Source organism: Vibrio nereis NBRC 15637 (assembly GCF_001591105.1).
In the GTDB taxonomy this organism is placed as follows: domain Bacteria; phylum Pseudomonadota; class Gammaproteobacteria; order Enterobacterales; family Vibrionaceae; genus Vibrio; species Vibrio nereis.
Map to the genome: position 1 here is coordinate 1 of NZ_BCUD01000001.1, position 115,343 is coordinate 115,343.

Below are 115,343 nucleotides of genomic sequence, written 5' to 3' on the forward strand. Positions count from 1 at the left end.
ACCATGTTTTTCGTTCTCGTCGCTTCGTTGCCTTATCGTCGGGAACGGCGCGCATTATGCGAAGTTGAGCTAGATCCGTCAACAGTTTTTTTGAATAAATTAGCGAAAATAACTCGTTCGATTTCTTTTTAATCAAAGAGGCGTGTTAATGATCAAAAACAGCTAATAAAATGACAATGGCCTTGGACTTTATTAGTTGCGCTATTGGTATATATAAAAAAGCCAGCACGAATGCTGGCTTTTAAAGTCAAAGACTTGAACGAATTTTAAACGTTGAAGCGGAAGTGAACCACATCGCCATCTTTCACGATGTATTCTTTACCTTCAAGACGCCATTTACCTGCGTCTTTTGCGCCACTTTCACCGTTGTATTGGATAAAGTCATCGTATCCAACCACTTCAGCACGGATGAAGCCTTTTTCGAAGTCTGTGTGGATCTTACCAGCTGCTTGCGGTGCGGTTGCGCCAACAGGAATAGTCCATGCGCGCACTTCTTTAACACCAGCAGTGAAGTAAGTGTGTAGAGTCAGCAATTCGTAACCGGAACGGATTACACGATTCAGGCCCGGTTCTTCAATGCCCATATCCGCTAAGAACTCTTCACGATCTTCATCGTCTAGTTCAGATAGCTCGGACTCAATTGCTGCACACACAGGAACCACAACATTATTCTCTTTTGCTGCGTATTCGCGTACTGCGTCAAGATACGGGTTGTCTTCAAAACCGTCTTCATTAACGTTAGCAATGTACATTGTTGGCTTAAGTGTTAGGAAGTTTAGGTAGCCAATCGCTGCCAGTTCTTCTTTAGATAGCTCAACTGTACGTGCCATACCACCTTCTGTTAACACAGGAAGTAGTTTTTCTAGAACAGTCAGTTCAAACTTGGCATCTTTGTCGCCGCCTTTTGCTTTTTTAGCGTTACGCTGAATAGCGCGTTCACAAGAATCTAGGTCAGCCATGGCAAGCTCAAGGTTGATCACCTCGATATCTTCGATTGGCGATACTTTACCTGATACGTGAACGATGTTTTCGTTTTCAAAGCAACGTACTACGTGGCCAATGGCGTCTGTTTCACGGATGTTAGCTAGGAATTTATTACCTAGACCTTCACCTCTTGAAGCGCCTGCTACTAGACCAGCAATGTCAACAAATTCCATTGTTGTTGGCAGTACTTTCTGTGGGTTAACGATTTTCGCTAGCGCATCCAGACGTAGATCTGGCACTGGTACAACACCAGTATTTGGTTCGATTGTACAGAACGGGAAGTTTGCTGCTTCGATACCCGCTTTAGTTAGTGCGTTAAACAGAGTTGATTTACCAACGTTTGGCAGACCAACGATGCCACATTTAAAACCCATGATGATAACCTTATTCAGCTTTGAACGTGTGTAGACGGTTTTGTGCTTTTGATAAGCCATCCTTTAAAAGGATGTCTAAGCAACGAACAGATTCGTCTGCTGCTGCATCAAGAAGCTCTTGTTCTTTCGCAGGGGCTTTACCAAGCACAAAACCCGCTACTTTATCTTTGTGTCCAGGATGGCCAATGCCAATCCTTAAACGATAAAAATCTTTGCAATTGCCAAGTTTACTGATGGTGTCGCGAAGGCCGTTGTGACCGCCATGGCCACCACCTTTCTTAAATTTAGCGACACCAGGAGGTAAATCCAGCTCATCGTGCGCTACCATGATCTCTTCCGGCTTTATTTGATAGAACTTCGCTAATGCGGCGATAGCCTTACCCGAAAGGTTCATAAAGGTGGTAGGGACAAGCAGTCGAAGATCCTGACCATTCATCATTATTCGTCCGGTCATACCGAAGAACTTAGATTCGTTCTTTAAAGTAATGTTGTGGACGCGTGCGAGTTCTTCTACTACCCAAGCGCCGGCATTATGACGAGTTTTGGCATATTCAGGCCCAGGGTTTGCTAGGCCGACAAGAAGTTTAATTTGTTGACTCAAGGTTAGGATCTCTCTTGGAATCTCAAAAAGCGCAGTATGATAGCACAGAAATCTTATAACGGGCGAGGTGAGGATAGTGCACGTATTGCGAAAATAAAAAAACACCCCGAAGAGGGGTGTTTTTTGAATCAGTTTCTAATCTGGCGATTAGTTGAACATCGCAGAGATAGACTCTTCATTGCTGATGCGACGGATGGCTTCAGCCAGCATGCGAGATAGGCTTAGACAAGTAACTTTACCTGTCGCTTCCATCTCTTTAGGTAGCGTGATTGAGTCCGTTACGATCACTTGATCTAGAACTGAGTTACCGATGTTTTGTGCAGCATTTCCTGAGAATACAGCGTGAGTTGCGTAAGCGAATACACGCTTAGCACCGCGCTCTTTGAGTGCTTCTGCTGCTTTACATAGTGTGCCACCAGTGTCGATCATATCGTCAACGATGACACAATCGCGACCTTCTACGTCACCGATTAGGTTCATTACTTCAGAAACGTTTGCACGTGGACGACGCTTATCAACGATAGCAATATCGATATCACCTAGTGCTTTTGCAGTCGCGCGAGCACGCACAACACCGCCAAGGTCAGGAGAAACCACAACTGGGTTTTCTAGGCCACGAGCTTGCATATCTTCAAGAAGAACTGGTGTACCGAAGATGTTATCTACTGGTACATCGAAGAAACCTTGAATTTGTTCAGCGTGAAGGTCGATAGTAAGAACGCGGTCAACACCTACGTTAGAAAGGAAATCAGCAACAACTTTAGCAGTAATTGGCACACGAGCAGAGCGTACACGACGGTCTTGACGAGCGTAACCAAAATAAGGGATAACTGCAGTAATACGGCCCGCTGAAGCGCGGCGCATTGCGTCAATCATCACTACTAGTTCCATTAGGTTGTCGTTAGTTGGTGCGCAGGTAGATTGGATGATGAAAACATCGCTACCACGTACGTTTTCGTTGATTTGAACAGCGACTTCGCCGTCAGAGAAACGAGAAACAGATGCGTCACCAAGAGAGATGTAAAGACGATCAGCAATACGTTGGGCTAGTTCAGGTGTAGCGTTACCAGCAAATAGCTTCATATCAGGCACGGTGGAAACCTCGGGGTTGCGTCCAGTTTTAGATAGATTGTTTGTGGGCTAATTGGTACTTAGCCAAAGTCTCGTGTAAAGGTGAAGTGTTCTTACCTTGTGCAATAAATGCAGAGACAGTGTCAGGTAGTTTTTCAAAGACATTTTGTGCTTCGCTTTTGCTTGAAAACTCAGCAAAAACGCACGATCCAGTCCCCGTCAATCTTGACGGCGCGTATTGTAGCAGCCATGAAAGTTGCTTATCAACCTCTTGGTAGAGCATTCGGACAATTTTTTCGCAATCGTTTCCGTAATCACTGTCAAGAAGCGTTGCCAGCGCTCGTTTTGGCGTATTTCTGGTCAATTCTGGGTGAGTGAAAATATCAACCGTTGCGATACTCACATCGGGCCTGACGACTAAGTACCACTTTTCATCAGGTTCAGCTTTAGTTAATTGCTCACCGACCCCTTCAGCAAAAGCGGCAAAGCCACGGGTAAATACAGGGACATCCGCGCCTAGTTTTAGTCCGATTTCTGCCAATTCGTCTTCAGAAATATTGATTTGCCATAGGTGATTAAGCGCCACCAGAGTTGTCGCTGCATTTGATGAACCACCACCGATGCCACCGCCCATAGGAAGGACTTTATTCAAGTTAATGTGCGCTCCCCATTGGCAACCAGACTGTTTTTGTAGTGCCGTCGCGGCTTTCCAAATCAGGTTATCTTGCAATGGGACGCCTGGGATTTCCGGGCTAAGTGTGATCTCTCCGCTGTCATTGGCAGTAATTGTTAGCTCGTCACCATGATCCAGAAATTGAAACAAGGTTTGCAGTTCATGATAACCGTTGTCTCTGCGGCCAGTGATATAGAGAAATAAATTAAGTTTAGCCGGAGAAGGCCAAGAGGTGGTGTCAGTGATCATGAGTTCAGATCCCACTTGGTAATAACAATATTAATGGCGATATCTTGTTGCTTGAGCTTTAACTTTTTGGGTAGCGGTAATGCTACGCCTGAAAACTGAATGTCTGTATATTCTATGTATTCAAGTTGCCAAAGTTGTTCATCAATAAGCTTGTTCAGTGCTGCTACCGTATTGGTATCGTTCAGTTGATAGGCGTCAGCGCCAGTTGGATCACCTAATAGCCAGTGATTTAGATATTCTACTGGGATGGTTAACCCAGTAAGCTGATAGATAAGAGTATTGGCATCTTTAGAAGAGTAGGTGTCGTCATCGTACGTTTCGACCACCGCGCCTTGAGGGGTAATTTTTAGATTGAGTGCCGTCTGACCTAAAAACGTGGTTAACCTAAGCTGCTGCGAGTGTTGTGCGTGTTTCCACTGAAAATTTAGCGATTGTCGCTGCTCGGGCGAAATGTAGCCTAATTTTCCATTTGAACTGTATTGTGTGATGGTGTCTAAACGTTGCTGATGAGCATCCCACTCTACATTTGTGTTACTGGTTTCAAAACTAGCACAGCCCGACAGAACCAGCGCGTTTAGAGCAAGAAGCCAAAGAGGGCGAAAATTCGTCATCATTGTTGTTTATTTATCCAAAATCCTGTTGCCTTGCGCCACACTATATCACTGAAATCACGAACTAAAGAAAACATATCCTTAATACCCTTTAATTAAATTGGGCCATCAAGTAAAATTCTGTCCCTATTTATTCACATCTGATTCAGAGAACTCGCGATACATGTCTTTGCTTGCTATAGGTATCAATCATAATACGGCCTCGGTTGAACTGCGTGAAAAAGTTGCCTTTGGACCGGAAAAGCTACCTGAAGCGCTTAAGCAGCTCGGTGATAATCCTTCGGTCAATGGTAGCGTTATCGTCTCTACGTGCAACCGAACGGAAATATACTGTGACGTAAAAGGATCAGGAAAAAGTAAAATTATTGAGTGGCTGTCGCTTTTTCATGAGGTTAGCCCAGAAGAGCTAAAACCCAGCCTATATACGTATGAAGAGCAAGCGGCGATACGCCACCTCATGCGAGTATCTTGTGGATTGGACTCTTTGGTTCTTGGAGAGCCTCAGATACTGGGGCAGGTAAAGCAAGCCTATACTGACGCAAGAGAACACAAAGCGGTAGACTCCGCGATGGAGAAGCTGTTTCAGAAGACTTTCTCTGTGGCTAAACGCGTACGTACTGAAACCGATATCGGCGGAAATGCGGTTTCTGTCGCGTATGCCGCTTGTACTCTGGCTAAACATATCTTTGAATCGTTGGAAGCCTCCAGCGTGCTGCTCGTCGGTGCGGGAGAAACGATAGAGTTGGTGGCCAAACACCTTTCGGCCAATGGTTGCAAAAAGATGATTGTGGCAAACAGAACGCGAGAAAGAGCCCTACCACTCGCGGAAGAATTTGGCGCCCAGATCATCGGTTTACCTGAGATTCCTGAGTATTTGCCTCAAGCTGATATTGTGATCAGCTCAACCGCCAGTCCATTGCCTATCATCGGCAAAGGGATGGTAGAAACCGCACTCAAAGCAAGACGTTCGCAACCCATGTTACTGGTCGACATTGCCGTCCCACGCGATATTGAATCTCAAGTGGGCGAACTGAATGATGCATACCTGTATACGGTCGATGATTTGCAGTCGATTGTGGAAAGCAATATGGAACAGCGAAAAATTGAAGCGATTCAAGCTGAAGCCATCGTCAGTGAAGAAAGTGCGGCCTTTATGTCGTGGCTGCGTTCACTGCAAGCGGTCGATAGTATTCGTGACTACCGACGCAGTGCCAATGATATCCGTAGCGAACTGCTAAATAGAAGTATTCAGTCTCTCGCTGCAGGTGCAGATCCTGAAAAAGTGTTGTTGGAACTGAGTAACAAACTCACCAATAAGCTGATACATGCACCGACACGCGCATTGCAAAGTGCAGCAGAGCAAGGCGAGCCAGCTAAACTCGCTATTATTCGACAAAGTTTGGGTCTAGAAGACTCTTTTTGAGTCCACGACTCCTAATTAACCCCCCTGAGTTAAAAACTATGAAAGCCTCGATTCTAACTAAGCTAGAAACACTTGTTGAGCGTTACGAAGAAGTTCAACACCTGCTTGGTGATCCTGATGTAATTGGTGACCAAGACAAATTCCGTGCTCTATCAAAAGAGTACTCACAGCTAGAAGAAGTGACTAAGTGTTTCCAAGCCTACCAGCAAGCACAAGAAGACCTCGTTGCCGCTGAAGATATGGCAAACGAAGACGACGAAGAAATGCGTGAAATGGCTCAGGAAGAGATCAAAGAAGCAAAAGAAACGATTGAGCGCCTTAATGATGAACTGCAGATCTTGCTGCTTCCTAAAGATCCAAATGATGACCGTAACTGTTTCCTAGAGATCCGTGCGGGTGCGGGTGGTGATGAAGCGGGCATCTTTGCCGGTGACTTGTTCCGTATGTACAGCAAGTTTGCTGAAAAGAAAGGCTGGCGTATTGAAGTGATGTCTTCAAACGAATCAGAACACGGTGGCTACAAAGAGATGATCGCCAAAGTGAGCGGCGACGGTGCTTACGGTGTGCTTAAGTTTGAGTCAGGCGGTCACCGTGTACAACGTGTACCAGCTACGGAATCTCAAGGTCGTGTGCATACATCGGCTTGTACAGTCGCAGTAATGGCTGAAATCCCAGAAGCGGAGATCCCTGAAATCAAAGCGGCAGACCTGAAGATCGATACATTCCGTGCGTCAGGCGCGGGTGGTCAGCACGTTAACACCACGGATTCTGCGATTCGTATTACCCACTTGCCAACAGGTACAGTGGTAGAGTGTCAGGATGAGCGTTCTCAGCATAAGAACAAAGCAAAAGCGATGTCTGTGCTAGCCGCTCGTATTACCCAAGCGGAAGAAGCAAAACGCGCGGCAGAAGTGTCAGATACTCGTCGCAACCTACTAGGTTCTGGTGACCGTAGTGACCGCATCCGTACTTATAACTACCCACAAGGTCGTGTTTCTGATCACCGTATCAACCTGACGGTTTATCGCCTTAACGAAGTGATGGAAGGGGACTTGGCAAGCTTGGTTGATCCTGTCATTCAAGAGCACCAAGCCGATCAGTTGGCAGCATTGGCAGAGAATAACTAATCGATGCCGATTGAACACAGTGTCGAAAACACACTAAAGCAAGCCGTGATGCGACTTCAAGAGAGTGGCAGTGATTCGCCTTCTCTTGATGCTGCAGTATTGCTTTGCCATGCTCTCGATAAACCGCGCTCATTTCTGCTCACATGGCCGGAAAAAATCCTCGAAGAGGAGCAGTTGAAGCGTTTCGAACAGATTCTTTCACGCCGCATTAATGGTGAGCCAGTGGCTTACATTATCGGTGAGCGAGAGTTTTGGTCGTTGCCGCTGGCTGTTTCACCAAGTACGTTGATCCCACGTCCTGATACGGAGCGTTTGGTAGAAATCGCGTTAGATAAAGCGGTGGATACACCAGGAGACATACTTGATCTTGGGACGGGGACTGGCGCGATCGCGATTGCGCTGGCCTCGGAGCTTCCTCAACGAAAAGTATGGGGTGTTGACCTCAAAACAGAGGCAAAAGAGCTTGCAACGAGAAACGCTGAGCGGTTAGGTTTTACCAATACAGCGTTTCATGCTGGAAGCTGGTTCGAACCCATTGAGGATGGAACGCAGTTTGCTTTGATTGTTTCAAATCCACCGTATATTGAAAAAACCGACCCGCATCTGACGCAGGGAGACGTTCGTTTTGAACCTCTCAGTGCGTTAGTCGCGGAAGAAAATGGTTTAGCCGATATAAAACACATTGCAAAAAATGCACTGGCCTATCTGATGACAGGCGGCTGGTTGATGTTTGAGCACGGTTACGATCAAGGCGATGCAGTCAGAGAGATTTTAAGCTCGCTTGGCTATGACCAAGTGGAAACGTTCAAGGATTATGGTGACAACGATCGAGTAACTATCGGTCGTTGGCAGCCTGAAAAATAGAGAAAATATTATGTACGAAGGAATTAAACATTTCCACTTACTCACGATTGCCATTAGTGCAATCATGCTTTCTGTGCGTTATGCGCTGATGATGGCGAATTCACAACTGGTGGACAAAAAGTTTTTTAAAGTCTTTCCGCACATTAATGACACCTTATTGCTGGGTACCGGCCTTGCGCTTGTGTTTATTAGCGGCTTTATTCCGTTTACGGATGCGGCTCCGTGGTTAACAGAAAAACTGACGTGCGTACTGGCTTATATTGCGCTCGGCTTTTTTGCTTTGAAATTAGGTAAAAACAAACTGTTGCGTACTTTCTCATTCTTTGGCGCACTCGGTTGGTTAGCCATTGCAGGAAAAATAGCAGTAACGAAAACCCCAGTTCTTTTTGGTTAATGAGGTAGGTAACCCATCATGCTTGAGTTATTTGATGAGGATTTTGATGCAATGGAACTTGCCGAAGGGGCACTGGTTTTAAACAAAGCGGTGAATCCTGAGACCAAGGTCCAATGGGCTGAAAATGAACTGCATCGATTACTACAAGAAGCTGAGTTAGTGCTTGCACATGAAACCGATGAAAAACAGCGCTTTGGTGTTCTTTTGCGTCTCTTTTATCATGAGTGGGGATTCAAAGGCGACCAAGATGCGTATTTTGATTCAGCCAACGCATTCATTGACAAAGTATTGGAAAGGCGCCGAGGTATTCCGGTGAGTTTAGGCGCGCTTCTGTTGTATTTTGGCCGCAAGTTGGGTTTTCCACTGAGAGGGATCACCTTTCCAAGTCAGTTTTTGGTGAAAGTTGAGTGGTATGGTGAAGCACCTCAGTACATTAATCCCTTCAATGGTGAGTTTGTCTCTGAGCATACGCTTGGCGCATGGCTGATCGGTCACAAAGGGCCCCTGGCTAAATTAAAACCGACTCATTTAGAAGAAACGGATAATCCAACGGTCATCGGCCGGTGGTTAGCGGTTCTGAAAAGCGCTCTACTCAGAGAAGAACGCTATACTTTGGCTTTGAGATGTACCGATTTAGCGCTAACATTTGTGCCGGATGACCCTTACGAAATTCGTGACCGCGGTTTTATCTACCAGCAACTAGACTGCCATCAGATCGCGTTGACTGATTATCAGTATTTTATCGAGCAGTGCCCGGACGATCCGGCGTCGGAGCTACTAAAGAATCAAGTGAGTGCCATGAGTTCCACTCAGGTCACTTTGCACTAAGTCCATCGGATTGCTGGTGGACAACAAAATTGAATAGAGAGAAGAAAATGGAACAGAAAATCGTTCACGTTGGCGATATTCCAGTTGCTAACGACAAGCCATTCACACTATTTGCAGGCATGAACGTGCTTGAGTCTCGCGATATGGCAATGCAGATTTGTGAGCACTACGTAAAAGTCACTGAAAAGCTAGGCATTCCATACGTATTTAAAGCTTCTTTCGATAAAGCAAACCGCAGCTCTGTGCACTCTTACCGTGGCCCTGGCCTAGAAGAAGGTATGAAGATCTTCCAAGAGCTAAAAGACACGTTTGGCGTAAAAATCATTACGGATGTACACACAGAAGCGCAAGCTCAGCCAGTGGCTGATGTTGTAGATGTGATCCAGCTTCCTGCTTTCCTAGCGCGTCAGACTGACCTTGTAGAAGCGATGGCGAAAACGGGTGCCGTGATCAACGTGAAGAAGCCTCAGTTTATGAGCCCTGGTCAAGTTGGCAATATCGTTGAGAAATTCGCTGAGTGCGGCAATGAAAACATCATTCTTTGTGAGCGTGGTTCATGTCACGGTTACGATAACCTAGTGGTAGATATGCTAGGTTTCGGTGTAATGAAGAAAGTGTCTAACGGCAGCCCAATCATTTTTGACGTGACTCACTCGCTACAAATGCGCGACCCATCGGGTGCGGCTTCTGGCGGTCGTCGTGAGCAAACTGTGGAGCTGGCGAAAGCCGGTCTGGCAACGGGTATTGCGGGTTTGTTCATTGAAGCGCACCCAAATCCAGATCAAGCTAAGTGTGATGGTCCATCAGCACTGCCTCTAGATAAACTAGAACCTTTCCTTGCTCAGATGAAAGCATTGGACGACTTGATTAAAGGTTTCGAGAATATCGATATCAAATAATCTGTAACGGCAGAAATAGACATGAAAAGGTTGGCTTAAACGCCAACCTTTTTTATTGGCAGCGTATTATTACTACCTCTGTTGAATAAGAGGTTTCGCTCGCAATATCAGTCAATTAAGCGGACTTCACAGCTAAACGATTGCCTGTGATCACCGAATAAAGCAATTGTAATTGTGTGGGTTTGTTACACATTTCTGGGTTCTTTTAGGTGATCTACTCTACATAAATATGAAATCAGTCTGTCAGGTATATATTGTTAATTTAAACTAGTTCAAGTTTTACTGTTCTCATCGGACTTCTTTTCCAAATATGTCTATTCATTAGAGCAGTAAGAAAAAAGCAGTGGAAATTAAAAAAGTTCAAAAGGTATGACAATGAAGCAAGGCCTGATCGTGAAAAGCGCACTGAGCGCGGCAATTCTTGCAACTCTAGCTGGCTGTGCAACCGCACCTCAGCACGAATGGGAAGCAGATAAAACATATAAGCTGACGGTTCTACACACCAATGACCACCATGGTCGTTTCTGGCAGAACAAATACGGCGAGTACGGTATGGCGGCACGTAAGACATTGATTGATGAACTACGTGCAGAAATTAAAGCGGAAGGTGGTAGCGTTCTTCTGCTATCTGGTGGTGATATCAACACGGGTGTCCCTGAATCGGATCTTCAAGATGCAGAACCTGACTTCAAAGGTATGAGCAAAATTGGTTACGACGCGATGGCGTTAGGTAACCATGAGTTCGACAACCCAATTGAAGTTCTTCTTCAACAGAAAGACTGGGCTAACTTCCCAATGCTATCTGCGAATATCTACGACAAGAAGACTGGCGAACGTATGTTCCAGGCTTATGAGGTGTTTGAGAAGCAAGGCATTAAGATTGCGGTTATTGGCCTAACGACGGAAGATACGGCGAAAATTGGTAACCCAGAATTTATCGGTGGTATTGATTTCCGCGACCCTAAAGCTGAAGCGAAAAAACTCATCGCTGAACTAGAAGAAACGGAAAAACCAGACCTAATCTTCGCTGTGACTCACATGGGCCACTATGAAAATGGCAACCGTGGTGTCAACGCACCTGGCGATGTGGCACTTGCTCGCTACCTTGACGAAGGCTCTCTAGACATGATTGTGGGTGGTCACTCACAAGAGCCTGTGTGTATGGAAGCGCCAAATGTTGTTAAGAAAAACTTTAAGCCTTCTGACGAATGTAAGCCAGACATGCAAAATGGTACTTACATTGTTCAAGCTCACGAATGGGGTAAATACGTCGGCCGCGCTGATTACGAATTCCGTAACGGTGAGCTAGAGATGGTAAGCTACGATCTGATCCCAGTGAACCTAAAGAAGAAGATCAAAGTAAACGGTGAATCTCAGCGCGTTCTAATTGAGAGTGAAATCGCTGAAGATGCAGAAATGCTAGAATTCCTACGCCCTTACCAAGAGAAAGGTCAAGCTCAGTTAGACGTTCAAATTGCTGAAACGAATGGCAAGCTTGAAGGAGACCGTAACGTGGTCCGTTTCCAACAAACGAACCTAGGTCGTTTGATTGCGGCTTCTCATATGGAGCGCGCAAAAGCAGATTTCGCAGTGATGAACTCTGGCGGTGTACGTGACTCAATTGCACCTGGTAATGTGACTTACAAAGATGTGCTTAAGGTTCAGCCATTTGCAAATATCCTGACTTATACCGACATGAGCGGTAAAGAGGTTCTGGATTACTTAAACGTAGTCGCAACAAAACCAGTAGACTCGGGCGCATACGCTCAGTTTGCGGGTATCACTATGACGGTTGCTAACGGTGAAGTATCGAACGTATTTATTAATGGTAAACAGCTTCGTCTAGACGAAACTTACCGCTTCACTGTACCAAGCTTCAACGCAGCGGGTGGTGACGGTTACCCTAAACTGACAGGTCACCCTGGCTTTGTTAACACTGGCTTTGTTGATGCAGAAGTTCTAAAAGACTTCCTAGAAGCAAACAGCCCAGTCGATGTGAACAAATTTGCGCCATCAGGTGAAATTGTTTACAAGTAAATTGACATCAATTTAGAAATCCCATTAACTAGAAGCGCTGCACAATCTGCAGCGCTTTTTTATTGATAGTATTTCATTTTATTCCTTTCGATTGGAGAACCTATGACTCCAGCAATCAATCTCGCTAAGAAGAAAAAGATCGCTCATACCATTCATCAATATGCTCATGACCCTAGAGCGGACAGCTACGGTTTGGAAGCGGCAGAAGTATTGGGGCAAGATCCATCTCAAGTATTTAAAACTTTGCTGTTTTGTTTAAATGGTGAGCCGAAAAGCTTAGCCGTTGCGGTGATCCCCGTAGACCAAAAGTTGAACCTGAAGTTGGCAGCAAAAGCCGCAAAAGCAAAGAAAGCCGATATGGCTGATCCTGATATCGCGCAGAAAACGACAGGGTATGTGGTTGGGGGCATTAGCCCATTAGGCCAAAAGAAAGCACTGCCTACTTTTATTCATCAGAGCGCGTTAGACAAAGAAACTATCTGCGTCAGTGCGGGTAAACGAGGATTAGAAATCGAGCTGGCGGCGCAAGATTTAGCGACACTGACACGCGGGCAATTTGCTGAGTTGTGTCTGTAACTTAATGGCTATAAAAATTAAAAAGGCTGGCGAAGATTGCCAGCCTTTTTTAGTCAACTTCTGGATGGATTAACGAGTTTCATCTTCCATCTGAGCGTTATCGACCACGTGGTTTTCGCCAAGGTCCTGAGGCAGAACCAAGTTAAGAATGATCGCGACGATACCACATAGGCTCACACCCTGTAGACTGAACTCACCGATACCAAAAGCCATACCACCAATACCGAATACCAAGGTAATCGCAACAATGACTAAGTTGCGGGATTTGTGTAGGTCAACGTTGTTTTTGATCAGTGTATTGAGACCAACGGTGGCAATAGAACCAAACAGTAGGATCATGATACCGCCCATTACAGGCATTGGAATTGTCTGTAAGCTAGCGCCCAATTTACCAACGAGTGCCAGTAAGATTGCCGTTACGGCTGCCCACGTCATGATCACTGGGTTGAATGCTTTGGTTAGCATTACTGCGCCAGTTACTTCTGAGTAAGTAGTGTTTGGTGGCGCACCCACCATAGAAGCGGCGATTGTTGCGATGCCGTCACCTGTTACCGTGCGGTGTAGGCCTGGTTTTTTCAGGTAGTTCTTTCCAGTGACGTTAGAGATAGCCAGCATATCACCCACGTGCTCAACCGCTGGAGCAATGGCGACTGGAATCATAAACAAAACGGCATTGATGTTGAATTCAGGGAGTGTGAAGTTAGGCAGAGCGAACCACGCAGCTTCTTCTACTGGTGTAAAGTCGACGATGCCGTAGCCTAGGCTTAAAGAATAACCGACCACGATGCCGCCAAGGATAGGGGTCAGCTTTAAGAACCCTTTCGCGAACACACTCAGTACGATTGTTGTTACTAATGATGCACAAGAGATAATCATTGATGCATCGGCATCCACTAGTTGAGTGCCGTCTCCCCCTTTACCTAAAGCCATGTTAACGGCAACAGGTGCTAAGCCTAGGCCGATAACCATGATGACAGGGCCGACAACAACAGGCGGCAATAATTTATGAATCACTTCAACACCGCGCGCCTTGATCAATGCGCCCATTGCAACATACACACAGCCAGCAGCCATTAGGCCACCCATAGTTGCAGGGATACCCCAAGTTTGAACACCATAAAGAATAGGAGCGATAAAAGCGAAAGAGGAAGCAAGGAAGATAGGAACAGAACGACGAGTAACAACTTGGAAAAGGAGAGTGCCGACACCAGCACCAAAGAGAGCGACGCTTGGGTCTAGTCCGGTCAGAAGCGGTACCAGAACGAGTGCCCCAAATGCAACGAACAACATTTGAGCACCTTGAATGGCATTTTTCATGTTTTTATTCCTTTAGCTGGCGAAAAGGGTGAATTTCAAGTTTTTCACCCATGAATAAAATAAAATTCGCGGGATTTTATCACCACGGCAATCGATTGCAATCCGAACTGGATCAATATTTTCTTTTTTGTTGCGTTTCAGGTGTGCTCTGGTGTGATATTACGACATTTTTATTTTTTACAAACCTGTCATTTAGTTGCCCACTTTTTGATAGTTGCTTATCATTTGTCACCAAAACATCAGATACCCATCCTAGGAACACTATGCGCCAACTTTTTTTATTCGCTTTAGTCTTCGCTGCACTGCCCGCGACTGCATTAACTTCTGTTGAGCTGTATGAAACGGAAATTGCATTGCAAGAATCCGCCAATGCGGATGAGCAAGCTCGCATTGAAGGAATGAAAAAAGTCATAATTAAAGCATCGGGTGTGCGCGAAGCCATCTCTCACCCTTTAATAAAGAAAGCATTTGAGCGCAGTGATGACTACCTAGCGCATTTTAGCTATGACCAGAAAAATGGCGTTAGAACACTCAAAATGGGATTTAGTGATGAACAGGTTCGCGCTTTATTGACTCAAGCTGAACTTCCTTTTTGGCCAGAGGCGCGTACCTCTGTGTTGGTGTGGTTAGTTCAAGAAGCAGCAGAGCGTGAAATTGTCTGGGAACATTCTAATTCAACAGTATTAAAGGCGATTCGAGAAGCGGCAGACAGGAGAGGATTACCCATTACCGTACCTGTCGGAGACTTTGCAGATGTTACAGGGGTATCGGTATCTGACTTGTGGGGTGGGTTTGCGAAATCGGTTGGTCAAGCCAGTCAGCGTTACCCAGTTGACGCTGTTCTGATTGTGAAGGGGGAAGGCGACCAATTGCGTTGGACGCTTTATGATCAAAAGCCTTCTGAGATAGGCACAAGCCGTCAGGAAATCGTATCAGGTTCAAGCGTGGGGGCTGAATCTGCCAGCCATATGATCAATGAAGTGAGTGATTACTTTGCAGGGAAAAATGCCGTGAAGGTCGCCAGTCGCTCGTCTTCGTCCGTTAAAGCTCGCTTTAGTGGGCTGAATAATCCAATTAGCTTGTTTATTATTGAAAATAAAATCCGACAGCTTAGTTCAGTGGCTTCAGTGGATGTATTGAATCTCCAGGGGACTCAAGTGATGTTGGATATTCATTTGCTATCGTCACAAAAAGAGTTTGAACAAGAATTGTTGCGTAATGTACCAGTTAGACGATTAATGACAGCAAGTGAGTTTAAGCCAGTGGTAGACGATGTTGTTGCGGCAGTATCTGAGCCTGATCTCAACGCATCTAGCGCTGTCAGTACAGCAACTGAGGCAGAAAAGGCGCAGCCTGAAAGCACTCAATCACCGCAAGCGGTTCAATCAACAGAAACATTGTTGCAGTTTGAATGGCAAGAACCTGTAGCAGAAGAGCAACCAGCGGAAAAAACAGAAAATGCGGAACAATTACTAGAGCAGGGTAAACAACCATCAGACGCATAGCTTACTTAGCAATCCGATGATATCAATAGGGCCTGAGAAACAGGCCCTGAGTATATTATTTAGACTCGAAACGATCTTTTTCTTCTTTCTCGACCTTAGATAGCCGCTTTAACTTCATTCCCAATTCTTTCCCTCTGGCACGCGCATAAAGAATATTGCCGAAGAAAGCCATTGTGGTAATGAGCAGTTCAACCACCGCTAACCAACGCTCGCCGCCGTCAATATAGAGTATGGTGAAGCCGTGCAAGAAATAGAGCATCAGGACAAAGTTAGCCCACGCGTGCGTATAAGGTTTGCCTGCCAGTATGCCAGGAAGGGGAAGGATTAACGGTACAGCCCAAGCGATGGCTAAAGTGATATTACTAATATGCGGATGGGGTGACAGTGAAAGTTGCCACAGCGCTATCCAAGTGAGTAATGCCAAATTACTAGACAAAGCAAGTAGGCGAAAAATCTTCGTTTGCGACTGCATCTCTTGCATCTTGATCATTCCTTTACTTTAAGCGCTGTTGTCGCCAGTCGCTTTCCAAGTTGTTGTGCAAGTTCGACTTCTTCTGCCGTTAAGCCTGAGTTTGATGAAGACACCGCACTTGCACCATAAGGTGTTCCACCGCTTGTGGTGGTATGCAGGGTTGGTTCCGAGTAGGGGATGCCTAAAATCATCATGCCATGGTGTAATAAGGGTAGCATCATGCTCTGTAGCGTGGTTTCTTGCCCCCCATGAAGCGTCGACGACGAGCTAAATACACAAGCCGGTTTGTCGATCAGTTCACCAGAAATCCAAATGGAAGTTGTTTGATCCCAAAAGTGTTTTAGTGGCGCCGCCATATTACCAAACCAAACTGGGCTGCCCATCGCCAACCCATCGCACTGTTTTAATTCCTGCAGTGTGATCACTGGGTCAGGGGAAGGTGCTGAACCGCTGATCTCTTCAACAGTGCGAAGTATCGCTTCACAATGAGGGATAGACTCTACCCCTCTTGCAATCTGTCTGGCAATCGAACGTGTGGAGCCGTGGCGACTGTAATACAGAACGATTATTTGGCAGCTCATAAGATCTCTAAAACTTGCTCCGGCGGGCGGCCATGACGTGCCTTACCATTATTGACGACCACGGGGCGCTCCATCAATTTCGGATGCTCTGCCATAGCGGCAAACAGCTCTTCGTCAGAAGCATTAGCTAAGTTGAGCTCTTTATAAATGTCTTCTTTAGTACGCATCATTTTTCGTACTTCAGAAAGCTCAAGCTGCGCGTAGAGCGCTTTCAGCTCTTCAACATTGAGAGGAGTATCAAGGTATTTGATGATCTCAGGTTGAATGCTGTTTTCTTCAAGTAGCGCAAGGGTTTGTCGGCTTTTTGAACAGCGTGGGTTGTGATAAATCACGACAGACATAAACGTAACTCCTGTTGTTATTGTAAGGCTAAGAAGCGTTCTCTTTCGACCATCAACTGGTCGATTCGAGCATCGTATCTTGCTTGTTGTAAACTGCCTAACTCAGCCAGCTGACTGGCTTGAGTGTAGTACTGAATGGCTTTATTCCAATTCGCTTTGAGTGCCAGAATTTCTGCGCGCGCTGCAAGATCTTCACTGCTGTGCCCAGCGCGAATATTGGCTTCTGACAATAAATGCCAGCCGTTCATATCCGTTGGGTGATCATGCGTGTATCGCTGCAATACGCGAATGGCATCTTCATACTTGTCTAGCTTAATGAGTGCGTTGGCATAATTAATGGTCACGACCGCATTATTCGGAGAGGCTTTCAGAGCTTTAACCAGCATGGCTTCGGCTTTAGCTGGCTGATTTTGATGAATGTATACATCGGTTAAAGCATCAATATAGAAAGTGTTATTCGGGTCATTTTTTATCAGCGAATGGAGGATACGACTTGCTTGGTCTAATTCTTTGTTGTCTAGGTGAACCAATGCTCGACCATACTGGAAAGCGGGTTGTATTTGGGCTGATGTTTTCTTCTCTGCACGGTCAAACCAGTCCTGCGCCGCTTTGGCACTCACGCCAGCGTAACGAGCAATCACACGCGCACGAGCAAGGTGGAAATCCAAAGACGAGGAGATACGTGTTTTAGGGTAAGCTTGAGCTCGAGAGCGACTGTCTGTAATACGGTCTTCAGGCAGAGGGTGTGTTAATAGCATTGGTGGTGGTTTGCTCGCATAGCGATACTCATCGGCCAATCGACCAAAAAAGCGTGGCATGGCTTGAGCTTCAAACCCGGCCTTCACCAAAGTTGAGATCCCGAAGTGGTCGGCTTCTTTTTCATTGCTACGCGTATAGTTTATTCGGCCTTGCATGCTGCCAGCGGTTGTTGCCGTGATCGCTGCCATACCCGCTTGAGGCGAGGCAATAGCAAGGAGCAAGGAGCCCGCCAAAGCGGCAATGGTCGCTGGTGTGCGCTTAGCTTGCTCTTCCATACTGCGCGCTAAGTGACGCTGGGTAACGTGTGCAATCTCGTGTGCGACAACAGAGGCCAGTTCACTTTCACTCTGCGCATGCAGAAATAAGCCAGAATGCAACGCAACATACCCGCCAAAAAAAGCGAACGCGTTAATATTCTTGTCACGAATCATAAAAAAAGTGAACGGAGTTTTGACATCATCCGCACTGGCGACCAACTTGTGGCCTAAATTACTAATGTATTCGCTTAATACTGGGTCATTAACAATCGGTTTGCTACTGCGAAGCATACGCATATAGGCATCACCATACTGTAGCTCCTGCGCGATAGATAAAGTGCTACTTGCGGTTGTTCCTATATCTGGCAATTCGAGACTGTTTGCCATCGAAGGTGGTGTGCTAAGCGCAGTGGCAACGCAAAGACACAGCAATGAACGCGTACGTTTAAACATAAATTGTAGATGAGACTCCGTTTGATATATTTGCCTGTACCGTAAGACTCTGGTGAGGCAGAGATACCTTTTTGACACTGAACCGGGAGGATGGTTTCCTCAACGATGATTTACCCGAGTTATCATTCCACTTGGATTCGTCAAAGGTGAGTTAAAGTTTGTTTGGTCAGCTTTCTATTTCCACTGACTCGTGTAAAAAAACACTATACAATAGCCAACATGATAAGCATCGAGCGAAATAATGGAACCTAATATTTTGGATTTACGCCAAGAGAGATGTCCATTGGCGCTGTTACTTGCTAAACGTCACACTAATGGGTTGAAAGTTGGTGAACAATGCGACATTTTGGTTTGCGACGCCAGCTCTATGGGTGATATAAAAAAATATCTTCAAAAGCAAATGGTTAAATTTACTTGTGAAGAGCTGGAAGGCTACTTTTGTATGCATGTAACGAAGGAATTTTGTTGAATGTTTGAAATGGTGAGTCGTTGGTATAAACGACGTTTCTCGGATCCTCACGCGGTTAGTCTTGTTACGATCCTTCTATTTGGTTTTATTACCATTTACTTCTTTGGCAACCTCATTGCCCCACTACTCGTTGCGATTGTTCTTGCGTATCTTCTTGAGTGGCCGGTAGTACAGCTTTCTCGCATTGGTATTCCGCGTACATTCGCGGTGATATTCGTCATTCTTGGCTTTACCAGCCTGATGCTGGTGGCGTTGTTTGGCTTAGTTCCGACAATATGGAATCAGGTGGGAAATCTGATCAACGATATTCCAACCATGTATGGCGGACTGCAAAAAGTCATTGCTGAATTACCAAAACGTTACCCTGAACTTGAAAATTTGCAGATTGTTGAGTCCATCGCCACGAATGCGAAGAACCAAGCATTAAGTATGGGGGAATCTGTTCTTAAAAGCTCTTTGGCGTCTCTGGTGAGTTTGGCAACCTTGGCGGTTTACCTGATCTTAGTGCCGTTATTGGTGTTCTTCTTACTCAAAGACAAACAAGAAATGATTCGGATGGCGAGTGGTATTTTACCGCGAAACCGTCGCCTGGCGAATAAAGTATGGCACGAGATGAATGAACAAATCTCTAACTATATTCGTGGCAAGGTGATGGAGATCTTGATTGTCGGTGGGGTGAGTTATATTACCTTTGCCATTCTCGACCTCAGGTATTCTGTTTTGCTGGCTGTATCTGTGGGTTTGTCTGTTTTGATCCCATACATCGGTGCGGCTGCGGTTACAGTGCCAGTGGCTATGGTGGGTTTGTTCCAGTGGGGGCTGAGCCCAGATTTTTACTGGCTGTTATTGGCTTATGGCATTATTCAGGCATTGGATGGTAACGTGCTTGTCCCTGTTTTATTCTCTGAAGCCGTGAATCTGCACCCAGTGGCGATCATCATTGCTGTTCTCGTTTTCGGTGGCTTATGGGGATTCTGGGGCGTCTTTTTCGCCATCCCTCTTGCGACTTTAGTCAAAGCTGTGTGGCATGCTTTGCCAAGCCATGATGAAGACGATGGAAGCAAAGAAGAACCCGAAACTTAATAGCTAATCTCTCAATAGTTGCGGTATAAAAAGCTCCATACATCACGTCTGGAGCTTTTTTTATATCGTTCACTGTAACGTTGCCTTAAAATAATTTACATCTAAGTAAGAAAATGTAAACTTTTTGCTTAAGAAAACGTTAGTCAGGGCGATAACATAACCAAATAATAAAATATATAAGACTAACTATTGAGGGACTGAAATGAAGTTTAGTCAAAAGATTGTTGCAGCTGCATCTGGACTGCTTTTAGTAACCGTGGTGTTACTTTCTATTCAACAACTGAGTACTGTCAAAGAGGAAGTCGAAGCACTCGTCGATACCAGCCTGACTGAAATGGTCAAGGGTGTGAAGAATACCGTCGAGTCTGAGATGGCCAGCAAAAAAGCACTCGCGAAGTCATCCACAGAGGTGATTGAGCTTGATCCACAAAATCGCCAAACGGTGAAAGAAATCCTAGAAAAACCGACGCTAAAAAACAGTTTCTTAGCCGTAGGTTTTGGTTATGAAGCGGACGGTTTTGTTATCGAAAACGATGATGGATGGGACGCTGGGCCTGATTACGATCCACGCGTTCGTCCTTGGTTCATTGATGCGAAATCACAAGGTCAGTTAGTCGTTACTGACCCATATGTTGACGCGTCATCTAAGAAAGTCATCATTTCAATTGGTACACCAGTCAAAGAAAATGGCCGTTTTATCGCGGGTATGTTCTACGATGTAGAGTTAGGTGGGTTAGCGGACTTGGTTAACAGCGTGAACCTGCTTGATGCTGGTTACATGTTCATTGTTACCGGCAATGGTACAACTATTGCTCACCCTGATTCTGCTAATAACGGCGAAAACATTTCTTCGTACCTACCTCAAGCCACAGTGAAAGCGGGTAATCAGCGCTTTGAGAGCGATGGAAAGAACTACCGAGTCCACTTCACTAAAGTACCATCAGAAAACTGGTACATTGGTGCAGTAGTGGACGAAGATATTGCTTTTGCTGCGATCGATGATATGCGCAACAGCTCTATCATTTATGTTTTGATCGGCTTGGTTCTAAGTGTGGCGATCCTTACTTTCCTAATTAAATTCCTAATGCGCCCGCTAGGCGTGCTGAATGACGCTATTCAAGACGTTGCTTCGGGGCAGGGGGATTTAACTAAACGCTTAAGCACGGATACAGACAAAGAGTTTATCCAACTGGCCGAAGGATTTAACCGCTTTACCGAAACGCTGCAAAAACAGATTCAGCAATCTAAAGCGATCGGCAATGAAATCTTGCGTGGTACGGAATTAACGGTTCAAAGCTCAAACGAGTCGTCAGAGGCGATGAGCAGCCAGCTACAAGAACTTGAGCAACTTGCGACTGCCATGAACGAGATGGCAGCAACGGCGACGGAAGTGGCAAACAACGCACAAGGTGCGGCAGGGGCTGCTCGTCAAGCTGATGACGCGACGCAAGAAGGCTCATCCGTGGTCAGAGAAACTGCTGTCTCAATTGATACGCTGTCAGCTCGTATTGACCAAGCTGTTGAAGAGGTTCAAGGGCTAGAGTCTGCAACCGCTAATATCGAAACCATTTTGAAAGTGATCAACGATATCGCGGATCAGACGAACTTACTGGCATTGAATGCAGCCATTGAAGCCGCTCGTGCTGGTGAGTCTGGTCGTGGCTTTGCAGTCGTTGCGGATGAGGTGCGAACGTTGGCGCAACGTACTCAAGAGTCAACAACCGAAATTCGCAGTATGATTGAACAGCTTCAAGCGGGTGCGAGTGCAGTTTCTGCCGCGATGAATGAGAGTAAACATACGGCGGTTGACGCGGTTGATCGAGCTCAGGCGGCGGACAATGCTTTGCAAAGTATTCGAGACGCGATTCAAAGCATCAATGATATGAATCTGCAAATCGCATCAGCGGCAGAAGAGCAAAGCCTAGTTGCGGAAGAAATTAATGCGAACACCATTAAAATCAAAGAACTCTCGACTCAGGTTTCCGATGCTCAGAAGAATGCCAATATTGCGATGCAAGCTCAGAGCGAAAATGTGCGAGAGCAAGACGAAATCCTAAATAAATTTACGGTGTAATGTCGTAGATAATAGAGAATGAAAAACGCCAGCATGTCGCTGGCGTTTTTATTGTTGGGGGTTACTTTTTTTCGTTCAAGTAATTAAGAACCACTTCGTGGTGATCTTTTGTTTTAAACTTATTGAAAACGTGCTCAATCACGCCTTCTTCATTAATCAGGAAGCTAATGCGGTGTAAACCATCGTACACTTTACCCATAAACTTCTTCTCGCCCCACACGCCAAATTGCTCAGCAACAGCATGGTCTTCATCCGAAAGTAGGGTGAAATTGAGGTTATCACGTTCAATAAACTTACCTAAGCGCTTAACAGGATCAATGCTGACGCCCAATACCACAACATTGTGTGCATCCAGTTCGGCTTTCACATCACGCAAACCTTGAGCTTGGACCGTACAGCCCGGTGTCATTGCTTTCGGGTAGAAGTAAAACAAGACCTTTTTACCCGCAAAATCAGAGAGTGTTACGGTATTTCCATCTTGGTCTAACAGGGAGAAAGCTGGGGCAGGAGTGCCTGCAGTTAGGGTGTTCATTATTTTTCCTTTCTATTCTATTGGCTGTTTTTGATGAAATTCAGAGAGCCTTGTACGTTCAACTCTTTACAAAGCTGTTCAAACTCTTCTTGAAGTTGCATTAAATTACACTCCGAATCGACACTTGCAGTAATCGCAATATGGAACTGGTTGGAATCTGCCGCCAGTTTCTCTTTTCCAATTGTCTGAGCACTTAATGAAGAAAGACCAATCTCTTTTTCTGCAAAAAACTGGGTAAAGAACTCAGTAAGACCTGGTCGGTCGTCTGATTCAATGAAAACTTCAAGTGTGTATGAGCTGTTGAGCGGCTCATGGGTAGAAGTACGCTTCATCATTGTGATGAGGTTTTGCTCCTGCCCTAAAAGAGGGAGGGTTGTCTCGACCCGCGTAATCGCACCATTGGTGCCAGAGAGCAGCATAATTAAGGTGAACTCATTACCAAACAGGGCAATGCGACTGTCAACAATATTGCATCCGGACTGGGTTACTAGGTGCACAACTTGGTTACACACCCCTGGGCGATCGGTCCCTACCGCAGTAATCACCAAATGTTGAGTCATAGAATCACTTATATCTTGTTAGGATTATTAATACGTTAGCTTAGCACATCTGACAGTGAGAAAAATGGTGTCAAGCCGCTTTAGAATCATTTTTGTCCACTTATCTCAAACGCGTTTGTTTCCTTACTTTGGACTGACACAGCCCCAAATAAAAGGCGTAATTTGCCAGATATCTAACATATGATAAATATTCATTCATTTAGGTGATTTAAGCGGTGTTAAGCGCTTGTCTTTTTCAATCGCCTTACAGTACCATGCAGAAAGTAAAGAAATGAGGGAGAAGGACATGTTTTCAGGAAGTATTGTAGCGTTAATTACACCGTTTAATCATGATGGTGAAGTTGATTACGTCAGCTTGAAAAAGCTGGTTGACTATCATGTAGCGTCTGGTTCAGACGGCATTGTGGCGGTTGGGACTACAGGTGAGTCTGCAACGCTGACTATTGAAGAGCATGTCAAAGTCGTACTAAAAACCGTTGAGTTTGCTGATGGTCGTATTCCAATCATCGCGGGCACAGGGGCAAATGCGACTCATGAATCTGTAACGTTTAGCCGTTTGCTTAATAACTCCGGCATCTCTGGTTGTTTAAGTGTCACGCCTTATTACAACAAGCCAACGCAAGAAGGCCTGTTCCAGCACTACAAAGCGATTGCTGAAGAAAGTGATGTGCCACAAATTCTGTATAACGTACCAGGTCGAACAGCGGTAGATCTATTGCCAGAAACCGTGGCTCGCCTAGCTGAGATAGAAAGTATTGTTGCACTTAAAGATGCGACGGGCGATTTAAGCAGAATTGCAATTCACCGTGAACTTTGTGGCGAAGATTTTATCTTACTAAGTGGTGACGATGCGACTGGCCTAGATTTTGTGAAACAAGGCGGCCAAGGCGTAATCTCTGTGACCAATAATATCGCCGCTGAAGACATGGCTAAAATGTTCAGATTGGCGAAAGAAGGTAAATTTGAAGAAGCTGAAATTATCAATCAGCGCCTAATGCCGCTGCACAAAAACCTGTTTATTGAGTCAAGCCCAATTCCAGTAAAATGGGCTGCGCATAAGATGGGGCTAATCGCGAACGGTGATCTTCGTTTACCACTGACAGAGCTGTCAGAAAGTGCTCGCCCAATTGTTGCACAAGCAATGAGTGAAGCTTGCATTTACTAAATTTAGGATGATTTGCCGAAGACTTTCTTCGGCATTTACTTATCAGGAGTCTCAATGAAATTGTCACGTCAGCTAGTACTAAGTTCACTAGCTGTTTTTGTTTTATCCGCATGTTCAAGCAGTCCAACACAGCGACGTCAGGCGAAAGATGACTTCGAGTATTTAAACACCGCGCCATTAAAAGAGTGGCAACTCGCTGACGATGCCAAGCCGCAGTTCTATACCAATTACAAGATCCCTCAAGGTAATTTTCAGGGTGGCATTGGTCATGAAGTTGATATTCGCCCTCCGCAGCAAATACTTGAACTTATTCCTGGCGCTCGAGTTGAGAACAAGCTTGGTGAAACGACACTTTGGTTACTTCGTGAAGATGAGTTAAACAAAGTGTGGCAAACCGCACTGACGATGCTTAATGAAAGAAATATCAGTCTACGTGAGCAAAGTGAATCCAAAGTTGTGACCGATTGGGTCGTTTGGACATCAGAAGACGAAGATACCGAAGTGGGTGCCCGTTACGAGATCAATAAAATTCAGGAGGATGGCCGTTATGGTTTCCAACTGTCTTTGGTTGATTGGCAACAAGGTGGCGAGCAAAAGCCGGTTACGCTCACCAATAAAGAGCGTTATAACACGCTGATGACCAACCTAGTAACCGCCCGCTACGACCTAGAGCTACGAGAAGAAGCTGCAAGAAAAGCCCAAGAGCTAGTGAAGTACATTCCAATCACTATGGGCTCTGACCGAAGTGGCTTCCCAGTGATCATTGCGCGTACTTCCTACGATACGTTATGGCCGCGTCTTCCGAAGTTCTTGACTACAATGGGCTTTACGCTTGAAGAACGTAACCAATCGCAAGGAACGGTAAAAGCCAAATACTCTGCGCCAGATGATGAGTTTTGGAATGATATCGGTGTGAAACCTATGGAGCTTAAATCCGGCGTGTACACATTCTTGCTGGGTGATTTAGGTAACCGAACGTCAATTAATGTCACTGACTCGAGTGGTAAACCTGTTGAAGAGCAGTTGCTGAAAGACATGGCTCCGGTCATTAGCGCAGTTATTGAGCGAGAGAATTAACGCTAGTACTGATGCTGTTTATGAGTGAATCTCTACGCTCGTTTCCACTATCAGAATGCACAATAAATAAAAAGCTGACCCATAAAAGGTCAGCTTTTTTTTGTTTTTTAGTGTGGATTACAGAACCATAGCTGCAATCCAACCAAAAATAATCAGCGGAATGTTGTAGTGGATAAAGGTCGGTACAACGGTTTCCCAGATGTGCTCATGCTGTTCATCAGCATTCAGGCCAGACGTAGGGCCCAAAGTTGAGTCTGAGGCTGGGGAGCCGGCATCTCCAAGTGCGGCAGCTGTGCCTACAAGAGCAACAGTAGCCATTGGCGAGAAGCCGAATGCCAGTGCAAGTGGCACATAGATAGTCGCGATGATTGGAATGGTAGAAAACGAAGAACCAATCCCCATAGTAACTAACAACCCAACCACAAGCATAAGAAGAGCGGCCAGAGGTTTGTTATCGCCGATGCTGGTGGATAGCGCTTCAACTAAAGACTCAACCCCTCCCGTTTGCTTCATTACGGCAGCAAAACCAGCCGCAGCAATCATGATGAAGCCAATCATTGCCATCATGTGTACGCCTTTGGTGAAAACATCGTGTGTTTCTTTCCACGCGATAACGCCACCAAAAGTGAATACCATGAAACCTGCTAGGCCACCAATGATCATCGAGCCAGTCGCAAGTTGCGCAGAAAGAGCGACAACGATACCGACTAAAGCCACCACAATGTTTTTCTTCTTGATGTGGTCCATGTTGGTATCAACATGTGTCATTTCAGTTTCTTTGTATTCACGTGGTTTACGGTAGCTAAATAAGATCGCAACTAGTAAACCACAAAGCATACCGGCAGCCGGTAGCAGCATTGCCACTGGAACTTGGCTGGCGGTCACGCTTTCTAGGCCGTTGTCATGCAGGTTTTTAAGAAGGATATTGTTAAGGAAAATACCGCCAAACCCGACAGGCAGAACCATATACGGTGTGACGAGGCCGAAAGTTAGCACACATGCAATCATTCGACGGTCGAGTTTGAGTTTCGCAAATACGCCCAACAAAGGTGGAATGAGAATAGGGATAAAGGCGATATGCACAGGAATAACGTTTTGTGAAGACATAGTCACAAGTACTAGTGCAATCAGTACTGCGTATTTCACGCCGGTAGAAGCGGCGCTATTCTCTTGGCCGTGGATACGTTTAATCACGCCATTGGCCATTAAATCAGTGATACCTGATTTAGAAATAGCAACAGCGAAAGTACCAAGCATGGCATAACTCAAGGCAATGGTCGCACCGCCACCGAGTCCACTTTCAAATGCTGAGACAGCATCGTTGAGGCTCATACCTGCAACCAGACCACCAACAATCGCACTAAATGTCAGAGCAACCACGACATTCACGCGCATCAGTGCCAGCAGCAGCATGATACATACGGAAATTACAACTGGGTTCATATTGTTCTCGTTTGTTGTGTTTACATGTTATTTATTATTGTCGGTATCAGCGTCAACCAGTGGCCACCCGCCAAGGTGTTTCCATTTGTTAACGATACCGCAAAAAAGCTCGGCCGTTTTTTGTGTGTCGTATAAGGCTGAGTGGGCTTCTTTGTTGTCAAATTCCATCCCTGCTGTTTTGCATGCTTTGGCCAGAACAGTTTGGCCGTAAGCTAGGCCACTGAGTGTCGCCGTATCAAAAGTAGCAAAAGGATGAAAAGGGACTCGTTTTAGCTGACTGCGCTCGCTGGCGGCCATCACAAAGTTGTGATCAAAGGTGGCATTGTGCGCGACAATAATTGCGCGGCTACAATCTGCTGCTTTTTGTTCTTTACGAACAAGTTTATAGATTTCTTTTAACGCTTCTGACTCTGGTATTGCACCTCGAAGTGGGCTAAATGGGTCACGAATACCATTAAATTCAAGCGCTTCTTGCTCAAGGTTTGCGCCTTCAAATGGCTCAACATGGAAATGAATGGTTGACGCTGGATGAAGATCACCGTTTTCGTCCATCTTTAAGGTAACGGCACAGATTTCTAAAAGTGCATCAGTTTGAGAGTTGAATCCTGCGGTTTCTACATCGATAACAACAGGAAAATAGCCGCGAAATCGTTTTTTCAGCGTCAATGCTTCGTTTTCTACAGTCATGTTGGCCTAAAATTGTGTGACAAGGACAGCATTATTGCAGATTCTTACACTAAGCAAAACCGGATTGTTGAATTAATAGTGGTCGATTTAGAGCGGCTTGTTCGAGTATTCCTTGGTCAACTCATTACAGGGGTTGGCCGAATTTTTGCATTGATATGTAGTGTTCTAACGATTAGCGGCAAGCTAACGCCTCGCCGAGTAAAAGAGAAATGCCTACGATGAAAAAACTGTTCGCGACCGGACTTACATTAACTCTAGCCTCAGTCACGCAACCTGCGTTGGCTATGGATGTCCGCTATGCCGCAGTACCGCAGCAGTCTCAGTGGCAGATGGTGACAAATACACCATTGGAGTGCCGATTGGTACACCCAATCCCAAATTATGGTGATGCTGTCTTTTCATCTCGTGCGAGTAAAAAGATGAACCTGGATTTTGAGTTGAAGATGAAACGTCCGATGGGCGAAACTCGCGATGTTTCGTTGATTTCAATGCCACCCGCGTGGAGACCTGGAGAGGGAGCCGATCGCATTACAACCATTCGATTCTTTCAGCAATTTGATGGCTATGTGGGGGGGCAAACCGCGTGGAGCATTCTTAGCGAACTGGAACAAGGGCGTTACCCGACATTCAGTTATCAAGAGTGGCAAAGGCGTGATCAAAGGGTAGAAGTGGCACTATCGTCGGTGTTATTCCAGCCATCTTATAATGTATTTAGCGATTGTATCGCTAACCTTTTACCTTATAGCTTTGAGGACATTGCATTTACTATCCTTCACTATGACCGTTCCAGTGTTGAGCTGAATAAGCGTTCGCAAAAGCGCCTTGCGCAAATTGCTGAATATATTAAGTACAACCAAGACATTGATTTAGTGTTGGTGTCAACCTATACCGCTTCGGAAGATTCTAAAAGTGAAAGCCAAAGCTTGTCAGAACAACGAGCAGTCGTATTGCAAGATTACTTCAAGTCATTAGGGCTGCCCGAAGATCGTATCCAGGTTCAGGGGTATGGTAAACGCCGTCCAATCGCTGACAATGCCTCACCCATTGGTAAAGACAAAAACCGCAGGGTAGTGATTTCTCTCGGCCGAACTCAAATTTAGCCTGTAGCCCCGTCATCTCACTTTGAGAGCAACGGGGTTAGTTTAGCCTAAACTTAGCAATCAAATTACAGTTGGTCGCTGTATCAATGTCTTGAACAAGCTTGGCGATGGTTGGGTTAGGGTGTCTCTTCATAAACTCAATCAGTGCTTTTCTACAGCAACCCATCGAGTCGACAAAGGCACTGCAATCTGTTTTAGGGCATTGAGGAACAAGAGTGAGTACTTTTTCTGACGCGAGCTGGAGGTATTTCAGCTCATATTTAGTTTCGCCGACATTTCGCCAGAAAGTTGCCATATTGTGGCACGAGATAACAGAGATCATCAGCCTATCTTCGACATTGACCTCATCTTCGTCACCCAGGCGTTCGCTTAAGGTTAACGCTTGTTGATAGTGCAGGATGCTGCGCAGGTGATCATGGTCTTTAAGTGCTGTATCAGCTAGAAGTGTATGTTTTTCCCATTCTGATATGCCCATGAATTTACTCTCCCTTATAAGAATTTACAAGAGATTAAATGATAATTATTATCATGTAAAGGTAAATAAAAAGGGCAGCGAGTGGCTGCCCTAATCTTGTGAGGCAATTAACCTTCTAAGCCAGCTGATGCTTGCGATAGTTGAATTAACTCAATCATGTAACCATCTGGGTCTTTAACAAAGGCAATGTGTGTGCTTCCACCTTTCACTGGGCCTGGTTCACGTGTCACGTTGCCACCTGCCGCTTTGATTGCATCGCAGGTTGAGTAAATATCTTCAACGCCAATAGCGATATGACCAAAGGCATTGCCAAGATCGTATTCAGTGGTGCCCCAGTTGTAGGTGAGTTCAATGACAGCCCCTTGAGATTCGTCTCCGTAACCAAGGAAAGCAAGCGTGTATTTGTATTCTTCGTTTTCATTCTTACGAAGTAGGGACATGCCCATGACTTCGGTATAGAAATTAATGGATTTATCTAAATCACCCACACGTAACATTGTGTGTAGAATTCTTCCGTTTGACATTGTCAGGCTCTCCTAATCTTCTGGATATACTTTATCTTTATATTCACACAGGTCTTCAATGATACAACTACCACAGCGAGGCTTGCGAGCCACACAGGTATAGCGTCCGTGTAGAATTAGCCAGTGGTGCACATCGAGTTTGAACTCTTTAGGTACTACTTTGAGTAACTTTTCCTCGACTTGATCAACATTTTTACCCATCGCAAACTTAGTGCGGTTTGATACACGATAGATGTGAGTATCGACCGCAATAGTAGGCCAGCCAAATGCGGTATTGAGCACGACATTTGCTGTTTTTCTGCCCACACCGGGTAAAGCTTCAAGTGCCGCGCGATCTTCGGGGACTTCTCCGCCATGCTTTTCTAGCAGGATCTTGCACGTTTTAATCACGTTTTCGGCTTTTGAGTTAAAAAGACCAATGGTTTTAATGTATTCCTTTACGCCGTCCACACCAAGGTCAAACAGGCCTTGTGGTGTGTTTGCTACGGGGTAAAGTTTGTCTGTTGCTTTATTGACGCTGACATCGGTTGCCTGAGCTGATAGCAAAACAGCAATGAGCAATTCAAATGGCGTGCTCCAGTTGAGTTCCGTTTGCGGTTTTGGGTTATTTTCCCTCAGTCGCTCTAGGATTTGTCTGCGTTTCTCTTTGTTCATGTTGAGGCTGCTTTCCAGTGTAATTTTTATTTTTACTAAATGGGATTAATTCGTTACACGTGCACGCTCGATAGCGGGTTTTTCTTGTTTTGGCTGACGTGCTTCCATTTTTTTATCAATGATATTTTTTAAGGCGATGAGCAGGCCGACACCAATAAACGCTCCGGGTGGGAGTAGGGCAAGTAAAAAACTACTGTCGAATTGGAAAACTTCAATGCGCAGAGATTTAGCCCAGTCGCCAAGTAACAAGTCCGCGCCATCAAATAGAGTCCCATTGCCAATAAGTTCGCGCATGGCACCAAGTACCACAAGTGCGCTAGTCATGCCTAGGCCCATCCAAAAGCCATCTTGAGCAGAAGGCAGCAGATCATTTTTGGATGCGAATGCTTCCGCTCGACCAATGATGATGCAGTTAGTCACGATCAATGGGATAAAAATCCCTAACGAGAGATAAAGCGCATAAGCGTAGGCATTCATCAGCAATTGAACGCAAGTTACTAGAGCGGCAATGATCATGACGAAAACCGGAATACGCACTTCTTTTGGTACATAATCTCGTACCAGTGAAACCGTGACGTTTGAACCGACTAGCACGAGTAGCGTTGCGATACCCAGTCCTAACGCATTGGTGACCGTAGACGATACCGCCAAGAGCGGGCACAGCCCTAACAGTTGAACCAGTGCTGGGTTATTATCCCATAAACCATTCTTTATCAGAGTTTTATGATCACTCATCGCTGCCTCCACAGTTGCGTGGTTGACTTAAAATTTTATCTCGATTGGCATTAACAAATTGAACAGTATTCTTGACCGACTTAACCACGGCACGCGGTGTGATGGTTGCGCCCGTAAATTGGTCAAAGTCACCACCATCTTTGCTGACTTTCCACGTTGATTCATTTTCCGGTGTCACTTGTTTGCCGTTAAAGCCAAGAATCCAATCGGTGATACGGAGATCGATTTTATCGCCTAACCCTGGTGTTTCTTGGTGGTTAAGTACGCGCGTGCCAGAGATGGTGCCGTCTTGTTCGATACCAATAATAAGTTTGATTGCGCCGTTATAACCATCTGGTGCAATCGTCTCAATCGCTAATGCACTCGGTTCTCCACCAAGTGTCGCCATGTATACGGGCATACTCTCTTCTGTGCCTAAAACTGGATCACTCACTAAAGTACAGGACGTATAAAGGTCATTATCGTGCATTTCATGAGGAATTACCTGATTGAGAACAGATAGAAGCTGCGCTTGTTCTTGCTGGTGTATTTGATCTTTAGTCAGGTAGTGCGTCAGTGCGACCACACCCGTTGATGCACAAGCGAAAACCGCTAAAACCACACCATTTTTACGAATTGCGTTTAACATGATGCTCCTTAGTGGCCGTAAGTTCGTGGTTTAGTGTAGTAATCGATCAGTGGTACACACATGTTTCCGAGTAATACGGCAAATGCGACACCATCAGGGAATCCACCCCAACTGCGAATGATGAACACCAAAGCACCGATGAAGGCACCAAAAATGAGTCGGCCTTTTACGGTGGTTGAGGCTGAAACCGGATCTGTGGCGATAAAAAATGCACCAAGCATGGTCGCGCCTGATAGCAAATGAACGATTGGTGACGCGGTTTCTCCAGGAGTAAGTAACATAAACAAACCACTGATGATGGTTAGGCTTAGTAAGAAGCTCACGGGGATATACCAGTTGATGACGCGCAGTTTGATGAGCGCGAGTCCACCGACAAGATAAGCAAGGTTTACCCATTCCCATCCGATACCAGCAAGAGCACCAAATATTGGCTGGTTTAATGCTTCGCTCGTTGTGTTGCCGGTATGCAGTGCTGTTTTGAATGCATCAAGTGGCGTTGCCATCGTGATGCCGTCAATCCCTGCTCTGACTTGTTGAAGGGATAAACCGTCCAGATTAAAACCAGTGAAAATTAAAGCAAATGCATCACCCATCGAGATAGGTGCGCTTTGAAGTTCGGTTGGTGATATCCAACTTGTCATTTGTACTGGGAACGAAATCAGCAGTACAACGTATGCAACCATCGCAGGGTTAAACAGGTTTTGCCCGATACCACCGTATAGGTGCTTAGCGATTAAAATGGCAAATATCAGGCCAATGGCTACAATCCACCAAGGTGATAGGGGAGGGATAGCGACGGCAAGCAGCCATGCGGTAACCAGTGCACTATTATCGCGTAGCGCAGACATCGGTGGACGTTTTCGAGCGACCATCACTAGGGCTTCAAGTCCTAGTGCAATGACGATGGCCATAGCGAGTTGAATGATCGTGCCCCACCCAAAGAAATAGGTTTGAGCAAAGAGTCCAGGTAGCGCGCACAACGCTACCCACTTCATTAGATCAGGAGTGCTTCTACGACTATGCGCATGGGGTGAGCTGGCAATAAAAAAGGCCACTACTCTTTCTCCTCAGTTTGTTTTTGTTGTTCTTTCTGTGCTTTACGCGCTTTAGCACGAGCGATAGCTGCGGCAACCGCGGCTTTTTTCGGATCGTCTGATTCGTTTTGTGCTTCGGGAGTTTCCTCAGCAGGCTGCTTGGCGGCCTCTTGCTCCGCTTTACGCGCTTTGGCCCGAGAGATAGCTGCGGCAACGGCAGCTTTTTTCGGATCGTCCGTTTCTGATTTCGCTTCTGGAGTTTCCTCAGCAGGTTGCTTGTCGGCCTCTTGCTCCGCTTTACGCGCTTTAGCACGGGCAATAGCAGCAGCAACTGCGGCTTTTTTCGGATCGTCTGTTTCTGATTTCGCTTCTAGAGTTTCCTCAGCAGGCTGCTTGTCGGCTTCTTGCTCTGCTTTACGCGCTTTGGCACGGGCAATAGCAGCGGCGACGGCGGCTTTTTTCGGATCGTCTGTTTCTGATTTCGCTTCTGGAGTTTCCTCAGCAGGCTGCTTGTCGGCCTCTTGCTCCGCTTTACGCGCTTTGGCACGGGCAATAGCAGCGGCGACGGCGGCTTTTTTCGGATCGTCCGTTTCTGATTTCGCTTCTGGAGTTTCCTCAGCAGGCTGCTTGCCGGCCTCTTGCTCCGCTTTACGTGCTTTGGCCCGAGCGATAGCTGCGGCAACGGCGGTCTTCTTCGAATCGTTACCTTCGGAGCCCGAGTTATTCTCGTCACTTGGGGCTTTTTCTGTTTGCTGCGCGGCTTTCCGTGCTTTGGCTCTGGCAATGGCGGCAGCAACAGCATCTTTTTTGTCCGAGCTTTCAGAACTTTGCTGAGTCTCTTGATCTTTTTGAGCCTTACGCTCTCTCGCTTGGCGTTTGCGCTCTTCGCGCAACTTAGCCATCTCCGAGTTATCGGGCTCTTCCTGCCCTGATTGCATTGCCGCAGCTTGTTTTGCCTTCGCTTTCGCAATAGCGGCTGCAACGGCAGGTTTCACGCTTGGTTCTTTCTCTTCTGCTTGACCAGACTTCTGAGCTTTCACACGTGCAATCGCAGCAGCAATAGCATCATCACCGCCGGACTTTTTCATTTCCTTGCGGCGGTTGTCAGCGGCTTTCTTGAAGCGGTTTTCACGTTCCGCTTTGTCTCGCTCCATACGAGCATTTTTCTCTTCAAAACGCTGTTTGGCACGTTCGGCGGCTTCTGCTTCTTCTTCGCGTGTGCGAATTTCAGCTTTCGCTTGACGATAATATTGTACAAGAGGAATTTCACTTGGGCACACAAAGGCGCATGCACCACACTCGATGCAATCTTTAAGGTTCAGCTCTTCACACTTTTCGTATTCCGCAGCTTTTGCGTGCCATTGCAACTGTTGAGGCAGGAGTGAAGCAGGGCAAACCTCTGCACACTGACCACAGCGAATACACGCCATTTCGTATTGATCAGGTGAAATCTCTTTACGCGTTGGCGCTAAGATACAGTTGGCGGTTTTAGTAATAGGGACGTTGGCGTGTGGCAACGTGAACCCCATCATCGGCCCACCCATAATGAGGCGAGGGAGCCTTTTGTCTGCTTTGTAGCCAAATTCTTCGAGCAGCGATTGCACTGGCGTACCGATCAGAGTCCAAACGTTTTTTGGTTGCTTAAACGTATCGCCAGTCAGTGTCACAATACGTTTTACCAACGGCTCGCCATCACAAACAGCGCGTTTAATCGCTTGCAGCGAACCAACGTTTTGGACAAGAAGCCCAATATCAGCAGGAATGTTATTGGCTGGTACTTCTTTGTTGGTCAGGATCTTAATCAGCTGTTTTTCGCCGCCAGACGGATATTTGGTCGGGATGACACGAATAATAATATCTTTGTGTTCGGCGGCTTTTTTTAGCGCGTCAACGGCTTTGGGTTTGTTGTCCTCAATACCAATGATGGTCAGCTTAGGCTTAAGAATGTGTTCAACAATCTCAATACCCTTTACTACCTCATCGGCATAGGCTTGCATTAGCATGTCATCCGCAGTGATGTAAGGTTCACATTCCGCAGCATTGATGATCAAAATTTCTGTTCGAGCTAACCCAGCCTGGATTTTTTTGGCAGTAGGGAATCCAGCACCACCCATACCCGATACGCCCGCTTGTCGAATGATTTCAATCAGTTCATCAGGTGTGCGGGTTGTAAAATCGTCAATAGGCTTACGTTCAATCCATGTATCTTGACCGTCTGGCTGTATGATGATGCACATCTCAGGTAAACCAGAAGGGTGAGCGGTTGTGCGAGGTTCAATTGCCGTAATAGTGCCGGATGTTGGCGCGTGCACAGGCAGCATAAAGCTCGTGTCGTATTTACTGAGCGGCTGCCCTTTTAGGACGCTGTCGCCCACGTTTACGATGATTGCGCCCGGTTTACCAATATGTTGTTTGATTGGTAAGACGATTTCTGAAGGAATGCTAGCTTGAGCAATTTCAGTTTTTAGGGATTGTTGTTTATTTTCTGGCGGGTGAATGCCTCCGGGAAAATCCCAAAGTGCGCCAGATTGAATTTGTTCTATTAATGACAACATACCAGTCCTTAACTCACGCTATCCTGCTTGTTTGCAGAATCGGTAATATCAACAACAGGAATGGCGTCCAATTGCCACTTCCAGTTCGCAGTGGTCGGTTCCACAGGAATCATTTCTATACAATCGGTTGGGCACGGTGCAACGCATAAATCACACCCGGTACACTCGTCCTTGATCACGGTGTGTAAGGCTTTGGTGCCACCTACAATCGCATCAACAGGACAAGCCTGAATACATTTAGTACAGCCAATACACATATCTTCATGGATGAATGCGACTTTCTTTACATCATCTAGTTCATGCGCAGATTCGGTTGCTTCGACGCCCATAAGGTCGGCCAGTTTTTCTATTGTGGCTTGACCGCCCGGAGGACATTTATTGATGGCATCGCCATTTGCGATAGCCTCTGCATATGGTCGGCAACCTGGGTAACCACATTGGCCACATTGTGTTTGCGGGAGGATGTGATCAATCTGATCAACAATAGGATCAGCCTCTACTTTGAAACGAATCGAGGCGAAGCCTAAGATCGCACCAAATATGGCAGCAAGTGTTGCGATAGCAATCACGGCGATTAAGATCGTGCTCATTACAATTTCACCAAACCTGTAAAGCCCATAAACGCGAGTGACATAAGACCTGCGGTAATCATTGCAATGGATGCACCTTTGAATGGCGCAGGGACGTCAGCCGCCGCAATTCGCTCACGCATTGATGCGAACAAAATCAGCACTAGAGAAAAGCCGACCGCCGCACCAAAACCGTAAATAATGGATTCGATGAAGTTATGGTTTTCGTTGATGTTGAGCAGCGCTACCCCGAGTACCGCGCAGTTTGTTGTAATTAGCGGTAGAAAGATCCCGAGCAAGCGGTATAACGTTGGGCTTGTTTTATGCACGACCATCTCTGTGAATTGCACGACAACAGCAATCACAAGGATAAAGCTCATGGTACGCAAATACTCTAACCCTAAAGGCGCTAGGATATAGCTTTCGACAAGATACGAGCACACTGAGGCGAGAGTTAGCACAAATGTGGTTGCTAACCCCATACCTATCGCGGTCTCCAATTTCTTGGAAACCCCCATGAATGGACATAGGCCCAAAAACTTCACTAGTACAAAGTTATTGACTAGGACTGTACCAACCAACAACAAAAGATATTCGGTCATAGTTATATATTTAAGAAATTCCGATCCCGACATTATCCTGCTTTGCTTAGCCAATAACAACCAAGGAAAGCTAAGGTTTTATATTGATGAGTGAATTTTATACAGAATTATAGTGAAATCGTTGAGAAGTGCAGCTTTGTTGGTAAGAGGCTAAAAACGAAAAAAGCCCAATCTGATGATTGGGCTTTTTTCTGAATTTGGCTCCCCCTGCGGGACTCGAACCTGCGACATACGGATTAACAGTCCGCCGTTCTACCAACTGAACTAAGGGGGAATTGCGTTAAGCGGGGCGAATCTTAACTTTGGTGCATGTGGGTGTCAACACTCACAATGCAATAATTTTAAAAAATAGTATCAAAAAGCGCTTTACTTTCTTGAACCCCTTACAGGCTATGGGCTCTGTTTACTTATCCACTAAAATTGTGGATAACTGTGTTAATTAAGTCTTAGCAACTCAATTTTCGAATTTTCGATACCGTTAAAAATAAAAAGCTAATTACAGTTTTAATTTTATAACCACATGAAAATAAAAGGATAAATAAAATATTCAGAGGTGTGTGATATTTCGATGAGCAAAATGTGTGCTGGGGATGTTTGGGCGATTTTTATGAAAATGTGTATAAGCTGTGACTTAAATATGTGAGATTTTTAGGGGGGATCTCTAGCAGGGCGGAAGATAATAACAGGATTGAATTTGATGATCTAGCACCAGAATAACTATTTTTTTAAAACAGGCTTATATTTCATCGCTAGCTATTGTGCATGTATATCTATACAGCCACAATACGCAGAGTTGAGTGCGAGTTAATGTAGAGGTTTCCATGAGCAAAGAGTTTGACTTGGTATCGGAATATCAACCATCGGGCGATCAGCCAACGGCGATCCATCAGCTGTTAGATGGCCTGGATTCTGGCTTAGCTCATCAAACGTTGTTGGGTGTGACGGGGTCGGGTAAAACATTCACTCTGGCTAATGTGATTTCACAAGCTCAGCGCCCAACCATTTTATTGGCGCCGAATAAAACGCTAGCAGCGCAGTTGTACGGGGAAATGAAATCCTTCTTCCCTAATAATGCGGTTGAATACTTCGTTTCCTACTATGATTATTACCAACCTGAAGCTTATGTTCCGACCACAGATACGTTTATTGAGAAAGATGCGTCGGTCAACGCGCATATAGAGCAGATGAGGTTGTCAGCAACCAAGGCGTTGTTAGAGAGAAAAGATGCCATCATTGTGGCGTCCGTATCGGCCATTTACGGTCTTGGTGATCCTCAGTCTTATTTGCAGATGATGCTGCATATTCGTCGCGGAGATGTGATGGATCAGCGCGATATCCTGCGTCGTCTGGCGGAGCTACAATACAGTCGTAATGATGTTGCGTTTGAACGCGGTCAGTTTCGAGTGCGTGGTGAGGTGATCGATATCTTCCCGGCAGAGTCAGATCAGGATGCTGTCCGTATCGAAATGTTTGATGATGAAATTGATTGTGTGAGCGTGTTTGACCCTCTCACCGGTGTAGTGAAACAAAGGGATCTACCTCGTTATACTATTTATCCTAAGACCCACTATGTCACTCCAAGGGATCGTATTTTAGAAGCGATTGAGAACATTAAGCTTGAGCTTGATAGCCGAAAAAAACACCTGCTAGACAATAACAAGTTGCTGGAAGAGCAAAGGATTAGCCAAAGAACGCAGTTTGATATTGAGATGATGACGGAGCTAGGCTTCTGTTCAGGCATTGAAAATTATTCAAGGTATTTAAGTGGTCGCACAGAGGGTGAGCCGCCGCCAACGCTATTTGATTATTTGCCTCACGATGGCCTTCTGATCATCGACGAGTCCCACGTGACAGTCCCGCAGATTGGCGCCATGTATAAGGGTGACCGCTCTCGTAAAGAAACGCTGGTGGAGTTTGGTTTCCGCTTACCCTCTGCGTTGGATAACCGCCCACTCAAATTTGAAGAATTTGAATCATTAGCGCCGCAGACTATCTTTGTATCGGCGACGCCTGGCAACTATGAACTAGAAAAGTCTGATGGGCAGGTGGCAGACCAAGTCGTACGCCCGACTGGGTTATTGGATCCAGAATTAGAGGTTCGTCCAGTCGCAACGCAGGTTGATGATCTGTTGTCTGAGATTCGTATTCGAGCGGCAAAAGATGAACGCGTCTTGGTGACCACGTTAACCAAACGAATGGCGGAAGATCTGACCGAGTATCTGACAGAACATGATGTCAAAGTGCGTTACTTACACTCCGACATTGATACGGTGGAACGAGTGGAAATTATACGTGATTTACGCTTAGGTGAGTTTGATGTGCTTGTGGGTATCAACTTGCTGCGAGAAGGCTTGGATATGCCAGAGGTATCTTTGGTTGCTATTCTTGATGCCGATAAAGAGGGCTTTTTACGTTCTGAACGTTCATTGATTCAGACCATTGGTCGGGCAGCGCGGAACGTTAGCGGTAAAGCCATTTTATATGGAGACTCGATCACTAAGTCGATGAAGAAAGCGATGGACGAAACGAATCGCCGTCGTGAGAAACAGCAAGCTTACAATGAAAAGCTGGGTATAGAGCCTCAGGCGCTGAAGCGAAATATCAAAGATATTATGGAACTGGGCGACATTACCAAGAGCAAAAAGCAACGTGCTAATAAACAGGTACCTCTTTCTAAAGTCGCAGAAAGCTCACAGAGTTACTCTGTGATGACGCCACAGCAACTGGATAAAGAGATCAGCAAACTGGAAGCACAAATGTATCAGCACGCACAAGATCTTGAGTTTGAGTTGGCGGCAGAGAAGCGAGATCAAATAGAGAAGATGCGTCAGCAGTTTATCACTAACAGCTAGACAGACGACTACGCAAAAAAATAGCCAATAGAAAGATTCTATTGGCTTCATTTTGTGAATACTTAGTTCACTAACAACGTCAGTTGGCTAGGTGACCCATAAGGGTCTCCTAATATAAAGCAGATATCGTGCCAATAAATAATCAGCCGTATTTGTTTAAAATAAAAGCAAATGTGCCTGCGATAGCCCTTTTTGTTTGCAAAATGCAAAGCCTAATGCAATTATTTACTACAAATTGCAATGCAATCTATGGCTAGGATATGCAAAATAATACAAATAACACCAAAGCAAAATATTTGCTTATGGTTGAAGATACGGTCTCTGTTGCAGCACTGTATCGCTCATACCTCACTCCATTACATATAGACATTAACATTGTCGGAACCGGGCGAGAGGCGATCGAAAGCCTTAATTTCCGTACACCTGACCTCATACTGCTTGATCTGCGTCTGCCTGATATGACGGGCATGGATGTGCTGTCTGCGGTAAAACAGAAAAACCCTGATGTCCCAGTTGTATTTATGACCGCTCACGGTTCCATTGAAACTGCGGTTGAAGCGATGCGCCTTGGCGCTCAGGACTTTCTTATTAAGCCCTGTGAAGCTGATCGTCTTCGTGTCACAGTCAATAACGCACTTCGTAAAGCAAACAAGCTTAAGAACGAATCTGGTGCTAAAGAAAATCAGGGATATCAAGGGTTTATTGGTAGTAGCCAGACGATGCAGGCGGTTTATCGCACGATCGATTCTGCCGCTTCGAGTAAAGCTAGCATATTCATTACCGGTGAAAGTGGTACTGGTAAAGAGGTGTGTGCCGAAGCTATCCACGCTGCGAGTAATCGTGGTGACAAGCCTTTTATTGCCATTAACTGTGCTGCAATCCCGAAAGACTTAATAGAAAGTGAATTGTTTGGTCATGTTAAAGGGGCGTTTACGGGCGCAGCGACAGACAGACAGGGCGCGGCTGAATTGGCTGATGGAGGCACCCTGTTTCTTGATGAGTTGTGCGAGATGGATCTAGATTTGCAGACAAAGTTACTGCGCTTTATCCAGACAGGCACCTTCCAGAAGGTTGGGTCGTCTAAGATGAAAAGTGTAGACGTTAGATTTGTTTGTGCGACCAACCGTGATCCGTGGAAAGAAGTGCAAGAAGGACGTTTCAGAGAAGATTTGTATTATCGACTCTATGTGATCCCTTTACACTTACCACCTTTACGTGACCGTGGTGATGATATTATCGAAATCGCTTACTCACTTTTAGGCTTTATGTCGAAAGAAAAAGAAGAAGGCAAGGACTTTGTTCGTTTGTCGCCTGAAGTGGTAGAACGATTTGCCCACTATGAGTGGCCGGGAAACGTGCGACAATTACAAAACGTGCTTAGAAATGTCGTGGTGCTAAACAACGGCAAAGAAATCACGATGAGTATGCTACCGCCACCGCTGAATAGACCGATGGAAAACCAAATTAAGGTGGAGTTAGTGGGCAAGCAAGAGCCTTCTGTCCATGACATATTCCCTCTTTGGTTGACCGAAAAGAAAGCGATAGAACAGGCGATTAAAGCTTGTGATGGCAACATCCCTAAAGCAGCAGGTTATCTGGATGTGAGCCCATCTACCATTTATCGTAAATTACAAGCTTGGAATACTAAGGAAACCCAGTAAATAATGGATGTTCTAAACCAAAGTAAGATTGACCGTCTCGCGAACGAGATAGGTGAAGAGAATGTACCGCTTTTGCTCGATATTTTTTTAGGAGAGTTAACTCAATATATTGAAAAATTGACTGATGAAGAGCACCTCGACGTCAGCCAATATTTGGCAGAGATTTGCCATGCTTTAAAAAGCAGTGCGGCTAGCTTTGGTGCGGAAGCCCTATGTGCGTTTGCTATCGAAATTGATGCAATCGCAAAAATGGGTGACATTACGGATTTAGAGTCAACTCGACTGAAAATGATAGCGTTGCTGACAGAAACTCAGCAGCGCTACCAGCAATTAATCGCGCAATAGCGACTCAATAGCGTGTTGAAGTTTGGTTCTGTCGTGTCGCCAGTCTCGGTTGGGTGAAGCTAGAGGCGTGGTGACACAATTCCACATATCCAGTTCTGGATGAGGTTCGTCGCCCAGAACTACATCAATTCTTCGACCTCGGCACGCGCGTTCACACCACTCCAGCTTTTCTACCAAAGACATTTGGCCAGCAGGTCCAAATTCAGGTGATAAGTTTTCCACGAAGATAAGCTGCGCTGTTTGATTATTGGCAATCGCTCGGCCTATTTCCGGAAGCAGCAGCGGAGGCATAATGCTGGTTAAAAAACTACCAGGCCCCAAAATAATCCCATCGGCTTGTTCGATCGCAATCACGGCTTCCCGGGTTGCAGGTACTTCAGGCTCTAAATCTAGCCGCACCAGTTTATCTGGCATCTCATCGACGCTGGTTTCACCAGTTACCCATTTGCCATCTGGGGCCAATGCTTTTAGATCAGAAGGGTGTTCAGTCATTGGGATGATATTGACATCCACTTTCAGCATATTTCGGATCAAATTTGTAGCATCGAGAGGACGAACAGAAAGGTTATCCAATGCGGTGAGCATGAGATTGCCTAAGTTATGGCCATCCAGTTCGCCAGAACCTTTAAAACGGTACTCAAACATCATTGAACTAATGGAAGGCTCAGTGATCAACTGATTGATACAGTTACGTGTATCCCCCCAGGCTATCCCGCCTTGGCAATCACGAATACGCCCGGTCGAACCGCCGTTGTCTGTTGTTGCAACAATACCCGTTGCATTTTCACCGAAGTCTTTTAGTGCCGCAAGCATTCGGCCCAGACCGTGACCACCACCAATGGCGACGACTTTTTTGGATGAGTACAGAGTCATGAATATCTTCTTATTTTTTTAAAATCAGCCACAATTTATCGTATTGCATTCATATGAGATACCCAATTGAGGGTATTTTGGGCTTAACCTAGTTTTTTTTTGACGTTGAGGGTAGAAGCACGCACAATTATTAAGTATTTTATGTAACAGCTGTCGTTTTTGGAAGCAAATAGCACAAAGACGATTGCCATAACTCCGAGCTCGTTAGGCTAAGTTCAATCGAATAAGCGTGGTGAGCCAGTGACAGGTCGTCACAAGGGCATAGTTGGAAATGATTATGCCTCCCGTGTTTGGAAAGGTGTTCCGTGGCGCAACAATTCGAAGATAGATTCCATCGCAAGTTTTACTATTTGCGACTTTCCGTTACTGACGTTTGTAACTTTAAATGTAATTACTGCTTACCTGATGGCTATAAGCCTTCGGGGCAGAAAAACTCATCCTTTTTAGCGCTTCCAGAGATCAAACGCGTTGTGCGCGCGTTTGCGGATTGTGGCACATCAAAAGTGCGCATTACTGGCGGCGAACCCAGTCTCCGTAAGGACTTTACTGATATCATTCAAACGGTCGCTGAGACGAATGGTATTAACAAAATCGCGACGACGACCAATGGCTACCGAATGGAAAAGCAGGTGGCAGAGTGGCGAGAGGCCGGTCTAACCGACATCAATGTTAGCGTGGACAGCTTAGACCCACGCATGTTTTACCAAATCACTGGCGAGAATAAGTTTTCTCAGGTGATGGGGGGAATAGATCGTGCGTTTGAAGTCGGGTACCAGCAAATCAAGGTCAATGTTGTTCTGATGAAAGATGTGAACTCCCAAGAGCTTCCCGCTTTTTTAAATTGGATCAAAGACAGACCAATCCAACTGCGTTTTATCGAACTGATGCAAACAGGTGAAATGGATGATTTGTTCCAAAAACACCATGTTTCTGGCGTTGGTATCCGTAACCAGTTGATTGCTAACGGCTGGCTCTTAAAAGCACGTGCTAAGAATGACGGTCCGGCTCAAGTATTTATTCATCCTGACTATAAAGGTGAAATAGGCTTGATCATGCCGTATGAAAAAGACTTTTGTGAAAGCTGTAATCGCCTACGCGTATCTGCCAAGGGCAAATTGCACTTATGTCTTTTTGGTGAGCATGGTGTTGAGCTACGTGACTTACTTCAGCAAGACTCTCAAGAAGAAGCTCTGATTCAAAGAATTCAGGAGCAATTGCAAACGAAGTCTGTCAGCCACTTCCTTCATGATGGTAACTCTGGTATGACACCGCATTTGGCGTCTATCGGCGGTTAAAAACCAGCAACAATTTAACCAATTTTTATTTTTGCTGGGTATAAGCTCGGCAGGATCAGAACTTATTTAAGTAGGTAGGTGAACAATGGGTCACGCAGAAAGCAAATTTCAACCAGCAAATATCGCAGTACTAACCGTTTCTGACACGCGTACAGAAGAAAACGACACTTCGGGTCGCTTTCTTGCTGAAAACGCACAAGATGCAGGACACAACGTGGTTGATAAGCAAATTGTTATTGATGATATGTACAAGATTCGAGCTATCGTTTCTCAGTGGATTGCAGATGATAATGTGCAAGCTGTGATGATCACTGGCGGTACGGGTTTTACCTCTCGTGACAGCACACCTGAAGCGCTGAAACCACTGTTTGACAAAGAAGTTGAAGGCTTTGGTGAACTATTCCGTATGGTTTCTTACGAAGAGATTGGTACCTCAACTATTCAATCACGTGCTATTGCGGGCTTTGCGAACCACACAGTTATCTTCGCTATGCCGGGTTCGACAGGTGCTTGTCGTACAGGCTGGACTAAGATTATCAAGCAACAGCTAGATGCGAGTCATCGCCCTTGTAACTTCATGCCTCACCTGTCTGTTTAAGCGGGGGACTGTATGAGCCAACTTACCCATATAAATGCTTCAGGCGAAGCGAACATGGTGGATGTGTCTGCAAAAGCAGAAACAGTACGTGAAGCACGTGCAGAAGCATTTGTTCATATGGCACCGGAAACACTTCAACTGATTGTTTCCGGCCAGCACCACAAAGGTGATGTTTTTGCTACTGCGCGTATTGCGGGCATCCAAGCGGCGAAAAAAACGTGGGATCTTATTCCGCTGTGTCACCCATTGTTGCTTTCTAAGGTCGAAGTTCAGCTTGAAGCGATTGAATCTGAAAATATGGTTCGTATCGAGTCGGTTTGTAAATTAGCGGGTAAAACCGGTGTCGAAATGGAAGCGTTAACAGCGGCTTCTGTTGCGGCACTGACTATCTATGATATGTGTAAAGCGGTCCAGAAAGATATGGTGATCGGTCAGGTTCGTTTGTTGGAAAAGACAGGTGGCAAGTCAGGTCACTTTAAGGCAGAAGCATGATTAAAGTTCTCTTTTTTGCACAAACTCGTGAACTCGTGGGTACGGATGAATTAACCCTAGATGCCCAGTTCGAAACAGTTGAAGCCTTGCGCGCTCATTTGGCTGCGCAACCAGGCAAATGGGATTTGGCCCTTGAGCCTGGCAAGCTGTTAGCCGCAGTAAATCAATCGATTGTACCGTTGGAATACGAGATCAGCGACGGCGATGAAGTGGCATTTTTTCCTCCAGTGACAGGTGGTTAATTATGGATAGTCGTGTGTCGGTTCAGTTTGAAGACTTTTCCGTTGGCGCTGAGTATGACTCATTAGCACAAGGTACAGCATCTGGTGCCGTGGTGACTTTCGTTGGCAAAGTTCGTGACATGAACCTCGGCGATAATGTTACCGGGCTTTCGCTAGAGCACTACCCAGGCATGACGGAAAAAGCGCTGGCTGAAATCTGTGATGAAGCAGAAAAGCGTTGGCCACTGCAAAGCGTTCGCGTTATTCATCGAGTCGGTGATTTAGATATTGGTGACCAAATCGTCTTTGTCGGTGTATCGAGCGCTCACCGCGGCGCGGCCTTCGAAGCTTGTGAATTTGTGATGGATTACCTGAAAACCAAAGCACCATTCTGGAAGAAAGAACGTACGACCGAAGATACTCGTTGGGTCGAGTCGAGAGATTCAGACGCACAAGCCGCACAGCGATGGCACAATAAGTAAGTGACCAGTCAATGATATGAAAGCGCCCTCCATTAATGAGGGCGCTTTTTTGATCTTGGCTGACTAAAAATGTGTCTTACACATGACTATAAGGTGTTTCAGTGAGTTCTCTGTTTCAAAATTTACGGCTGTTGCCACGTCTATTAAGGGCTTAGTGGCAGGGCGCTTGCTTAGTTTTTGATGTTTGATAGGAAGCAACAATTAAAAAAATTGGTGATTTCCATTTAGTAAAATCAAGAAATTAGACAACAATTACATTGTACGCAGCATGACTGGCGAATTAAGGAGAACTCAATGGAATCACTAAAAGTAAAAGACTACATGACACTGCAGGCGGTAACCTTTACACCAGACATGTCATTAAGCGCAGCCTTGCAGAAGGTGCTGAACTCTCGCTATTTAGGGGGGCCAGTGATTAACGATAAAAAAGAAGTGATTGGTTTTTTATCGGGGCAAGACTTGTTGGAAAAATTGATTAAGGTGTCGTATTACTGCCAAGATACGCACATCGTGAAAGACTGTATGCACCCAGATGTTTTGTCAGTGACACCAGATACGTCAATCATTGCACTGGCGGAAATGATGACCAAAGATAAACCCAAAGTGTATCCAGTCGTTGATGCCAACAACAAACTGCTTGGCATCATTACGCGTCAAAACGTGTTGCTCGCTATCGCTAAAAATATTGATGAGTGTTTTAAGCACCCAGTTTAGCGTTCAATTGATAGACGCAAAAGTGGCGCTATTCGCGCCACTTTTTAGGTTTTAGCAGATAGGAGTGAGAGATAGGCATTTGTTTCGAGGAAAAAGTACCTTGTTCAGGCAAGAAATCATTTGACCTTAGAGTCGACTCCAAGGTTTATGATTAGTGTGTACATCAAATGGAGATCAAACTATGTGCACAAAACATCATGCTTGTCGTTCTAACAAAGTTGCGTTGAATCCTTCTCATGCTGATTCGTGTTCTAGCCCCAAAATTGCTTCTATTAAAATGGAAGGTGTAGAAACGCAGGATTGCTGTAGTTCAACAGGATGCAGCAGTGGCGTTGAACCAATAGATGAGGACACAGACCCCAAAGTCTCTGCCGCAGCACCATTTACCCACAGCTGGAAAATCGATGGGATGGACTGCCCATCCTGTGCCAGAAAAATAGAAACCGCCGTCAATAACGTTGAGGGTGTTTTACAATCTCAAGTATTGTTTACCACGCAAAAGCTAGTGGTGAATGCCAATCACTCTGGTGTCGCTCAATTGGTCGAACAAACCATCATCGACACGGGTTTTTCCTTCAGTGACTTTTCTTCTGCTTACCAAAATGATCAGCCCTCAGGCTGGAAAAGTATCCTAGTAAAAAACAAATCCATTATCGCGATAGCAGCCTCGATGGCATTCGCCACGGCGATTAAGCCCACTATGCCTCAGGTGAGTGAATGGTTGTTTATTATTACGTGTTTAATCGGCCTATATCCGATCGGTAAAAAAGCGCTGTCATTGGCGAAATCTGGGACGCCTTTTGCCATAGAAACCTTAATGAGCGTGGCAGCATTAGGGGCGCTTTATCTGGGGGAAACGGCAGAAGCTGCAATGGTGTTATTGCTCTTTTTAATTGGCGAGCAATTGGAGGCATTTGCAGCGCATAAAGCGCGTAGTGGTGTGCAATCATTAATGGCCCTTGTCCCTGACACAGCGACCAAAATATCGGGTGGACAACGGATAGAAGTGTCTGCCAGTGAGCTTCAACCTAACGATATTATCGAAGTTTCTCCAGGAGGGCGACTGCCCGCCGATGGACGCCTGATGAGCAGTACGGCTAGTTTTGATGAAAGTGCTTTGACAGGCGAATCTTTGCCTATTGAGCGCAGTGAGGGTGACAACGTGATGGCAGGCGCAGTGGTTGTCGATCGAGTGGTCCGTTTCACTATTACCTCTAAACAGGGCGAAAATGCCATTGATCGTATTCTCCATTTGATCGAAGAAGCGGAATCTCGCAAAGCGCCTCTTGAACGTTTTCTCGATAAGTTTAGCCGTTGGTACACACCACTCATGATGCTGGTGGCCCTAATTGTGATTGTGGTTCCTCCAATGGTATTTGCTCAACCTTGGGAAACGTGGACCTACCGAGGGTTGGCCTTGCTGTTAATTGCCTGTCCGTGCGCGTTAGTTATCTCAACTCCAGCAGCAATTACCTCAGGATTGGCGGCTGGCGCACGCCGAGGGGCTTTAATTAAAGGCGGCGCTGCGTTGGAGCAACTTGGTAAAATCGAAGCAATCGCGTTTGATAAAACGGGCACACTGACTAAAGGCGAACCCGAAGTCACAGACGTGATTACACTCAATGCTTGGAGTGAGACGCAATTACTGGAGAAGATAGCTTCTATCGAGGTGGGCTCAAGCCATCCATTGGCCGTTTCACTTGTCAATAAAGCAAGACAGTTACAGATAGCATTACCAGAAGCATCTGGTAAACAAGCGCTTGTCGGCAGTGGGGTCACAGGGGTAGTTGCTGGTGTACGTTACACCGCGGTTGCACCGAGCAAGCTGGATTTCACGCTTAGCCAAGAAGTTGAGCAGCAAGTTCATCTATTGGAAGAGCAAGGCAAAACGGTTGTGGTGGCTGTAGAAGGTGATGATTCGCTAATGGGACTCATTGCTTGGCAAGACACACTTCGTGAAGATTCGGCCGAATCTGTGGCAGTGCTAAAGCAGCTAGGTATTCGCTCTATCATGTTAACGGGCGATAACCCACGTAGTGCACAATCGATCAGTAACCAAATAGGTATTGATTTCCAAGCCAGCCTATTACCGCAAGATAAAGTGACTTATATTGAAAAGCTATCACAACAGTCGCATGTCGCCATGGTGGGTGATGGCATTAACGACGCACCCGCAATGAAAGCAGCAAATATAGGGATTGCAATGGGTGGGGGGACCGATGTGGCTTTAGAAACGGCCGATGCGGCCATTACCCATAATCGCTTAATCGAGCTCGTTGGGATGATTGAGTTATCACGAGCCACATTAACCAATATTCGTCAAAATATCGCTCTGGCACTTGGTCTCAAAGGCGTGTTTTTAGTCACGAGTTTGTTAGGGATAACAGGGTTATGGGTCGCTGTACTTGCTGATAGTGGTGCAACCGCTATTGTTACTTTGAATGCACTACGCTTGTTGCGATTTAAATCAAAGCTAGATAGCTAACTTTTATGCAACCAAATCGTCTCGCTTGCCTTTAATTGTGATGTAGATCTATTTTGAGTGTAAATGGTAATCCAATTGCGTTTGTAAATGTGATTATGATCTCTATAAGGGCGTAAAAACTCAGATAGAGTAGATTCTGTACCCGATGAATATATAGAGCAAGCGAAGACAAGATAGTGTCGACTTGCCAAAATAAGGAGCCCCCTATGTCTCAAGCTGTTTTCCACCTAGGTGTTACCAAAGAAGATCTTGCTGGTGCTACTCTAGCGATCATTCCTGGTGATCCTGCGCGCGTACAAAAAATTGCTGAAGAGATGGAAAATCCAGTATTTTTAGCTAGCCAGCGTGAGTACACACTTTACCGCGCAGAGCTAGATGGTAACCCTGTTGTTGTATGTTCTACGGGTATTGGCGGCCCTTCAACTTCTATCGCTGTAGAAGAACTTGCTCAACTTGGTGTTCGTACTTTCTTGCGTGTTGGTACAACTGGTGCAATTCAACCAGATGTGAACGTTGGTGACATGATCGTAACCACGGGCTCTGTTCGTCTGGATGGTGCTAGCCTGCACTTTGCGCCAATGGAGTTCCCAGCAGTCGCAGACTTTGACGTTGCAACTGCGATGAAAGCGGCAGTAGAGGAGTCTGGTGCGACAGTTCACATGGGTGTAACTGCTTCAAGTGATACGTTCTACCCAGGCCAAGAGCGTTACGATACTTTCTCTGGTCGCGTTGTTAAGCGTTTCCAAGGCTCTATGAAAGAGTGGCAAGAAATGGGGGTGCTGAACTTTGAGATGGAATCTGCAACGCTTTTGACGATGTGTGCAAGCTCTGGCCTGAAAGCGGGCTGTGTTGCAGGTGTTATCATTAACCGTACACAGAAAGAAATTCCAGATCACTCAACGCTAAAAGAGACAGAAGCACGTTCAATCAAAGTCGTTGTTGAAGCGGCGCGTAAGATGCTTTAATCGTTGTTTAAAGATAAACAGCCATCCAATACGGATGGCTGTTTTCGTTTGGGGCGCTTGTTAGCTAAAAGCAACTTTGGGTAAAGGTTGATAAAGGCTTTCCGTCATATCTGACAGCATTTGGTCATAGACATGGGAAACAATTAATGATATTTCCGTGGTCAATTGATAGAGCTCATCGACGTTCATTGGTAGATCGTTGCTCGAACTTATTTCTGTCAGCGTATGCATAGAGCGAGAGCTCGCAGGTGACGCCAGTGCCAAAGGACTAATTACAGAGAGCTGATTGAGCTTTCTACGTGTTTTATCACAGTAATACTTCACTCGAACCATGCCTTCCGGATAATGGCAATCCTGAATCGATATACGCAATTGCGTTAGGGTTTCCATACTGTCCAGTACTTGCTGCCAGTTGATGTGGTACTCTTCGCTTAAATCCTCTCGTCCAGATTCAATCAACCACGCGATGGCGATCTCATCCATCAGAAACATACAGTGACGAATCGTTTTGCCGTGCATTACTTGGTTTCGCGCAACGGAGTTTTTTTGCCAATCTCTTCCCAATGCCTTGAGTTTTAGTTGCAAAATTCGGTACATCGGCTTGTTGTCAAACTGTGCAATGGCAATCAACTCACCTGATTTCTCCATCATCAAATCATAGGTTTGAGCCAGTTTTGGCGAGAGGTCGAACGTATTCGTTTGAGTCAGTACTTGATGAGTAATGGCGCGATGTTGGCGGCTCAGCAGTAAAATCTGTCTTAGCAGCACCAAGATTTCATATTTGCGTTGAAGAGACGTTTGGCGCTGTTTAGAAATATGAAACAGGACAGCCAAAATACTAAGAGAAATGCCAATTGAAATAAGCACGAACATAACCAACTCCTTGTTATTGAATCGCTTTTTAAGGAGTAGGGCATTTTTAATGCCAATTAATTAGTTGTTTAAATTCAATGGCTTATGGTTTTATCTTGTGTGCGAATGCGCATGTTTGGTGCAGCCAAGCACTGAAAGTGTGAAATAAATGAGTAAAGCTTCATTGTACGGAGTTCACCTATGCTCTGTGTATCATCAGCCCGTACTTGAGCTTGCTGCGCTTTGGCGGCTAATAACAAATCAAAAGTATTATCTGATTCGACTTTAAGTTGTCCGCTAATGCCCTCCGCATATGCGGAGGGCTGAGAGTGTAGGAGTCATCATTCTACTTTGAACTCCTTGATCATTTGGATGAATAGCTGACGATGCTTGTCAAATGCATACTCGGGTGCACCATACATGCCTAGCAACTCATAAGTTTTCTTTGGCGTTTCAATCACGGTGACGACTGCGATGGAGTCTTCTCCAAATATACGCTCAGTGCAAATTAGGTCTGACTTAACAGACACCTGATCTTCTAGCAGGTATTTACTCTGCGTACATTTGGCTTGCGATAGGCTTTCTTCCAACCAAATTCTTCGGTCATGCATGTGATCATCAAGCGACGCTAGCTTTTCACTGTAAGTAAATAGTACGAGGTAATTGCTCGAATTAATGCTAGCAAACTCTGCTTCAGCACTGCCATCAGAGAACGTGCCGATTTCGGCTTGGTACCAACCTTGTTCAAAAAACTTGAGAGATGCTTTTTGATCCGCAGAAATGGCGGTAAAAGTCTTCGTCTCTAAACGCGGAACATCTTTTAGTTGATAAATTTCGATGATTTCTAATGCAGCTCCCGCAATATAGATAGGGATAAGGGTAATAGCGAGAAGCCACTTTAAGACGAGTTTGAGTTTGTTTTCTTTCTTCCAACTGACGTTTGGCACTGCGTGCTTTAGTCTCGTAATTCGTCGGGCAAAAAACGCAAAACTTATAGACCACACAACGAGTATGAGTAAATCGAGCCAGATTGGAGTTGGGAGTTTTGAAGATAACGATACATAAGTGTTGCTAAGCAACATAATCACGATTGTTACAAGATCCCACTTCTTATCATGAGGAGATGAATACTCTGTTTCTAGCTTCGTAAGAGTCGAATGTAGTATCGGCAGACTAAATAGAGAAATAACAGGGGATAACGAGAACAGCCACAGCCAAGGTGTGAATCTTTTTTTACCGAGTTTGTTGAACTCGTGTGTTCTAACCACCAAATAAAAGATGGAGTAAACAGAAAAAGTAGACAACGTCAGTACAAACTCCCATATAAATGAACGAGTTTGATTGAGCGTAATGGCTTCTTTAGACGTTGTTGCTTGTGCTGGAGAATCAGAGCTATTTGCGATTGGGCGAGTTGTATCGGTCATGTGAACAAATCCTTGTTAAGCGCTCACAAGCTAAATGTTTACCTTATATATATCAATACTTTTGGTTGAAATGATTTTCACTTTATATGCAATTGTAGAGCTATGTCTATTTCGGTATCACTTTAATTAAGCTATCAATAAAAAACCCCGCTAAAGTGGCGGGGTTTCTGTTTATTTGTCGCTTAAAGCTTACATGACGCGCATACCAGGCTGAGCACCTTCGTGTGGCTCAAGAATCCATAGGTCGCTGCCACCAGGGCCAGCTGCCAACACCATGCCTTCAGACATACCAAACTTCATCTTACGCGGCTTCAGGTTAGCAACCATCACCGTGTGTTTACCGATAAGGTCTTCAGGCTTGTATGCAGACTTAATCCCTGCAAATACTTGGCGCATTTCACCACCGATATCAAGTTGAAGCTTAAGTAGCTTGTTAGCTTTAGGCACTTCTTCACACTCAACAATTTTAGCAATGCGCAGGTCTACTTTGGCAAAGTCATCAAACTCGATTTCATCTGCGATTGGCTCTTTGCTTAGCTCTGTCTCATTTTTCTCGGCTTCTGCTTTCTCTTTCGCTGCCATTTCAGCGGCTGCGTCTTCTTTAGAAGCTTCAACCATCGCTTCAACTTTCTTAGGGTCGATGCGGTTGAACAGTGCTTTGAACTTAGTGATTTCGTGACCCGTTAGTGGCGCAGCGATGCCTTCCCAAGTCAGCTCTTGGTTTAGGAACGCTTCAGTACGCGCAGCCAGTGCTGGCATCACTGGTTTTAGGTAAGTCATCAGAACGCGGAACAGGTTGATACCCACAGAACAGATGTCTTGCAGCTCCTGATCTTTGCCTTCTTCTTTCGCGATTACCCAAGGTGCTTTTTCGTCAACATATTGGTTCGCTTTGTCTGCTAGTGCCGTGATTTCACGGATTGCGCGACCAAACTCACGAGTTTCAAAGAGCTCTGCGATACGTTCTGCTGCGGCAACGAACTCGTTGTATAGTTCTGGCTCAGCAAAGTTGTCAGACAGCTTGCCTTCGAAACGTTTAGCGATAAAGCCAGCGTTACGTGATGCTAGGTTAACGATCTTGTTTACTACGTCAGCGTTCACGCGTTGCGTAAAGTCTTCAAGGTTAAGGTCTAAGTCATCAATACGGCTGTTTAGCTTCGCTGCGTAGTAATAACGTAGGCACTCAGGGTCTAGGTGATCAAGGTAAGTGCTCGCTTTTATGAACGTGCCTTTAGACTTAGACATTTTCGCGCCGTTTACGGTTACATAGCCATGCACGTACACGTTGTTTGGCTTGCGGAAACCAGAACCTTCTAGCATTGCTGGCCAGAATAGGCTGTGGAAGTAAACAATGTCTTTACCGATGAAGTGGTAAAGTTCCGCAGTGCTGTCTTTCTTCCAGTACTCGTCAAAGTCTAGGTCATCGCGTTTATCACATAGGTTTTTGAATGAACCCATGTAGCCGATAGGTGCATCTAGCCATACGTAGAAGAACTTGCCTGTTTCACCTGGGATCTCGAAGCCGAAGTACGGCGCATCACGCGAGATATCCCACTGTTGTAGCCCAGATTCAAACCACTCTTGCATCTTGTTCGCGGTTTCAGCTTGTAGCGAGCCAGAGCGAGTCCACTCTTTTAGCATGCTTTCAAACTGAGGTAGGTCGAAGAAGAAGTGCTCAGAATCTTTCATTACTGGCGTCGCACCAGAAACGGCAGATTTAGGATTGATCAGTTCAGTCGGGCTGTAAGTCTCACCACATGCATCACAGTTGTCGCCGTACTGGTCTTCAGACTTACACTTAGGGCAAGTACCTTTTACGAAACGGTCCGGTAGGAACATCTCTTTCTCAGGGTCAAACAGCTGAGAAATCGTACGGCTAGAAATAAAGCCGTTTTTCTTTAGTTCAAGGTAGATGTGTGAAGCCAGCTCACGGTTCTCATCTGAGTGTGTACTGTGGTAGTTATCAAAGCTGATATCAAAGCCGGCAAAGTCTTTTTGGTGCTCTTCGCTGACGGCGGCAATCATCTCTTCAGGAGTAATACCCATCTGTTGCGCTTTAAGCATGATTGGCGTGCCGTGAGCATCGTCAGCACAAATGAAGTTTACAGTGTTGCCGCGTAGGCGTTGGTAACGAACCCAAATGTCCGCTTGGATATGCTCTAGCATATGACCAAGGTGGATCGAACCGTTAGCGTACGGAAGGGCACAAGTTACCAGCATTTTCCTTGCAGGAAAGTTTCTTGGATCGTTTGCCATACTTAATATTCGCTTTTTTGATAGGTCTAAAAAATTAAAGAGTAATACTACCTTATCCCCCGAATGACTCCAAGCTGTCAAAGGGGTGATTACCTTAGTTTTTTCAGGGTTCAGTACGGACCTTGCTAGTGGTAGCATAGTCAGTAAAAGGAGGGCCTATGCGTCAGTTCACTTCAAAACAAGATTTTTGTGATTGGTTAAACCAATTTAAGCACCCATGCCTTACAGAGGAATGGGCTTCACAGCCAAATATTATTGCAGTCGAAACCGAAGGTTTTAGTATTGCGTTGCCTTTTGCGGCTAATTCACTCGTTGATGATTTATCTGGCTGGATCACTAACCAGCAAGAATCCGCTCAAGTACCCTCGTTTGAGTTTTCTATTCAAATTGCGCCTAAGGCGTTAGAGACGCACGTTGCGGCCGAAGTGAAAGGGGTGAAGAACATCATTGCCGTTACGTCGGCGAAAGGTGGGGTAGGGAAATCAACTACCTCCGTCAATTTAGCATTGGCAATGGCGCATTCAGGGGCAAAAGTTGGCCTACTCGATGCTGATATCTACGGTCCCTCAGTACCCATGATGATGGGCGAAATGAATGCCAGCCCTCAAGTGCGTGACAACAAGTGGATGCAGCCAATTTCGGCGCATGGTATTTACACCCATTCCATCGGTTACCTGGTTTCAAAAGACGAAGCCGCGATTTGGCGTGGTCCAATGGCGGCCAAAGCGTTAGCACAATTGCTTAATGAGACTGAATGGCCTGAGCTCGATTATTTGGTGATTGATATGCCACCGGGCACGGGTGACATTCAATTGTCACTGGCGCAGCAAGTACCAGTTACAGGCGCCGTCATCGTGACGACACCGCAAGATCTAGCGTTGGCTGATGCTCGTAAAGGCGCGGCGATGTTTGAGAAAGTCCACGTACCAGTGATTGGTTTGGTCGAAAATATGAGTTACCACATTTGTAGTCATTGTGGTGAAAAAGAGCACATTTTTGGCGCTGGTGGTGCAGAACAAATGTCGCAGGAATATGGATTGGATCTATTAGCGCAGATCCCACTGCACATTTCAGTACGTGAAGATATTGATAACGGTAAACCAACCGTTGCAGCGCGTCCTGACTCAGAGCACGCGAAACAGTACATGGCACTTGCGCAATCCACTTGTGCCAGAATGTACTGGAAGGGTAAAGAAAAACCGGAGTCTATCCTCTTTACCATGGTCGAATAGCACAGCTTGTTATCTGTTGCATATGATTATCACCACTCCTTTTCACCCTTTTGAGCGGAAAGGCGTGGTGGAATCGGTATGCTTGTGGATGTTAATTAAACAGTAAACAGGCTTTTTATTATTTGTAATCGTTTGCGTTGAGAGCCGTTATTCCAATTAGGCTGATTACGATAATACGCGCTGGAATCTCCCCCCCGAACTCCCTATAATCAGGCGGTTTATCTATTTTTGACTAATATCGGTATGCTTTTGTTGGCATATCTGAGTTATTAGCTAACGACACCAATTCAATTCATCGGGTGCAAGAATAATGTCTGATAATAATCAATGCGTCATCGTCGGTATTGCTGGCGCGTCTGCTTCTGGAAAAAGTTTAATCGCGAGCACAATCTACAATGAGCTGCGTGAGAAAGTGGGCGATCATCAAATTGGTGTAATTACGGAAGATTGTTACTACAACGATCAAAGCCACTTGAGCATGGAAGAGCGTGTAAAAACGAATTACGATCACCCGAGCGCACTGGACCATGATCTGCTTTGTGATCACCTAGAAAAGCTTGTTCGTGGCGAAGCAGTCCAAGTGCCAGAATACAGCTATTCAGATCACACGCGTACATCAAATACTACGACGATGACACCTAAGAAAGTGATCATCCTTGAGGGTATTTTGCTCCTTACTGACCCTCGACTACGTGACTTAATGCATGCAACTGTGTTTATGGATACTCCGCTAGATATCTGCTTGCTGCGCCGTGTTAAGCGTGATGTAGAAGAGCGTGGCCGTACAATGGAGTCGGTACTTAAACAGTATCAGCAAACGGTTCGCCCTATGTTTATGCAGTTTATCGAACCTTCTAAACAGTACGCTGACATTATCGTCCCTCGTGGTGGTAAAAACCGAATCGCAATTGATGTACTAAAAGCGCATATTGCCAAGCTTCTGAAAGCTTAAGTATTTATTCGCGGCAAACGCTTTATTTTTATTAAGAGAAGTGGCACTTTAGGTGCCACTTTCTTTTTATGGCCACTAATTTATTTCAACGGCTACTTATACTTGGAGTAATGAGCAAACATTACTCATCAAGCAAGGATACTGCTAATGAAGAAACTGTTCCTATTTATTGCAATTCCCGTTGTTGCAGTTGTCGGTGCGCTTGTTGCACTGGTGCTGCTGGTGAACCCAAACCAGTTCAAACCTTTGATTGTTGAGCAAGCGAAAGCTCAAACCGGTCTAGACTTGGTGGTTGAAGGGGACATTGGTTGGCAATTTTTTCCCTCTATTGGTTTTGAAATCGGCAAAACAGAACTGCGTAACCCGGAAGGGTTCAGCCAGCCAAACATGTTTAAGGTCGACAATATTGTTGTAGAAGTGTCTGTCGCTCCTCTATTTAGCAAGCAGCTTGAAGTTGGTAATGTTGTGCTGGATGGTGCTGAGTTCTCGTTTGAGACACTCAAAGACGGCACTAAGAACATTGATGCTTTAACTCAGGCTCAGTCTTCTCAAGCCGAGCCAAAGGAGCCGCAAGCTGGGGAAACAGCCTCACAACCGCAAGCATCTAGCTCTCCAAGAGAGTCTGATTGGGCAATAAGTCTTGCGGGGGTAACCGTGTCAAACGCTGCGGTTGAAATCCAAGATAAACAGGTGGGCAGTTTCACTAAGCTTTATGATGTTTCTCTTCATCTGTCTGAATTTTCATTTGATAACTGGACTAAAGCTGAGTTTGCGGCAAAAGGTGAGAACAACCAGCAGAAATTCGCGGCAGAAGGTGACGTCGAATTTCGTCTCGCCAAAGGAATGTCTGAATACGCTCTGCGCAATATCAACATCGAGAGCAGCTTTAGCGATCCAGCAACCAAGATGGATCGTATCAAACTGGCGTTAGAGACGTTCGAATTCGATAAAGTGAATGCGCTAACGTATACCATCCAAGGTCGAGCTGCAGATCTTGATATTGACTTGCAAGGTGCAGGTTCTTTGACCGTCGATAAAGCCATCTCAAATGTTGTGCTTGATAAGCTGACGCTACAAGGGTCGTTAGACGGCAAAGCGCTTCCTCAATCGCCAATGAAAATTAACATGGCGACGGACATACGTTTCAACCTAGCTAAAAATCATCTGAACCTTTTGCTGAACAAACTGACGGCAAATGCACTCGCGTTTGATGGTAAAGCCGATATCACGCTGGGCGATATCCCGAAAGTGCGTTTTGCATTGCACAGCCCAAATATTGATTTGGATGAGTTTTTAGGTTTAAAGCAAGCAGGTGGTTCTAAGAGTTCAGAAACCGCAGGTAACAGCACCTCGAATGCCGCGAAACAAGAGCCCAAAGCCGAAGTAGAACCGGATTTATCTGCGCTGAAAACCTTAGATGTTAAAGGCGATATTACGATTGATAAGTTCAAAGCAAGCAACGCGAAAATGCAAAACGTGAAAGCGAGCTTCGGTGTCAATCGCGGTGTGGCACAGTTAACGTCATTTACCTCTAATTTGTATCAAGGCTCTATTAGCGCTTCGGGTAAGTTAGACGCGCGTAAAACGCCAGCGACTTACTCTATCGTCAAACGCATTAAAGGTGTGGCGGTTCAGCCTCTATTGATCGATTTGGTTGATAACGAAAAGCTGGAAGGTACTGGTAACATTGACGTTAATCTTACAGGACGTAGCCTTAAGCCTTCTGCTATTCAGAAGAACCTAGCAGGTACAGCTGTGATCAACTTTACAGACGGTGCTGTAAACGGCATCAACGTTGCGCAGATGATCCGTGAAAACTACGCGAAGTTTAAAGGCCAGTCACTGGATGGTAAGCAAGGTGTCCAGAAAACCGACTTCAGTGCTCTGAAAGCGACCTTGAATATCAATAAAGGTAATGTATCGACCAATGATATGAACATGCAATCGCCGCTACTGCGTATTCGTGGTAAAGGTAAAACGAACTACATCAACCAAACTGTCGACTTTACCGTGAGTACTTCGGTTGTTGGGTCGTTGGAAGGCCAAGGCGGTAAAGACATTGATGAACTGCGTGATGTGACTATTCCTATTAATGTTTCTGGTTCTTGGGATGATCCGAAATTTAAACTCGTGTTTGATGATGTGCTGAAACAGAAAGCGAAAAAAGAGATTGATCGCGGACTGGAAAAGCTGGATGAAAAACTCGGTGAGAAGATAAAAGATGAGAAGACCAAAGAAGCGGTAAACAGCCTCATTAAAGGTCTTTTCAACTAATCTAGAGCGATAAAAAAACGGCGTATCGGAACTACCGATACGCCGTTTTTGTTTTTGCTTGGGTTAAGTTACCAGTCGACGCCTTTTAGTGCCTTCACGCCAGATTCGAAAGCGTGTTTAACATTCTTAACTTCAGAGACGGTATCGGCCATTTCGACAAGAGTGCGATGAGCGCCTCTACCAGTGATGATCACAGATTGCATTTTCGGGCGATTATTTAACGCTTCCACGACTTCTTCCAAGTCAATGTAGCCGTAGTTCACCATGTAAGTGAGTTCATCAAACAAAACCACATTGATGGATTCGTCTTGAAGCATGCGTTTACATTCTTGCCAGACTTGCTGCGCGGCTTGTGTATCTGCGGCCTTGTTTTGGGTTTCCCAAGTAAAGCCAGTTGCCATCACTTGAAACTCGACCCCAAGCTTTTCTAACAGATTACGTTCGCCGTTATCCCACGTGCCTTTAATAAATTGAGCAACAGCGCAATTCAGGCCATGACCTACCGCGCGTGCGACAGTACCAAAGCCGGACGTTGATTTGCCTTTACCGTTACCAGTGATGATGAGTAGCAGTCCTTTCTCTTCTTGGGCGGCAGCGATTTTTGCATCAACTTGCTCTTTAACTTTTTGTTGGCGGGCTTTGTGACGGGCTTCTTTGTTGTCTTCAGTAGACATGGCAAATCCTTGTTAATTTAGCGAAATTATTCCTATCATAGCCTATACCGCGAAGTGCAAAAACCATGGCTTATTGAAGGATATTATGAACAAGATATTAATTGTCTGTATGGGGAATATATGTCGCTCGCCAACAGGTGAAGCGGTACTCAAAGCGAAAGCACAGCAAATGGGAGTTAATATAATGGTCGATTCCGCAGGGACCATTGGCTATCACCAAGGTAATCCACCCGATCCGCGTGCGAAAGCGGCAGGCGAGAAGCGCGGTTACTCGTTTAGGGGGATTCGTGCTAGGCGGGTTGTTGAGGCTGATTTTGAAGAGTTTGATCTGATTTTGGCGGCAGATAAGGATAATTTGGCGGATCTTCAGCAGCGTTGTCCTGCACATCTCCAACACAAACTGGCGCTATTTTTAAGTTTTTCAGATTCAAACTATGACGAAATTCCCGATCCATATTATGGTGGTGATAATGGGTTTGAGTTGGTGCTCGACTTAATCGAAAATGCCAGTGATAACCTGCTTAAACGGTTCTAATCCCGCCACTATGCGGCCATCACCCGACCACTGAAATAGTCATTACAGACAATATATTCAGTATTGCGGATCAGTTCATCCCGGATTTCTGCCCAATGGGTAGATTCATGTTCTAGGTTTGGAACGACCCCCCCCCACGCGAATATTGAATGGTGTCAGCTGCTTTGCCCAGCTTTGGGTAAAGCCTGCGATCATAGAGGTTGCATTGTCTATTCCGGAAAGGTCTTGATAATCATTGTGAGAGATAACATTCACAATCACTCCGTTCTTCTTCTCTTTGCGCATTTTCTCTGCGGTTGCCTGGCCGAAAGTAAACAAAGTCGCTGCCATGAGAGACAAACTTTGTGTAAATGCATCGCTAGCCGCATGATCGAAAATATTTGGCATAGCTTCTACCGTCAGTGCATTGATTAAAACATCAGGGGAGCGGTGTATTTCTTGCTCAATATATTGAAAGAGCGCTGAAATAGATTCTATGGAATGATCGGGGATCGGGAATTGATAAACATTATCTGAGATCTCACAACATAAATGATATGCGTCTGCGAGCTGACGAGTGTCTTTATCACATAAAATCAACGTTGCCCCTAATGAGGCAAAATGTAATGCCAGTGTACTCCCCAATTGAGAGCCAGCCGATGTTACTAATACCACTGAATTTGTAATGTTCATTGGTTATCCCCTAAGACCAATCAATGCTCTTTAGCTTCTCAATGATGGTAGAACAACGGGGATTTATATGTGAATAAGGTCAAACTTAATCAAGACGTAAGAATGATAAAGTTGTTTCTTTGCGGTTATTCACACTAAGTGGTCCGATTGCTGAACCGAAAGCAAATATGGTCTATGCGTTGTGTGATATGGCTGGTGTTTTATAGAGCGTTACGCTTGTGCGGAAATCTGGAAACTGCGCTGAGCGGCAACGAGCTGGTTATACAAATCTGCAGGCATGAGTTGTTTCGGCTCTGTTTCTCCCAATTTTCGACGCTGGTGCCCTGAAAGGTTATGGTAAACCTCTTCAGGAAGGTTGTGCGTATCTTCAGGTAAATAAGCCAAGACTTCGGGTTTTAAATAATGGCTCAATTTGGCACTCGGTAAACCTGAGTCATGAAAGAGTGTTGCTTGTTGCGCAGATACTTCGTAAGAGCTTTGATCGGAACGAAGCGCTTGAGGGGGTTGGAGTTGAAAACGCTGGCGAAGTGCTTGTTCAGTCGCGTCTATTTCCTCTATTTTTTCGACAGGGGTGTTGTCGCGTACATCATCCGAAAACATCGACAGTATCAGAGCAAAATCGGCGCGACGTCCTTCATGAACAGCATGGTTGATACCATTGCCGAACTGAAGTTCGTTGATAATCGTTGCTTTGTCTAAAGTATGGACTTGCATATAACCCCTCGTTTGATGCTTTTGTAGCGACTCAAACAGAGAAAACTTTAGAGAGATTAGTGATTAAAAACAAAAAAGCCAGCTAACTGCTGGCTTTTTCATCGACTAAATTGAAACCCTAAGGGGAAGGGAATTATTTAGCTAGGTTTTCTGCAACGAAGTCCCAGTTAACTAGAGCCCAGAAGCCGTTCATGTAATCTGGACGAACGTTACGGTAATCGATGTAGTACGCGTGTTCCCACAGGTCAACAGTTAGAAGTGGAGTAACACCTTCATCTGTTAGAGGAGTACCAGCGTTAGAAGTGTTAACGATGTCTAGAGAACCGTCCGCTTTTTTAACTAGCCAAGTCCATGAAGAACCGAAGTTGTTGATTGCAGCGTCTGTGAATTTCGCTTTGAATTCTTCGAATGAACCGAAAGCAGCGTTGATTGCGTCAGCAACTGCGCCAGTCGGTTCGCCGCCCGCGTTTGGCGCTAGACAGTGCCAGTAGAACGTGTGGTTCCAGATTTGCGCTGCGTTGTTAAATACACCGCCAGTTGAAGTCTTGATGATCTCTTCCAGAGTTTTACCTTCAAACTCAGTACCAGGGATAAGGCCGTTTAGCTTAACAACGTAAGTGTTGTGGTGCTTACCGTGGTGGAAATCTAGTGTTTCTGCTGAGATGTGTGGTTCTAGTGCGTCTTTCGCGTAAGGAAGAGCTGGTAGTTCAAATGCCATTGCTCGATTCTCCATTTGTAAGAAAGAGTCAGACTCTTTCGATTGCTTCCAGTGATATTTATTATTCATGGCCCGCTTCGCTTGATAGCCAACCATGGTCATACTGCTGACTTGAGCTATAGTTTAGCAAGTTTTTACTTTATTAAAAGGCTAGATGCCCAATTTCTATATGAAATTTAATTATCGAATAAAGCCACAATGATTATAGGCTTTTTATTCTGCTCCAATGGTTTAGAATGTCCAGATAATTTGCAGTAACTCCATTAAGAGGAAGCAATGGAAACTATCGATAAAATCAAACAGCAAATCGAAGAGAACTCGATCCTTCTTTACATGAAAGGCTCACCAAAACTGCCTAGCTGTGGTTTCTCTTCTCAAGCTGCGCAAGCACTAATGGCTTGTGGCGAAAAATTCGCATACGTAGACATTCTACAAAACCCAGACATTCGCGCTGAGCTTCCAGCTTACGCACAGTGGCCAACATTCCCACAGCTTTGGGTTGAAGGCGAGCTGATTGGTGGTTGTGACATTATCATCGAAATGTTCCAAAAAGGTGAACTTCAGCCACTAATTAAAGAAGCTGCGGCACGCGCTGCAAGCGACGAAGAATAATCTTTGTAAAGAAACCACTGTCTATATTTACAGTTTTTCTTGATTTATAAAGGCCACATTCGATAATGTGGCCTTTATTGTATCTACCCGAACGTATTTTATGTCCCGTCTGTTTATCGCCGAAAAGCCTAGCCTAGGAAGAGCCATCGCCGCGGCTTTGCCCAATCCCCAAAAGAAAGACCAAGGATTTATCCGTTGTGGTAACGGCGATGTGGTGACTTGGTGTATTGGCCACCTGCTAGAGCAAGTTGAACCAGATGCTTACGACGAGAGATACAAAAAATGGAATTTAGCGGACTTACCAATTGTTCCTGAACAGTGGCAGTTACGACCACGAAAATCGGCGAGCAAGCAGTTGACGGTAGTGCGAAAACTGCTCAAAGAATCCAACCAAATTGTTCACGCGGGAGACCCAGACCGCGAAGGGCAACTTCTGGTCGACGAGGTACTCGACTACTGTAAAGTCAGTAAAACGAAGAAAGAATCCGCGCAGCGCCTGTTGATCAGCGACCTCAACTTACCTGCTGTTAAACGTGCGTTAGGCCAGATGCGCAGCAATCGCGAGTTTATTCCGTTGTCTGTTTCTGCGTTAGCACGTTCTCGCGCTGACTGGTTATATGGCATGAACATGTCACGCGCGTATACCTTGCTGGGACAAAAAGCGGGTTATCAAGGAGTGTTGTCGGTCGGTCGAGTGCAAACGCCGGTGCTCGGCTTGGTGGCACGACGTGACGAAGAAATTGAAAACTTTGTACCGAAAGATTACTTCACGTTGCACGCGCTGATCCCGTATCAAGATGGCGCACAACAATTTGATATTCGCGCCCGTTGGAAACCGAGTGAAGCCTGCAAACCCTGGCAAGATGAAGAGGGGCGAGTGCTTAACCGTAAGTTGGTGGAAAACGTCGCAAACCGGATTGCCAATCAACCCGCAACCGTGGTTGAGTCAGAGCAAAAGCAAACTAAACAATCCGCACCGCTACCTTACTCTTTGTCTGCGTTACAGATTGATGCTGCGAAGCGTTTTGGCATGAGCGCCCAGCAGGTTTTGGACACCTGTCAGTCTCTATATGAGAAGCACAAACTGATCACCTATCCGCGCTCAGACTGTCGTTACTTGCCGTTGGAGCATTACGCTCAAGCGCAGAGTGTTTGCCAAGCGATAGGTAACAACGCCAAAGAATTGGGAAAGGCGGTACAAGGTGCGAATCTGTCGCTGAAATCCAAAGCGTGGAACGACAAAAAAGTCGACGCGCACCATGCGATCATCCCGACACCTAAAAAGGCGTCAGTGAACGCGCTATCCGGCAACGAAATGAAAATTTATCAGCAGATTGCTCGCCAGTATCTGATGCAGTTTTATCCTGCTGCAATCTACGCGGAAGCCAAGTTGGTGTTTGATATTGCCGGCGGAACCTTTATTGCCAAAGGCAGACAATTGGTTTCAGCGGGTTGGAAAGAGTTAATGGGCAAAGCAGACGATGAAGACAGCGGCGTTGACGCAGTACCACCGTTAGCTGAAGGCACCGTTTTGACTTGTCGCGAAGGTGAAATCAAAGATCGCAAAACCGAGCCGCCAAAACACTTTACCGAAGCAACGCTACTGCAAGCGATGACGGGAATCGCACGCTTTGTCGAAGATAAAGAGCTGAAAAAGATCCTCAAAGAAACCGATGGCTTAGGAACGGAAGCGACCCGCGCTGGGATATTAGATACCTTGTTCAAGCGCCAGCTACTAAAACGTCAAGGTAAAACGATTTTGAGTTCTCCCGCTGGACGTGGCTTGATTCATGCGCTGCCAAGCGACTCTACTTACCCTGATATGACCGCACATTGGGAACACCAGTTGCAGGGAATGGCCGAGCGCAATCAAGCGTATCAACCGTTTATGCAGTCATTACTTGACCGAATTAATGGACTTATGGGCCAAGTGAAATCAGGCCCGGTCCCGGAGTCTTTACGTCACTTGCCAAAAGTAGAGCGACCAGCATTTAAGCGTAAACGCAAACCCGCGGCCAAAGGGTCGACAAGCAAACGCACTAGTAATAAAAAAGCCAGCGGTTAATGCTGGCTTAGGTCGCTTACCAAGGTAGGTGAGTACCGTCGTAATTGATGAACTCACCGGAATTGGCCGTTGTGGCGTGTTCAATCACTTCAATCAATCCGCGTGCAGATGTCGCAGTATCAATCAAAGCGTTTGGCCCTCCCATTTCGGTTTGCACCCATCCCGGATGCAGGGCGAGCACGGTAAAACCGTCATTGGTCAGATCGTTACTCAAGCTCTTTACTACCGAGTTTAACGCCGCTTTCGATGAGCGATAAATATAGCCTCCACCGGAGGTATTTTCCGTCATACTGCCGACTTTAGAAGAGAGACAGGCAATTTTCTTTAGCGTTCCTAGCTGCAGTTTTGGATAGAGCGCCTCAACCAATTTGAGCGGAGCGATGGTATTAACTTCGAATACCTTACGCCACTCCTCCACATCGGTGTGGCCAAACCCGTAACCTTTTGGTCCGTAATATCCAGCGTTATTGATCAGTAAGTCGAGGCTCGGCAGCACGTCAACTAACGATGAAACCGCTGCATAGTCGGTGATCTCAAGTTGATGACAAATCAAGTCCCCTTTGTCAGCCAAACTTTTCAGCTTATCAGCGCTGTCTTCACTGCGGTATGTCGCGTGGACTTGCCAGCCTTTAGACAACAACTGTTCGACAAGACTTAAACCGATGCCGCGATTCGCTCCTGTAACCAAAACGGTATTCATAGGGGTTCCTTACGTTTGAAACGTTGAATGACAGACCAAGAAATTGTGCGAAGCCAATAAGATAAAATCAAGCAGTTTGCCCATTGTGAGCTGAAATTATGAATATGGATGACAATTGGGTGAACCAGAAAAGGTCGCGACGAGTAAAACAACTTGATAACATGACGGCGTATTTTTTCACTAATGAATCTTATGATCCCACTGATTTACCACTCAATTTATTCTGAGCTTGCCCTCCCGGAAGGACATCGTTACCCCATCAACAAGTATCGCTTGCTGTATCAACAAATCGCCCAGCAATGTTCAAGTGATGAGGATTGGCTACGTACCTTTCGCTTTGTCGAACCCAAGGCGCTCAGTGTGGAAGAAGTGTTGGAAACGCACTGTAGCGAATATGTTGAAGCGCTGGTGTCAGGCTCGTTGCCTGCCGCTAAAATGCGTCGAATTGGTTTCCCGTGGAGTGAGTGCCTGATCACCCGAACGCTGACTTCAGCGGGCGGGACATGCGATACGGTCGAGCAAGCGTTGGCGCAAGGCATCGCGATTCATTTGAGTGGCGGTTATCACCACGCGCACTACGATTTTGGTAGCGGCTTTTGCCTGTTTAACGATCTGGTGTTGGCGGCGAAGCGCGCGCTTAAACAAGATGGCATCGACAAAGTACTGATTGTCGATAGCGATGTGCATCATGGTGATGGTACGGCAACCTTGTGCGCCGATGAATCTGATATCGTTACGCTTTCGTTCCACTGTGCGAAAAACTTCCCTGCGCGCAAACCCGATTCTGATATGGATGTGGCGCTGCCAAGAGAGACTCAAGACAAAGAGTTTCTTGAGTCGTTTTGCTCGGTAGTGGAAATGGCGGTGAACTTGCATCAACCGGATATGATCATTTATGACGCGGGTGTCGATATTCATCAGGATGACGAACTGGGTTATTTCAACGTCTCAACACAGGCGATTGGTCAGCGTGACCGCTTTATGTTTGGCTTAGCACGCAATCGAGATCTGCCAATCGCGTGTGTCGTGGGTGGCGGTTATCGTAGCCAGCATCAAGACCTAGTGCCAATCCACATGCAGCTCATCGACGCCGCGAAAGCAATTTACGGCGAATAAGGATGAAGTGATGAAACACAGAATACGCGCAGCAGGGATCTTAATCGAAGAAGACGCGGTGTTGTTGGTGAAAGTAAAAGACTTCAGTGGCGAGTATTGGATTCTTCCCGGTGGCGGAATGGAGCAGGGAGACACCAGCACTAAAGCGTGCGTAAAGCGAGAGTTTTTCGAAGAAACTGGCTTAGACGTGGAAGTAGGGGAACTGGTTTGTGTTCGCGAGTTTCTCGAAACCAGTAAGGGGCGTTATAACGCGGAGTTCTTTTACCAAGTGACAGGATACCGCGGCGAAATACACATTCAAAACCTCAAGGGCTTGAGTGATGAGGAGTACATTCAAGCGGTCGAATGGGTTCGCGTCACTGAGTTGTCAGGCAAAAGGCTTTATCCAGTCGAACTCCAATCTCGTTTGCTCACCATGATTAAAAAGCGTAATTATTCGACTCACCTTGGCGCGTATGTCCAAGGTGAGTTCGAAACCATCAACTATCTAGACCAATAACGCTTTGGCGTGGCAGGCATGTTATCCATGCAACGCTTTCGCTAAGCTGATAAACATAGTGCCAGCGGTTTCTAAAATTTCATCGGGGAAGTCATAGTCAGGGTTGTGTAGCTCAGGGTGCGCTTCTCCACTGCCGATACAAAATAGCGCGCCATTCCATTGAGTCAGGAACTCGGCAAAGTCTTCTGACCAACGCATCGGCTCTTCAAGTTGATGTACATTGAGCTGGCTTTGCTTGGCGACTTGCTTAACCAGTTCGACATGAGAGCTTGAATTCACCGCTGCGTTGAATGGTTCATCCCAAGTCATTTCCATCTCTAAACCATACTGGGCGGCAAGTTGTTCCACTTTACTGGTTAGTTGACGCTTCATATCACTGAACGCGCGATTACACTCACTGCGCATGGTCGCCATCACTTTTGCCTCACCCGGCGCAATACCAAACGCTTCTTCACCAAGACTGGCGTGAACAATGGTCACTAAGCAGAAAGCATCCTGATAGCGGTCCGCGAGAGATTGCAGAAAACCGATAAGCTCTACCATCGCATTGGTCGGGCTTATTCCGTTTTCGGGCCTCGCGGCGTGAGAGGTTTTGCCTTTTAAACTCACCAGAGCGCCAACTGACGCACAGGCGAAGGTGTTGTCTTTGATGATGATCTCATGCAGTGGAAAGCCGGGTAAATTGTGATAAGCAAAGACGTTATCAATCGGCTGCTCGGCAAGATGCTTATCGCGAATCATCGCGTCTGCACCTGTACCCGTTTCCTCTGCGGGTTGGAACAAGAGAATAACTTTGCCGTGTTGGGGCAGGTGTACGCTTAAGTGCTTCGCCACTTTTAACAGCGAGACGGTATGTCCGTCGTGTCCGCACGCATGCATGATGCCGTCGTGGTGAGATACGTGGTTATGGTTAGCTTTCTCTGTAATCGGAAGTGCATCAAAATCGGCGCGAAATAACGTTGTTTGACCTGGTTTCCCGCTATCGATAACGCAAAACAGACCATGTCCGCCGACACCGATAACTGGATCTAAACCAAAAGAAGCGAGCTGAGTAGCAATGACTTGTGAGGTGTTGACTTCGTTCCCCGATAATTCAGGAAAACGGTGCAGTTGCTGGCGAAAAGCAATCGCATCAAAGGTTGGCGTGGTAGTTAGTTGCTCGCTCATCGATTATCCCTTCCATTAGTGCAAGCTCCCATTTTTAGACCTAGAACAGCAGATGTTCAACCGTCTGATAGGAAATCTCTCGGTAGGATCAAAATTAATTTTATTGGCGATGGCGATAAGTTGAGGAGGATAAACGAAAAAAGCCTGCTGATTTCTCAGCAGGCTTTTCGAATGTGGCGGAGAGATAGGGATTTGAACCCTAGATACGCTATTAACGTATGCCGGTTTTCAAGACCGGTGCTTTCAACCACTCAGCCATCTCTCCGTTGTTGCAGCGAATAATATAGGGGTTGCGAAAACTTGTAAACCCCTAAAATGATTGTTTGCTGCATTTGTAGGCGCTTGGAGCTAAAAATAAGATTAAGCGCGTATTTTTACATCAATTTTGTGTGAAATAAGATGGAATATAGTCTTTAAATGAAAAAAGAGAGCCGAAGCTCTCTTTTAGGTGTATGGTCGGACTGACTGGATTTGAACCAGCGACCCCCGACACCCCATGACGGTGCGCTACCAAACTGCGCTACAGTCCGATTGAAATAATCTATCTACAATCAGCAGGGTCGTCAATAGCTAAGAATTTGATTTAGTTCCCTTTTGCGTAGAATCGCTGTAGCTCAGTTAAACCTTGCATTAGCACTGGCAAGGTAGGGTTTTCATCTTTCAGGCGAACGTAGTCACTGTTATAGAGTTTGTAGTTACCAAACTTATCGATAACCGTTGTATCTTTAGTCGTGATAAGCGCTAGTTCTTTTGTATCACCAGCCAGAATCCACTTTCTAGAACGTTCATCAAACATGTTACGGCCGCTACTGAATTCGTTTGGATTAGAGGATACACCCAATAAATCCTGAAGTAAGGTGACAGACAAATCCAAATGGCTCGTACGGTGAGTATACTCAGAGGCCATTTTACCAGGCCAGTGAACAATCATTGGCACCTGAAGTTGGTAACGGCTGTAATTGGTATTAGAGCCCCAACTGTTGGTTTTGGTCTCATTAAACTCGGTGCCATGGTTGGATGTAATCACAACGATGGTTGAGTCACTAAGCTGCAAAGATTCTATTTCTGTCAATAGAGCAGCTAGCTCGTGATCCGCCTTCTGGACAGACTCTTTGTAACCTGACTTAAGTCTTTCTTCGTTGGTTTGCTGCTTAGTGTTGTTTTCGTACGCATTGAAGTTAGTCAGCGTCGTTAATTCTATGAAGCTAAACCAAGTTGAACCGTCTTGTTCTTTTACCCAATCTGACCATGCCGATATTGTCTGCATATCCGCTGAATTACCGGTGATAAATGGAATACCTGTAAATTTCATACCGCGGAAAATGGATTCCCCGAAAATCGGGTCATCGAAGTTGTCACTACTAAACAAACCAAAGTTGTACTTTTTGTTTGCTAGGGTATCGATAAGAACTGGCTTTTCACCTTGGGTTTTAATACTTGGAGCATACGCGCTCGGCAAACCATAAAACAAACCAAATACACCATAAGTATCGTTACTGGAACTGTAATGATTGGTGAAATTCAAATTGTTCTGCGCAAACGCATAAGTCGATGGCATCCACTCTGGGTTTAAGGCGTCCGCTCTCAAGTTGTTCACACTCACAACCAGAACATTCAATGGATTGGCGCGGCGGCTAAACGTTAATGTTTCTAGCGGGTAGTTAACGAGCTCCGTATTCTCTTCTTGCTCTTGCTTTAAACGCTTCATGTATTCGTCACGATCAAACAAGCCGTGTTTTTCCATGAACGACTTGGCGGTCATCGGATAAGAAAGCGGGAAATTTGCACGCTGAGCGGTTATCGGATTATAGAAATACGCATCCGCCCAAACATAGATAAGATGGCTAGAGGTAAAACTGGCAAAAAACAGAATAGCCAGAGGACGGCCAATGTGTTTGTGTGACAATTTTCGTTGTTTGCGCCAAACCCACTCTGATAGCCCTAGCTGAAGCATAAAAATCAGCGGCATGACAATGAATAAATGTTGGAGGTCAGCACTTACATGTGAATCATTGTCGGTAAACAATACCTCCCACACCACAGGGTTTAGGTGGAGGTTGATGGTTTGATATGCCTGGGTGTCGACAAGCAGTAGAGTAAGCCCCAATGTGGCAAAACAAACTGCAATGAGTCGAAACAGCTTTCTTGAGGGGATCAAGAAAGTCAGCGGAAACAGAACTAACAGGTAGAGAGCGAAGACTAAGAAACCAAAATGCCCGACCCATGATAAAGCTAAGTATACTTGCCCTAATAATGTTTCCGGCCATGGCGACTGAGATATGAAACGGGTTCCTATCAACATTGCTGCAATAATGTTGAAAAAGGCGAACCAATGCCCCCAACCTACTAAACGTGATACACGCTCACCGTATGTGTTTCCGCTATCTACCATGTATTTATTCTATGTTTTTATTGCGATTAATGAGATTTGTCTTCAATAGAAGAAACAAGTGCTTGTGCAAATTTTTCTGCAATTACCTTGCGTTGTGAAGGAGCAACATCTTGATTTAAGACATTGGTAGCGATATTGCCTGCAATCATCAATGAAAGTTCTGGACCTGCTGAGTGTTTCTCAAGAACCGCTGCAATCTCAGTTAAGATCTGTTCAACTTTGTCGTCGCTGTATTTAGAAGTAATTGGCATAAAAGTGTTCTAATGTTGATAGTAAAGCGACTTATGATAACCTACAATGCCACGCAACTGAAACCTATGCAGCGATAAATTTCATCATGAGCATTCAACTTTCAAACGTTATCCTCCACCAACTGCAAAAAAACGATTCAGATGAGCTGATTGTGAATTTCAGGCAAGAATCTCTGGCGAACGATGGTTCAACCGAAAACCTTGTTGCTGAGTTGCACCGCGTGTTCAACTTTAAAGCTGGTAAAGGATTTGGTTCTTTCAAATCGGACAGCGAATTTCAGCATTGGTTGCAAGAATTACGTAAAGGTGAGAAAAACTTCTACGACTTTTCTCAAACTAGCGCGACGCGCTTGAAAGAAGAGCTGTCTAAGTATCCGTTTGCCGATGAAGGCATCTTGGTATTTGCTGAATATCAATCGCTAGCTACAGACTATCTTTTTGTCGCAATCATTCCTTCTAATCAAAGCCTTAAAGTGACTGAAGGTCTCGATATTAGCGCAACAGATTATCTTGATATCAGTAAGATGGATATCGCCGCGCGCATTGACTTAACAAGCTACGAAACAGACAAAGATTCCAACCGCTACTTGGCTTACATTAAAGGTCGAGTTGGTCGTAAAGTTGCAGACTTTTTCTTAGACTTTTTGCAAGCAGAAGTTGGTCTAGATACTAAGCAGCAAAACCAAGTCTTGATGCAAGCGGTTGAAGACTTCTGTGCGGATTCTAAGTTAGAGAAAGATGAAGCCATCAGCTATAAAAAGCAGGTAGCGGAATACTGCAGTGAGCAGATTAAATCTGGCGATGAAGTGTATGTTAAAGAGTTGTCTGGAGAACTTCCTGCATCTCAGGATGGGACTAGCTTTCTTGATTACACCCAAGAACAAGGTTATGAGCTGGAGGAAAGCTTCCCTGGTGACAGAACAGCGGTGCGTAAACTAACGAAATATGTTGGTGCTGGTGGCGGGGTCAGTATTAACTTTGACAGTTTGCTGCTGGGTGAGCGTATTTTTTATGATCCAGAGACGGATACCTTAACCATTAAAGGCACCCCACCTAACTTACGCGATCAATTGACCCGAAATCGATAATCACTAAAACGGCAGGGTGTTTTTGTTTAGCATTCCGCAAGTGATCGAAGAAACGTTGTACTGTTTTCTTCAGATGCAAAAAAAGAGCGCTAGTCACAGCGCTCTTTTTTATTATGTTCATTTCGTTAGGTTAAGCGGTTTGCTTAGCTAACTCTGCTTGTTCTTCGGCTTCTGCATTGGCTGTTGGTTCACATTTATCAACAAACCAACCCATGTATGAAGTGATGATCGTAACAATAATACATACGAAGCTCAGCCACATGAATGGGGCGTAAGAAAGCGTTGCTACACCCAGAATGCTCGCCATGTAGATACCGTTATCACTCCAAGGAACCATGCCCGAAGTCAGCGTACCGCCAAACTCTGCGTTACGTGACAAGTTTTTACGTTGGTAGCCCAGTCTGTCGTAGTTCTTCGCACAAATCTTTGGCGTCAAAATAAGTGAAACGTACATAGCAGAGCCAAATACGTTACCTAGGAATGCTGTACCAATCGTGCTGCTTGCCAAAGAACCCGCACTTTGAACACGACGTTCAAACAGCTTAGCAACTGTCTCAAGTACGCCAACTTTATCCAGTAGGCCACCGAAGCCAAGACCAAATACAATCACTGCAACGGAACCTAGCATAGAAGACATACCACCACGATTAAGAATCGAGTCGATAAACGCGACGCCAGATTCAATTTCGTAAGGTGCCCAAGCCGTGTTAAATGCCTGAAGGAAGTTAACATCTTGAATCATCACTGCCCAGATAATACCCAGTAGCGAACCAAAGCTAATCACAGGGAATGACGGCATACGCATCGCCAGTAAACTTAAGACGATAGCAACTGGAACAAAAGAGTAAGGTGTTATGTAGAACTGTTGCTCCATTGCCGCAATCACAGATTGAACCTGAGACATATCAACGTTACCAGCATAGTGGAAACCAAAAGCAGTAAACATAATGCCAGTGATGACATAGCTGATTAGCGCGATTGGCAGCATGCCCTTAATATGTTCCACGACTTCAACGTTCGACATTGAAGACGCCAGAATGACTGAGTCAGACAGTGGAGACATCTTATCGCCAAAGTAACAGCCTGAAAGTACTGCACCTGCTGTGATAGGCGCCGGAATACCTAACCCTTGGCCAATCCCCATCATTGCGATACCTGCTGTACCAGCCGCACCCCAAGAAGTGCCTGTAGCCAGTGCAGTTAATGAACAGATGATCATCGTAGCAAGAAGGAAAATAGAAGGATGGATTGCTTTCAGACCATAATAGATGATGGTTGGTACGATACCGCCAGAGATCCATGTACCTACCAAAGCGCCAACAGCGAGTAAGATAAGTACCGCGCCAAGACCATTTGAAATGCCGTTAAGCGCTGCTTTTTCAAGATCCTTGTATTGATGGCCTAGGCGAATACCAAGCACCATGATAATGAACCAACCAATGTACAGTGCGAGCTGGATTGGTAAGTGTAATTTTGCTGTGAATGAAAATGCCATTAGCAAGAAAAGACCAAGGGCAAAAATAACCTGCATCAAGCTGGGCAGACGTGGGGAAAGTTGCGTCATACAGAGCCTCTTATAAGTATTATGAACCGATAGCTTTTCACACATAGCAAAGAAAGCTACCGCAAGGGTTAACTCCTATTCGGGTACGAAGTGAACCTTACATTACTCGGGATAATATTTCGAGGAATTATGATTTTTGTGTATTTTTAACTCACAAAAGTTTAATTTTAAGAATAAGTATTTTATTTTTTGTTAATGTGAGTGGGTTAAAATGTTTTGTCATGTAACTTTTGTGTGTCACAAGGTGTAAGGAAATGTTTTTATAAAATCACTCTTTGTCTAGAAATATATCAACCGGCTAAATTGCATACAAAAACAGCGGTTTATCTGAGCATTGTTAGAATTGACCCAAAAGTTATCGTTTTTATTTAAATTTCCCTTGAGATTTTGTTGTGAAAATTGAACTATGGATCACTTGGTTTTTGTAAATCTTTACATGGAGAGTTGATGATGAGAGTAGGTTTAGTTGGCTGGCGTGGTATGGTTGGTTCAGTACTAATGCAGCGAATGGTAGAAGAGGGTGACTTCGATTTGATCGAACCAGTCTTTTACAGTACGTCGCAAGTAGGCATTCCCGCGCCAAACCTAGGCAAAGAAGCCGGAAATCTACAAGATGCTTATGACATCGACAGTTTAAAACAGCTAGATGCTGTGATCACCTGTCAAGGTGGTAGCTACACAGAGAAAGTGTACCCAGAACTTCGTAAAGCGGGATGGAAAGGTTACTGGATTGATGCTGCTTCTACACTACGTATGGCAGAAGACTCGATTATTACCTTAGATCCAGTCAACTTAACTCAAATCCAGCAAGGTATTCACGGCGGCACAAACACTTTTGTCGGTGGTAACTGTACGGTAAGTTTGATGCTAATGGGTCTTGGTGGCCTATTTGAGAAAGGCCTTGTCGAGTGGGCAAGCGCAATGACTTACCAAGCCGCTTCAGGTGCTGGTGCACAGAACATGCGTGAGTTAATTTCACAAATGGGTGTGATTAACGATTCGGTAAGCTCAGAGCTCGCAAACCCAGCAAGTTCTATTCTAGATATTGATAAGAAAGTTGCGGATACAATGCGCAGCTCATCGTTCCCAACAGATAAATTTGGTGTGCCACTGGCTGGTTCTTTGATCCCTTGGATCGATGTGAAACGCGATAACGGCCAAAGCAAAGAAGAATGGAAAGCGGCAGTAGAAGCAAATAAGATCTTAGGCTTCAACGACGCTCCAGTGCCAATCGATGGAACTTGTGTTCGTATCGGAGCAATGCGTTGTCACTCACAAGCTTTAACAATTAAGCTGAAGCAAAACGTGCCAATGGACGAGATCGAAGAAATGATCGCGACTCATAATGATTGGGTCAAAGTCATTCCTAACGATCGTGATATTACTGCGCAAGAGCTAACGCCTGCGAAGGTGACAGGCACCATGTCGGTACCTGTGGGTCGTTTACGTAAAATGGCAATGGGTGATGATTTCCTTAACGCATTCACTGTCGGTGACCAACTGCTTTGGGGTGCAGCAGAGCCACTACGACGCACACTGCGCATTATCCTAGCTGAAAAGTAATCCCAACATTGTGTTAATAAAAAAGCGCCGATTGGCGCTTTTTTGTTTTTATCTGCATGAAACTAAGAAAAAGCTACTCTTCGTTAGTAACGACTCTTTGATCGGGGTCTGCTAATTCTCCACCACAGTGTTTACAGTGCATGGCATCTGAATCATGGCCACTTTGAGAGCAGTTCGGACATTTTACCAATGATTTGTGTGACTGCATTTCTTGGTGTAACTCAGCGGTAAAAATGCCAGTGGGAACCGCTAAGATGGAATAGCCCATTAACATCGTCAGTGACGCAATGGCTTTTCCTAATCCAGTTTGTGGCACTAGGTCGCCATATCCTACTGTTGTGATAGTCACAATGGCCCAGTAGATGCTCATCGGAATGCTGGTAAACCCATTTTCAGGCCCTTCAATGACGAAAATCAGAGAGCCAAAGATGGTGACAAGTATTGCGACCGTTGTAAAAAAGATAAATATCTTTCGCCTCGCCATCAAAAGAGAGCGCAGTAAAATGTTGGACTCTTGTAAGTAGCGTACCAATTTAAGAATTCGAAATATCCGCATCACGCGAAGCGCTCTAATCACCCCCATAAAAGAGGCCGATGGGAAGAAAAGAACTAAATAAGTCGGCAAGATCGCAAGTAAATCGACGACACCATAAAAGCTTTTTGCATACGCCATTGGCTTTGGAGAGCAATACAACCTCAACATGTACTCAATAGTGAATAGCCCGGTAAACATGTATTCCAGGTATTTGAGTTCTCTAGACCACTGTGCACTTATTGAGGGGATGGAGTCCAAGACAAGGACTACCAGAGAACTCATAATCGCAATGATCAGCGCGATATCAAATGTTTTACCTGCACGAGTGTGGGTACCAAAAATAGTGACGTAAAGAGTGTGTTTTACAGAATTATCAGTCATAACAAAGCGATCCGTACATGAATCGCTCCATCATACAATCTTAATGAAAGTCAGGCTAATCCAGGGAAAAGGTTACGTAAGCCGTTGGCAATAAACTCGATACCTAGTGCACCAAGGATCAATCCCATAATACGAGTGATGACGTTAATTCCAGTTTGGCCAAGGAATCGCACAATCAGCGGTGCAGAACGGAATAATAACCAAGAACATAAACAGAACACCCCAACAGTGACAGCAATTCCCACAGTGTCCAACATACTTGGATAGCGTGCGCCATAGACAATAGTAGAGCTAATTGCACCAGGTCCTGCCATTAAAGGCATTGCCAAGGGTACGACACCGATTTGCTCTCGACTCACGTACTCAGATTTTTCCTGCTTGTTTTGCTTATCCTCACCTAATTTACCGCTCATCATTGAAAAGGCGATGCTGAGTAAAAGTAAGCCGCCAGCTACTCTAAATGAATCCAGAGAGATACTGAACATATCCAGCAGTAACTGACCCGCGAGTAAAGACACAATTAATATGATAGCAACGGCCACATTCGCTGTGGTTGCAGTTTTGTGTTTCTCTTCCAGTGTCATGTGACCGGTTAAAGAAACAAAAACAGGCATTATGCCAACAGGGTTTACAGCGGCGACTAGCCCGAGAAAAAACTGTAAGAAGATAGCAGCTTCAAAAGTTTGCATTAAGTGTATCCACACAAAGTAAAGGGAAAGCGAGGTATAGGCGAAATATAGTCTAAAATGTCGGAGGCAACGAATGAAAAAAACTAACGGTAATCGGTCCCATTACTGAGAAATTCTAATTTTTGACAGGTAAGTAAATAAAACGGACATGCTTTGTTAAGCATAATACTGAGTGTTTTGTAAGCGGGTTTACATAAACGTTAATAATTGTACATTTTTGATCGGAGGGTAGACCAAAATGGAGCCAAAATACCTTGTTGCATACTCTATCGGTGGCACATTTTTTGTGGTACACATGTAAGTCTGTGGTCGATAAATGAAACTTTTTTACAAATTGTTGTCGCTTTAAATAGTTAATTGTCTGGTTGATGTTATTTTGCTCAATTGTCAGATGTGATTTAAATCCTTATTTTTCATTGGTTTGAGTGATTTTGTGCGATGCGTATAACACTTATTGGGTATTTATTTTTTCAGAACTGATCTGAGTCAATATTTTTCATAACATGAAATAATATACTCAGCCCTGAAAGCAATTTACTAAGATATTCTGTTTAGTTACACGTAAAAACGTACACAGTTTGCTTAATAAAAAGTTTTTAATATTTGTTAATTTTAGGAGAATCCCTATGCCTGTAACTAATATGGCTGAACTAGATGCAATGGTTGCTCGCGTCAAGAAAGCGCAAGAAGAGTTCGCTACTTACTCTCAAGAGCAAGTGGACAAAATCTTCCGTGCAGCCTCTCTTGCAGCTAACCAAGCGCGTATCCCGCTAGCACAACAGGCGGTGGAAGAGTCTGGTATGGGTATTATTGAAGATAAAGTAATTAAGAACCACTTTGCTTCTGAGTTTATCTACAATAAATACAAAGACGAGCAAACTTGCGGCATCCTAGAAGAGGATGACAACCTTGGTACTATGACTATCGCTGAACCTGTAGGTATCATCTGCGGTATCGTACCAACAACTAACCCAACTTCTACGGCTATCTTCAAATCTCTAATCTCTCTGAAGACTCGTAACGGTATCATCTTCTCACCACACCCACGTGCGAAAAACTCAACTAACGATGCAGCGAAACTGGTTCTAGATGCAGCAGTAGCCGCGGGCGCGCCAAAAGACATCATTGGTTGGATTGACCAACCATCTGTAGAGCTTTCTAACGCTCTTATGAAGCACGACGACATTGCACTTATCCTTGCAACTGGTGGTCCAGGCATGGTTAAAGCTGCATACTCTTCTGGTAAACCAGCGATCGGTGTAGGTGCGGGTAACGTTCCAGTTGTTATCGATGAAACAGCAGACATCAAACGTGCAGTCGCATCTGTACTTATGTCTAAAACGTTCGATAACGGCGTAGTATGTGCTTCTGAGCAAGCGGTTATCGTCGTTGACGAAGTTTACAACGAAGTAAAAGAGCGTTTTGCGACTCACAAAGCACACGTTCTATCAAAATCAGATGCAGATAAAGTGCGTAATGTACTGCTAATCGATGGTGCACTAAACGCGAAAATCGTTGGTCAACCAGCAACAGCAATCGCAGAAATGGCAGGTGTAAAAGTTCCTGCAGACACTAAAGTACTTATCGGTGAAGGCCTAGGTAAAGTGTCTTACGATGATGCATTCGCTCACGAGAAACTATCTCCAACTCTAGGTATGTTCCGCGCTGACAACTTCGAAGACGCAGTTGCTCAAGCGGTAACTATGGTTGAAATCGGTGGTATCGGCCACACATCTGGTCTTTACACTAACCAAGACGTAAACGCAGATCGTATCCGTTACTTCGGTGACAAAATGAAGACGGCACGTATTCTTGTAAACATCCCGACAACTCACGGTGGTATCGGTGACCTTTACAACTTCAACGTTGCGCCTTCTCTAACTCTAGGTTGTGGTTCTTGGGGTGGTAACTCTATCTCTGAGAACGTAGGTCCTAAGCACCTAATCAACAAGAAAACTGTAGCGAAGCGAGCTGAAAACATGTTGTGGCACAAACTACCTAAGTCTATCTACTTCCGTCGTGGTAGCCTTCCAATTGCTCTAGGTGACTTAGAAGGTAAGAAACGCGCATTCCTAGTCACTGACCGTTTCCTATTTAATAACGGCTATGCAGATGACGTAGTTCAGCTTCTTAAAGCACAAGGTATGGAAGTTCAAACATTCTTCGATGTTGAAGCGGATCCAACACTATCTGTGGTTGAAAAAGGCGCGGCTGCGATGAACAGCTTCCAGCCTGACGTAATCCTAGCGCTAGGTGGTGGTTCACCAATGGATGCGGCTAAGATCATGTGGGTAATGTACGAGCACCCAGAAACGCACTTTGAAGAGCTTGCAATGCGCTTTATGGACATCCGTAAACGTATCTACAAGTTCCCTAAAATGGGTCAAAAAGCTGAGCTTGTATGTATCACTACAACTTCAGGTACGGGTTCAGAAGTTACGCCATTTGCGGTTGTTACTGACGACAAAACTGGCGCTAAATACCCACTAGCTGACTACGAAATCACGCCAAACATGGCTATCGTTGATGCGAACCTAGTTATGAACATGCCTAAGTCTCTAACAGCATTTGGTGGTTACGATGCAGTTACTCACGCTCTAGAAGCTTATGTATCTGTTCTTGCGAACGAATACTCTGACGGTCAGGCTCTACAAGCACTTAAGATGCTAAAAGAGTACCTACCATCAAGCTACGCGAACGGTGCAAACGACCCAATCGCTCGTGAAAAAGTACACAATGCAGCAACTATCGCGGGTGTCGCATTTGCGAACGCATTCCTAGGTGTTTGTCACTCAATGGCGCACAAACTAGGTGCTGAGTTCCACTTGCCACACGGCCTAGCGAACGCACTACTGATCTCTAACACAGTACGTTACAACGCGAATGACAACCCAACTAAGCAAACTGCGTTCTCTCAATACGACCGTCCACAAGCACGTCGTCGTTACGCTGAAGTTGCTGACCACCTAGGCCTAAGCCAAGCTGGTGACCGCACTGCTCAGAAGATTGAACGTCTATTAGCATGGTTGGATGAGCTAAAAGTGAACCTAGACATTCCAATGTCTATCCAAGCAGCGGGTGTTGCAGAGTCTGACTTTATCGCAAAACTAGACGAGCTAGCGGTTGAAGCGTTCGATGACCAATGTACTGGTGCGAACCCTCGTTACCCTCTAATCAGCGAGTTGAAAGAAGTTCTAACGGCTTCTTACTACGGTAAAGCTTTTGTTGAAGGTGAAACTTTCGAAGGTACTACTGTAATCAAGAAGAAAGCAGACCAAGAAGCAGCGAAAGCCACACCTAAAGCAAAAAAAGAAAAAGCGAACGCATAAGTAAGGCGTAAGTTTTGAGATAGGTTTTCGCTAGCACGAAACCTACAAATCGGGAAAAAGAACAAGCCCCAGCCGTAAGGTTGGGGCTTTTTTCGTTTTTAGCCTGTCTCGTGTAAACACATTGTGGGGCGAGACAATCTAACGCAAACCGTCGATTTGTACCCTACACTCATTTTCGTACAGGGCAAGGAGATAGGTTTATGAGTTATGTCGATGGATTTGTGGCGGCGGTACCAGAGAAAAACAAACACCTTTATATTGAACATACTCAGAAGGTAGCAAAGATTTTTCGGGAGTACGGAGCCAGAGAATATGTGGAATGCTGGGGAGATGATATCCCTGACGGCACTCAAACATCAATGAAAATGGCAGTGAAGCTCGAAGAGGGGGAAGTGGTGGTGTTTTCGTGGATAGTGTGGCCGTCAAAAAGCATGAGAGATCTCAATGTGCCTAGGGTGATGCAAGATCCTCGGATTATCGAAGAGAAAAGCAAGATGCCATTTGATGCGTCGAGGATCATTGTCGGCGGATTTGAAACCATCGTCGATGAAAGGTGAGAATAAGTGAGCAGGATAATAATAAAAAACCCTCTGCACTACAGAGGGTTTGTCATGCTGAGTTAGAGATTACTTCTCGTCTTCAGGTAACTTAACATTCAGCTCTAGTACTGAAATGTCATCGTCCTTATGCTCAAAGGAGAGGTCAACCATTGCTGGGTCAATAGCGACATATTTACCAATAACTTTTAGAATATCTTCCTTCAGTTGAGGTAAATAAGAAGGCGCTGGATCCCCCTGGCTACGACGCTCTGCAACAATAATTTGCAGTCGCTCTTTGGCTAAATTCGCAGATGATTTTTTCTGCGGGCGGAAAAACTCAAGTAGTGACATGCCTCTTTAGCCTCCAAATAGTCGTTTAAAGATTCCTTTTTTCTGTTCAGTCAAGAAGCGGAAATCCACTTGCTCACCGAGCAGACGTTCTACTGTATCATTGTAGGCCATACCCGCATCTGATTGTTCATCAAAGCTTACAGGTACACCTTTGTTTGACGCATTCAATACCGCCTGACTTTCTGGGATAACACCCAACAATGAAATGTGAAGAATCTCTTCCACATCTTCTACACTCAGCATGTCGCCTTGGCTTACGCGTGCAGGGTTGTAGCGAGTCAGTAGCAGGTGTTGTTTCACAGGTTCTAGGCCCGCTTCAGCACGACGAGACTTAGAGTCTAAAATACCGAGAATGCGGTCTGAGTCGCGAACTGAAGAGACTTCAGGGTTGGTTGTCACAATCGCTTCATCGGCAAAGTAAAGTGCCATAAGAGCACCTTGCTCGATACCTGCTGGTGAATCACAGATAACGAAATCGAAGCCCATTTCATCTAACTCATCAAGGATGCGTTGGACCCCGTCTTTGGTTAACGCGTCTTTATCGCGTGTTTGAGAAGCCGGCAGAATGAACAGGTTGTCAGTACGCTTATCTTTAATCAACGCTTGGTTTAGTGTTGCTTCACCATTGATAACGTTAACGAAATCGTACACGACACGACGTTCACAGCCCATGATTAGGTCAAGGTTACGCAGACCGATATCAAAATCGATAACCGCGGTTTTCTTGCCTTTTACCGCAAGACCAGATGCGATCGCGGCACTTGACGTGGTTTTACCAACACCACCTTTACCTGACGTTACAACAATAATGCGTGCCATTATTTGTTCCTTATAATCTTTAAATCGTTAATAGCTCGAACTTGAGTGAATCATCGCTCAAGCTAAATATTACTTTTTGTTGCCAAAATTCTTCAGCAAACTGCTCTGTTAACCAGTAGTGCCCAGCGATAGACATGAGTTCGGCGTTGAGCTTATTGCAGATGATTACCGCATCTTGGTTGCCGCTTGCACCTGCGATAGCACGTCCTCGTAATGTTCCGTGGATATGAATCGAACCATCTGCAATGACCTCAGCTCCTTCGCTTACGTGATTGAGTACCACCAAATCACAATCTTTAGCATAGACTTGCTGACCTGAACGAACAGGAGAGCGAACTATCTTGGTCGGAGCCATTTTGGCGGGTGCCTGATTTGGCGATTTACTCGCCGACATAATGGCGAACGAGGCGTCAGACGCCAAATTCTGGGTTCGTTTGTCTTTACAACCCGTAACTCCCACTGGAATCATTCCCGCGTCTGCGATTCCATTTTTCAGTGCTTGGAAATCAATATCACCATCTACTTTTGAAATATTGATGACAACTGGTGCAGATGCAAAGAAAGTCGGTGCTTGTTCTACTTTCTCTTTGAGGAAATGCACAGTTTTCTCAATGTCGTTATCACTTAAATGTAAAACCGACAATGTGAAGCTACTGCCTTTTAGGTCTGGAGAATGTGACATCTTTTTTCTTACAACCTCGTAAGGGCGTTGCCTGAGACTAGGGTTCTCATGTTATATTCCCACAATAAGCACAGCAAGTTATCTTGCGCTCAATTGAGTGTTTTGCTCTCAAAAAAGTGAAACATTAACGTTTATTGACTCTTAGTGGACAAAAGGCCTCCCATGCTTTGTGCAATTTATAAAAGTTCGAAAAAAGAGGGCGCTTACCTCTATATCCCAAAAAAGGATGATTTTTCACAAGTTCCAGACACATTAATGCAGATGTTTGGTAAACCTACCATGGTTATGATGATCAAGTTAGACGGTCGTCAACTTGCGACTGTCGATATTGAAAAAGTGAAACAATCTCTGGAAAGTGAGGGTTTTTTCCTTCAATTGCCGCCACCACCAAAGAATCTTTTGGAAGAATACAAAGAGCAGAAAAAAGCTCGCCAACAGTCCGAAGAATAATAATAACGGACATCATTTAATCAGTTGCTCAAGGAGGGCAATGTGAAAAAATTTTTGTCAGTCATACTAGGTGCATCTATTGCTAGCTCAGCGTTTGCGAATGAGATGAGTTTTGAGCAGTACGTTGAAAAATTAAAAGCAGAAGCGCGAACGAAAGGCATTTCTGAACAGGTTATTTCGGTGGCATTTGAAGATGTCACATACAAGCCAAGAGCGGTGAAGGCGGATCGCAACCAGCCAGAGAAAAAACTGACACTCGATGAGTACATTCCAAGAGCGGTACCGGCGTGGAAGGTCAAACAGGCGAAAGCACTGTACCAAAAGCACCATGAGGCACTGACTGCGGTTGGTGAAAAATACGGTGTACAGCCAAGATTCATCGTTGCGCTGTGGGGCGTAGAAAGTAACTTTGGCCGATTCACTGGTAATTACAGCGTGATCGATGCGCTGTCTACCATGGCTTACGAAGGCCGACGTGAAGAGTTTTTCCGCAAGGAAGCCATGGCTGCATTACAGATTTTGGATGAGGGCCATATCCCGCATTCTGAATTTAAAGGCTCGTGGGCGGGTGCAATGGGCCAATGCCAGTTCATGCCGAGTTCATTCCTGTCATTTGCTGCAGACGGCGACGGTGACGGTAAGAAAGACATTTGGAACACGGAAGCCGATGTTTTTGCTTCTGCTGCGAATTACCTAAGCCAATCTGGGTGGCAAAAAGATTATACTTGGGGCCGTCAGATCAAATTGCCGGAAGGGTTTGATACCAGTATTCAAGGACGAAGCGCTGAAAAAGGCAAATACTTGAAAGAGTGGGGCGAGCTTGGTCTCACTCGTTACGATGGCCGTCCATTGCCTCAGTTAGATAACGATATTAAAGCCTGGTTGATTGCCCCTGATGATGCGAATGGCAGAGCCTACTTGGTTTACAATAACTATAACGTGTTGATGAAGTGGAATCGTTCTTACTACTTTGCACTGGCGGTGAGCCATTTGGCTGATAGAATCGTTCTATAATTATTTTTGAAGGGGCTCAGTTGAGCCCCTTATTATTTTCGGAGTTATTGTGTTATCTGATCGCGCTTCTCAGATGGTGATATTTTCAGCGTTGCTGACCCATAAAAATTTTACCGCTGCGGCACGTAGCTTAGGGGTTTCTGTTTCGCACGTGAGTAAGCAGCTTGCGTTACTTGAGGAATCTTTGGGTGTAAAGCTGGTACAGCGAACAACGAGAAGTTTCACCCCAACCGAGGTCGGGGAGCAGTTTTTTAACCATTGCCAACAAATCGTCCAGACAGTAGAAGAAGCTCAGAGAGAGATAGAAAGCCAGCGCGATGAAGTGTCCGGATTAATAAAGATCGGCATTTCGCAATCTTTTGGTTCATTGCACATCTTACCAGCAATCGATGAGTTCAGAGATCAATACCCAAACCTTCAGGTTGAAATGCATTTGTTTGACTACCGTGTTGATATGCTGCAAGAAGGGTTGGATCTCTGGATCACTAATAATGAAACCCTACCCGAAGGGTACGTCGCACAGCGACTGGCGGACAGCAAGTTTGTCGTTGCCGCATCTCCTGAGTACTTAATGAAACACGATACGCCGCACCATCCGAATGATTTGGCCACTCACAACTGTTTGATTTACAGAAGTTGGGAAAGGGACTACACCAGTTGGGCGTTTGCCAAACCGGGGGAGCAGCTCAATGTCAAAATATCGGGTAACTATTCGGTTGATTTAGCCGAAGCTGTTCGGGATGCGGCCGTTGCAGGGTGGGGGATTGCTTATTTAGCAACATATCTTATCCGGGATGAGTTTAAAGATGGCCAACTTATTCAATTGTTGCCGGATTGGCAGCCTAGCCAAGACATGCCTTTCTATGCGGTTTATCCCTCTCGTCGATATTTACCCAAAAAGACAGCGGCGGTTATCGAGTTTATCAAAGGAAAAATTGGCTCGCCATGTTATTGGGACAAGCAACTTGCTCCTTACCTTCAGCGCTAGCTGAAAGCTTTTTTGGGTAACATAAACGTAAGAAATTATTTCCTTTCCTATAAACATATTTTCCAAATGGAAAAAATCCCAGTTAGCAAACGTTTATATCCATATAAAACATAGAGTTATCTTCTTGGTTGTTTATTGAACTTTGCAAAATACAGTTTGTTAACAACTGTGATTTGCATCTCATTTTTATCTGCATATTATCCGGCGCAATTTATTTGCCCCTTTTTCGTCGGAATACTTATGAACTCACTACTTGGAATCGTCGCCATTTTTGCCTTGGCGTGGCTACTTTCTACAAACAGAAAAAATATCAAGATTAAAACGGTCGTATTCGCTTTTGCTTTGCAAGTGGTATTTGCACTGCTGGTACTTTATGTACCCGCTGGGCGTGAAGCGCTACGCGCGGTCAGTGGTGTCGTTTCTAATTTGATCAACTACGGGCAAGAAGGTATCGGCTTCCTCTTTGGTGATCTTGCTACAGGTGGGTTCACCTTTGCGATCAACGTGCTTGGTATCATCATCTTTTTCTCTGCGCTGATCTCAGGTTTATACCATCTTGGTGTGATGCCTCGAGTGATCAATTTCATTGGTGGTGGAATTCAAAAACTATTAGGGATCGGTCGAGCGGAGTCTTTGTCTGCCACTGCAAACATTTTTGTTGGTACGATTGAAGCGCCGCTGATGGTCAAGCCGTACCTAAAGCATATGAGTGACTCTCAGTTCTTCGCAGTCATGACGGGAGGCTTGGCTTCTGTTGCTGGTGGTACGCTTGTTGGCTATGCCTCGTTGGGTGTGGATCTTAACTACCTGATCGCGGCAGCATTTATGTCGGCACCAGCCGGTCTTTTAATGGCAAAAATTCTGATGCCAGAATCTGAGGTGAAAACACCAGACATTAATATTAGCGATGTTGAGATCCCACGCGCGACAAACGTGGTTGAAGCGTTAGCAGATGGTGCCATGGCTGGCGTCCGTATTGCTGTTTCTGTTGGTGGTACACTGCTGGCGTTTATCAGTGTGATAGCACTTTTAAACGGCATGCTAGGTTGGTTTGGTGACCAAATTGGCACAGAGATGAGTTTTGAACTGATCTTAGGCTACCTATTTGCGCCTGTTGCTTGGTTGCTGGGTATTCCTTGGAGTGAAGCGATTACCGCAGGCTCTCTGATAGGTAACAAAATCGTGGTGAATGAATTTGTTGCTTTCATCCAGTTGGCGGAAGTACAGTCTGAGTTGAGTGAACACTCACAAGCCATTGTGACCTTTGCACTGTGTGGTTTTGCGAACATCTCAAGCATGGCGATGCTGATTGGTGGACTAGGGTCACTGGTTCCTGAAAAGCGCGCATTTGTATCTAAGCATGGCTTTAGAGCGATCACTGCTGGGGTGATGGCAAACTTGATGAGCGCGTCGATCGCAGGCGTTATCATGAGCCTGTAAACGCTCTATGACGAAATAAAAAACGGGTAGCTCAGTGGCTACCCGTTTTGCTATCTAACAGTACGCATTGGCTATTTTTTTGTATGGAACTGTTCACAAGCCAACATAGTGTTTTCAATCAGGCTTGCCACTGTCATCGGGCCAACACCACCAGGAACTGGGGTAATAAAGCTTGCACGATCACGCGCTTTAGAATACTCCACATCGCCAACTAGCTTGCCTGTATCTAGGCGGTTGATACCCACATCGACCACAACAGCGCCTTCTTTGATCCACTCACCAGGCACAAAGTTTGGTTTGCCAACAGCTACAACAACAACGTCAGCTTGGCGTACATGGCCTTCTAGATCTTTCGTAAAACGGTGACAAGTCGTGGTAGTACAGCCAGCAAGCAGCAGCTCTAGTGTCATTGGGCGACCAACAATGTTAGAAGCGCCAACGACGACCGCGTGTTTACCGCGTAATTCAATGTTGTAGCGATCCAATAAGGTAATAATGCCTTTTGGTGTACATGAACGAAGCTTAGGAATACGCTGTGCTAGACGACCTACGTTGTATGGGTGGAAGCCATCCACATCTTTCTCTGGGTGGATACGTTCCAGCACGTGTGTTGAATCAATGCCAGCCGGAAGAGGAAGCTGAACTAGAATACCATCAATCTCATTGTCTGCATTCAGCTCATCAATCAGAGCAAGTAGCTCTTCTTCGCTGGTGCTTGCAGGAAGATCAAAAGATTTAGACACAAACCCAACCTCTTCACACGCGCGGCGCTTACTGCCAACGTAAACTTGAGAAGCGGGATCTTCACCGACTAATACCACAGCAAGACCAGGTGCGCGTAGGCCAGCTTCCACACGAGCTTTTACTCGCGCAGCAACTTCTGATCGAACAGTTTGAGAAATAAGCGTTCCATCGATATTTTGAGCAGTCATGACTTTCCTTCAATGAGAATGGCGAATAATTTGCAGCGCATTGTCGCAAATTATTTGACGAACATCTATAAGCAAACGTTTGCTTCGTGGTGTTTTTAATCAAAATATAATCTAGTGACTTTTTTTTAGTCATTCAGATCATAATGTTATGAAAAGCCCTTGTGTTACGAGTTTGAACTCGTATAATCCTTTCCCTGTAGCGCGCCCTTAGCTCAGCTGGATAGAGCACGTCCCTTCTAAGGATGTGGTCATTGGTTCGAATCCAATAGGGCGTGCCATTTATTTTAAAGCCCCGATAACTCAATGAGTTGTCGGGGCTTTTTCGTATCTGGCAGTACTTAACCCTAAAAAAGCCAGTCACGGTTGACTGGCTTCGCTGTTTGGAGCTGTGATTTTTGTTTGGCTTAGCGATTAGCCACTAATGCTGAACGGCGTGATGGATGCTTAAAGAACACCGCCAGTAAGGCTGCGATCGCCAGCGCAAAGCAGTAGTATGAGTTTGCTACTATCTCGATAGGTGAAAGCTGGAACACAGAACCTAGCAGAAGTACCTGAGCGCCGTAAGGCAGTACGCCCTGCATAACGCATGAGAAGATATCCAGCAAACTGGCTGAGCGGCGCGGCGTGACGTTGTGCTCTTCCGCCAATTCGCGCGCCACACTACCCGAGACAATAATCGCGACGGTATTGTTGGCGGTGCAGGTGTTGACCAGCGCCACCAGACTCCCGATGCCGAGTTCGCTTGCGCGGCTGTTGGCTTTTGAAGAGTGACTAGAGCTAAACGCTTTAATTGTCTTACTGATAAAGTTGGTTAAGAAAGCTAAGCCACCTTGGCGACGCATGAGCTCGCTCAAGCCCCCAATCATCATCGACAGCAAGAAGATCTCCTGCATATTGCCAAAGCCAGCATAAATATCTTTGCTTAAATCGGTCAGCGTGTAGCTATCCACCGAGGTTAGGCTCACCCCACCAGCGAGTAGAATTCCCACCGATAGCACCACAAACACGTTCAAGCCAGCGACCGCCAGCACAAGAATCGTAATGTAAGGTAGTACTTTAAGCCATTCAATCGGGCCTGTTTCTGGTACTTGCGTCGCCGAGCTGTTGAAGGCGAACAGCACCAGTGCAAAGAACGCAGCAGGCAGAGCAATGCGCACGTTTTCGCGGAATTTGTCTTTCATCTCACAGCCTTGAGAGCGCGTTGCCGCGATGGTGGTATCGGAGATGATTGAAAGGTTATCACCAAACATTGCGCCACTGAGCACGACCCCAGCGGTCAGCGGTAGGCTCATTCCTGCTGATTGGGCAATACCCATCGCAACTGGTGCAACCGCCGCGATAGTGCCCATAGAGGTCCCCATCGCTGTTGCAATAAAAGCGGAGATCAAAAAGATGCCCGGCAGAATCATGCTGGTTGGGATAGCAGATAGACCCAGGTTCACTGTGGCATCCACGCCGCCAGAGGCTTTAGCGACTGCAGCAAATGCGCCTGCGAGCAAGTAGATCATACACATCGCGATGATGTCCTGATGGCCGACACCGCGTAAGAATTGTTCTATAGAGCGGTTAAGCGAATCTTTACTGAGCAACAGAGCCACCACGATGGCAGGCAATGCCGCTACAGGTGCAGGCAGTTGGTAAAACGCGAAATCGACACCTTGGAAAGAGAGGTAGGTGCCCACGCCAATAAACAGCGCTAGGAACACGAGTAAAGGGATCAGTGCGACCGCAGATGGTGCCGTGGTTTGGTTTGAATCTTGGGAACAGGACATGTAAACGATAGTATTGACAGTAAGGGAGGTAAGAAGCCTACTGGTACATTGGCTATATGTCAATATAGACGTCCAAACGTCTGGGTGTTTTTACTGTTGAAAGTCCTGGTTGGTTAAAGGGTTTCTTATCGTTGATACTAAAAATGGAGCAGTAAGTAATAGTCTAGAATGACAAACGCAACGCAAAGTATCAGCGTGATAAGGCTCGCGACCCATTGTTGCTTGCTGCTCAATGTCGGGCGATTGTATTGGTCTTTTTTATAACGCCAAACAGAGAGTGGGGCGGTGTAACGCCAAATCCATACTAAGTAAGACTGTAAAAATAGAAAGAAACAAAGCTCCTCTACACTAACTCCTCTACCAATGTCTGTACGAGCAGGCAAGATATCTGTAAACATATCGTATAGGAGAACCACGGAAGAGCTCCACAGAGAGAACAGAATAGCAGTTAGAATAAAGAAGGTGCGTCGCTGTTTTGCGGGAGGCAAGCGAAGCGGGAATGCTTTGTTCGATTTTTCGCCATACTGCCAGTGTTGTTGGTTGTCGTCTTGCATGACTTATCCTGTGAAAAGGCCAACCTAAATACAGGTTGGCCATTGCTATCTAAATTACTCGATGCCTAGGGTACTCGGAACACTTTGAGGGATTACAAACATCCGTTGTGATTGCGGTTGCACGACCTTGAAGGTGTATCGTTTAGGCGTTGAACCTGGTACCAAATCATGGCCTGATGTCGGAGAACCACTGAGCTCTGTGACCCCAGCAAACGAAATGCTGTAAGTACCAATTCCGTCAGGAGCATCAAGCCCAGTTAAGGTCGCAGTATGCACGCCAGTTGGCAGTGTATGTGGGAACGAGAAGCAGTATTTGCTATACGTTGTGGCAGTTTGTCCAAGACGCTGGCCATTCACATCGAGTGCAAAATTATCGTCTTTCGCGCCACCATTGTCACACACTGTAATCACGATGTCTGCTTCAGCGACCTCGACTTGTAACTCATTTGACCAATCTGCGTTTTTAATGTCTAAACGTTTGGACTTCACCGGGTAAGTGCCTGGTGCCAAATCTTTAGGTATACGGAAAGTCACACTAGTACTAGTTAAGTGCAGTATAGAGACCTGATGCTCACCAAACATCACCACATTTTCCGAGGCATATTTAGAAAAACCAGACCCTGTTACTGTCAACATATCATTCGCTGCAGCTTGGGTTTTAGATACGCTGGTGAGCACTAAGTCGGCATCTACTTTGATTGCCTCTATTGCTTCTTCTGCAGGTAAATCAAAGGCCAAATGTTTGACCGAAACATCAAAGATGTCATCGTCGGTATCGAACAGGCTGGCGTCCGCATACAACCACATCTCTGTACCATCGCTATTGATGTAGTAAGGCTTATACGATTTACTGATACCAGATACTGTGCTGGTTAGCGTAACCTGCGGGTACTTCTTACTGCTCCAGAAGTCAGGTTTGACTGGTTGGAATCCTTTACCCGTGATGGTGATTTTCTTATCTTCCTCATCTGGCATGATAACTGCGGGTTCAACGTTGTCTATTTCGAGTGCGACTTCTACTTCAAAATCGAGAACAACATCAACCGTTGACAGATCCGTCAGGGTTTTACCCACATCAATCCCAGCTAAAGTTAAGTCCTTGACGACAAGCAGTTGACCCAAGACAGGAATAGCTTTTTTAACTGCGTTTCCTGCGAGTTTTGCCAGCGCCTCCGCGGTTAAATTTTTTGCCGCTTCTTTGAAAATGGCTTGAGTGACAGGGCCATAGCTGACGAAGTCATTAATCAGTTTATTTACGACATCTGTTTTAAATTCGTCTAGGCTTTGACCACCATTAGTAAATTCGAGTACTTCCGCAGAAAACCAAGGAGCCTCTTGCATAAAAATAGAGGCGAGCTTGCTTTTACTGATGGTCAGTAGACCCGCATTATCCAAAATGAACATTAATTGAGGCAGTACGACGCCATCAATAATGGTTCTCGAAACCAAAAATTGGCGTATGTTTTGTTCATGCGCGGAAATCTGGCTAGGAGTTAACTTTGCGTCGTAGCTATTATCGATGCCTGCACTTAGCACTCTGACTTTTGAATCCTGCACAGCAGAGCCATTACATACACCTGTAGACGCGATATTCCACATTGTCTCCTGAGGGCCGACATAGTTTGAACTCCACATACCAGAACCATATTGGCAAATCGCTTTACCTTCGGTATCGGTGACTTGAAAAGCAAGGTGTAGGCGTGTGTCATTCTCGATGTTGAATTGATTTTTCGCATCAATTTTCACCCCGATATCGTCTATCTCTTCCTCTGGTGTGATGACGATTTGAGAAGAAGAGCGAGCTTGAACGGCTGCGTTTTGGCTTTGTGATAACAAGGCTTTGATGTCATTCAGTGCTTGCAGGTAATGTGGGGACTGATAAATTTCTTGCGATACCATGTAATCGATATCGTTCGCTAGTCCGCTATAAATAAACGCACCTAACTTTTGTACGCTTTCTAAAGCGTAAATGTCTTGCAGAGTTTGTTCAGCACCTTCTGATGACCAATCATAGTTGATTCCATACCATAGGTAGCCGACGGCGGTAGTCGCAGAAGTAATGTGCGCCGCTTGCGTATTTGGCAGTACGGGCACGTAACCAATGGTATGCAGTTCGTCGTTAATGTATTTAACCAGTGAGGCCACTTCTGGTTTTGCAACGTCAATGTTGACTGTCGCGCCATCAGCGGTGAAAGGCACTTCATTATTTAATGTGGTCGATAGGTATAAATTTTCAGCGGTTATACCGTCCGGCAATTGAGCAGTTACATTGTGTTCTGTGGTGTTTTTGTAATTCACAATGTATCGCTGAGTTTGCCCATTTGCGTGGTCGATATAAACTTCGCCAGCAGTAAAATCATTTGGCAGTGTGATAGTGCGACTTTCAGAACCATTACTTGCGTTGATGTCTACCACCCCTGCAGGGAAGTGTAGCTTGAAGGCTTGGTTTAAATTTTCACCTTCTAAAGTCAACAGGTCATTAACTAAAGAAACTTGGTTTAAGTACAAACTGTCTTCAGGAAGAACTTCCAGAGGGTACTCACCCGATCGGGTCGCTCCATCCGTGATTAGAAGAAGATTGTTGCCGATTTTTAGATCTGCACAATTGACTTCTAGCTCTTGGCCATTGACGCTATGTGGCAGTTCAATACTGCTAGCTTGGTGGCTTGCAATCACTTTAAGGTTAGTAAGAGCACTGCCGTCTGACAGAGTAATATTGACTGTATGGGTCGGTAAACACTGGAATGTGGTTTGGCCGTTGCTATCTTTAATCTCGGTGATCTCTAAAGCACTATCGATAGAGGGAAGCATCACGGTATTTAGATCGTTATCCTGGTTATCATCGATTAGATCATTGTCGTTATCTAGGTCAACGAAGTCAGACGCAGAATCGCCATCGTTATTCGCTGGCTCCAATACATTATCACCGACTTCAATACTGTCTAATATGCCGTTGTTATCGCTGTCTTCGTCTTGGCTGTTAATATTCCCGTCTAGGTCGACATCGAGAGCGATATTGATGGCTTCAAGTTGATCGGCAATCAGGTCATTATCGCTGTCTAGGTCCCACCAAGATGGTAGCCCGTCGTTATCTAAATCAAGAACGGGTGTGCTTCGGCCATAGAACTCAACGCCGTCGCTCAACCCATCGCCATCGCTATCAGAGTTTAAGGCATTGCTGTCGAGGGCTTTTTCAAGATCGTCACTTAACCCATCCTGGTCTGAATCTAGGAAAATGAGTGCTTGATAATCGATTTTAGTGCTGACGTCGGAGCCAAGTGCAAAGTAGTAGTTGCCCGCAGAAGGAACAACAGCGCTGATAATACGTTGATTAGGCAGTGAGTGCTCGATGAAGGCAACAGGGACACCTTGCGCGTTAACCAGTGTTAAGAAACCACTGAATTCACTCGAGGTTCTGAGCTGAATAGATACGCGTCCTTCCGGTAAAGCAAGTTTAAAGTAATCTTGATCGTAACCATTAGTGCCTTGTATAGCTCCCGAAATAAATGCAGGGAAGCCATTGACCGTTTCGGAAACAGAAATGCCATCATTGTTCCAGCTCGCTTCAATATGTTCCGGCCAGCTGTCTTTACCTGCGTCAAATGGGTACCCATCAAGTTCATCAACAACACCATCACCATCTTCATCGGTGTCGTGATAGTTGCTGATACCATCACCATCGCTGTCTGAGTGTGATGCTTTATCTGCGGGGAAAAGGTCATCTTTAAGGTAGCCATCTCCATCGGCGTCTAAGTCGGCGCCATCTTGGACACCATCGCCATCCAGATCATCGATGACGTTAATGCTAAAAGAAGCCGTTGAAGATAGGCCTTGTTCGTTGTCCAAAATCAACTCAAGCGTGTATTGCCCTAAGGTATCGGCATAGAACCCAGTGCTCAGTGAGTTTTGGCTAGTAATTTGATACTGGCTATCATCAGGTGCTTGTGTCACCCGCCATTTAGGGTTGACGCCAACAGAGCCGTCGCTAGACAGTACGGAAAGGTTGGCTTGGTTTGCGATTGGCCAGTTAAGGACTCGGGAGATGGTATCTTTACCGATAATTTTTGCCGTTGGTATTGGGTTTGACTTATCTGCGTTAATTTCGATCGAGTCAGTTACCGTAAACTCGCCATCGCTGACGGTGACCTTCAACACGAAGGTTTCTGTCTCGGTTAACTCCGGTAAGCGTAATGTCAGGTTGCCTGACTCATCAACGTTGCTTAAATCGAGTTGGCTAGTCCCTTGGAGTTGCTCCCATTGGAAAGAGAGTGTGTCGCCATCAGGATCGGCAGCGTTAATTTGAATGGTGATTTCTCTTTGGCCGTATGTTTGAGCATGCTCTGATTCGATAGAGACAGTCGGTGAGCTGTTGTTATCGTCCCAAAAGCAGCCGCTTATCCCCAGCACACTGCCGATTATCATACAGAGTTTGGTTTTATTCCCTAGCACGGTTGGTCCCTCTAATTAGAATGGCATTCCATTTCATGTGGTTGTAAGTGAATGAAATTATTGAAGTTAGATTGCCAATCTTACTTTGAGTTTTTGAGTGGTTTATGTGCTATTTATGAGAATAATAAACTTGAAAGTTATAGTGTTAAATCATGTTAAGTGCTTCGCATAAGAGTGCGTCAAGATTTCATTGCTAGGTTGCTGATATCTTTGATTTGATTTGCGATTAAAAGTGTATTCTTGGGTAAATAGACAGGTAGGGTGGTTAGAAAAATTTGCGGTACTTCTAAAGTTTAACTTGCAGCTATTGTTTGATTGAAAATGGTAGAACCCCGCGCGAATTTAAGCTGGCTAATGAGCAGTTAAGCCAGCTTACTTTGGCTTTAGTACGCGTGAAATTTATGACAGGTTGAAGTTAGAAGGAAACAGTGCTTTTTTCGCTTCCTCATCCATGATGTTTTTAAACTCATGTCTTGTTCCCATTGTTCTCGCCATTTCAACGGCAGGGCGGCTATTGATGCGTTTAAACCATGTTTGCAGGTTAGGGTAGTCACTTAAACGCCCTTCGCCCAGTACACGGTCAGCTTTATCTACCCAGCCCCAAGCTGAAATATCTGCAATGGTAAATTGCTCGCCGACAAGATAGGTTCTGCCTGCCAAGTGTTGGTCCAAAATGGCGTAGTGGCGCTCTGCTTCTTTCATAAAGCGGTTTTTAGCATAGTCATTTGGCCCTAGTGCAGCGTAATGAAAATGCACCGATTGGCCAGAAAATGGACCAAGCCCAGATGAAATGAACATTAACCATGATAGCAATTGAGCTTTGTGTTCTGCTTGGCCTAACAGTTGACTGTGTTTCTCTGCAAGATAGAGCAAAATCGCCGTAGAATCGAAGACGAACACGCCATTGTCATCAATCGCAGGCAGTTTTCCATTGGGATTGACCTTTCTAAACTCCGCGTCATGCTGCTCGCCTTTAAAGGTATCTACAGGGACTAATTCGAACGGCAAGTCAGTTTCGGCTAAAAACAGCGCAATCTTCATCGGGTTGGGTGTTGGGTGGTAATAGAACTTAATCATATTGGATTCCTAATGTTATCTATCCATGTCTGATGACTGAACTAGGAATATTCTATTGTTAGAATAAGTTGTGTAATATGGCTAATTATTGAAACCTGCTTTCTAAAATTTCGAAATGTATAGTGTTAATGATCTGGAAACCTTTGTCGCGGTCGCCAAGCATGGTGGTATTTCACCTGCGGCACGTGTGTTGGGAATATCGGTTGCCACTACGAGTCATCGTTTGTCTAAGTTGGAGCAATCTCTCAAAGTAGCGTTGTTCCACCGTAGTAACCGTTCGCTCAAGTTAAGTGACGAGGGGGCTCGTTTTTTGGAGAGAATCGAGTTTATCCTTGAAGAGCTTCAACAGGCGGAATGTGAAATCAGTGGCCGTTCAACTCAGTTGAGAGGACACTTGCGAGTAACGATGTCCCCTTGGGTGCTCAAGCGGTTTGTTATGCCGAGTTTGCCCAAGTTTCAAGCTGAACATCCAGATTTAACCATTGACCTGAATGTTTCGGATCGGTTTGTTCCTTTGGCCGAAGAGATGACCGATTGTGCTATTCGTGTCGGTGAGCTGGTGGACAGCTCAATGGTGGGCTACAAGTTGTCCGACAATAAGCGCGTGATTTGTGCTTCACCAGAGTATATTGCCCAATTCGGTGATATTGATTCCGTCACCAAGCTTCAGCAGGCTGCTTGGGTGTGTTTACCTTGGCAAACAAGCCTGATGGTAAAGCATGGCAACAAATCTAGCCAATCGATTCAGATGGCAAAGAAGCTGATCGTATCCAGCTCAGATATGTTAACTGAGGGAGCACTGCACGGTAGTGGTTTGGCGATTAAGTCTTACCTCGCGATTGAGCAAGAACTTGCCAATGGGTCATTAGTTGAGGTGATGCCAAGGTGCTTAAGTAACGACGATGCCCCCATTTCCTTTTTGTATCCTGCTGGGGCTAGAACAGTACGTAAGATTCAGTATTTTAAAGATTTCGTTAGTCATTTGTTTAGGTCGAGTTGAGAAATACAAGTGATTATGTGTGGTCGGTCTAATAGATTTCTCTGTAGTGCTAACTTGGTACTGGTTTTGCTTAACTTTCGAACTGTACATACGCAAAGCTTTTCGGTAGCATATCGCTCCCTGACAATCACTGATTGTTTCAGTACTCGTCGAGCTCTATACGTCTAAGGCACCATGCGCAGTATCCACACCAAGATAAAACCTGAATTTGAACCTTTGCTATCAGATCTGGCGCTCCACGCGCTTTTGCATCTGCGTACTAATCACAGCGCCAAAACGCTTAGCCGAAAAACTCGCGGTGAGATCAATGATATTCTTTCCGCTTGGTTGAATAAGTCTGCCAATACTAAAAAATATAAGCCGTTCAAGAAGAAAATTCGTTCTTTGGTGAGCCATACTCGCTCACAGAAGCTTGATATGGAAGCGATGTTAAGCAATTTGCTGACGCCCTTACGTGGTGATGAGCTACCTCATCTGGATAGTTTTCTTCTTTTGATCAATATGATCGAGAAAGAACTGAACACCACGGTATTGGTTTCAAGCCCTGAAGATGTGGATTTGAGTTATAACCCGAAAGGTTGCCTACTGTGTGTGTTATCTAACGACTTAAACGCGCATTTTGACAACAGAAACCGCTTGATTAGCGATATATCTATGCTGTTTCGTGGTACTCATGGTGAGAAGAGCGCGTTCTTACGCACCATTTATTCTTCGTCTCTGTTTGACCATAAAATGGAATACGAAGATGAGGACTTTGTCCGAATTTCTCTGAACATTCGATAAAAAAGCGGCAATTGATGCCGCTTTTTTGTTTCCTGAAGCTTAAAGCCTTAGACGAGTTTGAACTCCTGAAGCTGAGAGTTCACTTTCTCTGCTTCAGATTGGTAACTTGAGACAACATTATTCATGTTCCCTGCCAAGTCACCCGTATTGAGTGCGATTTCGGTAAGGACATCGACATCTTTATCCACCGCTTCACTGGCTTTAGATTGTTCGGTCGTCGAGCTAGCGATACTGGTAATGTGCTCGTTCACCGTTTCAATTAATGATTCAAGCTCCGATACACTTTCATTAACTAAAGATACCGATTCGAAAGTAGAGTCCGTCGCTTGGTGGCTCTTCGACATATTACTCACTGCCGTTTGAGTATTTGTTGTGATGTTATGCAGTAGCTGAGAGATATGCTCTGTGGCTTCTTTACTGCGCTGCGCAAGATCGCGAACTTCTGATGAAACGACAGCGAAGCCACGTCCATGCTCACCTGCACGAGCGGCTTCAATCGCTGCATTGAGTGCCAATAGATTGGTTTGCTCAGAGATGCCATTGATAGTATCGACAATTTTGCTCACGCTCTCTGCGTCTTTTTCCAATTGGTGAATGCAGCTTTGTGTTTGTTCTATTTGGTTCACAAGTGCACTCACAATCTCATAGGATGATTTGCTTTGTTCCTGACAAGATAAGACTTTGTTGGCCATTTGCTCAGTTTCTTCTAAAGCACGCTCTGACGATGAAGCAATTTCCAGGCTTGATTGAGACAGTTCAGTCATGGCCGCCGCTATGTTACCGCACTTGTCTGCTGTTGCTTGACTGCTGGTGCCCAGATCGTTCGCGCCTTGAACGATCTGGCTGAGGCTGTGCGAGCTGCTTTCATTCGCTTTTGTAACGTTAAATAGCAAGTCTTTGATGCTATCGGTTAATCCATTCACACTGCGCGATACTTGTGAAAGTTCATCCTTACCGTCATCAGCCAAAGATATGGTTAGATTTCGGTCACTAGACATGTTCGCGAGCTGGCGAGTCAGTGTACCTACTCGTTGCTTCAGGCTTTTAACGCAGACGGTTACCGTCGCGACTAAAACAACCGTTAACACTAGTGCCAATAACATGATCAGGTTCACTTGGAAGCTCGCATTTGCTGCGGCTGTGTCTGTGACTGATAACATCTCTGTTTTGAGATTATTTCGAATTTGGTTAATGAGCTTAATCCGGCTTGTGGCCGCAGCAAACCACTGGGTTGGCTCAGGTCCTTGCAGTGATGAGAGTGTCTGTCTTTGATCTAGGTAGCGTTGTTGAACTTGCTCGACCTCTTTCCAGATAGGCGATGACATGGCGTCCCTAAGTTGGGTTGCAAAGTCCGAGTGTAGAGTTTGTTCTGCTTGGCGTTGAGCGTATTCACCCACCGCTAAATATTGTTCAATCGCAACATACTGTCCAACGTTAGAGCTTTGTCGCGAAAACGCGCCATTTAAAGCGCCACGAACCTGACCAGCGCGCTCTTTCATTTTAACTATGGCTATAAGAGCCTGACCTAAATCAGAGATATCTTGGTTCGCAATCCGAGAGGACAATAACGATGCGTTATCAATGCTCAGTTGGTTTAAATTCGAATAGTAGGCGAAAGGAGAAGTTGTAGGCGAAAGTTGATCTACCTGTACTCGAATATCTCTGAGTTTTGATAGCTGTTGGAATACGTCTGCCGCCAGGGTTTCTGTCATCGACGGTTGAAGATAAGTCGGAGAGTAAGCTCTTAGCGCCGTGATTTGAGCATCCGTCACTTTACGTTGTTTCTTAAGCGCAGCAACTTGCTGAGGGTTACCTTGACTGCCAAGCACACCTGCCGTTAAGCCACGTTCAACCGCCAAGTTATGCGCAAGGTTGTCGTAAAGCAGTACCAATTGAATTGTCTCACTGTCGTTATGCGCAACGTCCACCGTTTGTTGATAGTTTTGCACTAACTTTACAGCTGCTAGTAAGGCAAGAATGATGGGTACTCCGGCTAGTATCATAACGAGTCGGTGCAGCGAAATATTTCGCATCAATTGATTCATGTTCCCCCCGGAAAGTGAAAATTGGAAGCTTAATTGAGTGTAGCCTATTGTCCCTTAACTAAGTATGTTTAGTCTTGCTATTAATTTATTAAAAATTAGTAGTTTAATTGATTTAAATCACGTTTTTGTTTGGTGTGATGTGGTTTTAGTGTGAAGTGTCTCCAATTTGTTGTGATCGAGCGTTCGAAAGGTCATGTCATAAAAAATTCATGGAATGTGAGATTGAGTATTGTCTGAAAATTCATCATATTGTAATGACGATGTAACAAATGCAAAGAAAACAAGGAGTGTTTATGCAGCATCAAGAAATGATCCAATATTCTCACTTAGGACTAATTAGCCGTATTTGTATTTTTTCGCTCGTCGGCATTATTACTATTTTTGCGGTTATCTAACACACAGTAGCTAGAGTCTATAAGCCTTAGTAAGTTTGTGGTTACTTACCTTTAAGTATGATTTATTAGGGCGCAGTTGTGGATGTTCTTCCATTCAATGTGGTACGGTTAACGATAAATTCATGTTAAGAGTTTGTGTATGTCGTCACTCTCATCTTTGTCGTTATCCAGCCGCTTTTTTGACCTTCCTATCGCGTTTTATACGCAGGTAACCCCTCAACCGTTAAACAACACCCGCTGGGTAGCTTGGAACCATGATTTCGCGAGCCAGTTTAGCTTACCGGCACTGCCCCCAGAAGGCGATCTTAAGCACTTTTTCGCTGGGGAGTTGATTTCCGAGACTTTTCCTTCTTTAGCGATGAAATATGCGGGCCATCAGTTTGGGGTTTATAACCCAGAGCTTGGGGATGGTAGAGGCTTGCTGCTCGGCGAGTTAGCAAACAGTGACGGCACTTTGTTCGATGTGCACTTGAAGGGGGCAGGGTTAACGCCATACTCGAGAATGGGTGATGGTCGCGCTGTTTTACGTTCGACTATTCGTGAATATCTGTGCAGCGAGGCGATGGCAGGTCTTGGTATACCGACCACTAGAGCACTTGGCATGTTGACGAGTGATACACCTGTTTACCGAGAGCGAGTAGAGCAGGGGGCATTGTTGATCCGCATGTCTGAAAGCCACATTCGTTTTGGCCATTTCGAACACTTCTTTTATACCAATCAAATGGCAGAGCTAAAACTCCTCGCAGATAAAGTGATTGAGTGGTATTGGCCACAATGTTTGCAAGACGACAAGCCATACGCCGCGATGTTTGAAACTATTGTCGATAAAACGGCGAATATGATTGCCTACTGGCAGGCTTATGGCTTTGCCCATGGGGTAATGAATACGGACAACATGTCGATATTAGGCCAAACATTTGACTACGGGCCTTTTGGTTTCTTAGACGATTACGAACCGGGTTATATTTGTAACCACTCCGACTATCAGGGGCGATATGCGTTTGATCAGCAACCAAGAATTGCCCTTTGGAACTTATCGGCTTTGGCACATGCGCTGTCACCTTTAGTTGAGAGGCCGGATTTAGAAGCCATATTGGCGCAGTTTGAAGCCAAGTTAGGAGTTTATTTCAGCCAGTTTATGCGAAGTAAACTGGGTCTGCATTGCAAGTTAGATCAAGACAGCCAACTTTTCCAAGCGATGTTTGAGCTGCTGCATCAAAACCACGTCGATTACACGCGGTTTATGCGTGAACTGTCTAATTTAGACCATGCCGATCCTCAGGTGGTGGTTGATCTGTTTATTGATAGAGAAGCAGCTAAAGCATGGCTCGATCTTTATTTGGCACGTTGTGAATGCGAAGTGGACGATGACGCTGCCCCTATTAGCGCAGAAACGAGGTGCGCTTCGATGAGGGCCGCAAACCCTAAATACATTTTGCGTAATTACCTGGCTCAGCAAGCGATAGAAAAAGCAGAGCAGGGGGATTTTAGTGAAGTGGAAGCACTGGCGGCTTTACTGAAAACGCCTTACGACGAGCAACCAGAAATGGAGCACTATGCCAATCTGCCTCCTGAGTGGGGTAAAAAAATGGAGATCAGTTGCTCATCTTAATTTTGGAGTTTTCACAGTGGCCTTTACGTTGTTTGGGCCACTCTCACCAGCTTGGCGTTTAATTGTTGCTGAAAGTTTGATTGTGTTAAATATGTGTAAATTCACACATTCTCTTACATTCCATGTGTAGATATCTACACAAAACTCGTTTGATAAATTTGATCTCAAACGATTCTTCAAAAGCCACATTAAATTAAGTTACTGAAATTAAAGCTAAATTGATTTCTTATAAAGTTTGGCATTGAACTTGCCCTTGTATATGTATCAACACCCAGTGATGGGGTTGTTCATTTAACAAGGAGAATGATAATGCTAAAGCCTTTAACCCTACTATCTGCTTCAATTCTTGCTGTCACGAGTTTTAATGCTGCTGCAAACTGTGACCCAGGTGAAACGGTCATCAAGTTCAGCCACGTAACGAACACAGATAAACACCCGAAAGGGATTGCAGCTTCATTGCTAGAACAACGCGTGAACGAAGAGATGAACGGTAAAGTCTGTATGCAGGTTTTCCCTAACTCGACGCTTTATGATGATGACAAAGTACTGGAAGCGCTGCTGAATGGCGACGTGCAACTTGCTGCCCCTTCTCTATCAAAGTTTGAAAAGTTCACGAAAAAGTACCGCATCTTCGACCTACCATTCCTATTTGAAGACGTCGCGGCTGTTGACCGATTCCAAAACTCAGAGTCTGGCGACAAGCTGAAAAACGCGATGAAACGTCGTGGTCTACAAGGCCTGGCTTTCTGGCACAACGGCATGAAGCAGATGTCTGCTAACAAGCCACTGATGACGCCAACCGATGCTGAAGGTCTTAAATTCCGCGTTCAAGCATCCGATGTTTTAGTTGCTCAATTTGAACAGCTTGGTGCAAACCCGCAAAAAATGTCATTCAAAGAAGTGTATGGCGGCCTGCAAACGAAAGTTATCGATGGTCAAGAGAATACATGGTCAAACATCTACGGTAAGAAGTTCTTCGAAGTACAAGACGGTATCACCGAGACTAATCACGGTATCCTTGATTACCTAGTGGTGACGTCAAACGACTTTTGGAAAGACCTGCCAGGTGATGTGCGCGAGCAGCTAAACACCATTATCCAAGAAGTGACACAAACGCGTAATGCCGAGTCAGCCAAAGTGAACCAAGCGAACAAGAACAACATCATCGAAGCGGGTGGCGTGGTTCGTTCTTTGACTCCGGATCAGCGTCAACAGTGGTTAACGGCGCTTCAACCAGTATGGAAGAAGTTTGAGAAAGACATTGGTTCTGATCTTATCGAAGCGGCGATGGCCTCTAACAAGCAGTAATCAACCAATCAAAATAATAACGATTCCCTAACCATTGGCCCTCCGATCGGGAGGAGGGCCTTTCTTTGTCCTGTATAGCCAATTTTCAATTGGTGTAGAAAAGCGATCTAACTATGGAACAATCGATTTTTGCCAGAATAGGGAAGGTGACCGATGCCATTGAAGAGACCTTAATTGCGTTCTTCCTTGGTGCCATGACCTTGCTTACCTTTACCAACGTTGTCTTTCGTTACGTGTTTAACGACAACATTCTTTGGGCTCTTGAACTTACGGTATTTCTTTTTGCGTGGATGGTGCTGGTGGGCGCTTCTTACGGCGTAAAAAAACACTTCCACATTGGGGTTGATGTCGTGATCAACCTGGCCCCGGAAAAACTAAGAAAAATTTACGCTTTGATCGCGGCGGCGTGTTGTTTAACGTTCTCTATCCTGCTTTTAATCGGCTCTTGGAATTACTGGTACCCGTTTGCGACAGACCGCGCATGGTACGAAACCGATGATATTCCAATGCCAGAAATGCTGCAGTTTTTAGCCGACTGGCTGAACGAAGGCGAACGCTACGAGAAGCTACCAAGGTTTATTCCTTACATGGCACTGCCTATCGGCATGGCTTTGCTGACATTCCGCTTTGCACAAGTGACCTACCAAATTGCCATAGGCAAGCTAGACCGCTTGATTGCCGGCCATGAAGCAGAAGAAGAGTTAGAAGCATTAAAAGAAGAGCTTAAGGACGCGGGTGAGGCGATGGAGCCGAAACAAGAGAAAAGCCAAGACAACGACAAGAGTAAGGAGAGCTAAGCCATGGATATTCTATTTTTGTTCGTGATGGTGATTGGCTTTATGCTTATCGGCGTGCCAATCGCTGTGTCACTTGGTTTATCAAGTATCTTATTTTTGATGATGCATTCTGATGCGTCATTAGCTTCGGTGGCTCAAACCCTTTTTAACGCCTTTGCTGGCCACTACACTTTATTGGCGATTCCGTTCTTCATTCTTGCATCGAGCTTTATGTCTACTGGTGGCGTGGCGAAACGTATTATCCGTTTTGCCATTGCGATGGTCGGTTGGTTCCGTGGCGGTTTGGCGATGGCTTCCGTTGTGGCATGTATGATGTTTGCTGCGCTGTCCGGCTCATCTCCAGCAACCGTTGTCGCGATTGGTAGTATCGTTATCGCGGGTATGATTAAAAACGGTTATTCAAAAGACTTTGCGGCGGGTGTGATTTGTAACGCGGGTACATTAGGTATCTTGATTCCGCCGTCCATCGTAATGGTTGTGTATGCAGCGGCAACGGATGTCTCTGTTGGGCGTATGTTCTTGGGTGGCGTTATTCCAGGCTTGCTTGCTGGTGTAATGCTGATGATTGCTATCTATATCGCAGCCCGAGTGAAAAAATTGCCTAAGCAGCCGTTTGTCGGTTGGGGCGAGATGTTTGCAGCAGCAAAAGACGCCAGCTGGGGTTTATTGCTAGTTGTGATTATCTTAGGTGGTATCTACGGCGGCGTGTTTACGCCAACAGAAGCTGCGGCTGTCGCGGCTGTATACGCTTTCTTAATTGCGAACTTTATCTACAAAGATATGGGGCCATTTGCGGATAAAGAAAATACCAAACCTGCAATAGTGAAAGTGTTTCAGGCGCTTGTGCATAAGGATACTAAGCATACCCTGTATGAAGCGGGTAAGCTGACGATTATGCTACTGTTTATCATTGCTAATGCGTTGATTCTAAAGCACGTGCTGACAGAAGAGCGTATTCCGCAAATGATCACAGAGTCAATGCTTTCTGCTGGTTTAGGTCCAATCACGTTCTTGATTGTGGTGAACGTTCTACTGTTGATTGGTGGTCAGTTCATGGAGCCATCAGGTCTGTTGATTATCGTCGCACCGCTGGTTTTCCCAATCGCGATAGCACTGGGTATCGACCCGATTCACCTTGGTATTATGATGGTGGTGAACATGGAAATAGGGATGATAACCCCGCCAGTCGGTTTGAACCTTTTCGTGACGGCAGGCGTTGCCAAGATGTCGATGATGCAGGTGGTGAAAGCCGCACTACCATGGGTAGCAGTCATGTTCCTCTTCCTGATTATCGTGACTTACGTACCGTGGGTTTCAACTTGGTTGCCGACGACTCTAATGGGGCCAGAAATCATTACCAAATAAATAAAACGAGGAGGCTTAGGCCTCCTCATCTATTTTCTTAACGGGCGTAAAGCGAGGATCAATCCCTCGTCGACGTTCATAAAAGCGCCATTTCGCGGTTCTATTCTTACGCCTGTCCTTCCCAGTACGTTGCTCTGTGACATACACACCATTGACCAAAATGGTGTCGGTAATGGCTGGAATTCTTGTTTTTTCACCCATACCCCATTCCTCCCTGCTTGTTGAGTATGAGTGAGAAATGTGATCTTGCCCAAGAAATCGAATCAACTTATTTTAGGTAGCTATCACAATCGGATGTCCTAGCTCTGGGTGAGGGATGACAGACACTTTGTGCTGATAGACTTGTTCGATAATGTCGCTTTTGAGCGCGTCTTCTGGTGTGGCATCTCTGATGATCTTGCCTTGGTTGAGTATCATTAAGCGATCGGCGTACTGAGCCGCCAAGTTAAGATCATGCAGCACGGCAACAACCGTTGCACCCTGTTTGGCCAGATCTTTTGCAAGTGCCAAGGTACTGTGCTGGTGGCGCAGATCGAGCGCGGAGGTTGGTTCATCCAGCAGGATCACTTTGTTGGAGCCACTTTGTTCAAGTTGGGTTAACACCCGGGCAAAGTGAACGCGCTGCTTCTCCCCGCCTGATAAAGTAGGGTAGGGGCGGTCTGCCAAGTGGAGAACATCCGCTTTTTCCATGTTGTTGGCCACGAGGTGTTCCAATTGGTGGTTGGGAATGTTCAAGCCAATCCCGCCAAGAGAGACGACCTCGCGCGAGATAAAATTAAACGAGAGCGTACTGCTTTGAGGCAAAACACCAAGGTGGCGCGCTAAATCTTCAGAACGCCAATATTGGTGGGGCTGATTAAATAACTTTATATCACCGTGGGCTGCAAGTTCTCCTGTCATCGCTTTTAACAGTGTGCTTTTGCCTGTGCCATTTGGCCCCAGCAACGCTGTAAATTCACCTTTGTTCAGTACAAAGCTAATGTCGTCAAGAATGGTTCGTCGGCTTAATTCAACCGATAGGTGATTGACGGAAACGCTTGTTGAACCACGGTACTGAGCAATCGAGTCGTGAGTCATATTTTTAGGTTGAGTAAAGAGAGCTAGCATCAGATACGCCCTTTTTGTTTGATCAGCAGCCAGACGAAGAAAGGGGCACCAATGAGTGCGGTGACAATGCCAACAGGCATATCCAGTGGTGCGACAACGGTACGCGCTAGCATATCGGCGAACAGCAACAGAAGAGCGCCTAGCAATACTGTGACAGGTAACAGTGTTTTATAGTTAGGGCCGATCAGCATGCGTGAAACGTGAGGAACAATAAGCCCGATAAAACCAATCATGCCCGCTAACGCGACTGTCACACCAACACCTACTGCAGCAAGTATGATTAAGCGTCTTTTTAATGTTTGTACGTTAATCCCCATATGGCGAGCTTCCGATTCTCCAAGTAGCATCGCGTTAATTTTATCGGCATCACGATAATAAAGGATGAACAGGGCAATCAAAGTGGTAAACGCTAACCATAATCCTTGAGGGTTCGCACCTGCCAATGACCCCATGGTCCAAAGCGAGAGATCGCGTAATGCTTGGTCATCGGCAAAGTAGTTCAACAGCCCTAAAGCGGCCCCGGCTAATGCAGAAATCGCGACACCGGCAAGTAGCATCATGGTTACTGAGGTTCCATTCGATCCCGTGCCTAACCGATAGACGGTAAAGGTAATCAACGCACCGCCAAAGCAAGCAAACATCGGCACTGTGCCAAACAGCAATAATACGGGATAGTTGCTGGCCAACCCACCAAACAGAACAATGGCGATGGCTGCACCCAATGCCGCCCCAGAAGACACGCCAATGATACCTGGATCAGCGAGAGGGTTACGAAATAGCCCTTGCATCACCGCACCACTAATCGCCAATATGCCGCCAACGGCAATTGCTAATAATGTACGTGGGAGGCGCACTTGCTGAACAATCATAGTGATGTGATTGGGAATATCAGCGTTGGTTAGTGGTAGCAGCGATTGGATACTGTCAGTAAAGCTTATACTCATCGGGCCGACAGTGATTGATGCGACAGTCGTTAGATACAAAGCAATACAGGAGATAATACACAGCGATTTGGCTGATAGTGCTCTAGTAGAAACAGTCATGACAAATCCAAGTCTTATTGCTGAGCGAGGCTAAACGTGTGGTGAAGCTCATCGGCAAGCTCTAGGCTTTCAATACCCAATCCGCCGATGATGGCACTGCCATTCACCGCGATAATTCGGTCAGCATTGGCTGCTGGTGTTGCCTTCAGAAGTGGGAACTCATTCAGTATTCCTTGTTTGCCCCCTAGCGCCTGCCAAGCACGCTTAGTCACCAATAAGTAATCGGGCTGCATGTCGACAATCGCTTCTTGAGAGACTGGTTTATAAGAGCTCATTTGAGTGTTGGCCGGGTTATCACCACCTGCGAGATTGATAATCACATCGATGGTGGTGTCGTCACCAGCAATCGTCGCGGGGCGGCCTTTACTTAACATGGCGAATAAGACTTTCGGCGCGCGCTCTATGTTTCGCTCTCGCATAGTTTGCAGCTTTGAGCGAAGGGAGTTCTTCAACTGCACTGCTTTTTCTTCTGTCCCCGTAATTGTTGCGATGGTATCGATACGCTTGAACAAGTCTTGCTCACTGTCGCCAGATGGGACCGTTTGCACTTGAATTCCGCCATTTTTCACTAAGTTCAGAGTGCTCTCTGGGCCCATCTCATGGGATCCAATTAAATGCGTTGGTGATAACGCCATCAGCCCTTCTGCTGAGAGTTGTCGATGGTAGCCAACCAGTGGTAATTGGCCATCTTGATTGTACTTTTTACTGGTGACATCGAGCGCGATGAGTTGGTCTCGTGCGCCTAACTCAACAAGTAGTTCAGTAATACTCGAACCTGCGCTAATAATTCGATTAGAAGTTGGGGCTTGTTCCGCCCATACTGATGAAGAGGTGATAAGTAAGCTGAGGGCGAAAGTGAGCATTTTCATTATTGTCGTTCCATTGCGTTTTGATGGCTAAAGTGAGTGCCGTGACGACAGCAATCCGATCCATGTTCGACTCCTATGGGGCCTGCTTATCGGCTTGAATGGAGAAGAGCACCAAGGGTAGGGACGAAGTAGCGATTGTGTCTTAAACGTTACAGCGGTGGTTATTATGCATTGAATGCAAATGATATCAAATATCATTTGCATTATTGTTGTCCGCCTGTATCATAATCGTCAATACTTTTAGTGATAAAACTATTGGTTATGGCGGTTTTGGCAGATGACCATCTGCAGAGATTCTGTAAACGAGCGGCTGTCTTAACACAATAAGTCAATGGGAGAAATAATGTACACCAGTTGCACTAAAACCGAGGTCGCAGACAAAGTCAGCACGTCGATGGCGGCAGATCCAACTGTGCCCGTTTCTGAAATGTCAAAGCAGTTAAACCTAAGCGAAGGTGCGATTACATTTGCTTTACCGAACGAGATGGTCACTCAAGTCCCTGGCGAACAAGCACAAACGGTCCTTGAGCAGTTGCCTGAATGGGGTGTGATGACAACTATCATTCACTCGTTTGGATCCATTTTTGAAAGTAAAGCCCCGTTCCCTAGGGGGAAAGTAGCTCATGGGTATTACAACCTCATGGGGCGCGACGGTGAATTACACGGGCACTTACGTCTAGATTTGGTGGCGAATATCGCGTTTGTTAGTAAGCCTTTTAGAAATATGGAAAGCCACTATATTGCATTCTTTACCTCTTCAGGGGAGTGCGTATTTAAGATCTATTTGGGCCGCGATAAAAAACGGCAATTAATCCCAGAGCAGGTTTCTGCCTTCAAGAAAATGAAAAAGGAACTTTCAGTATGAGTTTAGAAAGTCAGTCAGAAAAAACAGAACAGCCGACAAGAACAGATATTCGACGTGAACGTTTACAAAACCGTTTAGAACCAGAAGTTCAAGCCTTTCGAGATTCACGTAAAACATTGCAACTGGCCACAATAAGTGCAGAAGGCATTCCAAACGCGACGTACGCACCATTCGCGTTTGACAGCCAAGCTTATTACATACTGGTAAGCGATATCGCCGCTCATGGGCGTAACCTTAAAACCAACCGTAACGTGTCGATTTTAATGATCGAAGATGAAAGCGAGTGCAAGCAGATTTATGCGCGTAAGCGTCTGACCTTTGATACTCGTGCGGAGCTTGTAGAAAGAAATACCGAAGCCTGGCAACAAGGGGTGAATGTGCTGCAAACCCGCTTTGGCGACATTATCGAAAATTTGAGCCAACTGGGTGATTTTAACCTGTACCGCCTTGTTCCCGAGTCTGGTCGTTATGTCAAAGGTTTTGGTCAAGCGTTTGAAATATCTGGAAATGACTTGTTGGATTTTGTGCACCTGACGGAAGGGCATGTCCAAAAAGAAAAAGAGCAAATGTCAAAGTAATCCAGCCATTTTAGGGCTCATTAATAAAACATATAACAGCAGCCTTATTGTTTTTGTTAAACGGAATAAATAATGATTAAGCAAACTCAGTTAGCCCTCGTTATTGGCGGTCTGCTCTCCGCGCCTGCCATCGCAGAAGAAAGTGTGTCATTAGATGAAGTCGTGGTCTCTGCGACGCGTACCAATAGCCAACTCTTAGATACCGCAGCGTCAGTGACCGTCATTAGTGATGAAAACATCGAACAAGACATGATTACGGGCTTGGACGACCTATTCAAATATACCCCGGGCGTCACCGTCGAAACCAATGCTCGCCAAGGTGTGCAAAGTATTAATATACGCGGCATTGAAGGCAACCGGATCAAAGCGCTGGTGGATGGCGTTGCTCAGGGTAACCAATTTGACTCTGGCAGTAATTTTGTTAATTCAGCTCGGGTAGAAATTGATACCGATTTGGTCAAATCGGTTGAGATTGTGAAAGGTGCCGCGTCGTCGTTACACGGCTCAGATGCGATTGGCGGTATTGTGGCGTTTGAGACAAAAGATCCCGCTGACTTTTTACGCGGAAAAGAGTTCGGTGGTTATGCCAAATTCAATTTCTCATCTGAAGACGACACGTTTAGTGAATCCATCGCTTTAGCCAATAAATCCGGAGAGTTAGAGTCTTTGGTGGCTTATACCAGACGAGACGGGAAAGAGCTTGATAACTTTGGTGATCGCCAAGAGATGGATGCGATTGCTAACAATCTGTTGGTTAAGTTGCAATATCAACTCAACGGAGCCCACCGACTTGAGTTGAATGGTCATTACACTCATAACGAGGACAACGGCGATCAAGCATACAACGGGTACACCAATGCCTCGAGCGAAGACACAACAGAGCAGTTCCAAGGCGGCATTAAGCACATCTGGCAGGGGCAAAGTGCGGTGGCCGATTCTATTGCGTGGCAGCTTGATTGGCTGAGCAAAGAAGAAAACGGGGTAACGCATCGAATTGGAGAATCAGACCTCAATCATCAGCGTAAAGACTACCTCTATAAAGATGAAGGCTACCAATTCGATATCCAGTTTGATAAGTACTTAGCGTTAGGTCGTACTGAACACTATATCGTTTATGGGGCGTCTTACCTTGATAAAGACATTGAAAACGTAAACAAAGAATACAATAGCATCGGTGGTGATAAGGACGTCTTTTACATTCCTTCCGCAACTGAACGCCGTTACGGTTTGTTCCTGCAAGATGAAATTACCGCGGGCAATTTCATCATTACGCCTGGGGTACGCTATGACTCGTTCGAGACAGATCCGGGAGACACCAGTGATAACCCAAGTGGTAACGCTGATAACGAGTATAAGAAATTCTCTGACTCCGCATTAACGGCTCGATTAGGTACTATCTACAAGCTGAATGAACAGCATCGATTATTTGCCCAGGTTAGCCAAGGCTTCCGTGCGCCGGATTTCCAAGAACTCTTCTATTCATACGGTAGCCCAAGAATGAGCTATTACAGTAAGCCGAACGCAAATCTGAAAGCAGAGGAGAGTACGTCTTACGAATTTGGCTGGCGTCATAATAATCAAATATCGAACAGTGAAGTTGCAGTCTTTTACAGCGATTACAAAAACTTCATTGAGCGGACGACAACGGGTCAATTTATGAATCCGGCTAACCCTGCAATTGTGCAGTATGAAAATATTGCGAAAGCGACGATTAAAGGGATCGAATTATCAAACCAACTCTCGTGGGATAGCTTTATGCCTGTCAGTGGCTTTAGTTCAAGGTTAGCAGCGGCGTATACCGAAGGTGAGGATGGCAATAATAACCCGCTAAACAGCGTCAACCCATGGAATGTGATGGCAGGAATTAACTATGATTCCGATCATAATTGGGGGACATCGTTGAACCTCAACTACACCGCGGCCAAACGTCGAAGTGATATCAATGGCGATGACATTTTGCCGCTTAGCAGTGCGATGGTTGTTGATATGACGGCGTATTATAAGCCGCTCAAAGATCTCACGTTGCGAGCGGGTTTGTTTAACGTTGCAGATGAAGAGTATTACGACTGGAATGACGTTAAAGACAGCACACTTGAGGACAAAGATCTCACCCAAGCGCGTCGTAACTGGTCGGTGACGGTTAAGTACGAATTTTAATTGTTCATCTTTGCTGGGCTATACGGTATAGCCCAGCATGCCAAATTAGTCCCCTTTGTAATCGCTTTTATCCAAACCGTATTTCTGCATTTTGTCATACAGTGTCTTTCTTGCGACTTGAAGAATGTCCAACGCTTCGTTGATGCGCCCATTACAGCTGGAAAGCGCTTGCTCGATGATGGTCTTTTCGAACTCTGCCACCTGTACGGCAAGTGGTGTCGAAATTTGCGAGGGCGACTCTGGGTTTAAATGCCCAAGATTGCCAAGTAGTACGAATCGCTCTGCACTGTTTCTTAATTCACGCACATTACCTGGCCAATCGTGGCTCATTAACGTTTGCAAATCTGCCTCGGGCAGTACATTGGCCGCTTTGCCATAACGTGAAGCCGCAACTAACAGAAAATGATGGAATAGGGCTGGAATGTCTTCTTTTCGTTGCCGAAGCGGCGGCAAATCTAGGGTTACGACGTTTAAGCGGTAATAGAGGTCTTCACGAAATGTGCCTTCCTGCGCGGCTTTTTTTAGGTCAGATTTGGTGGCGGCAATCACACGAATATCGACAGGGATCAACTCGTTCGAACCGACGCGTTCAATCACTCGTTCTTGCAGTACCCGCAGCAGCCGAATTTGAGCTTGCATCGGCATTGACTCAATCTCATCTAAAAACAGTGTGCCGCCTTGTGCATGTTCAAACTTACCAATACGTTTGGCGTCTGCGCCCGTGAACGCGCCTTTCTCGTGCCCATAGAGCTCGCTCTCAATCAGATTCTCCGGCACCGCGCCGCAGTTGATCGCAACGAAATTGGCGTCTCGGCGTGAGCTTTGTTCATGGATGGAACGAGCAAATAGCTCTTTACCTGTTCCGGTTTCACCAAACAGTAGAATGTCCGCATTGGTATCGGCGATATGTAATATGGTATCGCGCAACACGCCAATGGCGGGTGTGTCACCAATAATTCTTGGGCCAAGGGTTTGGCTTGCTTTCAGGCTGCGCTTAAGCTCTTGGTTTTCTAACGTTAGCTCGCGTTTTTCCAACGCACGTTTGGTGGTGTCGATCAGGCGATCAATCGCGAACGGTTTTTCGATAAAGTCGTAGGCACCATTTTGTAGCGCGTTAACCGCCATCGAAATGTCACCATGGCCCGTAATTAAGATAACCGGCACATCGCTGTCTTGGTTTATAACAGTCGAAAGCAGGTTTTCGCCCGATAAACCGGGCAAGCAAATATCCGTTATTACGACTTTAGGCAAGCCTTGTTGTTTTATCGCCAGCATTGCATCCTCCGCGCTGGCAAAAAATTGCGCGGAAATCTCCTCCAGCTCAAAGCTTTGTTCTATGGCTAGGCGAATGTCACTTTCATCGTCGATAAAAAATACGTCGTCCATCAACTGTCCTTAGCTGTTTTGGTTTGATTGGCGTTCACTAATGGCAGGGTAATGGTAAACCTTGCTCCGCCTAAAGGGGACTCTCCAACAGAAAGTGTCCCTTTCATGGTTTCAATAATTTGTTGGGAAATAGACAGACCAAGACCAAGGCCATTTTTCTTGGTAGTGAAAAATGGTTCGAATAAATGCTGAGCTTGTGTTTCGGTAATCCCTGGGCCGTTATCGTCTATGTGAATAGCTATTCCGCTATCTTGCTGTTGAATCGTTAGCTGAACAAGCCGCTCAGACATATCTTCAACCGCCTGAGCTGCGTTGGTAATAAGGTTAATTAACACCTGTTCAACCTGAATGGCATTCACTTCTACTAAGCCAAGCGTAGGCTCGACATCAGCAATAAACTCAACGCGATTGGCTTTGATTTGCGGTGCCAGCAATTCCCGCGCTGAAATAATAATAGGCGCGAGATCCTGAACGCTCACGTCGCGGCTGTCTGACTTGCGCGTAAATGATTTTAGCTGGCTGCTGATTTTTGCCATTCGGTCGGTGAGGTTTGAAATCCTGCTTAGGTTGTCATCGACACGGTCATATTTTTGTTTACTTAAAAAACGTCGGCCATTGTCGGCAAAGCTGCGTATCGCCGCTAATGGATTGTTCAGTTCATGGCTGATGCTGGCGGACATTTGCCCTAAAACCGCCAGTTTTGCCGCTTGGATCAGCTCATCTTGCGTGTGTCTCAGCGTTTGTTCGGTTCGGGTTCGCTCTAAAATTTCAGCTTGCAGCTCAGACGTGCGCTCCAGTACAAGAAACTCCAGCTTTTGCTTTGATTCTGACTGCAATTGTTCAAATTGACGCTTTTTCAATTGTCTCTGATAAGACAGTTGTAAGGTCAAAAATGCAACAACAAAGACAAGGGTCATCACCATCGCGAAGCTTAGCGTGTGCCAGAACAAGGTCATTTTCTCGGTCAGCACTCGAATGGTTAAATCGATACTAGGAAACTGACGGCTTGAAATAATGTAGTCCCCCTTGATCCAACCAATATCAGGGTTTCGAAGTACCGTTGCCGGTTCGTTGAGGGATCCAAATAGTCCTAACGAGAGGATGTCGGTATCAAGATACTGACGGCTCGCACTTATTTTTAAACGTTCTTCTTCGCTGAGTGGTGTCAGGCTTTTGAACAACCAGTTAGGGTTACTCGACATAAAGATAACGTTGTGGCTGTCTGTGGCAACGAAGGTATTGGTACGACTTTTCCAGTTTCCTTCAATGGCTGTTAGATCCATTTTAACCACAATCACGCCAACAATATCGGCGGCATAAACGACCGGGTACGAATAATAGTAACCACGCTGGCCGGACGTTGAGCCTAAAGCAAAATACTGGCTTGCATTTCCTTTAATGGCGTTAGAAAAGTACGGGCGCCAAGCGAAGTTAATTCCGACAAATGAACGGTCTAAATCCCAGTTGCTGGCTGCTATCGTGTTCCCCCACTGATCTAAAAGATAGGTATCAGCGGCTTGAATTATCTCGTTTACGTTCTTTAAGTAGCGGTTTGTCAGGTCGATTTGCGCTGGGTTTGTCGGTTGTTTCAGTGCTGAAATCAGCTCATTATCTTTTGCCAGTAGTTGAGGTAAGTGCGCGTATTTATCTAGCTTTGACGATATGTTGCTCGCAAAACGATCCAGTTGAGCCTGATGTTCCTCCAGAAGAGACTGGTGGTGATAGTCCCAAATAGATTGAGAACCAACAAGCAAACACATTAGATAGAATAAGAACAAATACAGATTTGCCCGGCGAAATGGCGACATAACCTTCCCTGGTAAGGCACAACAACAGGTATATAGAGTAATGGGTTTTGTTAAGAGAGTGTTTATCTCTGTAATAAAAATGAGGAATAAAACCGGACTTAGATCTAGTTTTATTCTTTAAATTGAAAAAAATTCTAGTTTCTCTTGAAAAAGCCTTTAATGTCCCCATTTCTGAAACTGCTAATGACAATATTGCTGATTTTTTTAGCAGTTAAATGGGTTTTTAGGGTAATGCCCTTGGTATTCTTGGGATCGGCTCGACAGCTATCGACTAGGTCGGTAGAATGCTGCGTCTAAATTTTTATCCTGAGGCTAATCAGAGATACCTTTAGCGAATTGAGTTCGAGAAGATATCGCTCATTAGTCCGATAACTGATTCATTCGGTTATCGATACTCGATATACAAAGAGTACTCACAGAGTACAAACAAGGATGGGTCCTTATTGCTTAAGGGCACATAAGCTCAGCCAAACTGAGCCAGTTTTGAGGTTAAAGAATAATGCAAGTTACTGTTGAAACTCTAGAGGGCCTAGAGCGCCGTCTTAACATTACTGTTCCAGCTGCAAACATCGAAGACGCTGTAACAGCTGAACTACGCAACATCGCTAAAAACCGTCGTTTTGATGGTTTCCGTAAAGGCAAAGTGCCTCTAAAAATGGTTGCGAAGATGTACGGCAAAGCAGTACGTCAAGATGTGATGGGCGAAGTAATGCAACGTCACTTCATCGAAGCGATCGTTAAAGAGAAAATCAACCCAGCAGGCGCACCAACTTTTGCTCCAGTTGAAAATAAAGAAGGTGAAGACCTAGTATTTAACGCAACTTTTGAAGTTTACCCAGAAGTTGAGCTAAAAGGCCTAGAGAACATCACTGTTGAAAAACCAACAACTGAAGTTCAAGACGCTGACGTTGAAGAGATGATCGAAACTCTACGCAAGCAACAAGCTGGTTGGGTTGAAGTAGAAGAAGCGGCTGAAGAAGGCAAGCGTGCTACTATCGATTTCGTTGGTTCTATCGACGGTGAGGAGTTCGAAGGCGGCAAAGCTGAGAACTTCCCACTAGAAATGGGCGCAGGTCGCATGATCCCTGGTTTTGAAGACGGTATCGCAGGCAAGACTGCTGGTATGGAATTCGAAATCGACGTGACTTTCCCAGAAGATTACCACGCTGAAAACCTAAAAGGTAAAGCGGCGAAATTCGCGATCAAAGTAAACAAAGTTGAAGCGCGTGAGCTTCCTGAACTAAACGACGAGTTCGTTTCTAAGTTTGGTGTTGCAGAAGGCGGCGTTGACGCACTTAAAGCTGAAGTTCGTAAGAACATGGAACGTGAGCTTAAGCAAGCAATCAAGAACCGCATCAAAGAGCAAGCTCTTGACGGCCTTGTTAAAGAGAACGACATCGACGTTCCTGCGGCACTTATCGATCAAGAAATCGGTACTCTACGTCAACAAGCTGCTCAGCGTTTTGGTGGTAACCCAGAAGCTGCTGCTCAACTTCCACGTGAACTGTTCGAAGAACAAGCTAAGCGTCGCGTAGTTGTTGGTCTTCTACTTGGTGAAG

At 45.4% G+C, this 115,343-nt stretch carries 104 protein-coding genes, 4 tRNA genes, 1 pseudogene and 1 riboswitch (1 of these 110 running past the window's edge); of the genes and pseudogenes, 53 read left to right on the plus strand and 56 right to left on the minus strand.

Translation table 11 applies throughout. From position 1 onward, the window contains the following. Positions 1-266: 266 nt before the first annotated feature. The 5 genes from ychF to lolB all read right to left on the minus strand — a co-directional run bounded on the left by ychF (position 267) and on the right by lolB (position 4,566). On the minus strand, positions 267-1,358 hold the full coding sequence (gene ychF / locus VNE01S_RS00005; protein ID WP_053397026.1) for a redox-regulated ATPase YchF: 1,092 nt from the start codon (positions 1,356-1,358) through the stop codon (positions 267-269). A 10-nt stretch (positions 1,359-1,368) separates the two neighbouring features. Then, entirely contained in the window at positions 1,369-1,959 is a 591-nt protein-coding gene (gene pth, locus VNE01S_RS00010) for an aminoacyl-tRNA hydrolase (protein ID WP_053397025.1), read from the minus strand. Positions 1,960-2,106: 147 nt separating this feature from the next. Beyond that, positions 2,107-3,051, minus strand: coding sequence for a ribose-phosphate pyrophosphokinase (locus VNE01S_RS00015; protein WP_053397024.1), 945 nt, complete (start codon positions 3,049-3,051; stop codon positions 2,107-2,109). Positions 3,052-3,079: 28 nt separating this feature from the next. Further along, positions 3,080-3,952 (minus strand): 4-(cytidine 5'-diphospho)-2-C-methyl-D-erythritol kinase, encoded by an 873-nt coding sequence (ispE, locus tag VNE01S_RS00020; RefSeq protein WP_053397023.1) that lies wholly within the window; start codon positions 3,950-3,952, stop codon positions 3,080-3,082. After that, a complete protein-coding gene (lolB, locus tag VNE01S_RS00025) occupies positions 3,949-4,566 on the minus strand; it encodes a lipoprotein insertase outer membrane protein LolB (RefSeq protein ID WP_053397022.1) in 618 nt (205 codons plus the stop codon). The genes ispE and lolB overlap by 4 nt, the downstream gene beginning before the upstream one ends. A gap of 160 nt (positions 4,567-4,726) precedes the next feature. On the opposite strand from lolB, the gene hemA reads away from it, so the two are divergent. From hemA to ybaK, 8 genes are all read left to right on the plus strand, one after another. Then, the gene (gene hemA, locus VNE01S_RS00030; protein WP_053397021.1) at positions 4,727-5,986 is read left to right on the plus strand and encodes a glutamyl-tRNA reductase; all 1,260 of its coding nucleotides are present in this window, start codon (positions 4,727-4,729) and stop codon (positions 5,984-5,986) included. A 38-nt stretch (positions 5,987-6,024) separates the two neighbouring features. Next, positions 6,025-7,113 carry a peptide chain release factor 1 gene (prfA, locus tag VNE01S_RS00035; protein WP_053397020.1) on the plus strand — a complete coding sequence of 363 codons (1,089 nt, stop codon included), beginning with the start codon at positions 6,025-6,027 and terminating at the stop codon, positions 7,111-7,113. A gap of 3 nt (positions 7,114-7,116) precedes the next feature. Further along, a complete protein-coding gene (prmC, locus tag VNE01S_RS00040; protein ID WP_053397019.1) occupies positions 7,117-7,977 on the plus strand; it encodes a peptide chain release factor N(5)-glutamine methyltransferase in 861 nt (286 codons plus the stop codon). Between the two features lie 10 nt (positions 7,978-7,987). Continuing rightward, positions 7,988-8,371, plus strand: coding sequence for a SirB2 family protein (locus VNE01S_RS00045; RefSeq protein ID WP_053397018.1), 384 nt, complete (start codon positions 7,988-7,990; stop codon positions 8,369-8,371). 18 nt (positions 8,372-8,389) lie between these two features. After that, the gene (locus VNE01S_RS00050; RefSeq protein ID WP_053397017.1) at positions 8,390-9,199 is read left to right on the plus strand and encodes a SirB1 family protein; all 810 of its coding nucleotides are present in this window, start codon (positions 8,390-8,392) and stop codon (positions 9,197-9,199) included. Between the two features lie 47 nt (positions 9,200-9,246). Beyond that, entirely contained in the window at positions 9,247-10,098 is an 852-nt protein-coding gene (gene kdsA, locus VNE01S_RS00055) for a 3-deoxy-8-phosphooctulonate synthase (RefSeq protein ID WP_053397016.1), read from the plus strand. Between the two features lie 375 nt (positions 10,099-10,473). After that, positions 10,474-12,135, plus strand: a complete 1,662-nt coding sequence (gene ushA, locus VNE01S_RS00060; protein ID WP_053397015.1) for a bifunctional UDP-sugar hydrolase/5'-nucleotidase UshA — start codon at positions 10,474-10,476, stop codon at positions 12,133-12,135. A 102-nt stretch (positions 12,136-12,237) separates the two neighbouring features. Beyond that, positions 12,238-12,711 (plus strand): Cys-tRNA(Pro) deacylase, encoded by a 474-nt coding sequence (gene ybaK / locus VNE01S_RS00065; protein ID WP_053397014.1) that lies wholly within the window; start codon positions 12,238-12,240, stop codon positions 12,709-12,711. Between the two features lie 69 nt (positions 12,712-12,780). Here ybaK and VNE01S_RS00070 read toward each other — a convergent pair whose 3' ends face one another. Next, positions 12,781-14,028 (minus strand): uracil-xanthine permease family protein, encoded by a 1,248-nt coding sequence (locus VNE01S_RS00070; RefSeq protein ID WP_053397013.1) that lies wholly within the window; start codon positions 14,026-14,028, stop codon positions 12,781-12,783. Positions 14,029-14,291: 263 nt separating this feature from the next. Between VNE01S_RS00070 and VNE01S_RS00075 the strand changes: the two genes are divergently transcribed. Beyond that, entirely contained in the window at positions 14,292-15,533 is a 1,242-nt protein-coding gene (locus VNE01S_RS00075; RefSeq protein ID WP_053397012.1) for a DUF2066 domain-containing protein, read from the plus strand. Between the two features lie 55 nt (positions 15,534-15,588). Here the strand turns inward: VNE01S_RS00075 and VNE01S_RS00080 are convergent, their stop codons facing one another. Genes VNE01S_RS00080 through bepA form a run of 4 tightly spaced genes read right to left on the minus strand, consistent with a single transcriptional unit; the run spans position 15,589 to position 18,396 of the window. Continuing rightward, entirely contained in the window at positions 15,589-16,014 is a 426-nt protein-coding gene (locus tag VNE01S_RS00080) for a DUF2069 domain-containing protein (protein ID WP_053397011.1), read from the minus strand. Between the two features lie 5 nt (positions 16,015-16,019). Further along, positions 16,020-16,586, minus strand: a complete 567-nt coding sequence (wrbA, locus tag VNE01S_RS00085; RefSeq protein WP_053397010.1) for an NAD(P)H:quinone oxidoreductase — start codon at positions 16,584-16,586, stop codon at positions 16,020-16,022. Beyond that, positions 16,583-16,927, minus strand: a complete 345-nt coding sequence (gene arsC, locus VNE01S_RS00090) for an arsenate reductase (glutaredoxin) (RefSeq protein WP_053397009.1) — start codon at positions 16,925-16,927, stop codon at positions 16,583-16,585. The genes wrbA and arsC overlap by 4 nt, the downstream gene beginning before the upstream one ends. A gap of 17 nt (positions 16,928-16,944) precedes the next feature. Continuing rightward, the gene (gene bepA / locus VNE01S_RS00095; protein WP_053397008.1) at positions 16,945-18,396 is read right to left on the minus strand and encodes a beta-barrel assembly-enhancing protease; all 1,452 of its coding nucleotides are present in this window, start codon (positions 18,394-18,396) and stop codon (positions 16,945-16,947) included. Positions 18,397-18,637: 241 nt separating this feature from the next. Between bepA and VNE01S_RS00100 the strand changes: the two genes are divergently transcribed. The 3 genes from VNE01S_RS00100 to VNE01S_RS00110 all read left to right on the plus strand — a co-directional run bounded on the left by VNE01S_RS00100 (position 18,638) and on the right by VNE01S_RS00110 (position 22,022). After that, positions 18,638-18,865: a sulfurtransferase TusA family protein gene (locus VNE01S_RS00100; protein ID WP_053397007.1), complete on the plus strand. Its 228-nt coding sequence runs from the start codon at positions 18,638-18,640 to the stop codon at positions 18,863-18,865. Beyond that, positions 18,866-19,948 carry an AI-2E family transporter gene (locus VNE01S_RS00105; protein ID WP_053397006.1) on the plus strand — a complete coding sequence of 361 codons (1,083 nt, stop codon included), beginning with the start codon at positions 18,866-18,868 and terminating at the stop codon, positions 19,946-19,948. It abuts the gene before it with no gap. 202 nt (positions 19,949-20,150) lie between these two features. Continuing rightward, entirely contained in the window at positions 20,151-22,022 is a 1,872-nt protein-coding gene (locus tag VNE01S_RS00110) for a methyl-accepting chemotaxis protein (protein ID WP_053397005.1), read from the plus strand. Positions 22,023-22,083: 61 nt separating this feature from the next. On the opposite strand, the gene bcp is transcribed toward VNE01S_RS00110, so the two are convergent. Next, complete coding sequence (gene bcp / locus VNE01S_RS00115) at positions 22,084-22,554, minus strand: thioredoxin-dependent thiol peroxidase (RefSeq protein WP_053397004.1); 471 nt, start codon at positions 22,552-22,554, stop codon at positions 22,084-22,086. A 17-nt stretch (positions 22,555-22,571) separates the two neighbouring features. Continuing rightward, a complete protein-coding gene (locus VNE01S_RS00120; protein WP_053397003.1) occupies positions 22,572-23,114 on the minus strand; it encodes a glycine cleavage system transcriptional repressor in 543 nt (180 codons plus the stop codon). Between the two features lie 286 nt (positions 23,115-23,400). On the opposite strand from VNE01S_RS00120, the gene dapA reads away from it, so the two are divergent. Both dapA and bamC read left to right on the plus strand, forming a co-directional pair. Next, positions 23,401-24,279: a 4-hydroxy-tetrahydrodipicolinate synthase gene (gene dapA, locus VNE01S_RS00125; protein WP_053397002.1), complete on the plus strand. Its 879-nt coding sequence runs from the start codon at positions 23,401-23,403 to the stop codon at positions 24,277-24,279. 54 nt (positions 24,280-24,333) lie between these two features. Continuing rightward, entirely contained in the window at positions 24,334-25,356 is a 1,023-nt protein-coding gene (gene bamC / locus VNE01S_RS00130; RefSeq protein WP_053397001.1) for an outer membrane protein assembly factor BamC, read from the plus strand. Between the two features lie 117 nt (positions 25,357-25,473). Here the strand turns inward: bamC and VNE01S_RS00135 are convergent, their stop codons facing one another. Both VNE01S_RS00135 and rnt read right to left on the minus strand, forming a co-directional pair. After that, entirely contained in the window at positions 25,474-26,799 is a 1,326-nt protein-coding gene (locus VNE01S_RS00135; protein ID WP_053397000.1) for a Na+/H+ antiporter family protein, read from the minus strand. Between the two features lie 27 nt (positions 26,800-26,826). Further along, positions 26,827-27,486 carry a ribonuclease T gene (gene rnt, locus VNE01S_RS00140; RefSeq protein WP_053396999.1) on the minus strand — a complete coding sequence of 220 codons (660 nt, stop codon included), beginning with the start codon at positions 27,484-27,486 and terminating at the stop codon, positions 26,827-26,829. A 218-nt stretch (positions 27,487-27,704) separates the two neighbouring features. Between rnt and motY the strand changes: the two genes are divergently transcribed. Further along, positions 27,705-28,586, plus strand: a complete 882-nt coding sequence (motY, locus tag VNE01S_RS00145; RefSeq protein WP_053396998.1) for a flagellar protein MotY — start codon at positions 27,705-27,707, stop codon at positions 28,584-28,586. A gap of 37 nt (positions 28,587-28,623) precedes the next feature. Here motY and VNE01S_RS00150 read toward each other — a convergent pair whose 3' ends face one another. From VNE01S_RS00150 to VNE01S_RS00195, 10 genes are all read right to left on the minus strand, one after another. Next, positions 28,624-29,061, minus strand: coding sequence for a DUF2753 domain-containing protein (locus VNE01S_RS00150; RefSeq protein ID WP_053396997.1), 438 nt, complete (start codon positions 29,059-29,061; stop codon positions 28,624-28,626). Positions 29,062-29,168: 107 nt separating this feature from the next. Further along, entirely contained in the window at positions 29,169-29,585 is a 417-nt protein-coding gene (gene gloA, locus VNE01S_RS19515) for a lactoylglutathione lyase (RefSeq protein WP_053396996.1), read from the minus strand. A 12-nt stretch (positions 29,586-29,597) separates the two neighbouring features. After that, positions 29,598-30,239, minus strand: coding sequence for an endonuclease III (gene nth / locus VNE01S_RS19520; protein ID WP_053396995.1), 642 nt, complete (start codon positions 30,237-30,239; stop codon positions 29,598-29,600). Positions 30,240-30,284: 45 nt separating this feature from the next. Further along, the gene (locus tag VNE01S_RS00165) at positions 30,285-30,974 is read right to left on the minus strand and encodes an electron transport complex subunit E (RefSeq protein WP_053396994.1); all 690 of its coding nucleotides are present in this window, start codon (positions 30,972-30,974) and stop codon (positions 30,285-30,287) included. After that, positions 30,967-31,602 (minus strand): electron transport complex subunit RsxG, encoded by a 636-nt coding sequence (gene rsxG, locus VNE01S_RS00170; RefSeq protein WP_053396993.1) that lies wholly within the window; start codon positions 31,600-31,602, stop codon positions 30,967-30,969. The genes VNE01S_RS00165 and rsxG overlap by 8 nt, the downstream gene beginning before the upstream one ends. 8 nt (positions 31,603-31,610) lie before the next feature. Beyond that, positions 31,611-32,657: an electron transport complex subunit RsxD gene (gene rsxD / locus VNE01S_RS00175; RefSeq protein WP_053396992.1), complete on the minus strand. Its 1,047-nt coding sequence runs from the start codon at positions 32,655-32,657 to the stop codon at positions 31,611-31,613. Beyond that, positions 32,657-35,191, minus strand: a complete 2,535-nt coding sequence (rsxC, locus tag VNE01S_RS00180) for an electron transport complex subunit RsxC (protein ID WP_061781621.1) — start codon at positions 35,189-35,191, stop codon at positions 32,657-32,659. Before rsxC ends, rsxD begins: the two co-directional genes overlap by 1 nt. An 8-nt stretch (positions 35,192-35,199) precedes the next feature. Beyond that, complete coding sequence (gene rsxB, locus VNE01S_RS00185) at positions 35,200-35,781, minus strand: electron transport complex subunit RsxB (protein ID WP_053396498.1); 582 nt, start codon at positions 35,779-35,781, stop codon at positions 35,200-35,202. Beyond that, on the minus strand, positions 35,781-36,362 hold the full coding sequence (gene rsxA, locus VNE01S_RS00190; RefSeq protein WP_053396497.1) for an electron transport complex subunit RsxA: 582 nt from the start codon (positions 36,360-36,362) through the stop codon (positions 35,781-35,783). Before rsxA ends, rsxB begins: the two co-directional genes overlap by 1 nt. 198 nt (positions 36,363-36,560) lie before the next feature. Continuing rightward, a tRNA-Asn gene (locus tag VNE01S_RS00195) sits at positions 36,561-36,636 on the minus strand. 547 nt (positions 36,637-37,183) lie between these two features. Between VNE01S_RS00195 and uvrB the strand changes: the two genes are divergently transcribed. From uvrB to luxU, 3 genes are all read left to right on the plus strand, one after another. Then, a complete protein-coding gene (uvrB, locus tag VNE01S_RS00200; RefSeq protein ID WP_053396496.1) occupies positions 37,184-39,214 on the plus strand; it encodes an excinuclease ABC subunit UvrB in 2,031 nt (676 codons plus the stop codon). Positions 39,215-39,474: 260 nt separating this feature from the next. After that, positions 39,475-40,875 carry a quorum-sensing sigma-54 dependent transcriptional regulator LuxO gene (luxO, locus tag VNE01S_RS00205; protein ID WP_061781622.1) on the plus strand — a complete coding sequence of 467 codons (1,401 nt, stop codon included), beginning with the start codon at positions 39,475-39,477 and terminating at the stop codon, positions 40,873-40,875. Positions 40,876-40,878: 3 nt separating this feature from the next. Continuing rightward, a complete protein-coding gene (luxU, locus tag VNE01S_RS00210) occupies positions 40,879-41,220 on the plus strand; it encodes a quorum-sensing phosphorelay protein LuxU (protein ID WP_053396494.1) in 342 nt (113 codons plus the stop codon). Here luxU and VNE01S_RS00215 read toward each other — a convergent pair. After that, positions 41,206-42,093: a YvcK family protein gene (locus tag VNE01S_RS00215; protein ID WP_053396493.1), complete on the minus strand. Its 888-nt coding sequence runs from the start codon at positions 42,091-42,093 to the stop codon at positions 41,206-41,208. The genes luxU and VNE01S_RS00215 overlap by 15 nt on opposite strands. A gap of 183 nt (positions 42,094-42,276) precedes the next feature. Beyond that, a riboswitch (molybdenum cofactor riboswitch) is annotated at positions 42,277-42,410 on the plus strand. On the opposite strand from VNE01S_RS00215, the gene moaA reads away from it, so the two are divergent. From moaA to udp, 8 genes are all read left to right on the plus strand, one after another. Then, positions 42,399-43,388, plus strand: a complete 990-nt coding sequence (moaA, locus tag VNE01S_RS00220) for a GTP 3',8-cyclase MoaA (RefSeq protein WP_053396492.1) — start codon at positions 42,399-42,401, stop codon at positions 43,386-43,388. It overlaps the preceding riboswitch by 12 nt. Before the next feature lie 85 nt (positions 43,389-43,473). Continuing rightward, a complete protein-coding gene (gene moaB / locus VNE01S_RS00225) occupies positions 43,474-43,986 on the plus strand; it encodes a molybdenum cofactor biosynthesis protein B (RefSeq protein WP_053396491.1) in 513 nt (170 codons plus the stop codon). Between the two features lie 12 nt (positions 43,987-43,998). Then, entirely contained in the window at positions 43,999-44,478 is a 480-nt protein-coding gene (gene moaC / locus VNE01S_RS00230) for a cyclic pyranopterin monophosphate synthase MoaC (RefSeq protein ID WP_053396490.1), read from the plus strand. Beyond that, positions 44,475-44,720 carry a molybdopterin synthase sulfur carrier subunit gene (gene moaD / locus VNE01S_RS00235; RefSeq protein WP_053396489.1) on the plus strand — a complete coding sequence of 82 codons (246 nt, stop codon included), beginning with the start codon at positions 44,475-44,477 and terminating at the stop codon, positions 44,718-44,720. The genes moaC and moaD overlap by 4 nt, the downstream gene beginning before the upstream one ends. A 2-nt stretch (positions 44,721-44,722) precedes the next feature. Beyond that, on the plus strand, positions 44,723-45,181 hold the full coding sequence (gene moaE, locus VNE01S_RS00240; protein WP_053396488.1) for a molybdopterin synthase catalytic subunit MoaE: 459 nt from the start codon (positions 44,723-44,725) through the stop codon (positions 45,179-45,181). A gap of 294 nt (positions 45,182-45,475) precedes the next feature. Then, a complete protein-coding gene (locus VNE01S_RS00245) occupies positions 45,476-45,895 on the plus strand; it encodes a CBS domain-containing protein (RefSeq protein ID WP_053396487.1) in 420 nt (139 codons plus the stop codon). Between the two features lie 181 nt (positions 45,896-46,076). Further along, positions 46,077-48,380: a zinc/cadmium/mercury/lead-transporting ATPase gene (locus VNE01S_RS00250; RefSeq protein ID WP_053396486.1), complete on the plus strand. Its 2,304-nt coding sequence runs from the start codon at positions 46,077-46,079 to the stop codon at positions 48,378-48,380. A gap of 206 nt (positions 48,381-48,586) precedes the next feature. Next, positions 48,587-49,345 carry a uridine phosphorylase gene (udp, locus tag VNE01S_RS00255; protein ID WP_053396485.1) on the plus strand — a complete coding sequence of 253 codons (759 nt, stop codon included), beginning with the start codon at positions 48,587-48,589 and terminating at the stop codon, positions 49,343-49,345. 60 nt (positions 49,346-49,405) lie between these two features. On the opposite strand, the gene VNE01S_RS00260 is transcribed toward udp, so the two are convergent. The 3 genes from VNE01S_RS00260 to metG all read right to left on the minus strand — a co-directional run bounded on the left by VNE01S_RS00260 (position 49,406) and on the right by metG (position 53,877). After that, the gene (locus VNE01S_RS00260; protein ID WP_053396484.1) at positions 49,406-50,218 is read right to left on the minus strand and encodes a hypothetical protein; all 813 of its coding nucleotides are present in this window, start codon (positions 50,216-50,218) and stop codon (positions 49,406-49,408) included. A 320-nt stretch (positions 50,219-50,538) separates the two neighbouring features. Beyond that, the gene (locus tag VNE01S_RS00265; RefSeq protein WP_053396483.1) at positions 50,539-51,621 is read right to left on the minus strand and encodes a hypothetical protein; all 1,083 of its coding nucleotides are present in this window, start codon (positions 51,619-51,621) and stop codon (positions 50,539-50,541) included. 189 nt (positions 51,622-51,810) lie between these two features. Next, positions 51,811-53,877, minus strand: a complete 2,067-nt coding sequence (gene metG / locus VNE01S_RS00270) for a methionine--tRNA ligase (RefSeq protein WP_053396482.1) — start codon at positions 53,875-53,877, stop codon at positions 51,811-51,813. 158 nt (positions 53,878-54,035) lie between these two features. On the opposite strand from metG, the gene apbC reads away from it, so the two are divergent. The 3 genes from apbC (at position 54,036) to VNE01S_RS00285 (ending at position 58,335) form a co-directional block, all read left to right on the plus strand. Then, entirely contained in the window at positions 54,036-55,109 is a 1,074-nt protein-coding gene (gene apbC, locus VNE01S_RS00275) for an iron-sulfur cluster carrier protein ApbC (protein ID WP_053396481.1), read from the plus strand. A gap of 310 nt (positions 55,110-55,419) precedes the next feature. Further along, entirely contained in the window at positions 55,420-56,061 is a 642-nt protein-coding gene (gene udk, locus VNE01S_RS00280) for a uridine kinase (protein WP_053396480.1), read from the plus strand. Between the two features lie 147 nt (positions 56,062-56,208). Beyond that, on the plus strand, positions 56,209-58,335 hold the full coding sequence (locus VNE01S_RS00285; RefSeq protein ID WP_053396479.1) for an AsmA family protein: 2,127 nt from the start codon (positions 56,209-56,211) through the stop codon (positions 58,333-58,335). Positions 58,336-58,403: 68 nt separating this feature from the next. On the opposite strand, the gene cobO is transcribed toward VNE01S_RS00285, so the two are convergent. Continuing rightward, positions 58,404-59,009 carry a cob(I)yrinic acid a,c-diamide adenosyltransferase gene (gene cobO, locus VNE01S_RS00290; RefSeq protein WP_053396478.1) on the minus strand — a complete coding sequence of 202 codons (606 nt, stop codon included), beginning with the start codon at positions 59,007-59,009 and terminating at the stop codon, positions 58,404-58,406. Between the two features lie 85 nt (positions 59,010-59,094). Here cobO and VNE01S_RS00295 point away from each other — a divergent pair, with 85 nt between their 5' ends. Continuing rightward, the gene (locus tag VNE01S_RS00295; RefSeq protein ID WP_053396477.1) at positions 59,095-59,544 is read left to right on the plus strand and encodes a low molecular weight protein-tyrosine-phosphatase; all 450 of its coding nucleotides are present in this window, start codon (positions 59,095-59,097) and stop codon (positions 59,542-59,544) included. 8 nt (positions 59,545-59,552) lie between these two features. Here the strand turns inward: VNE01S_RS00295 and VNE01S_RS00300 are convergent. The 3 genes and pseudogenes from VNE01S_RS00300 to sodB form a co-directional block, all read right to left on the minus strand. Then, positions 59,553-60,216 (minus strand): annotated as a pseudogene (locus VNE01S_RS00300) (SDR family oxidoreductase). Between the two features lie 210 nt (positions 60,217-60,426). Then, positions 60,427-60,930: a VC2046/SO_2500 family protein gene (locus VNE01S_RS00305; RefSeq protein WP_053396475.1), complete on the minus strand. Its 504-nt coding sequence runs from the start codon at positions 60,928-60,930 to the stop codon at positions 60,427-60,429. Positions 60,931-61,063: 133 nt separating this feature from the next. Continuing rightward, the gene (gene sodB, locus VNE01S_RS00310; RefSeq protein WP_053396503.1) at positions 61,064-61,648 is read right to left on the minus strand and encodes a superoxide dismutase [Fe]; all 585 of its coding nucleotides are present in this window, start codon (positions 61,646-61,648) and stop codon (positions 61,064-61,066) included. A gap of 276 nt (positions 61,649-61,924) precedes the next feature. Between sodB and VNE01S_RS00315 the strand changes: the two genes are divergently transcribed. Further along, positions 61,925-62,260 carry a Grx4 family monothiol glutaredoxin gene (locus tag VNE01S_RS00315; RefSeq protein ID WP_053396474.1) on the plus strand — a complete coding sequence of 112 codons (336 nt, stop codon included), beginning with the start codon at positions 61,925-61,927 and terminating at the stop codon, positions 62,258-62,260. A gap of 100 nt (positions 62,261-62,360) precedes the next feature. Further along, the gene (locus VNE01S_RS00320) at positions 62,361-64,325 is read left to right on the plus strand and encodes a DNA topoisomerase III (RefSeq protein ID WP_053396473.1); all 1,965 of its coding nucleotides are present in this window, start codon (positions 62,361-62,363) and stop codon (positions 64,323-64,325) included. Positions 64,326-64,341: 16 nt separating this feature from the next. Here the strand turns inward: VNE01S_RS00320 and VNE01S_RS00325 are convergent, their stop codons facing one another. Continuing rightward, positions 64,342-65,025, minus strand: coding sequence for an SDR family oxidoreductase (locus VNE01S_RS00325; protein WP_053396472.1), 684 nt, complete (start codon positions 65,023-65,025; stop codon positions 64,342-64,344). A gap of 192 nt (positions 65,026-65,217) precedes the next feature. Between VNE01S_RS00325 and VNE01S_RS00330 the strand changes: the two genes are divergently transcribed. Together VNE01S_RS00330 and VNE01S_RS00335 are read left to right on the plus strand one after the other, a co-directional pair. Further along, a complete protein-coding gene (locus VNE01S_RS00330) occupies positions 65,218-66,141 on the plus strand; it encodes a histone deacetylase family protein (RefSeq protein WP_053396471.1) in 924 nt (307 codons plus the stop codon). 10 nt (positions 66,142-66,151) lie between these two features. Then, positions 66,152-66,640, plus strand: a complete 489-nt coding sequence (locus VNE01S_RS00335) for an NUDIX domain-containing protein (protein ID WP_053396470.1) — start codon at positions 66,152-66,154, stop codon at positions 66,638-66,640. A gap of 21 nt (positions 66,641-66,661) precedes the next feature. Here VNE01S_RS00335 and VNE01S_RS00340 read toward each other — a convergent pair whose 3' ends face one another. The 5 genes from VNE01S_RS00340 to VNE01S_RS00360 form a co-directional block, all read right to left on the minus strand. Next, positions 66,662-67,807 carry an amidohydrolase gene (locus VNE01S_RS00340; RefSeq protein ID WP_053396469.1) on the minus strand — a complete coding sequence of 382 codons (1,146 nt, stop codon included), beginning with the start codon at positions 67,805-67,807 and terminating at the stop codon, positions 66,662-66,664. 174 nt (positions 67,808-67,981) lie between these two features. Next, positions 67,982-68,072 (minus strand) — tRNA-Ser (locus VNE01S_RS00345). Between the two features lie 188 nt (positions 68,073-68,260). After that, positions 68,261-68,337, minus strand: a tRNA-Pro gene (locus VNE01S_RS00350). Between the two features lie 53 nt (positions 68,338-68,390). Then, entirely contained in the window at positions 68,391-70,199 is a 1,809-nt protein-coding gene (locus tag VNE01S_RS00355) for a DUF3413 domain-containing protein (RefSeq protein ID WP_053396468.1), read from the minus strand. A gap of 26 nt (positions 70,200-70,225) precedes the next feature. Continuing rightward, the gene (locus VNE01S_RS00360) at positions 70,226-70,450 is read right to left on the minus strand and encodes a YejL family protein (RefSeq protein ID WP_053396467.1); all 225 of its coding nucleotides are present in this window, start codon (positions 70,448-70,450) and stop codon (positions 70,226-70,228) included. A gap of 86 nt (positions 70,451-70,536) precedes the next feature. Here VNE01S_RS00360 and yejK point away from each other — a divergent pair, with 86 nt between their 5' ends. After that, entirely contained in the window at positions 70,537-71,538 is a 1,002-nt protein-coding gene (yejK, locus tag VNE01S_RS00365; protein ID WP_053396466.1) for a nucleoid-associated protein YejK, read from the plus strand. 130 nt (positions 71,539-71,668) lie between these two features. On the opposite strand, the gene nhaC is transcribed toward yejK, so the two are convergent. Further along, positions 71,669-73,102, minus strand: a complete 1,434-nt coding sequence (nhaC, locus tag VNE01S_RS00370) for a Na+/H+ antiporter NhaC (protein WP_053396465.1) — start codon at positions 73,100-73,102, stop codon at positions 71,669-71,671. Between the two features lie 450 nt (positions 73,103-73,552). Here nhaC and asd point away from each other — a divergent pair, with 450 nt between their 5' ends. Beyond that, positions 73,553-74,665, plus strand: a complete 1,113-nt coding sequence (gene asd / locus VNE01S_RS00375) for an aspartate-semialdehyde dehydrogenase (protein ID WP_053396502.1) — start codon at positions 73,553-73,555, stop codon at positions 74,663-74,665. 73 nt (positions 74,666-74,738) lie between these two features. On the opposite strand, the gene VNE01S_RS00380 is transcribed toward asd, so the two are convergent. Both VNE01S_RS00380 and VNE01S_RS00385 read right to left on the minus strand, forming a co-directional pair. Then, positions 74,739-75,581 (minus strand): ion transporter, encoded by an 843-nt coding sequence (locus VNE01S_RS00380; RefSeq protein ID WP_053396464.1) that lies wholly within the window; start codon positions 75,579-75,581, stop codon positions 74,739-74,741. 50 nt (positions 75,582-75,631) lie between these two features. Then, on the minus strand, positions 75,632-76,270 hold the full coding sequence (locus VNE01S_RS00385; protein ID WP_053396463.1) for a YchE family NAAT transporter: 639 nt from the start codon (positions 76,268-76,270) through the stop codon (positions 75,632-75,634). A 626-nt stretch (positions 76,271-76,896) separates the two neighbouring features. Here VNE01S_RS00385 and adhE point away from each other — a divergent pair. Both adhE and VNE01S_RS00395 read left to right on the plus strand, forming a co-directional pair. Then, positions 76,897-79,599, plus strand: a complete 2,703-nt coding sequence (gene adhE / locus VNE01S_RS00390; RefSeq protein WP_053396462.1) for a bifunctional acetaldehyde-CoA/alcohol dehydrogenase — start codon at positions 76,897-76,899, stop codon at positions 79,597-79,599. Between the two features lie 200 nt (positions 79,600-79,799). Continuing rightward, positions 79,800-80,156 (plus strand): DUF1428 domain-containing protein, encoded by a 357-nt coding sequence (locus VNE01S_RS00395; protein ID WP_053396461.1) that lies wholly within the window; start codon positions 79,800-79,802, stop codon positions 80,154-80,156. Between the two features lie 69 nt (positions 80,157-80,225). On the opposite strand, the gene minE is transcribed toward VNE01S_RS00395, so the two are convergent. The 3 genes from minE to minC are packed head-to-tail and all read right to left on the minus strand — an operon-like array spanning position 80,226 to position 81,990. After that, the gene (gene minE, locus VNE01S_RS00400) at positions 80,226-80,489 is read right to left on the minus strand and encodes a cell division topological specificity factor MinE (RefSeq protein WP_053396460.1); all 264 of its coding nucleotides are present in this window, start codon (positions 80,487-80,489) and stop codon (positions 80,226-80,228) included. Positions 80,490-80,495: 6 nt separating this feature from the next. Further along, complete coding sequence (gene minD / locus VNE01S_RS00405) at positions 80,496-81,308, minus strand: septum site-determining protein MinD (protein WP_053396459.1); 813 nt, start codon at positions 81,306-81,308, stop codon at positions 80,496-80,498. 19 nt (positions 81,309-81,327) lie between these two features. Beyond that, positions 81,328-81,990: a septum site-determining protein MinC gene (gene minC / locus VNE01S_RS00410; protein WP_053396458.1), complete on the minus strand. Its 663-nt coding sequence runs from the start codon at positions 81,988-81,990 to the stop codon at positions 81,328-81,330. A 162-nt stretch (positions 81,991-82,152) separates the two neighbouring features. Between minC and VNE01S_RS00415 the strand changes: the two genes are divergently transcribed. The 4 genes from VNE01S_RS00415 to VNE01S_RS00430 all read left to right on the plus strand — a co-directional run bounded on the left by VNE01S_RS00415 (position 82,153) and on the right by VNE01S_RS00430 (position 85,882). Next, positions 82,153-82,440: a YcgL domain-containing protein gene (locus VNE01S_RS00415; protein ID WP_053396457.1), complete on the plus strand. Its 288-nt coding sequence runs from the start codon at positions 82,153-82,155 to the stop codon at positions 82,438-82,440. 42 nt (positions 82,441-82,482) lie between these two features. Next, positions 82,483-83,454: a lytic murein transglycosylase gene (locus tag VNE01S_RS00420; RefSeq protein WP_053396456.1), complete on the plus strand. Its 972-nt coding sequence runs from the start codon at positions 82,483-82,485 to the stop codon at positions 83,452-83,454. Between the two features lie 49 nt (positions 83,455-83,503). Then, positions 83,504-84,442 (plus strand): LysR family transcriptional regulator, encoded by a 939-nt coding sequence (locus tag VNE01S_RS00425; protein WP_053396455.1) that lies wholly within the window; start codon positions 83,504-83,506, stop codon positions 84,440-84,442. A gap of 240 nt (positions 84,443-84,682) precedes the next feature. Then, positions 84,683-85,882, plus strand: coding sequence for a NupC/NupG family nucleoside CNT transporter (locus VNE01S_RS00430; protein WP_053396454.1), 1,200 nt, complete (start codon positions 84,683-84,685; stop codon positions 85,880-85,882). A 71-nt stretch (positions 85,883-85,953) separates the two neighbouring features. On the opposite strand, the gene folD is transcribed toward VNE01S_RS00430, so the two are convergent. Beyond that, on the minus strand, positions 85,954-86,814 hold the full coding sequence (gene folD / locus VNE01S_RS00435) for a bifunctional methylenetetrahydrofolate dehydrogenase/methenyltetrahydrofolate cyclohydrolase FolD (protein ID WP_053396453.1): 861 nt from the start codon (positions 86,812-86,814) through the stop codon (positions 85,954-85,956). 201 nt (positions 86,815-87,015) lie between these two features. On the opposite strand from folD, the gene VNE01S_RS00440 reads away from it, so the two are divergent. Continuing rightward, a tRNA-Arg gene (locus VNE01S_RS00440) sits at positions 87,016-87,092 on the plus strand. Between the two features lie 126 nt (positions 87,093-87,218). Here VNE01S_RS00440 and VNE01S_RS00445 read toward each other — a convergent pair. From VNE01S_RS00445 to VNE01S_RS00460, 4 genes are all read right to left on the minus strand, one after another. Next, positions 87,219-88,586 (minus strand): Na+/H+ antiporter NhaC family protein, encoded by a 1,368-nt coding sequence (locus VNE01S_RS00445; protein ID WP_053396452.1) that lies wholly within the window; start codon positions 88,584-88,586, stop codon positions 87,219-87,221. 137 nt (positions 88,587-88,723) lie between these two features. After that, positions 88,724-89,140 carry a hypothetical protein gene (locus VNE01S_RS00450; protein ID WP_053396451.1) on the minus strand — a complete coding sequence of 139 codons (417 nt, stop codon included), beginning with the start codon at positions 89,138-89,140 and terminating at the stop codon, positions 88,724-88,726. A gap of 54 nt (positions 89,141-89,194) precedes the next feature. Next, entirely contained in the window at positions 89,195-93,589 is a 4,395-nt protein-coding gene (locus VNE01S_RS00455) for an IPT/TIG domain-containing protein (protein ID WP_156309894.1), read from the minus strand. Positions 93,590-93,988: 399 nt separating this feature from the next. Further along, the gene (locus VNE01S_RS00460) at positions 93,989-94,666 is read right to left on the minus strand and encodes a glutathione S-transferase family protein (protein WP_053396449.1); all 678 of its coding nucleotides are present in this window, start codon (positions 94,664-94,666) and stop codon (positions 93,989-93,991) included. Between the two features lie 115 nt (positions 94,667-94,781). Here VNE01S_RS00460 and VNE01S_RS00465 point away from each other — a divergent pair, with 115 nt between their 5' ends. Together VNE01S_RS00465 and VNE01S_RS00470 are read left to right on the plus strand one after the other, a co-directional pair. Then, positions 94,782-95,666 (plus strand): LysR family transcriptional regulator, encoded by an 885-nt coding sequence (locus VNE01S_RS00465; RefSeq protein WP_053396448.1) that lies wholly within the window; start codon positions 94,782-94,784, stop codon positions 95,664-95,666. Between the two features lie 174 nt (positions 95,667-95,840). Beyond that, on the plus strand, positions 95,841-96,449 hold the full coding sequence (locus VNE01S_RS00470) for a DUF2913 family protein (RefSeq protein WP_053396447.1): 609 nt from the start codon (positions 95,841-95,843) through the stop codon (positions 96,447-96,449). A gap of 47 nt (positions 96,450-96,496) precedes the next feature. Here the strand turns inward: VNE01S_RS00470 and VNE01S_RS00475 are convergent, their stop codons facing one another. Beyond that, the gene (locus VNE01S_RS00475; RefSeq protein WP_053396446.1) at positions 96,497-98,494 is read right to left on the minus strand and encodes a methyl-accepting chemotaxis protein; all 1,998 of its coding nucleotides are present in this window, start codon (positions 98,492-98,494) and stop codon (positions 96,497-96,499) included. Positions 98,495-99,028: 534 nt separating this feature from the next. Here VNE01S_RS00475 and VNE01S_RS00480 point away from each other — a divergent pair. The 4 genes from VNE01S_RS00480 to VNE01S_RS00495 all read left to right on the plus strand — a co-directional run bounded on the left by VNE01S_RS00480 (position 99,029) and on the right by VNE01S_RS00495 (position 103,971). Beyond that, a complete protein-coding gene (locus VNE01S_RS00480; protein WP_053396445.1) occupies positions 99,029-100,501 on the plus strand; it encodes a protein adenylyltransferase SelO in 1,473 nt (490 codons plus the stop codon). Positions 100,502-100,810: 309 nt separating this feature from the next. Further along, positions 100,811-101,809 (plus strand): TRAP transporter substrate-binding protein, encoded by a 999-nt coding sequence (locus tag VNE01S_RS00485; protein WP_053396444.1) that lies wholly within the window; start codon positions 100,811-100,813, stop codon positions 101,807-101,809. Positions 101,810-101,922: 113 nt separating this feature from the next. Beyond that, positions 101,923-102,606, plus strand: coding sequence for a TRAP transporter small permease (locus tag VNE01S_RS00490; RefSeq protein ID WP_053396443.1), 684 nt, complete (start codon positions 101,923-101,925; stop codon positions 102,604-102,606). A 3-nt stretch (positions 102,607-102,609) separates the two neighbouring features. Next, entirely contained in the window at positions 102,610-103,971 is a 1,362-nt protein-coding gene (locus tag VNE01S_RS00495; RefSeq protein ID WP_053396442.1) for a TRAP transporter large permease, read from the plus strand. 15 nt (positions 103,972-103,986) lie between these two features. Here the strand turns inward: VNE01S_RS00495 and VNE01S_RS00500 are convergent, their stop codons facing one another. From VNE01S_RS00500 to VNE01S_RS00515, 4 genes are all read right to left on the minus strand, one after another. Next, a complete protein-coding gene (locus VNE01S_RS00500; protein ID WP_053396441.1) occupies positions 103,987-104,172 on the minus strand; it encodes a hypothetical protein in 186 nt (61 codons plus the stop codon). Positions 104,173-104,244: 72 nt separating this feature from the next. Further along, positions 104,245-105,078: a heme ABC transporter ATP-binding protein gene (locus VNE01S_RS00505; RefSeq protein WP_082331714.1), complete on the minus strand. Its 834-nt coding sequence runs from the start codon at positions 105,076-105,078 to the stop codon at positions 104,245-104,247. After that, a complete protein-coding gene (locus tag VNE01S_RS00510; RefSeq protein WP_053396440.1) occupies positions 105,078-106,121 on the minus strand; it encodes a FecCD family ABC transporter permease in 1,044 nt (347 codons plus the stop codon). The genes VNE01S_RS00505 and VNE01S_RS00510 overlap by 1 nt, the downstream gene beginning before the upstream one ends. A 14-nt stretch (positions 106,122-106,135) precedes the next feature. Further along, positions 106,136-106,990: a heme/hemin ABC transporter substrate-binding protein gene (locus tag VNE01S_RS00515; RefSeq protein WP_053396439.1), complete on the minus strand. Its 855-nt coding sequence runs from the start codon at positions 106,988-106,990 to the stop codon at positions 106,136-106,138. 343 nt (positions 106,991-107,333) lie between these two features. On the opposite strand from VNE01S_RS00515, the gene hutX reads away from it, so the two are divergent. From hutX to VNE01S_RS00530, 3 genes are all read left to right on the plus strand, one after another. Further along, a complete protein-coding gene (gene hutX / locus VNE01S_RS00520; protein ID WP_053396438.1) occupies positions 107,334-107,855 on the plus strand; it encodes a heme utilization cystosolic carrier protein HutX in 522 nt (173 codons plus the stop codon). Then, the gene (hutZ, locus tag VNE01S_RS00525; RefSeq protein ID WP_053396437.1) at positions 107,852-108,433 is read left to right on the plus strand and encodes a heme utilization protein HutZ; all 582 of its coding nucleotides are present in this window, start codon (positions 107,852-107,854) and stop codon (positions 108,431-108,433) included. The genes hutX and hutZ overlap by 4 nt, the downstream gene beginning before the upstream one ends. A 72-nt stretch (positions 108,434-108,505) precedes the next feature. Next, positions 108,506-110,590: a TonB-dependent hemoglobin/transferrin/lactoferrin family receptor gene (locus tag VNE01S_RS00530; protein WP_053396436.1), complete on the plus strand. Its 2,085-nt coding sequence runs from the start codon at positions 108,506-108,508 to the stop codon at positions 110,588-110,590. A 45-nt stretch (positions 110,591-110,635) separates the two neighbouring features. On the opposite strand, the gene VNE01S_RS00535 is transcribed toward VNE01S_RS00530, so the two are convergent. Beyond that, positions 110,636-111,976, minus strand: coding sequence for a sigma-54-dependent transcriptional regulator (locus tag VNE01S_RS00535; protein ID WP_053396435.1), 1,341 nt, complete (start codon positions 111,974-111,976; stop codon positions 110,636-110,638). Further along, positions 111,976-113,784 carry a sensor histidine kinase gene (locus tag VNE01S_RS00540; protein ID WP_053396434.1) on the minus strand — a complete coding sequence of 603 codons (1,809 nt, stop codon included), beginning with the start codon at positions 113,782-113,784 and terminating at the stop codon, positions 111,976-111,978. The genes VNE01S_RS00535 and VNE01S_RS00540 overlap by 1 nt, the downstream gene beginning before the upstream one ends. A 499-nt stretch (positions 113,785-114,283) precedes the next feature. On the opposite strand from VNE01S_RS00540, the gene tig reads away from it, so the two are divergent. Beyond that, positions 114,284-115,343: the 5' portion of a trigger factor gene (gene tig, locus VNE01S_RS00545; RefSeq protein ID WP_053396433.1), read on the plus strand. It continues 245 nt past the right edge of the window; 1,060 of the gene's 1,305 nt are visible here — the first part of the coding sequence; its start codon is at positions 114,284-114,286; its stop codon lies off the right edge, out of view.

Excerpts from the sequence above, each read along its gene's own strand:
- VNE01S_RS00355 (WP_053396468.1), bottom strand. The coding sequence starts at position 70,199 with ATGGTAGATAGCGGAAACACATACGGTGAGCGTGTATCACGTTTAGTA.
- VNE01S_RS00385 (WP_053396463.1), bottom strand. The coding sequence starts at position 76,270 with ATGCAAACTTTTGAAGCTGCTATCTTCTTACAGTTTTTTCTCGGGCTA.
- gloA (WP_053396996.1), bottom strand. The coding sequence starts at position 29,585 with ATGTCAAACGGAAGAATTCTACACACAATGTTACGTGTGGGTGATTTA.
- yejK (WP_053396466.1), top strand. The coding sequence starts at position 70,537 with ATGAGCATTCAACTTTCAAACGTTATCCTCCACCAACTGCAAAAAAAC.
- VNE01S_RS00480 (WP_053396445.1), top strand. The coding sequence starts at position 99,029 with ATGTCGTCACTCTCATCTTTGTCGTTATCCAGCCGCTTTTTTGACCTT.
- lolB (WP_053397022.1), bottom strand. The coding sequence starts at position 4,566 with ATGATGACGAATTTTCGCCCTCTTTGGCTTCTTGCTCTAAACGCGCTG.
- asd (WP_053396502.1), top strand. The coding sequence starts at position 73,553 with ATGAGAGTAGGTTTAGTTGGCTGGCGTGGTATGGTTGGTTCAGTACTA.
- VNE01S_RS00330 (WP_053396471.1), top strand. The coding sequence starts at position 65,218 with ATGATCCCACTGATTTACCACTCAATTTATTCTGAGCTTGCCCTCCCG.
- wrbA (WP_053397010.1), bottom strand. The coding sequence starts at position 16,586 with ATGAGCTGCCAAATAATCGTTCTGTATTACAGTCGCCACGGCTCCACA.
- VNE01S_RS00540 (WP_053396434.1), bottom strand. The coding sequence starts at position 113,784 with ATGTCGCCATTTCGCCGGGCAAATCTGTATTTGTTCTTATTCTATCTA.
- VNE01S_RS00485 (WP_053396444.1), top strand. The coding sequence starts at position 100,811 with ATGCTAAAGCCTTTAACCCTACTATCTGCTTCAATTCTTGCTGTCACG.
- VNE01S_RS00150 (WP_053396997.1), bottom strand. The coding sequence starts at position 29,061 with ATGGGCATATCAGAATGGGAAAAACATACACTTCTAGCTGATACAGCA.
- VNE01S_RS00265 (WP_053396483.1), bottom strand. The coding sequence starts at position 51,621 with ATGACCGATACAACTCGCCCAATCGCAAATAGCTCTGATTCTCCAGCA.
- VNE01S_RS00470 (WP_053396447.1), top strand. The coding sequence starts at position 95,841 with ATGCGCAGTATCCACACCAAGATAAAACCTGAATTTGAACCTTTGCTA.
- VNE01S_RS00100 (WP_053397007.1), top strand. The coding sequence starts at position 18,638 with ATGGAACCTAATATTTTGGATTTACGCCAAGAGAGATGTCCATTGGCG.
- VNE01S_RS00395 (WP_053396461.1), top strand. The coding sequence starts at position 79,800 with ATGAGTTATGTCGATGGATTTGTGGCGGCGGTACCAGAGAAAAACAAA.
- rsxB (WP_053396498.1), bottom strand. The coding sequence starts at position 35,781 with ATGAGCACGATCTTAATCGCCGTGATTGCTATCGCAACACTTGCTGCC.
- hutZ (WP_053396437.1), top strand. The coding sequence starts at position 107,852 with ATGAGTTTAGAAAGTCAGTCAGAAAAAACAGAACAGCCGACAAGAACA.
- VNE01S_RS00510 (WP_053396440.1), bottom strand. The coding sequence starts at position 106,121 with ATGACTGTTTCTACTAGAGCACTATCAGCCAAATCGCTGTGTATTATC.
- nhaC (WP_053396465.1), bottom strand. The coding sequence starts at position 73,102 with ATGACGCAACTTTCCCCACGTCTGCCCAGCTTGATGCAGGTTATTTTT.
- VNE01S_RS00080 (WP_053397011.1), bottom strand. The coding sequence starts at position 16,014 with ATGCAAGAGATGCAGTCGCAAACGAAGATTTTTCGCCTACTTGCTTTG.
- VNE01S_RS00515 (WP_053396439.1), bottom strand. The coding sequence starts at position 106,990 with ATGAAAATGCTCACTTTCGCCCTCAGCTTACTTATCACCTCTTCATCA.
- rnt (WP_053396999.1), bottom strand. The coding sequence starts at position 27,486 with ATGACTGTAGAAAACGAAGCATTGACGCTGAAAAAACGATTTCGCGGC.
- VNE01S_RS00465 (WP_053396448.1), top strand. The coding sequence starts at position 94,782 with ATGTATAGTGTTAATGATCTGGAAACCTTTGTCGCGGTCGCCAAGCAT.
- VNE01S_RS00285 (WP_053396479.1), top strand. The coding sequence starts at position 56,209 with ATGAAGAAACTGTTCCTATTTATTGCAATTCCCGTTGTTGCAGTTGTC.
- VNE01S_RS00045 (WP_053397018.1), top strand. The coding sequence starts at position 7,988 with ATGTACGAAGGAATTAAACATTTCCACTTACTCACGATTGCCATTAGT.
- ychF (WP_053397026.1), bottom strand. The coding sequence starts at position 1,358 with ATGGGTTTTAAATGTGGCATCGTTGGTCTGCCAAACGTTGGTAAATCA.
- VNE01S_RS00105 (WP_053397006.1), top strand. The coding sequence starts at position 18,866 with ATGTTTGAAATGGTGAGTCGTTGGTATAAACGACGTTTCTCGGATCCT.
- prfA (WP_053397020.1), top strand. The coding sequence starts at position 6,025 with ATGAAAGCCTCGATTCTAACTAAGCTAGAAACACTTGTTGAGCGTTAC.
- VNE01S_RS00070 (WP_053397013.1), bottom strand. The coding sequence starts at position 14,028 with ATGAAAAATGCCATTCAAGGTGCTCAAATGTTGTTCGTTGCATTTGGG.
- moaE (WP_053396488.1), top strand. The coding sequence starts at position 44,723 with ATGGATAGTCGTGTGTCGGTTCAGTTTGAAGACTTTTCCGTTGGCGCT.
- ybaK (WP_053397014.1), top strand. The coding sequence starts at position 12,238 with ATGACTCCAGCAATCAATCTCGCTAAGAAGAAAAAGATCGCTCATACC.
- rsxG (WP_053396993.1), bottom strand. The coding sequence starts at position 31,602 with ATGTTAAACGCAATTCGTAAAAATGGTGTGGTTTTAGCGGTTTTCGCT.
- VNE01S_RS00415 (WP_053396457.1), top strand. The coding sequence starts at position 82,153 with ATGCTTTGTGCAATTTATAAAAGTTCGAAAAAAGAGGGCGCTTACCTC.
- moaC (WP_053396490.1), top strand. The coding sequence starts at position 43,999 with ATGAGCCAACTTACCCATATAAATGCTTCAGGCGAAGCGAACATGGTG.
- VNE01S_RS00475 (WP_053396446.1), bottom strand. The coding sequence starts at position 98,494 with ATGAATCAATTGATGCGAAATATTTCGCTGCACCGACTCGTTATGATA.
- luxU (WP_053396494.1), top strand. The coding sequence starts at position 40,879 with ATGGATGTTCTAAACCAAAGTAAGATTGACCGTCTCGCGAACGAGATA.
- VNE01S_RS00445 (WP_053396452.1), bottom strand. The coding sequence starts at position 88,586 with ATGTCCTGTTCCCAAGATTCAAACCAAACCACGGCACCATCTGCGGTC.
- dapA (WP_053397002.1), top strand. The coding sequence starts at position 23,401 with ATGTTTTCAGGAAGTATTGTAGCGTTAATTACACCGTTTAATCATGAT.
- minE (WP_053396460.1), bottom strand. The coding sequence starts at position 80,489 with ATGTCACTACTTGAGTTTTTCCGCCCGCAGAAAAAATCATCTGCGAAT.
- ushA (WP_053397015.1), top strand. The coding sequence starts at position 10,474 with ATGAAGCAAGGCCTGATCGTGAAAAGCGCACTGAGCGCGGCAATTCTT.
- VNE01S_RS00450 (WP_053396451.1), bottom strand. The coding sequence starts at position 89,140 with ATGCAAGACGACAACCAACAACACTGGCAGTATGGCGAAAAATCGAAC.
- VNE01S_RS00335 (WP_053396470.1), top strand. The coding sequence starts at position 66,152 with ATGAAACACAGAATACGCGCAGCAGGGATCTTAATCGAAGAAGACGCG.
- bcp (WP_053397004.1), bottom strand. The coding sequence starts at position 22,554 with ATGAACACCCTAACTGCAGGCACTCCTGCCCCAGCTTTCTCCCTGTTA.
- rsxC (WP_061781621.1), bottom strand. The coding sequence starts at position 35,191 with ATGTTGTCATTAATAGAACAAATTCAATCTGGCGCACTTTGGGATTTT.
- VNE01S_RS00500 (WP_053396441.1), bottom strand. The coding sequence starts at position 104,172 with ATGGGTGAAAAAACAAGAATTCCAGCCATTACCGACACCATTTTGGTC.
- sodB (WP_053396503.1), bottom strand. The coding sequence starts at position 61,648 with ATGGCATTTGAACTACCAGCTCTTCCTTACGCGAAAGACGCACTAGAA.
- VNE01S_RS00380 (WP_053396464.1), bottom strand. The coding sequence starts at position 75,581 with ATGACTGATAATTCTGTAAAACACACTCTTTACGTCACTATTTTTGGT.
- rsxA (WP_053396497.1), bottom strand. The coding sequence starts at position 36,362 with ATGACCGAATATCTTTTGTTGTTGGTTGGTACAGTCCTAGTCAATAAC.
- hutX (WP_053396438.1), top strand. The coding sequence starts at position 107,334 with ATGTACACCAGTTGCACTAAAACCGAGGTCGCAGACAAAGTCAGCACG.
- VNE01S_RS00325 (WP_053396472.1), bottom strand. The coding sequence starts at position 65,025 with ATGAATACCGTTTTGGTTACAGGAGCGAATCGCGGCATCGGTTTAAGT.
- VNE01S_RS00245 (WP_053396487.1), top strand. The coding sequence starts at position 45,476 with ATGGAATCACTAAAAGTAAAAGACTACATGACACTGCAGGCGGTAACC.
- VNE01S_RS00215 (WP_053396493.1), bottom strand. The coding sequence starts at position 42,093 with ATGACTCTGTACTCATCCAAAAAAGTCGTCGCCATTGGTGGTGGTCAC.
- VNE01S_RS00305 (WP_053396475.1), bottom strand. The coding sequence starts at position 60,930 with ATGCAAGTCCATACTTTAGACAAAGCAACGATTATCAACGAACTTCAG.
- adhE (WP_053396462.1), top strand. The coding sequence starts at position 76,897 with ATGCCTGTAACTAATATGGCTGAACTAGATGCAATGGTTGCTCGCGTC.
- VNE01S_RS00430 (WP_053396454.1), top strand. The coding sequence starts at position 84,683 with ATGAACTCACTACTTGGAATCGTCGCCATTTTTGCCTTGGCGTGGCTA.
- VNE01S_RS00340 (WP_053396469.1), bottom strand. The coding sequence starts at position 67,807 with ATGAGCGAGCAACTAACTACCACGCCAACCTTTGATGCGATTGCTTTT.
- VNE01S_RS00135 (WP_053397000.1), bottom strand. The coding sequence starts at position 26,799 with ATGAACCCAGTTGTAATTTCCGTATGTATCATGCTGCTGCTGGCACTG.
- arsC (WP_053397009.1), bottom strand. The coding sequence starts at position 16,927 with ATGTCTGTCGTGATTTATCACAACCCACGCTGTTCAAAAAGCCGACAA.
- uvrB (WP_053396496.1), top strand. The coding sequence starts at position 37,184 with ATGAGCAAAGAGTTTGACTTGGTATCGGAATATCAACCATCGGGCGAT.
- VNE01S_RS00505 (WP_082331714.1), bottom strand. The coding sequence starts at position 105,078 with ATGCTAGCTCTCTTTACTCAACCTAAAAATATGACTCACGACTCGATT.
- VNE01S_RS00360 (WP_053396467.1), bottom strand. The coding sequence starts at position 70,450 with ATGCCAATTACTTCTAAATACAGCGACGACAAAGTTGAACAGATCTTA.
- bamC (WP_053397001.1), top strand. The coding sequence starts at position 24,334 with ATGAAATTGTCACGTCAGCTAGTACTAAGTTCACTAGCTGTTTTTGTT.
- VNE01S_RS00165 (WP_053396994.1), bottom strand. The coding sequence starts at position 30,974 with ATGAGTGATCATAAAACTCTGATAAAGAATGGTTTATGGGATAATAAC.
- moaB (WP_053396491.1), top strand. The coding sequence starts at position 43,474 with ATGGGTCACGCAGAAAGCAAATTTCAACCAGCAAATATCGCAGTACTA.
- VNE01S_RS00460 (WP_053396449.1), bottom strand. The coding sequence starts at position 94,666 with ATGATTAAGTTCTATTACCACCCAACACCCAACCCGATGAAGATTGCG.
- VNE01S_RS00535 (WP_053396435.1), bottom strand. The coding sequence starts at position 111,976 with ATGGACGACGTATTTTTTATCGACGATGAAAGTGACATTCGCCTAGCC.
- udk (WP_053396480.1), top strand. The coding sequence starts at position 55,420 with ATGTCTGATAATAATCAATGCGTCATCGTCGGTATTGCTGGCGCGTCT.
- prmC (WP_053397019.1), top strand. The coding sequence starts at position 7,117 with ATGCCGATTGAACACAGTGTCGAAAACACACTAAAGCAAGCCGTGATG.
- VNE01S_RS00495 (WP_053396442.1), top strand. The coding sequence starts at position 102,610 with ATGGATATTCTATTTTTGTTCGTGATGGTGATTGGCTTTATGCTTATC.
- moaD (WP_053396489.1), top strand. The coding sequence starts at position 44,475 with ATGATTAAAGTTCTCTTTTTTGCACAAACTCGTGAACTCGTGGGTACG.
- metG (WP_053396482.1), bottom strand. The coding sequence starts at position 53,877 with ATGGCAAACGATCCAAGAAACTTTCCTGCAAGGAAAATGCTGGTAACT.
- VNE01S_RS00260 (WP_053396484.1), bottom strand. The coding sequence starts at position 50,218 with ATGTTCGTGCTTATTTCAATTGGCATTTCTCTTAGTATTTTGGCTGTC.
- VNE01S_RS00530 (WP_053396436.1), top strand. The coding sequence starts at position 108,506 with ATGATTAAGCAAACTCAGTTAGCCCTCGTTATTGGCGGTCTGCTCTCC.
- apbC (WP_053396481.1), top strand. The coding sequence starts at position 54,036 with ATGCGTCAGTTCACTTCAAAACAAGATTTTTGTGATTGGTTAAACCAA.
- folD (WP_053396453.1), bottom strand. The coding sequence starts at position 86,814 with ATGACTGCTCAAAATATCGATGGAACGCTTATTTCTCAAACTGTTCGA.
- VNE01S_RS00295 (WP_053396477.1), top strand. The coding sequence starts at position 59,095 with ATGAACAAGATATTAATTGTCTGTATGGGGAATATATGTCGCTCGCCA.
- luxO (WP_061781622.1), top strand. The coding sequence starts at position 39,475 with ATGCAAAATAATACAAATAACACCAAAGCAAAATATTTGCTTATGGTT.
- nth (WP_053396995.1), bottom strand. The coding sequence starts at position 30,239 with ATGAACAAAGAGAAACGCAGACAAATCCTAGAGCGACTGAGGGAAAAT.
- VNE01S_RS00050 (WP_053397017.1), top strand. The coding sequence starts at position 8,390 with ATGCTTGAGTTATTTGATGAGGATTTTGATGCAATGGAACTTGCCGAA.
- minC (WP_053396458.1), bottom strand. The coding sequence starts at position 81,990 with ATGTCACATTCTCCAGACCTAAAAGGCAGTAGCTTCACATTGTCGGTT.
- ispE (WP_053397023.1), bottom strand. The coding sequence starts at position 3,952 with ATGATCACTGACACCACCTCTTGGCCTTCTCCGGCTAAACTTAATTTA.
- bepA (WP_053397008.1), bottom strand. The coding sequence starts at position 18,396 with ATGTTTAAACGTACGCGTTCATTGCTGTGTCTTTGCGTTGCCACTGCG.
- hemA (WP_053397021.1), top strand. The coding sequence starts at position 4,727 with ATGTCTTTGCTTGCTATAGGTATCAATCATAATACGGCCTCGGTTGAA.
- VNE01S_RS00490 (WP_053396443.1), top strand. The coding sequence starts at position 101,923 with ATGGAACAATCGATTTTTGCCAGAATAGGGAAGGTGACCGATGCCATT.
- VNE01S_RS00315 (WP_053396474.1), top strand. The coding sequence starts at position 61,925 with ATGGAAACTATCGATAAAATCAAACAGCAAATCGAAGAGAACTCGATC.
- VNE01S_RS00110 (WP_053397005.1), top strand. The coding sequence starts at position 20,151 with ATGAAGTTTAGTCAAAAGATTGTTGCAGCTGCATCTGGACTGCTTTTA.
- kdsA (WP_053397016.1), top strand. The coding sequence starts at position 9,247 with ATGGAACAGAAAATCGTTCACGTTGGCGATATTCCAGTTGCTAACGAC.
- VNE01S_RS00250 (WP_053396486.1), top strand. The coding sequence starts at position 46,077 with ATGTGCACAAAACATCATGCTTGTCGTTCTAACAAAGTTGCGTTGAAT.
- minD (WP_053396459.1), bottom strand. The coding sequence starts at position 81,308 with ATGGCACGCATTATTGTTGTAACGTCAGGTAAAGGTGGTGTTGGTAAA.
- motY (WP_053396998.1), top strand. The coding sequence starts at position 27,705 with ATGAAAAAACTGTTCGCGACCGGACTTACATTAACTCTAGCCTCAGTC.
- cobO (WP_053396478.1), bottom strand. The coding sequence starts at position 59,009 with ATGTCTACTGAAGACAACAAAGAAGCCCGTCACAAAGCCCGCCAACAA.
- VNE01S_RS00075 (WP_053397012.1), top strand. The coding sequence starts at position 14,292 with ATGCGCCAACTTTTTTTATTCGCTTTAGTCTTCGCTGCACTGCCCGCG.
- udp (WP_053396485.1), top strand. The coding sequence starts at position 48,587 with ATGTCTCAAGCTGTTTTCCACCTAGGTGTTACCAAAGAAGATCTTGCT.
- VNE01S_RS00320 (WP_053396473.1), top strand. The coding sequence starts at position 62,361 with ATGTCCCGTCTGTTTATCGCCGAAAAGCCTAGCCTAGGAAGAGCCATC.
- VNE01S_RS00120 (WP_053397003.1), bottom strand. The coding sequence starts at position 23,114 with ATGACTCAACATTTGGTGATTACTGCGGTAGGGACCGATCGCCCAGGG.